We start from the raw sequence: 115,343 nt of genomic DNA, 5'->3' as shown, positions 1-115,343 counted from the left end.
ACCCGCTGGTGACAAGCTTTGATCCGCCGCTTAAATTCCAGCCGTTGATCAAGTCCATGGCAGGGACGACAAAAGAACAGGCGGAAAAAATAGCCACAATTTCCCATGCTTTAGAAGGGAATGCTATTTTCTTCCTTGGTGCGTCTGAGGTCGCCACCTCAGAAGAGGAACATTACGCCGTATTTAATTATTTTAATAAGCAATTGCACCAGCCCGTCGTGGCCTATGGCGATGCGTTTGTCGATGACGAAACGCAATTTTTACTTATCTCGCGTTTTAAAGATAGCCTTAACGCAAACAGCAAAGTGGTGCTGCTTCTGGCGCCTGACGGCTTTTATTCAAAAGGCCTGCCGCCCGCTATCTATGCGGATAATTTTCCGGGCTCGATTTTTAATCCCCTGATGAAGGATCCGCAGGCGCGCCCGTTCCTGGTTAATTACCTGAAGCATATTGATGCGAAAGAGATAAGCCATTTAACCTTCGGGCAAATGCGTGTGTATGGCTGGCATCCGGCGCTGATGTGGGACGAGCTGAGTTTTCAGTTTGCAAACTTCTGCACCCTGATTAAAAACGACTGGCTGTCGCTGCTCAACATCAGGCCACAGACGGCGCAGCCCTGGCCTCAGCAGCCAACCGCCCGTCTTTCCCCTGACTGGGATAAAGCGCTGGCGAATGCCCGCGAGTTGAATAAAAAGCGCCATCAGAGCGCGGCCACGCTGTGGATGGACAAAACGATTTACGACGAGGACGGTAAGCCGCAGCAGTGGGATGACACGCCGGTGGTGCCGGCGCAGTTCGCCGCGTTCAGGAAAACCGTTCAGCTTTTGAAAGCGCATCACGTGCAGGTGATAGCTATCGTCGACCCGGTTAACCCCTGGGCGCTTTACAATACCGACACCTTCCGCCCGTTCGATAAGCAGATTCAAACCATTCTGAAAGAGAACCAGATCCCGTATTTGGATATGTACGCCATGCCGTATCAGAACGGCTGGAACTGGGATCGTCTGCACCCTACCGAACTGGCCTGGGTGCCAATGCTTCGCTTTATTGCACAGAGTTTTAAATAATGAAAATCGCGATCCGTCTTTTTTGCCTTTATTTACTGCTGGCGATCACCGTCGTTGCATGGACCGCTGTCGATGACAGCATGAGTATGCAGCTGCATTTTGAATATCAAAAATTCTGAGGCGAAATGATGTACAGCTCAGGAATGTTTTTTGTCTGTTTATTTTCATCCGCGCTGGTGTTTGCGATGGTTAATCGTGTTTTACGCCACCGTCTGACCTGGCTAGTTTCCTTATCCGTGGTGACAGCATTAGGCTGGGGTTATATTTTTCAGGGCAATTACAGTGTTCCCGTGGCCGTCTTTTGCTGGTTTTATCTTGTCGCCACGTTAAAAGAAAAAGGCAGATTAAAAACCTGGCAGGCGGTCGTTTTAACGCTGCTGCCCCTGGTTCTGGTGAAATTACATTTTAATTATCACCTCGGCACAATCGGTCTCTCTTTTATGACCTTCCGCGCTGTGGATGTACTGCTGTATCGCAGTAAAAAAGAGGGCCAGAATTTCCTGCACTATTTCTGCTATCTCTTTATGCCCTTTATTATTCTGGCCGGCCCGATGTATCGCTGGCGAACATGGATGAGCGATGTGAATAAGCCGGCATTTGTCCTGAACCGCGAACAGTTTTTAACGGCGCTGGAGCAAATTATTACCGGCATCATTCAGAAGTTCCTGTTTGCCATGCTGATCGATTCGCTCGTCGTGCAGCCCTGGAGCCATAAGCCGTTTACCCTGACCGTGGGCGTGGTGATGTCGATTGCCTACAGCGCCTATCTGTACTTCGATTTTGCGGGCTACAGCAATATGGCCATCGGCGCGGGTCGGCTGTTTGGGCTGAATATTCCGGCAAACTTCAACATGCCGCTCCTTGCAAAGAACCCGCAGGATTTCTGGCGCCGCTTCCACATCAGCCTGTCCGAATGGCTGCGCGACGTGGTCTTTATGCCCGTCTATATGAACCTGATGAAGTTTAACTTTTTCCGCCAGAACAAAACGCTGGCGCAAAATATCGGTATTTTTTGCACCCTGTTCTGCATGGGGGCGTGGAATGGCCTGGAACGCCATTACGTCATCAGCGGCGCGCTGTTTGGCGCGATTTCCGTCGCGCACAACATGCTGCTGTGGTCAGCCAAACGCAGCCCAACGTTACACCGCGGATTGCAGTATCCGGCCGTTGCGTTTTTGGGACGAATTCTGACGCTGGGAAGCGCCGCAGGATCCCTTTACATCTTCAGTGGAATGTCACCTCTATGAAAAATCACTCCGATCTTCAGGAACTGCAGGATTTCTTGCGTGCGGCACTGCGCGATCCCGCCTCCCCGCAGCAGCTGGCCATCAGCGGAAGCGACGAAACCTTAAGCTGGCTCCAGCTTTCTTCTGCCGTGACGAACTGGGCAGAGCGTTATCGACGCTGCCAGCCCGCAGACGGTACGCCGATCGTGCTGTACGGCCATCAGCAGGCCGAGTTCGCCGTGGCAATCTATAGCTGCCTGCTGCACAACATTCCGTACATCCCGGTGGACTGCATCTACCCGCAGGAGCGGCTTCGCGAGATCTGCAACCTAACCGGCGCCCCTTACTACTACGACGTGGCGACGCGGCAGTTCATCGCCACCGGCGAGGCGGGCAAGGTGCTGGAGGAGCAGGATCTGGCCTATATCATGTTTACCTCAGGCAGCACCGGAAAACCGAAAGGCGTGCAGATTGGACGTGAAAGCGTATGGCACTTCATGAAGTGGGTCAGCCAGGACTTTTCGCTGCCGGAAAAACCGGTGCTGATGAACCACGCGGTGTTCAGCTTTGACCTCTCCCTGATCCCTCTGCTGGCGAACCTGGCGATGGGAGGCCACATCGTGCTGAATGCCAAAGAGGATATCCAGAAAGAGAACTGGCTCGAGCGACTGCAAAGCAACGCGGTCTCCGCCTGGGTTTCCACCCCCTCTTTTGCCTACCAGCAACTGCTTTCTCCGCACTTTAACAGCGAGTATTTGCCTGCACTCAGCGTCTTTATCTTCATTGGTGAAGTGCTCAATAAAGCGCTGGTGAAACAGCTCCGCCGCCGTTTCCCGCAGGCCAAAATCATCAACTCCTATGGCCCAACGGAAGCGACCATTGCGACAACCGTGGTTGAGATCACGGATGAGATCCTTAACAGCGACAGCGCGGTGCTGCCGGTGGGCGTGATGATGCCGGACAGCAGAATGGAGATTTCCGCCGAGGGCGAGCTGATTATCTGGGGCAAAAACGTCATGCGCGGCTATTTAGGCCTGCCGCAGGAGAACGCGGCAAAACTGCTGCGTCGGGAAAATGATACGTTCCGCGGCTACCGGACCGGCGATCTGGGTTATGAAGACGGGCTCATCTACTGCCAGGGCCGCAACGACAGCCAGGTCAAGCTGAATGGCTACCGCATCGAGATCGGCGAGATTGAAAACCGCCTGCTGGCCATGTCCGGCATCAGCGAAGCGGTGGTGATGCCGCTGATGAAACCCTGCGGCAGCGTGCTGCGCATCGCCGCGTTCTGCGTGACGGAGCTGGCACCGGAGGCGATCAAAACCTCGCTGGCAAACGTGGTGCCCCACTACATGGTGCCTTCACAAATTATCGTAAAAGACGCTTTGCCGCTAAATCCTAACGGCAAAATTGACCGCAAGCTGCTGGACGCTTACGCCCGCACACATTAATTATCCCAGGAAAAATGATGGAACACGATATTCTCGCCCTGTTTGAAAAAGTGTTATCCCGCAAGGTTGGCTTTCACGATGAGCTGATTGAATCCGACATTCTCGACTCCATTCTGGCAGTCGACATGGTGCTGGAGGTGCAGGACGTTTACGGCTGTATGATCCCGCCTACCGACGTGGCGACGGTGCTGAAAACCCCGGCCGATCTCGCCCGTTATATTGAAGAGAACCGTTAACGCCCCCTCCTCTGATGGCTCTGGGACTCACTCCAGAGCCCATCATTCGCTTTCCCCTTCTGGATACCATTCACACGAATGAAACCCACCGGTTTTACTATTTCTCCTACACTTTAGGGGTACTGTCGGTACGGGAAACAAAACAAGCCAACATCATGAAGACAATAATGGTTCGCTCTGCGCTCAGCCAGCGATCGTTGCGTCTTTAACAGAGGAGTCTGCGGTATGGCATTCGTAACAACGAAAGACGGCGTCAATATTTACTACAAAGACTGGGGTCCGAAAGAGGCTCAGCCCATTGTTTTCCATCACGGCTGGCCATTGAGTGCCGATGACTGGGATAACCAGATGCTCTTCTTCCTTGCGGAAGGCTATCGCGTTATCGCTATCGATCGTCGTGGTCACGGGCGTTCGGACCAGGTCAGCGAAGGGCACGATATGGATCATTATGCGGCTGACGCGTCGGCCGTGGTTGAAAGCCTGGATCTGCACAATGCGGTGCACGTCGGCCACTCTACCGGCGGTGGCCAGGTGGCCCGCTATGTTGCGAAGTACGGCCAGCCGCAGGGGCGCGTTGCCAAAGCGGTGCTCGTGAGCGCCGTTCCACCGTTGATGGTGAAAACAGAAAGCAACCCTGGCGGGACACCTGTAGAGGTTTTCGACGGCTTCCGTAAAGCGCTGGCCGCGAATCGCGCCCAGTTTTACCTCGACGTCGCCAGCGGTCCTTTTTATGGGTTTAACCGGGCGGGGGCCGAGGTTTCACAGGGCACCATTCAGAACTGGTGGCGTCAGGGCATGATCGGCAGCGCCAGAGCCCACTATGAGGGAATTAAGGCGTTTTCAGAAACCGATCAGACAGAGGATTTGAAAACCATTACGGTTCCCGTTCTGGTGATGCAGGGGGATGACGATCAGGTCGTGCCTTATAAGAATGCCGCCCTTCTGCAGGACCAACTGCTGGCGAATAGCGTGCTGAAAATCTATCCGGGCTTCCCGCACGGGATGCATACCACCCACGCGGATACCATTAACGCGGATATTCTGGCCTTTATCCGCTCATAGACGTCAGGTTTACAGATACGCGCAAAAAGAAAAACCCCAGCTTAACGAGTAAGCTGGGGTTTATATCTGGCGGAAGCGCAGAGATTCGAACTCTGGAACCCTTTCGGGTCGCCGGTTTTCAAGACCGGTGCCTTCAACCGCTCGGCCACACTTCCTGAGTGAGGCGAACTATAAACACCTCACCGCATGCTGTAAAGAGTGGCTGCAATCGTTCGCTTTAAAATTAGCCAAAATGTGCTTAATCGGTTGAACTGACAACACATCGGCGATTTTCTCAGCATAAAATTCAGCCCTCTCGCTTAGTGCTTTTTGATGTACATATCTTTTGTGAAATAGTACCCCAGCTTATCCGGCGTAAAGCCACCCACCCACGGTTTCACCAGGTGCGTACGGACGTAGTGATAAACCGGAATGGCAGGCACATCACGCCCAAGCAGATCCTCTGCCTGCTGGTAGAACTTACCCCGCTCTGCCGGCGTTTTGGCCTTTGCGGCGTTGATCAAGGCTTGATCGTAGTCCGGGTTGCTGTACTGGCTGGTGTTTTCACTGTCGCCGGTACGGAAGTTGTTCAGGAAGGTCGCCGCGTCGTCGTAGTCGGCAATCCAGGCGTAGCGCACCGCGTCAAAGTTGTGGGTGTGCATGGTATCCAGCATGGTTTTCCACTCCTGATTTTGCAGCTTCGCGTCTACGCCGAGGTTTTTCTTCCACATAGAGCTGGCCGCAATTGCGATGCGCTGGTGCGATTCAGAGGTGTTATAGAGCAGGTTGAAGCTCAGAGGATGGCTTTCGTTATACCCGGCCTCGTTGAGCAGTTTTTTCGCCTCAGCAATACGCTTGTCCAGCGGCCAGCTGGCGTAATCCGGATTCTGCAGCTTGACCCCGCCGATGTCCGGCTGGCTAATCAGCCACGCCGGGCGCTGCCCCTGCCCCATCACCTTCTCAGCGATGATGTCTTTATCCAGCGCCATGTTCAGCGCCTTGCGCACGCGGGCATCGTTGAACGGCGGACGGGTGGTGTTGAATTCGTAATAATAGGTCGCCAGCTGCGGGGAGACGTCCAGCTGGCTGCCCAGCGTTTTCTTCAGCTGAGCAAACTGGTTAATGGGTACCGTATACACAATATCAATTTCGCCCGCTTTATAGCGGTTCACATCCGAGGCCTCGGAGGTGATCGGCAGATAGGTGACTTTGTTAATAACGGTATGCGCATTATCCCAGTAGCGCGGGTTACGCTCCGCCACAATGCGTTCGTTGACCACCCACTGGGACAGCTTATACGCTCCGCTGCTGACGAAATGCTCCGGTTTGGTCCACTTTTCACCGAAGCGGCCAATCAGCACTTTATCCACCGGCACCAGCGACGGGTGCGCCAGCATCGCCAGGAACGCCGCGTTGGGCTGGGTGAGCGTCACTTCCAGCGTGGTGTCGTTAATTGCTTTTACGCCCAGCGTGTCGGGGGATTTTTTCCCCTGAGCGATATCGGCCGCGTTGACGATATGCATGTTGCCGGGATAGCTGGCGTACGGTGAAACGGTTTTTGGATCAACCAGGCGCTGCCAGCTCCAGACCACATCCTCTGCGGTAATGGCCGTCCCGTCGCTCCAGGTGATGCCCGGACGTAAGTGGAACGTCCAGACGGTGTTGTCCTTGTTCTCCCATTTTTCAGCCAGCCGGGGTTGGATTTCCCCTGACGGGGAGACGCTCACCAGCCCTTCGAATAAATCGCTGATAATATTGAATTCGACATCGCTTTCGACTTTGTGCGGGTCGAGCGAAGCCGGTTCGCTGCCATTGTTTCTGACCAGTTCCTGTTTTTCGGCCAGCGCTGTTCCTGCCGGCACGTTAGCCGCCCAGGTCGCCGTGCTGGCGCACAGGATCCCGGCGGTGAGTAAAGAGAGCGTAAAGCGCGTGCGTGTTTGTGGTTTCATTTCCTTCGCCTTATTGTCTGTTTTATGACGATCCGGAGATAACTCTTAGCGCCCGAAAGGCAATAACGCAATATTTTTCAGTAACCTATAAGAGGTTGATCTGGTAAATACTTTTAAACCGCCGTTCATACTGGTTACACATGCTTTTGCAGAAGAAACGACCACCTTCAGCGCTAACGTGCTGAGTAAAGATGGGTAAAACCACTTTGAGACTGGCGCGCCGTTTCCTATTCTTTCCGTTAATTACATCTGTCATAAGAGAGTGACTCATGGATCGTATAATTACTTCCTCACGCGACCGCACATCGCTACTCAGCACCCACAAGGTGCTGCGCAATACCTATTTCATGCTCAGCCTGACGCTGGCGTTTTCGGCGATCACCGCTACCGCCAGCACCGTGCTGATGCTGCCGTCTCCGGGCCTGATCCTGACGCTGGTGGGGATGTACGGTCTGATGTTCCTGACCTACAAAACTGCTGATAAACCGGTCGGTATTCTTTCCGCGTTCGCCTTCACCGGCTTCCTGGGGTATATCCTGGGGCCGATCCTGAACGCGTACCTGTCTGCCGGTATGGGTGACGTGATTGGCATGGCGCTGGGCGGTACCGCGCTGGTGTTCTTCTGCTGCTCGGCCTACGTGCTTACCACGCGCAAGGATATGTCCTTCCTCGGCGGTATGCTGATGGCGGGTATCGTAGTGGTGCTGATTGGTATGGTGGCAAACATCTTCCTGCAGCTACCTGCTCTGCACCTGGCGATTAGCGCGGTGTTTATCCTGCTGTCATCCGGCGCGATCCTGTATGAAACCAGCAACATTATTCACGGCGGTGAGACCAACTACATCCGCGCGACCGTGAGCCTGTATGTGTCGCTGTACAACATCTTCGTCAGCCTGTTGAGCATCCTGGGCTTCGCCAGCCGCGATTAAGCAGACCTGCTGAAACAAAAAGGAGAATGCCTGAGGCATTCTCCTTTTTTTATGCCCTGGTCACCGCGGCAAATATAGGTGGGATAGAGCCGGTCCCGTCCCGATGAAAATAGAACTGAGCCACGGTATTGACCTGGACCTCATTCGCTTTTCCCTCGTTGCGCGTAAAGTTAAATTCCGTACTGCAGGCCAGCGCACCGCCTGCGGCGAACAGAAGTCTCATTTTCATTTTTCTGCTCCGCTTTTGTAGCGAATGGCTTTGCACAGGCTGGTGAACGGACAATCGGTACGGCATGTCGCGCATATGACGCAGATGAGTGAAAAACAGGTGTCGACGTATAAATGCAACGCGCTGAAAAAGCTTAATGCCAACAATCTGCTCCAGCTTCTTCTGTAGGTCGAGGTTTCTCACGCCGCCCCTTATTTGCTAGACTAGGGGCGGTTTTTACTTTATCGACAGAGCACTATGTTCATTTTTGCAGGCCAGGAAATTGAGACCGATAGCGAAGGCTATCTGAAAGACACCACGCTATGGAGCGAGCCGCTGGCGGAGAAAATCGCCGAAAACGAAGGTATCGCCCTCTCCCCCGAACACTGGGAGGTGGTCCGTTTTGTGCGCGAGTTTTATCTCGAGTTCAACACCTCTCCGGCGATCCGCATGCTGGTTAAAGCGATGGCCAACAAATTTGGCGAAGAAAAAGGCAACAGCCGCTATCTGTATCGCCTGTTCCCGAAGGGCCCGGCAAAACAGGCCACCAAAATTGCCGGCCTGCCTAAACCGGTGAAGTGTATTTAATACCGAATACCGAAGTTCACATATTCCCTGCCGGGTTGATGCGGTTCCGTTAAGACCTTATCAACCCGGGCGCTGCGCGGCCCGCCTGCTTTCAGCCACGCCATCAGTTTTTCAACCTGCTCCGCGTCGCCGCAGGCGACCACCTCAACGCTGCCGTCGTCCATATTTCGCGCGTATCCCGTTAGCCCAAGCGTCATCGCTTCGCGCTGGGTGCTGTAGCGGAACCCGACGCCCTGAACAAGGCCGTGGACCCAGGCAATGGTGCAGACTTTTGACATCTTCCTTCTCCTTATCCGTCTGGCGCGTTGCATTTCCCCAGCGAACTCGGGAAAATGGCGGCCATTTTCTTGAATCGACAGAACAGCAAATTATGAGTGTACGTTTAGTGTTAGCCAAAGGGCGTGAGAAGTCATTACTGCGCCGTCATCCCTGGGTCTTTTCCGGCGCGGTTGCCCGTATGGAAGGCAAAGCCAGCCTCGGTGAAACCATTGATATCGTTGACCATCAGGGGAAATGGTTAGCGCGAGGCGCTTACTCGCCAGCGTCTCAGATCCGCGCGCGCGTCTGGACCTTCGATAAAAACGAAACTATCGACATCGACTTCTTCGTCCGCCGCCTGCAGCAGGCGCAACAGTGGCGTGACTGGCTGGCAAAACGCGACGGGCTGGACAGCTATCGCCTGATTGCCGGTGAGTCCGACGGCCTGCCGGGCGTGACCATCGATCGCTTCGGCAACTTCCTGGTGCTGCAGCTCCTCAGCGCAGGGGCGGAATACCAGCGTGCCGCGCTGATTAGCGCCCTGCAAACCCTGTTCCCACAGTGCGCTATTTACGACCGCAGCGACGTGGCGGTGCGCAAAAAAGAGGGCATGGAGCTGACGCAGGGCCCGGTCACGGGTGAGCTGCCGCCTGCCCTGCTGCCGATTGAAGAGCACGGTATGAAGCTGCTGGTGGATATTCAGGGCGGGCACAAAACGGGTTACTACCTTGACCAGCGCGACAGCCGCCTGGCTACGCGTCAGTACGTTGCCGACAAACGCGTGCTGAACTGCTTCTCCTACACCGGCGGTTTTGCCGTTTCGGCGCTGATGGGCGGCTGTGCCCAGGTGGTCAGCGTGGATACCTCGCAGGAAGCGCTGGACGTGGCAAAACAGAACGTCGAACTGAACAAACTGGACTTGAGCAAAGCCGAATTTATACGCGACGACGTCTTCAAGCTGCTGCGTAAATATCGCGATCGGGGCGAGAAGTTCGACGTCATCGTGATGGATCCGCCAAAGTTTGTGGAAAACAAAAGCCAGCTGATGGGAGCCTGCCGTGGGTATAAGGATATCAACATGCTGGCCATCCAGCTGCTGAATCCGGGTGGGGTGCTGCTCACCTTCTCCTGCTCCGGGCTGATGACCACCGATTTATTCCAAAAAATCATCGCCGATGCCGCAATAGATGCTGGTCGTGATGTACAATTTATAGAGCAGTTCCGTCAGGCAGCCGATCACCCCGTGATTGCTACCTACCCGGAAGGACTGTATCTGAAAGGGTTTGCCTGTCGCGTCATGTAACTTGAAAAGAGAAATATTGCCCGCACTTAATGTGTAAGTCGTATTTCCCGGGAGGTGACTATGATTGCCAGCAAATTCGGTATCGGCCAGCAGGTCCGCCACACTTTGCTTGGGTATTTGGGTGTGGTCGTGGATATCGACCCGGAGTATTCCCTTGATGAACCGTCAGCGGACGAACTGGCGGTGAACGCAGAGCTTCGCGCTGCACCCTGGTACCATGTGGTGATGGAAGGTGACGACGGACAACCCGTACATACCTACCTTGCCGAAGCGCAGCTAAGTAGCGAGCTGCAGGAAGAGCATCCGGAACAACCCACGATGGATGAACTTGCTCAGACTATCCGCAAACAGTTACAGGCTCCGCGCCTGCGGAACTAAGCGTGTAAAAAAAGCCCGATGAACGGGCTTTTTTTTATTACTTCGCCAGCCCCAGACGGGGGATATCGATTGCCGGACAGCGATCCATAACCACCTTCAATCCCGCATCCCGCGCCAGCACGGCAGCCTGCTCGTTAATCACGCCCAGCTGCATCCACAGCGTTTTCGCCCCGACGGCAATCGCGTCCTGCGCCACTTCCCACGCCGCCTCGGAATTACGGAAGACATCGACCATATCAATTTTTTCCGGCACGTCAGCGAGCGTGGCATAACCCTGCTGGCCCAGTAAGGTTTTCCCCGCCACTTTTGGCGACACCGGGATGACGTGATAGCCCTGATCGAGAAGGTATTTCATCACCCGATAGCTGGGACGGTCGGGTTTATCGCTCGCGCCCACCAGCGCAATGGTACGCGTGGATGTCAGAATCTCGGCAATATCGTTCTCTTTCATGGTTTTTCTCCTGGCTTTTTTAAAAGTGTACGCCAAAGCGCACATCTCAACCATCCATCCCATACAGATGTATGAGGGCAAAACGGCAAAATATGTCTATATGTTAGTAAACGTGATTATCGAAAGATTTAGATACATTAATGCGGCGACAGTATCTCTGACGGGAGCCTTCTATGAAAACCGGTTTTGCCACTGCTCTGATTGCGTTAGCGATGCCGGTTTGCGTTTTTGCCACCACGCTTCGGCTCTCTGGCGACATTGATCTTCTGGTTTTGGACGGGAAAAAGGTTTCCAGCTCGTTATTGCGCGGGGCTGACAGCATTGAGTTAGATAACGGGCCGCATCAGCTGGTGTTCCGGGTCGAAAAAGCGATCGGCCTGACTAACCATGAGCAGCGGATGTACATCTCTCCGCCGCTGATTGTCAGCTTTAATACCCGGCAAATCAGCCAGGTGAACATTACCCTGCCTCGCCTTGAAACGGAGAAGGAATCAGCTGCCTTCGACGCCTCGCCACGCGTTGAGCTGCTGGACGGGAATGCAATGCCGATCCCGGTCAAGCTGGATATTCTGGCGTTGACCAGCGCCACAAAAAGCCCGGACTACGAGGCCGCAACGCAGGTCTATAACAAAGCCGGCAAACGCGCCTCCCTTCCGCAGTTTGCCACCATGATGGCGGACGACAGTACGCTGCTATCCGGCGTCTCGGAACTGGACGTCATTCCGCCCCAGTCCCAGAGCCTGACGGAACAGCGCCTTAAATTCTGGTTCCAGCAGGCCGATCCCGACACGCGGGCCCGGTTTTTACAGTGGGCAAAGCAACAACCTTCATCATAAGCCACATTTTTTACGCCTTTCTCTTGCAGCGTCAGACGGTTCCCGTCATCGTGTAGTCAGTTAACCTGATGGATATGATTATGGAACTGACAACACGCACGCTGCCTGAACGCAAACACATTGCGCTGGTGGCGCACGATCACTGTAAACAAATGCTGCTTAACTGGGTTCGCCGCCATCAGCCGCTGCTGGAAAAGCATGCCCTCTCGGCGACCGGCACTACCGGTAACCTGATCCAGCGCAAAACGGGTCTGGAGGTGAATGCGATGCTGAGCGGCCCGATGGGCGGCGATCAGCAGGTCGGGGCACAGATTTCCGAAGGGAAAATTGATGTGCTGATCTTCTTCTGGGATCCGCTGAATGCGGTTCCGCACGATCCGGATGTCAAAGCGCTGCTGCGTCTGGCAACGGTGTGGAATATTCCGGTGGCGACGAACCTGTCGACGGCGGATTTCATCATTGAATCACCGCAGTTTAACTCGCCGGTTGAGATCCTTATTCCGGACTATCAGCGCTATCTTTCTGAGAGACTGAAGTAGCTTTTTTTGCCGGGTGGCGGCTACGTCTACCCGGCCTGGAAATCTTGCCTGACGCCGTTATGGCTTCCGCGCCACCGGCACATCAATACTCTTCAATATATCGACAAACACGGATGGCTCCTCTTTATTGAACAGCAGCCACACGCGATGACGCGCGCGGGTGATGGCCACGTACAGCAAACGCCGTTCTTCGGCATCCGGGAAGTCTTCCGGCACCGGCAGCAGGGCCTCTTCCATGACCGACTCGCGGGCCGGAGCCGGGAATCCGTCGCTGCCCTCCTTCAGCCCCACCACAATCACATAATCGGCCTGCTGCCCTTTGCTGGCGTGAATGGTCATAAATTCAAGCTGCAGTTTCGGCCAGCGGGTAGCGGCTTTTTCCAGCGCAGCAGGCTTAAGGTGATGATAACGCGCCAGCACCAGGATACGTTCATCGGGTTTCGCATAGCCGCTGAGCTTGTCCAGCAGCGGCTCCAGCTGGTCATCCGCCAGCAGGGTGACCGCTTTTTTATCCCCTGCCCGCAGGCTGTTTAGCGGCTTGGCCAGCTGGTGCGGGTTCTGCTGGATAAAGCGGTTGGCGATCTCACCAATCCGTGAATTGAAGCGGTATGTCGTGTCCAGATCGCTGCGGTCGCCTTCGCCAAAATAGTGGTGGAACGCGGTCGTCAGTGAAAGCTGCGCCCCGCTGAAGCGGTAGATGGCCTGCCAGTCGTCCCCCACTGCGAACAGCGAGGTATGTTTATTTTGCGCCCGCAGCGCCGAGAGCAGTGCCGCACGCTGGGGTGAGATATCCTGGAACTCATCCACCAGAATATGCTTCCACGGGCTGACAAAGCGCCCCTTCTCCAGAATGACGATCGCCTGATGGATAAGACCGGAGAAATCAACGGCATTTTCCTCTTTCAGCGCGGTTTTCCAGGCTTTCAATAGCGGAGCCATCAGCTTGACCCGTTTTGAAAACAGATCGCGGATCGCCTCCGGCGCGCTTTCAATCATCTCTGCCTGCGAGCCGCCGTGCATCCGCATCAGGCTGACCCAGCGGTCAAGACGCGAGCCGAGCCGACGCGCCAGTTTTTCATCCTGCCAGAAGCTGCCCTCCGGCACCTCCCAGTTGAGTTCCTCTTCCAGCCATTGACGCCACCCTTTCGCCTGCGCCTTTTTCTCACTGCACTGCTGACGCCACGTTTTAATAAACAACGCCTGTCGCGCCTGCGCGTCGTTTTCCAGTTTACTGATGGCAGGCACTTTTTTACTGCCCTGCTGAATGATATGCAGCGCGAGGGCATGGAAGGTTCTGGCGGTAATATCCCGGGTGTGCAGCCGTTCCTGGATGCGTTCGTCCATCTCCTGTGCTGCCTTACGGCCAAAAGCCAGAAGCAGGATCTGATCGGCAACGGCCTCCCCGGTGGTGAGAAGCCAGCCCGCACGCGCCACCAGCACCGACGTTTTACCGCTTCCGGCCCCCGCCAGCACCAGCAGCGACTGCTCGCCGTTCACCACCGCGCGCGCCTGAGCAGGGTTGAGCGGTGAAGACTCCACCGTACTGAAAAAGTCGGCGTATTGGGTGAGCATGGCGTCCGTCCAGGCCTGATTATGCGCCAGCCGGCTTTTATCCATATCGTTCAGCCAGGCCTGGCACTGACGCCAGGCATCGCGACAATTGTCGAACTCATCAAGACGCGTCACGGAGAGCGGCAGCGCCGAAAGTGCATGTCGAATCTTTTGCTGCAGACCGGCGGTCTGCTGGCGCGTCAGCCACGTTTGCTGCGCGTTGCTTTGCGCGATATCGTCCAGCACCTGCTGCAGCACCTGAGCGGCAATCACGCTCATGTCGTGGCTCCACTGCTGCCAGAGCGCGTTCAGGTGATGGTGGAAACGCTGGGTTTCCGCCCACTCGGTACCGTGAAGGCGCACGACTTTGTCGTCAGGCAGAACGAACTCGAGCTCTCCCCACACCAGCCCGCGCTTGCAGTGAATAGCCAGAAGCTGATTAAACGGAATAAGGTATTCGTGGCGTTCTCCGGAGACTTTAACCCCGGCGTTGAGCAGAACAACTCTGTCATAGGGGTGTTGTGCCAGGCGTTTGCCTAAAGAAGTTGCTTTCAGTTCCATGTCCCGCCAAATCCACGAAGAGATAATTTACCTGACAGTTTAACTGCCAGTTTTAAGGTGCTCCAGCCTAAAAAAACGTTACAATCATTGGGCGTTAATTTTATCGAAAGGAAGTGAGGGTTTATGCGTACCGTTCTGAATGTGTTGAATTTTGTGCTGGGCGGTTTTGCCACCACCCTTTCCTGGCTTTTTGCCACGCTGGTGAGCATCGTCCTGATCTTCACCCTTCCCCTGACCCGTTCCTGCTGGGAAATCACGAAACTCTCGTTCATCCCCTACGGTAATGAAGCTATCCACGTTAACGAGCTGAACCCGGAGAGCAAGAGCGCCCTGATGAATACGGGGGGAACTTTGCTGAACATTCTGTGGCTGATTTTCTTCGGCTGGTGGCTGTGCATCATGCATATTTTTGCCGGTATTGCGCAGTGCATCTCAATAATTGGTATTCCGGTCGGGCTCGCGAACTTTAAAATCGCCGCCATCGCCCTTTGGCCCGTCGGGCGTAGGGTGGTTCCGGTCGAAGTGGCCCAGGCGGCGCGTGAAGCGAACGCACGTCGTCGTTTTCAGTAAATAAGGACTGGCCGCGTTTATGCTAAGTCCACTGCTTCGCCGTTATACCTGGAACAGCGCCTGGCTCTACAACGTCAGGATATTTATCGCGCTTTGCGGCACGGCTGCCCTGCCGTGGTGGCTGAATGATGTCAAGCTCACCATCCCCCTCACGCTGGGGGTGGTGGCCGGAGCGCTGGCGGATCTGGACGATCGCCTGGCCGGGCGTTTGCGGAATCTGGTCATTACGCTCGTCTGTTTTTTTATCGCCTCCGCGTCCGTTGAGTTACTTTTCCCCTGGCCGTGGCTGTTTGCCCTGGGCCTTACACTCTCCACCAGCGGGTTTATTTTGCTGGGCGGTCTGGGGCAACGCTATGCCACTATCGCCTTTGGGGCCCTGCTGATCGCCATCTACACCATGCTGGGCGTTTCCCTGTACGACCAGTGGTATCAGCAGCCTGTGCTGCTGCTGTTGGGCGCCATCTGGTATAACCTGCTGACGTTAACCGGCCACCTAATCTTCCCGGTTCGTCCTCTGCAGGATAACCTTGCCCGCAGCTATGAGCAGCTAGCCCATTATCTGGAACTGAAATCCCGGCTGTTCGACCCGGATATTGAGGAAGAAAGCCAGGCGCCGCTTTACGATCTGGCGCTGGCAAACGGCCAGCTGGTCGCCACCCTTAACCAGACGAAAGCCTCGCTGCTTACCCGTCTGCGCGGGGATCGCGGCCAGCGCGGCACGCGCAGAACCTTGCACTACTATTTTGCCGCTCAGGACATTCATGAGCGCGCCAGCTCCTCACACGTTCAGTATGCCGCCCTGCGCGAGAAGTTCCGCTACAGCGACGTCATGTTCCGCTTTCAGCGCCTGCTGTCCATGCAGTCACAGGCATGCCAGCAGCTCGCGCGCTCCATTCTTTTGCGCACGCCCTATCAGCACGACTCCCGCTTCGAACGCGTGTTTAGCCATCTTGATGCGGCGCTCGACCGCGTGCAGGCCAGCGGAACGTCACCGGAACAGATCAAAGCGCTGGGTTTTCTGCTCAACAACCTGCGGGCGATTGATGCTCAGTTGGCGACGATTGAGTCCGAGCAGGCGATGGCACTGCCGGGCAGCGAGGTGGATAACCAGCTTGCAGATGACAGCGTGCACAGCGTGAGCGATATGTGGCTAAGGCTGAGCCGCAACTTCACGCCGGAGTCGGCGCTGTTTCGTCACGCGGTGCGAATGTCCCTGGTCTTATGCGTGGGGTATGCTTTTATCCAGATAACCGGTTTGCACCACGGCTACTGGATCCTGCTGACCAGCCTGTTTGTCTGTCAGCCGAACTATAACGCCACCCGACACCGCCTGGCATTGCGTATTATCGGCACCCTGGTCGGCGTCGCGATCGGCCTTCCGGTGCTCTATTTCGTGCCGTCCATTGAAGGACAGCTGATCCTGATCGTGATCACCGGCGTGTTGTTCTTCGCGTTTCGCAACGTGCAGTACGCCCATGCCACAATGTTCATTACGCTGCTGGTTCTGCTCTGCTTTAACCTGCTGGGTGAAGGGTTCGAGGTCGCCCTGCCCCGCGTACTCGATACCCTGATTGGCTGCGCTATCGCCTGGGCCGCCGTCAGCTTTATCTGGCCAGACTGGCGTTTCCGTAATCTACCGCGCGTGTTAGACAGGGCTATGAACGCCAACTGCCGATACCTGGACGCCATCCTTGAGCAGTATCATCAGGGCCGCGATAACCGCCTGGCTTACCGGATAGCGCGCCGCGATGCGCACAACAGCGATGCGGAACTGGCCTCGGTGGTATCTAACATGTCAACGGAGCCTCGCGCCACGGCCGAGATTCGTGAGACGGCTTTCCGGCTGCTCTGCCTGAACCATACCTTCACCAGCTATATTTCCACGCTGGGCGCCCATCGCGAAAAACTCACCAACCCGGGCATCCTCAACCTGCTGGATGACGCGGTCTGTTATGTCGATGATGCACTGCATCACCGGCCAGCCGATGAACCGCGCGTGAGACAGGCGCTGGATGAACTTACCCAACGTATTGCGCATCTTGAGCCTGGAAACGACAGCAAAGCGCCTCTGGTGTTACAGCAGATTGGCCTGCTTATCGCCCTGCTGCCAGAAATTTGCCGGCTGCAACAGCAAATCGCTACCTGGAGGAGTGATTCTCCAGTGGCTCAGGCAGCGCATTAAACCACTCCGTCAACTCCCGGCGAATGCCGGCCGGGAGTGCCGCCTCATGCAGCCCCTCGATCGCCCCTTCCAGCGCGAATAGCACTTTGATACTCAGCGCTTTATTTTTCGCCCGCATCTTCAGCCAGCTCTCCCTTGCGCCAAGCGCCCGCAGTGTTTCTTCGTTGGTGATGCCCGCTTCAAAGAGCAGCACTTCCAGCTGAAAGGTCAGGTTTGGCAGGTCCTTAAGTCGATTGCGCTGATGCCGCTGGTAACGCTCTTTTCTTGCCGCATTAAGTGCGAAAGTGGAGAGCTGAAGCAGACGCTCCCTGTCCTGCCATAGCCCGTCATCCACCCGGTAATAGTTGAGAAGCACCGGACGGCCCCGCTTCATCAGGGTCAAAAAAGACGCGGCATTTTTCACACAGTATTTCGCACTTTCTTCACAGGCGCGGAGGTAGAGCTCACCTTCTGACACCATGGCAAAAACCGCATCATCCACTGCCAGGGTATAGCCGCCGAACAGCGCGCGATGATGAATTTCACCCAGTGGTGAAAGGTATTCCTGGGATTTATAAATCCGTTCATAAGATATCTTTTTCATGATATTTCCCTTCAAAATCATAAAGTAACAACGAAATTTCTTACTAGCGGATCCGTTAGCAGGAAAATAGGCAACTTAGCGTCGTTGAGCAAGATGATTTTTCGAAGGACATCAACATTGAATGAATTTTGCGAGTCGCTTTCCGAAAATGAGGTTGATCTTTATGCATACAGGGGTTACTGTATATCCATACAGTAACTACAGGGCTGGAATGAATATGTATACTTCAGGCTATGCAAATCGCTCAACTTCTCTCTCCTCTACCGCGGGCACTGTCGCGCAGAACACCGTTGGGGGTGCTTCGACGGGGCTTATTAGTGAAGTGGTTTACCGTGAAGACCAGCCTCTGTTGACCCAACTCCTGCTGCTTCCGTTATTACAGCAGCTTGGTCAGCAATCACGCTGGCAGCTCTGGCTGACGCCGCAACAAAAACTGAGCCGCCAATGGGTGCAGTCTGCAGGCCTGCCGCTGGCAAAGGTTATGCAGATCAACCAGCTTTCTCCCTGCGATACCGTCGAATCGATGATTCGCGCGCTACGCACCGGAAATTACAGCGTGGTGATCGGGTGGTTACCGGAAGAATTGACGGAAGAGGAACATTTTCGTCTGACCGAAGCGGCTGAAGAAGGGAATGCGATCGGGTTTATCATGCGCCCGGTTCGTCCAGATTCTTATCGCAGAGGACAACTTTCTGGGCTAAAAATTCACTCAAATTTGTATCATTGAGTGAAATTAAGATTTTTCCTGGAATTTTTTTTGACCGCAGGATGCGGTTTTAGTTCCCGGCCTCAAAATTGCGGCAAGGCTTGTCTGGTGCGGTTCTCCTTAATTTTATTGCACAAAATTCGTTCTAAAAATGTTAAATAATAGGTATACGGAACTTTTTTTTTCATATGCCTGACAGACTTCACACTTGTAAGTTTTCAGCTACGTTGTAGACTTTACATCGCCAGGGGTGCTCGGCCTAAGCCGAAGATATCGGTAGATTTATATTTGACCACGCCCCCCGGTGAAGGATTTAACCGTGATTCTCTCTTGAGACCTTCATGGCGAATTTTGGATGATAACGAGGCGCAAAAAATGAAAAAGACAGCTATCGCGATTGCAGTGGCACTGGCTGGCTTCGCTACCGTAGCGCAGGCCGCTCCGAAAGATAATACCTGGTATGCAGGTGGTAAACTGGGCTGGTCTCAGTTCCATGACACTGGCTGGTACAACAGCAGCCTGAACAACGATGGCCCTACTCACGAGAGCCAGCTTGGTGCAGGTGCGTTCGGTGGCTATCAGGTTAACCCGTATGTTGGCTTTGAAATGGGTTACGACTGGTTAGGTCGTATGCCATACAAAGGCGACACCATCAATGGCGCTTTCAAAGCTCAGGGCGTTCAGCTGACCGCTAAACTGGGTTACCCAGTAACTGACGATCTGGACGTGTACACCCGTCTGGGCGGCATGGTATGGCGTGCAGACTCCAGCAACAACATCGCTGGCGACGACCATGACACTGGCGTTTCCCCAGTATTCGCTGGTGGCGTTGAGTGGGCTATGACCCGTGACATCGCTACCCGTCTGGAATACCAGTGGGTTAACAACATCGGTGACGGTGCTACCGTTGGCGTTCGTCCAGACAACGGCATGCTGAGCGTAGGTGTTTCCTACCGTTTCGGCCAGCAGGAAGATGCAGCACCAGTTGTTGCTCCAGCGCCGGCTCCAGCTCCAGAAGTACAGACCAAACACTTCACTCTGAAGTCTGACGTTCTGTTCAACTTCAACAAAGCGACCCTGAAACCAGAAGGTCAGCAGGCACTGGATCAGCTGTACACCCAGCTGAGCAACCTGGATCCTAAAGACGGTTCTGTAGTGGTTCTGGGCTTCACCGACCGCATCGGTTCTGACGCTTACAACCAGAAACTGTCTGAGAAACGTGCTCAGTCTGTTGTTGATTACCTGATCTCTAAAGGTATCCCAGCTAACAAGATCTCCCCACGTGGTATGGGCGAATCTAACCCAGTTACTGGCAACACCTGTGACAACGTTAAAGCTCGCGCTGCACTGATCGACTGCCTGGCACCAGATCGTCGCGTAGAGATCGAAGTTAAAGGCGTTAAAGACGTTGTAACTCAGCCAGCGGCATAAGTTATCGTCTTATAAAAAAACCCCGCCATGCGGGGTTTTTTATTGTCTGAAGAAAACTAAAATCTATTTTTTGCCCAACAACGCCTGAAGGTCGTTTTTCAGCGACGACATCTGGTTGGCGTACTTCTCTTTATGTTCGGCATCCTCAATCAACTGCACGATGGTTTCCGACAGGGTCTTACCACGCCGTTGTGCCAGCCCGGCCAGACGCTGCCAGACCACGAACTCCAGGTCGATGGATTTTTTCCGGGTATGCTGATGCTCAGCATTAAAATGCCGTTTACGTCGCGCGCGGATAGTTTGCTTCATCCGGTTTAACAACGCAGGATTAATGTGCTTCTCAATCCAGCCATTGACCTGTACCGGTTCATTTTCGAGGGTCAGCAAAATATCCACGGCTTCTTGCGCAGCGCTGGCTTCGATGTAGCAGGTGATCAGCTCCCCTTCACGGTGCTTTTTGACCAGGTACTTCCATTTCCAGCCGCTTTCGAGATTTTCCAGTTGTTGATATTTCATTGCGATCTCAGTGTTACCACGTAACTCTGTTCAGAATATCAGTTTTTTAGCAATCTGCTGAAAAGAAATCATATCCTGTGAGTGACTGCAGCCAATCCGCCTGCTGAAACACCAATCCTGCTTGGGTAGAGCCCCCCGCTTACGGTATACTCCACGCTTTTACATCTGACTAAAAAACATCAACTTTGACCATTACGAAACTAGCATGGCGTGACCTTGTTCCGGATGCCGAGAGCTATCAGGAACTGTTTGCACAGCCCGATCTCGCAAAAGAACACGAATTCATCCTTAGCGATACGCAACCACGCTTACATTATGCGCTGGAGCAGACGTTAAGCCCGTGGGCGACATCGCCCTTCATGCTGCTGAAAGCCCCGGAAGAAGCGGAATATCTGTCGCTGCTTGGGGATGCCACGCGCCAGCTGCGGCCAGACACCACCGCGGTATTTGGCGGCCAGTATCGTATCGCGGGGCATAATATTACCTTCGGACCGGCGGACCAGGCCGACGGTCGTTTTGCTACTAACGGCGAGGTAATTACCGCTAATTGGGTCGAGGCTGAACAGCTGTTTGGCTGTCTGCGCCAGTTTAACGGCGAGCTTTCCCTGCAGCCGGGGCTGGTGCATCGTGCAAACGGCGGCGTGCTCATCATCTCTCTGCGCACTTTGCTCTCGCAGCCGCTGCTGTGGATGCGTCTGAAAACCGTTGTGACCCAACAGCGCTTTGACTGGGTCGGTTACGACGAGTCTCGTCCTCTTCCTGTCTCCGTGCCGTCAATGCCGCTGTCGCTGACCGTCGTGCTGACGGGTGACCGCGAATCGCTGGCGGACTTCCAGGAGATGGAGCCGGAACTGGCCGAGCAGGCAGTTTACAGCGAATACGAAGACAACATTCAGATTGCCGATGCGGACGACATGGCGCAGTGGTGTCAGTGGGTGATGGCCGTGGCGGAACGTTTTGCATTGCCAGCGCCTGCCGCCGACGCGTGGCCGGGTTTAATCCGCGAAGCCGTTCGCTATACCGGTGACCAGGAAACCTTGCCTCTCTGCCCGCTCTGGATCGGCAAGCAGCTGCGTGAAGTGGGTACGATCAGCGGTAACGGTGCGTTTACTGGCGAACAGCTCACGCAGATGCTGGCGCAGCGAGAGTGGCGCGAAGGTTACCTTGCTGATCGCATGCAGGATGAAATTCTGCTGGAACAAATTCTGGTCGAGACAGAAGGCGAACGCGTTGGGCAGATCAACGCCCTCTCGGTGATCGAGTTTCCTGGCCATCCGCGCGCGTTCGGTGAACCCTCGCGAATCAGCTGTGTTGTGCATATTGGCGACGGCGAGTTTACCGATATTGAACGCAAGGCCGAACTGGGCGGCAACATTCACGCCAAAGGCATGATGATCATGCAGGCATTTTTGATGTCTGAACTGCAGCTTGAGCAGCAAATCCCCTTCTCCGCCTCGCTGACGTTTGAGCAGTCCTACAGCGAAGTGGATGGCGATAGTGCCTCAATGGCGGAGCTGTGCGCCTTAATCAGCGCCCTGGCGGACGTGCCGATCAACCAGAACATTGCTATTACCGGTTCGGTCGATCAATTTGGTCGTGCTCAGCCCGTTGGCGGTCTGAACGAAAAAATCGAAGGCTTCTTCTCTGTCTGTCAGCAGCGCGGTTTAAACGGCAAACAGGGTGTGATTATTCCGGCGCCTAACGTACGCCATCTCAGCCTGTGCCAGGATATTCTGGACGCGGTTGAACAGGAACAATTCGCCATCTGGGCCATCGAAGGGATTGAGGATGCACTACCCTTACTGACAAACCTGGTTTGGGATGGCGAAGGTCAGACAACTTTGATGCAGACTATCCAGGAGCGCATTGCTCAGGCGACGCAGCAGGATGCTCGCCATCGTTATCCATGGCCGTTACGCTGGCTGGGCTGGTTCAGTTCGAACTGATCGGACTTGTTCAGCGTACACGTGTTAGCTATCCTGCGTCCTTCACTAAAATAAGGCTTACTGAGAACATGGTAGATAAACGCGAATCCTATACAAAAGAAGATCTTCTTGCCTCTGGTCGCGGAGAACTGTTTGGCGCGAAAGGCCCACAGTTACCGGCCCCGAACATGCTGATGATGGACCGTGTCGTGAAAATGACCGAAACCGGCGGCAACTTCGATAAGGGTTACGTAGAAGCAGAACTCGATATCAACCCGGACCTGTGGTTCTTCGGTTGCCACTTTATTGGCGATCCGGTAATGCCTGGCTGCCTGGGCCTGGATGCCATGTGGCAGCTGGTTGGCTTCTATCTGGGCTGGCTGGGTGGTGAAGGTAAAGGCCGCGCGCTGGGCGTGGGCGAAGTGAAATTCACTGGTCAGGTTCTGCCTACGGCGAAGAAAGTCACCTATCGTATTCACTTCAAGCGCATCGTTAACCGTCGCCTGATTATGGGCCTGGCGGATGGCGAAGTGCTGGTAGACGGTCGTCTGATCTATACCGCGAACGACCTGAAAGTGGGTCTGTTCCAGGACACTTCCGCGTTCTGATATCGCTTTAAGCGACCCCGGAAAGGCGAAACCTCCGCAGTGCGGAGGTTTCTTTTTTTAAAGAGACGTTATCAGGCTATAAGTGCCCTGTCGCCGATGGCTTCTCGCCAGCCTCCAAGCCATTGTGACCTTTGATTTATCGTCTGATAAGGACACATTTCTTTCGAACGTCCAGCGATGCCGGCCTGATAACCACGTTGATGAGCCCGTTCCAGGCGATCTCGTTTCTGTCTCTTCATGCCTCGTTTCCCTCATTCTTTTGTCTGGTGGAAAGAAAACAGTGTCCGCGCCAGATGCGCAGGCACAGATAACGAATACCCCGAATTAGTCCCAGCGTCAATGTTCAAAATTCATACGGGTGTCATATTTGTGAGCTAGCCAGAAGATCATTTGTACAAAAATTGTGACCCGGCACAAGTAACAACCTGACGCAAAAACGAAAAAAAAACCGCAATCAGCACCAGGCCGATTGCGGTTTTTGACGATGAATTTTACTTATGGCAGCCGGGAAATTTCCCTGGCGATACTGGCTGACTCCTGCGCCCAACCCTGAGCCAGCACTTTCACCATTTCATCATAGCCATCCTTCTGCTGCTTCAGCTCCAGATGGAAAGGACGCTTAATCAGCTGTCCCTGATGATTCAACAGCCACTCGCCGCTGATGACAACGGCACCGTCATAACGGCCGTGGAAGCCCGTTACCGTGACGTTCAGCGTGTCCTGATCGCTTCCCAAAGGCTGGGAGGCAACAACCCAGCCCGGAAGCTGGCTGCCCAGATTCGCCACCAGCGTATTGCGTAACTGCTGGTCCAGCGGGCTGGCCCACAGGTTGTTGTTGGCGATAACGTACTGTACATCGCTGGTCTGATAGACCACCCCGTTGCCGGCCAGATAATCCGGCACGGCGACCTGCTCAACCCACAGCAGACGGTTGCCCTGCGAGGCGGAACTTTGCGTAACCGCCTGCGTCACCAGAGGCAGCTGGTAGTAGCTTTTCGTTTCGCTCCCGGAGCTACAGGCCGTGAGTACCATCACTCCTGCAATCGCTAGCCATTTTTTCATTGTTTCGCCCTCTTCGGCTCAGGATCCTTTTTATCTTTCGCTTCGAACACCAGCGCGTTGCTCTTCTCGTTGAGCGTTTTCAGAACCGGCTGCAGTTCACGCAAGACCTGATCGAGACGCTGCATATCTGCCACCATCTTGTTGTACGCCGCCGAGCCAGGCTGGAAGCCCTGCATACTGCGGTTCAGCTCGCGCAGCGTTTTCTGCATATCCTGCGGCAGCTGCTGCATACTCTGATTTGCAGTGATCTTGTTGATGTTATCCAGCGTGGTCTGCAGGCGCTGCATTGTCGCCTGGCTTTGATGTAACGAACCTGTCGCCGCCTCAATCATTGGGTTCAGAGGCAGATTGTTAATTTTATCCAGCGTTTCCATGAGACGCTGCTGGATCTGGGCCAGACCGCTGCTTACCGTTGGGATGATCTTGTAACCACCAAACTCACGCATACCGGTAATCGGCGGCGCTTTTGGATAGAAGTCCATATCGACATACAGTGCGCCGGTCACCAGGTTACCGGTTTTCAGCGAGCCGCGCAGACCGCGATTCATCAGGTCGGTGATGTGCTCGCCGATATCCTGATTCTCACCAATCTGGTTGATCAGGCGCTCAGGCTCAATGCGGATCAGCACCGGAATACGGTAATCATCATCAAGCATCTGCTTAAGGCCTGGAACAAAGTAAGGCACTTGTCCCACCGTCCCCAGACGAATACCGCGGAACTCAACGGGCGCCCCAGGCTGCAGGCCGCGAACAGAATCCTTAAAGAACATCAGGTAGTCGATGTGATCGGTATAGAGTGCATCCTGAATGCTTTTTTGATCGTCGAACAGGCGGAAAGCAGTGTTCTCCGCAACCGGCTGCCCCAGGTCCAGACCTTCGGGTACGTCAAAACTCACGCCGCCGCCAAACAGTGTTGTCAGCGAGCCCATTTCTACACGCATGCCCGCCGAGGTCAGATCCACCGCGATGCCGCTGTCTTTCCAGAAACGGACGTTGCTGGTAACCAGACGATCGTTAGGCGCATTGATGAACAGCTGATAGCTGATGGATCTTTTCTGAGGATCGAAGGTACTTTTCTCCACCGAACCCACGCGATAGCCGCGGAAAAGTACCGGGTCGCCCGCCGTGAGCTGGCCCGCTTTTTTACTGTCGAGGATCACGCGGATACCTTTTGCATCAGGCGGTGCTAGCGGCGGTGAATCCAGAAGCTGGTACTGCGCCGGCTGGCTGCCTTTTGCACCCGGCTGCAGTTCGATGTAGGCACCTGAGAGCAGCGTTCCTAAGCCGCTGATCCCTTCACGTCCCACCTGCGGTTTAACCACCCAGAAAACAGAATCGCCGTGCAGGAGTTTTTCCATGCCGGCATTAAGACGCGCCTTAATCTCCACATGGGTTAAATCGTCGGTCAGGGTTGCGCTTTCCACCACGCCCACATCCACGCTGCGGCTTTTGATGGTCGTTTTACCGCCCTCAATTCCTTCGGCATTGGTGGTAATCAGCGTCACTTCCGGTCCCTGATGGCTGTAGTGATAAAACAGGATCCATGCACCGATCAGCGCGGTCACGATGGGGAAAATCCACACCGGCGACCAGTTTTTGACCTTCTGCACTTTCGCCTCTCCACTCTTATTTTCCATGCTCTTACTCTTCCTCATGGCTTGATTCAGGCTCACGATCCCACGATAAACGAGGGTCGAAGGTCATGGCCGCAAACATGGTCATAATTACCACCAGTGCAAACATTAAAGCCCCCATCGCGGGATAAATACTCATCAAACCGCCCATCCGCACCAGCGCAGAGAGAACGGCAATCACAAACACGTCGATCATTGACCAACGACCGACAAATTCGACCACTTCGTAAATCAGATGCATGCGTTCGCTGTCGCGTTTTCCGTGGCCTTTTGCATCCCAACAGAGCCAGGCAATGGCGATCATTTTTAAAGTGGGCACCATGATACTGGCGATGAAAATCACGCCGGCGACAGGATAAGATCCTTCGCTCCACAGCAGTATGACCCCGGCGAGGATCGTCGAGGGCATTTTATCGCCGAGCAAATCGGTGATCATAATCGGCAGAATATTAGCGGGCAGATACAGCATGACCGACGTGACCAGCAGTGCCATCGTCCACTGCAGGCTATTTTTACGGCGAACATGGCCCTTCGTTTCGCAGCGCGGACAAACCTCAAGATCGGCGGGCAGCACGGCGGTACAGCACGGACAAGAACGGAGCCCCTGGCGGATACCCGGCACGCCGACCTTCACCGTCTGCGCGAGCGTCGGTGCCGGGGCGATATCGTCCCAGGCCCAGCGCCTGTCCACGCACTGGAAAGCACGCAGCTGCAGGACACAGTACAGACACCAGGGAATAAAACTGCTGCCTATCCCCACGTCGCCGTACGCCATCAGCTTCACGAAACTGACCAGTATCCCTGCGAGAAAGATCTCGGCCATCCCCCAGCTTTTGAGCTGAAAAAGGATGCGCGCGAGCCGGATTTTCAGCGGTGACGGCATCCTGACGCGGTTAACCAGCAGCAGGATGATGACCAGGCAGAACGCCGGGACTATCTGGACGAATAGCAGAAAAAAGGTGCCGAGGCTGGCGTAATCTTCCGAGAACATCACGCCCGGGATTTCAAGCAGATCCACCTGGCTTGTCATCCCGCCTACCTTCATATAGACGAAGGGGAAGAGATTGGAGAGCAGCAGCATGAACAGTGCTGCCAGCGCGTAAGCGGTGGGACGCTGCCGCGGCGCGTCCCACTCGGTTGTCAACGTCGCGCCACAGCGTGGACACTGGGCTTTATGTCCGTGACCAAGCTCTGGCAACGCCACGAGCATATCGCATTGCGAGCATAATATATGCCTGTCGGCATGGTGCTGGTCACACATATTTAATCCCTGTTATGCGCCGTTTTTCAGAGACTCAAGGTACTCCCAGCGCTCAAATGCTTCTTCCAGGGCTTTTTCAGCCGCGGACATTTCAGCCAGTACTTTCTGAGTATAGTCATGCGATTGGGTAAAGAATGAGGCATCAGCAACCTGCGCTTGCAGCTCCTCAAGCGCGGCCTCCAGCTCTTCAAGACGCTGAGGTAGCCCCTCCAGTTCGCGCTGCAGGTTATAGCTTAGTTTAGCCGAGGTTTTCTTGACAGTTTCTGCTTTTGTTACAGCAGGTTCAGAACTTGTTCTGGACTTCGACTGTTTCTGCGCCAGAGACTGCGACTGCTGCCCTTTTGCGTCGTGATAACCGCCCACGTACTGGCCAATTCGCCCTTCACCTTCGAAGATCCAGCACTCGGTCACGGTGTTATCCACGAACTGACGATCGTGGCTAACCAGCATCACGGTTCCCTGATACCCATCGATCAGCTCTTCGAGTAATTCCAGCGTTTCGACATCCAAATCGTTCGTCGGTTCATCGAGGATCAACAGATTACTTGGCTTCAGGAACAGACGGGCCAGCAGAAGACGGTTACGCTCCCCACCGGACAGCGCGCGCACCGGTGTCATGGCGCGTTTCGGGTGGAACAGGAAGTCCTGCAGGTAGCCCAGAACGTGACGCGGCTTGCCGTTCACCATCACTTCCTGTTTACCTTCGGCGAGGTTGTCCATCACCGTGCGGTCCGGATCCAGCTCTGCGCGGTGCTGGTCGAAGTAGGCCACTTCCAGCTTGGTGCCACAGTGAATGCGGCCGCTGTCGGCCTGCAGCTGGCCCAGCATCAGCTTCAGCAGCGTGGTTTTGCCGCAGCCGTTCGGGCCGATGAGCGCAATTTTGTCCCCGCGCTGAACCTGCGCAGAGAAATCTTTCACCAGCACCTTGCCGTCAACCTGGTAGTTAACGTTTTCCATTTCGAAGACAATCTTGCCGGAGCGGGACGCCTCTTCCACCTGCATTTTGGCGCTGCCCATGACTTCGCGGCGCTCGCTGCGCTCGCGACGCATCGCCTTCAGGGCACGCACGCGGCCTTCGTTACGGGTACGGCGGGCTTTGATGCCCTGGCGGATCCAGACCTCCTCCTGCGCCAGCTTGCGGTCGAACTCCGCATTCTGCAGCTCTTCCACGCGCAGGTTTTCTTCTTTCTCCAGCAGATAGGTGTCGTAATCGCCAGGATAGGTGACCAGCTTGCCGCGGTCGAGGTCAACAATGCGCGTCGCCATATTGCGAATAAACGAACGGTCGTGCGAGATGAAGATGATGGTGCCGCTGAAGGTTTTCAGGAAACCTTCCAGCCAGTCAATTGCTTCGATATCCAGGTGGTTGGTTGGTTCGTCCAGCAGCAGTACCTTAGGGCCGCTGACCAGCGCGCGCCCCAGCGCCGCTTTACGCAGCCAGCCGCCGGAGAGCGCCGACAGCTCCATGTCGGGTTCCAGCCCGAGCTGCGCCAGCACCTCGTTAATGCGGTTTTCCAGCTGCCACAAACCGTGGTGATCGAGCATCTCCTGCACTTTCGCCAGTTCGTTGAGATTCTTGTCGCTCGGGTCGGTCATCACCAGATGCGAAATCTCGTGATAGCGCTTCAGGTACTCTGCCTGCTCGGAGATGCCTTCCGCCACGAAATCGTACACGCTGCCGGTGACATGACGCGGCGGATCCTGCTGGAGGCGGGAGACGATCAGATCCTGCTCGTATACGATGCGGCCGTCATCCAGCCCCTGCTCGCGGTTGAGGATTTTCATCAGCGTGGATTTACCCGCGCCGTTACGGCCCACCAGACAGACGCGCTCGTTATCTTCGATATGCAGCTCTGCATTATCGAGAAGCGGTGAGTCGCTGAAAGAGAGCCACGCGCCGTGCATACTAATTAATGACATTTATTTTTCCTTTCAGACCGCGGTAATCAACCAGCAGTTATGAATTTGACGGTTACGGGCGAAGTCCTGAGACAGCGTTTTTTGACTGATTTCTTGTGCTTTCAGTCCCAGGGCTGCCAGGCCGTCATGATCCATACGGAAGCCGCGTTTGTTGTTCGAGAACATAATGGTGCCGCCTTTGCGCAGCAGGCGCTTCAGGTCGGTCATCAGGCGCAGGTGATCGCGTTGAACGTCAAAGCTATCCTCCATGCGCTTGGAGTTAGAGAAGGTCGGCGGATCGATAAAGATCAGGTCGAACTGCTCGTCGGTATCGCGCAGCCAGCCCAGCACGTCGGCCTGCATCAGGCGATGCTGACGTCCGGTTAAGCCGTTCAGACGCAGGTTACGCTCGGCCCACTCGAGATAGGTGCGGGACATATCCACCGTGGTAGTGCTGCGCGCGCCGCCGAGACCGGCATGCACGCTGGCGCTGCCGGTGTAGGAAAACAGGTTGAGGAAATCTTTGCCCTTGCTCATCTGGCCGAGCATGCGGCGGGCGATGCGGTGGTCGAGGAACAGGCCGGTATCAAGATAGTCGGTCAGGTTCACCCACAGGCGAGCGTTGTATTCGCCCACTTCGATAAAGTCGCCCTTTTCGCCCATCTTCTGGTACTGGTTTTTACCCTTCTGACGCTCGCGGGTTTTCAGCACCAGCTTGTTCGGCGCAATCCCCAGCACGGCAATGGTGGCCGCAATGACGTCCAGCATGCGCTGGCGCGCTTTTTGCGCATCGATGGTTTTCGGCGGAGCATATTCCTGAATCACCACCCAGTCCGCATAGCGGTCAACCGCCACGTTGTACTCCGGCAGGTCGGCATCGTACAGGCGATAGCACTCGATCCCTTCCTGCTTCGCCCATTTTTCAAATTTCTTCAGGTTTTTGCGCAGGCGGTTGGCGTAATCCTCTGCCACGCCGGTTGGCTTGCTGTCCGCCGCTTTCTCTGCCAGATGATAGTTTTTCTGCACGCAGTCCAGCGGGCCGTTTTTCGCTTTAAACTGGCGATCGGCACGCAGCTGCAGGCAGCTCAGCAGCTCCGGCGAGGCGCTGAACAGAGACAGATTCCAGCCGCCGAAGTGGTCCTTCATATTGCGGCCCAGCAGGCTGTGCAGGGCAATCAGCGCAGGCTCGCTGTCCAGACGCTCGCCGTATGGCGGGTTGCTGATTACGGTCCCGTACGGGCCCTTCGGCAGCGGGTTGGTCAGGTTCGCCACGTCTTTCACCTCGAAGGTGACCAGCTCGCCGATACCGGCGCGACGGGCGTTGCTGCGCGCGCGTTCTATTACGCGCGGGTCGCTATCCGAACCGTAAAAGTGAGAGGTATACTCCGCCAGCCCCTTACGCGCGCGGGTCTGCGCGTCGTCTTTAACCTCTTTCCAGAGCGCTTCGTCGTGCTGCGCCCAGCCTTTGAAGCCCCAGTGGCCGCGGTGCAGCCCCGGCGCACGGTCGGTTGCCAGCATTGCGGCCTCAATCAGCAGCGTACCGGAGCCACACATTGGGTCAAGCAGCGGCGTGCCCGGCTGCCAGCCGGAGCGCATCACGATGGCGGCGGCCAGGGTTTCTTTGATCGGTGCCATACCGGTGCGATCGCGGTAGCCGCGCAGGTGCAGACCCGCGCCGCTCAGATCGAGGGAGATGCTCGCCGTGTCGCCGTTCAGCCAGACGTTGATACGCAGGTCCGGGTTTTCGCGATCGACGTTCGGACGTTCCTTATTTTTACGCGTGAAGCAGTCCACAATGGCGTCTTTTACGCGCAGGGCGCCGTACTGGCTGTTGCGGATCTCGTCGTTCACGCCGTTGAAATGCACCGCGAAGGTGGCGTTAGGCGTGAAGATCTCTGTCCAGTCGATCATCTGTACGCCGGTGTAGAGATCGAGGTCGCTATAGACCTTGCATTCCTTCATCGGCAGCATGATGCGCGACGCCAGACGGCTCCACATCAGGCTCTGGTAAATAAGCCGCGTGTCGCCCTCAAAATGGACACCACCCTGAACCACCTGACACTCTTGCGCGCCCAGGCTTTCCAGTTCAGTTTTTAACAGCTCTTCCAGCCCACGGGCCGTACTGGCAAACAGAGAATTCATATCGTCACTTTTACTCTTAGAAAATTGTCGCGCATTATAGCTAATATGGCGTGTATGTCATAAAGTTGAAGGCTTATTTTCATTCGAGGGAGTGTGCAGTGGCGACGTTATCCAGGCTTTTTATTCATCCGGTGAAATCCATGCGCGGCATCGGTGTCACTCACGCGCTGGCAGACATGAGCGGGTTCGCCTTCGATCGTATTTTTATGGTCACCGAGCCTGACGGTACGTTTATCACCGCACGCCAGTTCCCTCAGATGGTTCGCTTTACCCCTTCCCCGCTTCACGACGGTTTGCACCTTACCGCGCCGGACGGTTCCAGCGCGGTGATTCGCTTTGCGGATTTTGCGGCTGTCGACGCGCCAACGGAAGTATGGGGCAACCATTTTACCGCGCGCATCGCCCCGGATGAAATTAACCGCTGGCTGAGCGGCTTCTTCTCCCGCGACGTGCAGCTGCGGTGGGTTGGGCCGGAACTGACGCGTCGCGTAAAGCGCCACGACGCCGTTCCCCTCTCCTTCGCGGATGGCTTCCCGTTCCTGCTCACCAACGAAGCGTCTCTGCGTGATTTACAGAATCGCTGTAAAGCCAGCGTACAGATGGAACAGTTCCGCCCGAATCTGGTCGTGACCGGAGCGGACGCCTGGGATGAAGACACCTGGAAAGTCATCCGCATCGGCAGCGTCATCTTTGATGTCGTCAAACCCTGCAGCCGCTGCATTTTCACCACGGTAAGTCCTGAGAAAGGCCAAAAGCATCCTTCCGGCGAGCCGCTGAAAACGCTGCAATCGTTCCGTACCGCGCAGGACAACGGCGATGTCGATTTCGGCCAGAACCTGATCCCGCGATCCAGCGGCGCAATCCGCGTAGGCGATGAGGTTGAAATTCTCGCCCGCGGGCCGGCGCGAGTGTACGGCTCAGGCCAGGAAGAAGAAATGGTCGAGGTTGAGACGAATGTCGCCACTGCGGTGGATATTCACTGGCAGGGCAAGGTTATTCGTGGCAACAATCAACAGGTTTTACTGGAGCAGCTGGAGCAAGCCGGTATTCGCGTACCGTATTCCTGCCGCGCGGGAATTTGCGGATGCTGCCGCATCAAGCTGCTGGAGGGAGAAGTGAGTGCGCTGAAAAAATCTGCAATTGGAAATGACGGCACAATCCTGTGCTGTAGCTGCGTACCGAAAACGTCGGTACAACTGGAAGCTTAAACCGCTTGTTCGAGGCGGAAGGCATCGACGCGCAGCTGTGGCTTCAGCCTGTCATTCATGACTTTGATCGCATCACCTAACTGCATTACGCGCCCGGCAATCGTCACGCCGGGCTGCGCCAGCAGACAGAGTGCGGCGTTTTCGCCAGGCTCAACCACTAACAAACTCACCTCTTCGGCGGTATCGCTCAGGTTAACGCTGGCCGCATCGCCCGTCGCTGGCGTCCAGTCCATGCCGTGAGGCAGGAAATGCCAGCTTTTCGGCATTTGCGGTTTCAGGAAACGGATAGCCACCAGCGCATTTAATACCAGTTCGGCACGCTGCTCTTTAGAGAGCATCAGGTCGCGGCATTTTTCTTCGAAGGAGAAATAAAGCGCCGCATCGTCAACGCAAAAGCCCGATGGAGAAAACGCGTCCGGGGTTAACATTCGGCGGGCAAAACGAGAACGAAACAACATGCCATTGGCTAAATCGAGCATCATACGGTCATGCTCGTCGCAAAAATACCAGCGCCAGTTATCGTCAGGTTTAATTCGCATGTGTCTCTCCCGTCCCCAAACGTCCTGTACTAAAAATGTCCTGTTCGCCGCTTCGTTTATAACACTAGTAATAAAAGACGATAATGTCTAAATAAGCAACAGTGACGGAATATAAAACAACCAGGGCTGGAAATAAAGCCCTGGTTGTCTGATTAAGAAAAAAGATTAGATATGCGTAACGATTTCTTTAATCAAAGGCGGGCCTTTAAAAATAAAGCCGGAATAGATTTGCACCAGTGACGCACCGGCCGCCATCTTCTCGCGCGCAGCAATCACCGAGTCGATACCGCCGACGCCAATAATCGGTAAACGGCCTTTTAATTCCGCAGACAGCGCGCGAATAATTTCGGTGCTTTTTAATTGTACCGGACGGCCACTTAACCCACCCGCTTCGTCACAGTTTTTCATTCCCTGAACGAGCGAACGATCAAGCGTGGTATTCGTTGCAATCACCCCGTCAATATTATGGCGAACCAAACTGTCGGCAACCTGGATCAATTCTTCGACAGAAAGATCCGGCGCGATCTTCACCGCGACCGGAACATATTTATGGTGGATCGCCTGGAGTTCATTTTGTTTATTTTTAATGGCACTCAGAAGATCGTCCAGCGCTTCGCCATATTGTAAGGAGCGCAGCCCCGGGGTATTGGGTGAGGAAATATTCACCGCGATATACCCGGCATAGGCGTAGACTTTTTCCATACAAATCAGGTAGTCATCTTTACCCTGCTCAACCGGCGTATCTTTATTTTTGCCAATATTGATGCCTAACACCCCATCAAAATGGGCTTTCTTCACGTTCTCTACCAGATGATCAACGCCGAGGTTATTAAAGCCCATGCGGTTGATCAACCCTTCGGCTTCGACCAGGCGGAACAGGCGCGGCTTGTCATTTCCCGGCTGCGGGCGCGGCGTGACGGTACCAATTTCGATGGAGCCAAAGCCCATCGCGCCCAGGGCATCAATGCACTCGCCATTTTTGTCCAGACCGGCCGCCAGACCCAATGGATTTTTAAAGGTCAGCCCCATGCACTGCACAGGCTTTTCCGGCACGTTTTGACGCACCAGGGCCGCCAGAGGCGTTCCTGTAATACGACGTAATTGCTGGAATGTAAATTCATGAGCGCGCTCGGGGTCGAGCTGGAAAAGGGCTTTACGAACGAAGGGGTAGTACATGAACTCTCCTGGATTCCCGGTGTGCAAACCGGGAGGGGATTATGGGCGATCCCGTCACGAAAGGGAATTGACCTGCGGCAAAAAAATCGGCGTAAAACGCAATCGTTTACCTCCCACTCTCTTTCTTATGCAGTTTTTCGCAGTTTAATTGCGGATAAATCATTTAGTGGAATAACCGCGCGGTGTCACACTCCTGAAAATTGTTATGAATGTTAGACAAAAGCAAACAATTAGTTATAAGGAGGAAGTATGCGCGTCATTACCCTGGCCGGAAGTCCACGATTCCCTTCGCGTTCCAGCGCCCTGCTGGAATATGCCCGCGACAAGCTCAATGCCCTGGACGTGGAAGTGTGCCACTGGAATCTGCATAACTTCGAACCTGAAGATTTGCTGTATGCCCGCTTCGACAGCCCCGCGCTGAAAACCCTCACTGAGCAGCTCAAGGAAGCGGACGGCCTCATCGTTGCGACCCCGATTTATAAAGCCTCTTTTTCGGGCGCGCTGAAAACGCTGCTCGATCTTCTCCCCGAGCGCGCACTGGACGGCAAAGTGGTTCTGCCTCTGGCAACGGGCGGCACGGTGGCCCATTTACTGGCGGTGGATTACGCCCTGAAGCCGGTGCTGAACGCCCTGAAGGCGCAGGAGATCCTTCACGGCGTTTTCGCGGATGATTCGCAGGTCATTGACTACCAGCATAAGCCGCACTTCACGCCGAATCTGCAAACGCGCCTTGATGCCTCGCTGGAAACTTTCTGGCACGCGCTGCATCGCCGGGATATCCAGGTTCCTTCTTTTAATCCGCCGCAGGGAGTCGCACATGTTTAAAACCTTAACCCGCCTCGGACTGGCTGGCCTGATGGCGTTTACCGCGCTGGCACATGCCGCAGAAACCGCACCGGACAGTTTACGAATTGGCTACCAAAAAGGCAGCGTCAGTATGGTGCTTGCAAAAAGCCACCAGCTGCTGGAAAAACGCTTCCCGGACACCAAATTCTCATGGGTGGAGTTCCCGGCAGGGCCGCAGATGCTTGAAGCCCTGAACGTCGGCAGTATCGATCTGGGCAGTACGGGCGACATCCCGCCTATTTTCGCTCAGGCTGCCGGGGCAGACCTGGTATACGTCGGTGTAGAACCCGCTAAGCCGAAAGCCGAAGTCATCCTGGTACCTGAAAACAGTGACATTAAAAGCGTCTCCGACCTTAAAGGGCGTAAGGTCGCTTTCCAGAAAGGTTCCAGCTCGCACAACCTGCTGCTGCGCGCCTTACAGGAAGCCGGGCTCAAGTTCACCGACATTCAGCCCGTTTACCTGACGCCCGCCGACGCGCGCGCCGCGTTCCAGCAGAAAAACGTTGATGCCTGGGCTATCTGGGATCCGTACTACTCCGCGGCATTACTGCAGGGTGGCGTACGGGTGCTGAAAGACGGTACCACGCTGAAGCAAACCGGTTCGTTCTACCTCGCCTCACGCCCTTACGCCGAAAAAAACGGCGCGTTTATTCAGGGCGTACTGGATACCTTTACGCAGGCAGATGCTCTGACCCAGAGCCAGCGTCAGGCGAGCATCGCCCTGCTGGCAAAAACCATGGGCTTACCTGAGCCGGTGATCGCGAGCTACCTCAGTCACCGTCCGCCCACCACCATTGCGCCTGTCGACGCGCACGTCGCCGCGCTTCAGCAACAGACTGCTGACCTCTTCTATCAAAACCGCCTGGTACCAAAACAGGTCGATATTCGCGAACGCATCTGGCAGCCCGCTGGCAAAGAAGGAGCTAAATCATGAGTCTGAATCTTTTCTGGTTTTTACCCACCCACGGTGATGGACACTATCTTGGTACAGAAGAGGGCTCGCGCCCGGTTGACCATGGCTATCTTCAGCAGATTGCCCAGGCGGCGGACCGAATCGGTTTTACCGGCGTGCTGATCCCGACCGGACGCTCGTGCGAGGATGCCTGGCTGGTGGCCGCATCGATGATCCCGGTCACCCAGCGCCTTAAATTCCTGGTTGCATTGCGCCCGAGCGTCGTTTCACCCACCGTGGCGGCGCGTCAGGCAGCAACGCTGGACAGGCTCTCCAACGGCCGCGCTCTGTTTAACCTGGTGACGGGCAGCGATCCGCAGGAGCTGGCGGGTGACGGCGTGTTCCTCGACCATACCGAGCGCTATGAAGCCTCCGCCGAATTTACCCGCGTCTGGCGACGCCTGCTGGAAGGCGAAACCGTCACCTTTGAAGGTAAGCATATTCACGTTCGCGACGCGAAGCTCTACTTCCCGCCAGTGCAGCAGCCGCGCCCTCCGCTCTATTTTGGCGGTTCGTCGGATGTGGCCCAGGATCTGGCCGCCGAGCAGGTCGATCTTTATCTGACCTGGGGCGAGCCGCCCGAGCTGGTGAAAGAGAAAATTGCCCAGGTCCGCGCCAAAGCCGCCGCCCATGGCCGCAAGGTGCGCTTCGGAATTCGCCTGCACGTGATTGTGCGCGAAACCAATGAAGAAGCCTGGCAGGCGGCAGACCGTCTGATCTCCCATCTGGACGATGAGACCATTGCGAAGGCGCAGGCTGCGTTTGCCAAAACCGACTCCGTCGGGCAGCACCGCATGGCCTCTCTGCACAACGGCAAGCGCGAGAATCTGGAAATCAGCCCTAACCTGTGGGCGGGCGTGGGTCTGGTACGCGGCGGCGCGGGCACGGCGCTGGTCGGCGACGGGCCAACCGTGGCTGCACGTATTAATGAATACGCTGACCTGGGCATCGACAGCTTTATTCTCTCCGGCTATCCGCACCTGGAAGAGGCCTACAGGGTGGGCGAGCTGTTATTCCCGCATCTGGACGTCGCCGTTCCGGAAATCCCGCAGCCGCAGCGGCTCCAGCTGCAGGGCGAAGCCGTGGCAAACGAGTTTATTCCGCGCAAAGCCGCACAGAGCTAAGGAGTGACCATGTCTGCCACCTCACAAAAATGGCTGCTGCGCGCCGCCCCGTGGTTTTTGCCCGTCGGCATCGTGGCGCTCTGGCAGCTCGCGTCGACCACCGGCTGGCTGTCGAGCCGCATTTTGCCCTCTCCGGAGGGCGTTATCGAAGCGTTCTGGTCGCTGAGCGTCAGCGGAGAGCTGTGGCAACATCTGGCGATCAGCTCCTGGCGCGCGGTGATTGGGTTTTCCATCGGCGGCAGCATCGGTCTGGTGCTGGGTCTGATCAGCGGCCTTTCACGCTGGGGGGAAAGGCTGCTGGATACCTCCATCCAGATGCTGCGCAACGTGCCGCATCTGGCGCTGATCCCGCTGGTCATTTTGTGGTTTGGGATCGATGAGAGCGCCAAAATCTTCCTCGTGGCGCTGGGCACGCTGTTCCCGATATACATCAACACCTGGCACGGCATCCGCAATATCGATCGCGGTCTGGTGGAGATGGCACGCAGCTACGGCTTATCGGGTTTTTCCCTCTTTGCTCACGTGATTCTGCCGGGCGCCCTGCCCTCCATTATGGTCGGGGTGCGCTTTGCGCTCGGCCTGATGTGGCTGACGCTGATTGTGGCGGAAACCATCTCAGCCAACTCCGGTATTGGCTACCTGGCGATGAACGCCCGCGAATTCCTGCAAACGGACGTGGTGGTGGTCGCCATCATTCTGTATGCACTGCTCGGCAAACTCGCCGACGTCAGCGCACAGTGGCTGGAGCGCAGCTGGCTGCGCTGGAACCCGGCCTATACCCTTCAGGAGGCGAAAGCATGAATACCGCACGACTAAATCAGGGCACGCCGCTGCTGCTGAACGGCGTAACCAAACGCTACGGCGAAAACACCATTCTTAACGGGCTGGATCTGCACATTCCCGCCGGCCAGTTTGTGGCTGTAGTCGGGCGCAGCGGCGGCGGAAAAAGCACACTCCTGCGTCTTTTAGCCGGGCTGGAAGCCCCCAACGGAGGAGAGATTCTGGCAGGAACCACGCCGCTGGCCAATATTCAGGACGATACGCGCATGATGTTTCAGGATGCGCGCCTGCTGCCGTGGAAAACGGTGATTGATAACGTCGGGCTGGGGCTCAAAGGCAACTGGCGGGATGAAGCCCGTCAGGCGCTGGCCGCCGTCGGGCTGGAAAACCGTGCAGGTGAATGGCCTGCGGCGCTGTCGGGCGGCCAGAAGCAGCGCGTGGCGCTGGCGCGAGCGTTGATACACCGTCCCGGCCTGCTGCTGCTTGATGAGCCGCTCGGCGCTCTTGATGCCCTGACGCGGATAGAAATGCAGGATCTGATTGAATCCCTCTGGCAGGCGCACGGCTTTACGGTACTGCTGGTGACGCATGACGTGAGCGAAGCCGTGGCGATGGCGGACCGGGTATTGCTTATAGAAAACGGGAAAATCGGTTTGGATCTGACGGTGGACATCCCGCGCCCTCGTCGCGTGGGCTCGGCGAGACTGGCGGAGCTGGAAGCCGAAGTGCTGGATCGGGTGATGAAACGTGGGGAAGCGGAGATTCAGCGGATAAAGGCCAATGCCTGATGCCCTCTCCCACAGGGAAAGGGAGAAAACCGATGCCCCGCGCCCCCACGTAGGCCCGGTAAGCGTAGCGCCACCGGGCTTTTTTACATCAGGCCAGCGCCTTAGCAATCTTCTCGTACAGATCGCCAGACAGATTTTCCAGCCCTTTCAGCTGCTCAAGCGCGGCGCGCATTTTCGCCTGACGCTGCGCATCATAGCGTTTCAGGCGGATCAGCGGCTCAATCAGACGTGATGCAACCTGCGGGTTACGGCTGTTCAGCTCGGTCAGCATTTCCACCATAAACTGGTATCCGCTGCCGTCTTCGGCGTGGAACGCGGCCGGGTTACTGCTGGCAAATGCGCCAATCAGCGAGCGAACGCGGTTCGGGTTGCTCATGGTGAACGAACGGTGCTTCAGCAGGCTGCGAACCTTACTAAGCGCATCGGCCGCCGGGCTGGTCGCCTGCAGAATAAACCACTTGTCCATCACCAGGCCATCCTGGTGCCACTTGTCGTCATATTCCTGCATCAGCGCATCGCGGCACGGCAGTTCAGCGGCAACGCTTGCCGCCAGGGCCGCGAGCGCATCAGTCATGTTATCCGCTTCGTGATACTGCTTGCTCACCAGCGTGTTCGCCAGTTCGGCCTCACCAAACGCAAGATAGCGCAGGCAGGTATTGCGCAGGCTACGCTTGCCGATATCCGCATGCTCCACGCGATACGCGTCAAGCTTGTTAGCGTTGTAGAGCGCCAGGAATTCATCCGCCAGTTCGGTCGCCAGCGTGCGGGTCAGCGCTTCGCGCACCGCCACGATGGCAATCGGGTCGATGATGTCGAACAGCTCCGCAATTTCAGTCGCGGACGGCAGCGTCAGAATTTCAGCCGCCAGCGCCGGGTCAATCTTCTCGTCCAGCATGATGGCGCGGAACGCGTCTGCCACATGCACCGGCAGCGTCAGCGGCTGGCCCTGCTGGTAGCGGTTCACGTTAAGCTTGATGTAGGTTGCCAGCAGGCTCTGCGCCGCGTCCCAGCGGGAGAAATCGTTGCGGGCGTGACGCATCAGGAACGTCAGCTGCTGGTCGCTCCACTTGTACTCCAGCTTCACCGGCGCGGAGAACTCGCACAGCAGCGCAGGCACCGGCTGGAAGTAGACGTTATCGAAGATAAAGGTCTGCTCTGCCTGGGTCACGTTCAGCACGTGGTGCACCGGGTGGCCGCCCTTCTGCAGCGGGATGACGTTGCCTTCGTTGTCGTACAGCTCAATGCTGAACGGAATGTGCAGCGGATATTTTTCTTCCTGCTCGGCGGTTGGCGGCGTGCGCTGGCTGATGGTCAGAGTGTACTGCTCGGTTTCCGGGTTGTAGTCGTCCTTAACGGTGACAATCGGGGTCCCGGCCTGGCTGTACCAGCGGCGGAAGTGAGAAAGATCAACGTTGGACGCGTCTTCCATCGCCTGCACGAAGTCGTCGCAGGTAGCCGCGCTGCCGTCGTGACGTTCGAAGTAAAGCTGCATCCCTTTCTGGAAATTCTCTTCACCCAGCAGGGTGTGGATCATGCGGATAATTTCAGCGCCCTTCTCGTACACCGTCAGGGTGTAAAAGTTATTCATCTCAATGACTTTATCCGGACGGATCGGGTGCGCCATTGGGCTGGCATCTTCCGCAAACTGCAGGCCGCGCATGGTGCGCACGTTGTTGATGCGGTTGACCGCCCGCGAGCCCAGATCGGAGCTGAACTCCTGATCGCGGAAGACGGTCAGCCCCTCTTTCAGGCTCAGCTGGAACCAGTCGCGGCAGGTGACGCGGTTACCGGTCCAGTTATGGAAATACTCGTGGCCGATAACGCGTTCGATATCGAGGTAGTCTTTATCGGTGGCGGTATCGGTACGCGCCAGCACGTACTTGGAGTTAAAGATGTTAAGGCCTTTATTCTCCATCGCGCCCATGTTGAAGAAGTCGACGGCGACGATCATATAGATGTCGAGATCGTATTCGAGGCCGAAACGCTCTTCATCCCACTTCATGGAGTTAATGAGTGAAGTCATCGCCCACGGCGCGCGATCAAGGTTGCCGCGATCAACGAACAGCTCCAGCGCCACTTCGCGGCCAGAGCGGGTTTTGAAGGTATCGCGCAGCACGTCGAAATCACCCGCCACCAGCGCAAACAGGTAGCACGGTTTCGGGAACGGATCCTGCCACTGCACCCAGTGACGGCCATTTTCCAGCTCGCCCTCACCCACGCGGTTACCGTTGGAGAGCAGGAACGGATAGAGGGTTTTATCGGCAATGATTTTGGTGGTAAAGCGCGCCAGCACGTCCGGGCGGTCCAGGTACCAGGTAATGTGGCGGAAACCTTCGGCTTCACACTGGGTACACAGGGCCACGCCTGACTGGTAGAGCCCTTCCAGCGCAGTGTTGGCGGCAGGGCTGATTTCATTCACGATGCGCAGCGTAAAGCGTTCCGGCAGGTTGTCGATGACCAGCTGGTTGCCTTCTTCTTTATAATCTGACCAGGCTTCATCGTTAATGTGCAGGGAGACCAGCGTCAGGTCTTCGCCATCCAGACGCAGCGGTACGGCAGTCGCGCTGTGGCGCGTCACCTGGCTTACCGCCGTCACAACAGTTTTTGTGGCATCCAGGTCAAAAGTCAGGTCGATATCGCTAATCAGGTATTCCGGCGCACGGTAGTCGTGGCGGTATTTGGCTTGTGGCTGTTGTGTCATAGAAAACCTTATGCATCGTTTGTCGAGTAACGTTTCAATATATTCCTGTTGCGTAAAACGCGCTATGCAGAATGTTCATCTTTTCAGGCTTAAACACCTTTTTCGCTACATTTGTATAACACGGGGCACGAAATGCTCTCGACCATAAAGTGTGCTTATGTTGTGATCGGGGTTCAATAAATCACTAAACAAGGTATACTCCGGAGTTGTTTATTGTACTAAACGCTCCCGTGAGAGGATGCTACAGCGCACCTATGACTCAATTCGCTTCTCCGGTTCTGCATACGTTGCTGGATACCGACGCGTATAAACTGCATATGCAGCAAGCCGTTTTCCACCATTACTATGACGTTCACGTCGCGGCGGAATTCCGCTGCCGTGGTGACGACTTGCTCGGTATCTACGCAGACTCCATTCGTGAACAGGTCGATGCGATGCAGCATCTGGCGCTCACCGATGACGAATATCAGTGGCTTTCTGGCCTGCCTTTCTTTAAAGCGGACTATCTGAACTGGCTGCGCGACTTCCGCTATAAGCCTGAACAGGTCACCGTGACCAACGAGAACGGCAAGCTGGATATTCGTCTTGAAGGTCCGTGGCGGGAAGTGATCATGTGGGAAGTGCCGCTTCTGGCCGTCATCAGCGAGCTGGCTCACCGCTACCGTTCGCCTGAAACGGGCGTCGAACAGGCGGTCGCCTCGCTGGAGAACAAACTTGAGGCATTCTCAACGCTGACCGAAGGGCTGGATATGTCCCGCTTCCGCCTGATGGATTTCGGCACCCGTCGCCGCTTCTCTCGCGAGGTTCAGCAAGCTATCGTTGAACGGTTGCAGCAGGAGCCGTGGTTCGTGGGTACCAGCAACTACGATTTGGCGCGTCGCCTCAACCTGACGCCAATGGGCACCCAGGCGCACGAGTGGTTCCAGGCGCATCAGCAAATTAGCCCGGACCTGGCTAACAGCCAGCGTGCGGCGCTGGCTGCGTGGCTTGAAGAGTACCCGAATCAACTCGGGATCGCCCTGACCGACTGTATTACGATGGATGCCTTCCTGCGCGACTTTGGTCCCGAGTTCGCTGAGCGTTACCAGGGGTTACGCCACGACTCAGGGGATCCGGTTGAATGGGGCGAAAAGGCGATTGCTCATTACCAAAAACTCGGCATTGACCCGATGAGCAAGGTGCTGGTCTTCTCCGATAATCTCGACCTGGCAAAAGCCGTCGAACTGTATCGTCATTTCAATGCCAGAATTAATCTGGGCTTCGGGATCGGTACCCGATTGACCTGCGACATTCCTCAGGTAAAACCTCTGAATATCGTGATAAAGCTGGTGGAATGTAACGGCAAGCCGGTGGCTAAGCTCTCTGACAGCCCGGGTAAAACCATCTGCCATGACAAAGCGTTTGTTCGCGCATTGCGCAAAGCGTTCGATCTCCCCCAGATCAAAAAAGCCAGTTAAGCGCTTACGGGAGCCTTCATGGCTCCCTTCCCTTATTTATTTCTCAATTCTTCTCTTTTGACTGCGAAATTTACTTGTCTGATAGCGGTTGGCAGGTAACATAGATATCCCCCCGTCTTGGGGTGGACAAGTGTTTATTTTTTCCGACTATTAACAGAGAGAATATTATGAGCGTTGTGCCTGTAGCCGACGTACTCCAGGGCCGTGTCGCCGTTGACCAGGAGGTCACCGTGCGCGGATGGGTGCGTACTCGCCGAGATTCTAAAGCTGGCATCTCCTTCCTTGCCGTCTATGACGGTTCCTGCTTTGATCCTGTACAGGCCGTCATTAATAATTCTCTGCCCAATTACAATGATGACGTTCTGCGCCTGACGACGGGTTGTTCCGTTATCGTCACCGGTGTGGTTGTGGCATCCCCGGGCCAGGGCCAGAGTTTCGAGATCCAGGCCTCTGCCATTGAAGTGACCGGCTGGGTTGAAGATCCGGACACCTACCCGATGGCGGCAAAACGTCACAGCATTGAATACCTGCGTGAAGTCGCACACCTGCGTCCGCGTACCAACCTGATTGGTGCGGTGGCTCGCGTGCGTCATACGCTGGCCCAGGCGCTGCATCGCTTCTTCGATGAGCAGGGGTATTTCTGGGTGTCTACCCCGCTGATCACCGCGTCCGATACGGAAGGCGCAGGCGAAATGTTCCGCGTCTCGACGCTGGACATGGAAAACCTGCCGCGCACGCCGGAAGGTAAAGTCGACTACGACAAAGACTTCTTTGGTAAAGAAGCCTTCCTGACGGTATCCGGCCAGCTCAACGGCGAAACCTACGCCTGTGCGCTGTCTAAGATCTATACCTTCGGCCCAACCTTCCGCGCCGAAAACTCCAACACCAGCCGCCACCTGGCGGAGTTCTGGATGCTGGAGCCGGAAGTGGCGTTTGCCGATCTGAATGACGTTGCAGGTCTCGCAGAAGCGATGCTGAAGTACGTCTTCAAAGCGGTGCTGGAAGAGCGTCCTGACGACATGAAGTTCTTCGCCGAACGCGTAGATAGCGATGCTGTAGCGCGTCTGGAGCGTTTCGTCTCTGCCGACTTTGCGCAGGTGGACTATACCGATGCGGTAGCGATCCTTGAGAAATGCGGTGAGAAGTTTGAGAACCCGGTTTACTGGGGCGTCGATCTGGCGTCTGAGCACGAACGCTATCTCGCCGAGAAACATTTCAAAGCGCCGGTTGTCGTTAAAAACTACCCGAAAGACATTAAGGCCTTCTATATGCGCCTTAACGAAGACGGGAAAACCGTGGCAGCGATGGACGTACTGGCGCCGGGCATCGGTGAAATCATTGGTGGTTCTCAGCGTGAAGAGCGTCTGGACGTGCTTGACGCGCGCATGGCAGAGATGGGGCTCAACCCTGCGGACTACAGCTGGTATCGCGACCTGCGCCGTTATGGCACCGTTCCGCACGCTGGGTTCGGTCTGGGCTTCGAGCGTCTGATCGCCTACGTTACCGGCGTTCAGAACGTGCGTGACGTAATTCCGTTCCCGCGTACACCACGCAACGCCAGCTTCTAAGCAACGCAACAGACAATGGCCAGCATTTGCTGGCCATTATTTTATTCTGCCCTGTCAGTTTTTGTCAGCGTAAAGTCAGCGTTTTTAAACCACTACCCCGTCACAACCGCTACCTGTTACGTTTTGTTTCCGCGAAATATCCAGCCACAAAAAATTAACCTCATTCTTATTGCGATTACTACATCCTGAAGTAATAGCACAAATTTCAACCAATTTTTCAGCCATCCAGAAGTCTTTATTGGGTCATAAGAAAAAACGAGTCGTTTAACATTCGTTTATAGGAATTGCCTTTATCCAAATTAAACATAAGGAATTCATATATATAGAAAACAAACCGATGCTTAATTCGCCAGGGGGTTCTGAAATTTGAGATGGTTCACAAAGTTCCCAAAAATACACATTTAGTTACACATATTTTCTTTCTGTAACTCAATCTTGAGAATTGTAGCACTTTCAGGCTAGCGAAACGCTTCGGTGAATGGAAAGATGCCTGTCAGATACATAAAGACACCAAACTCTCATCAATAGTTCCGGAAATATTTATTGACAGAATTTATTGACGGCAGTGGCGAGTGTCATAAAAAAACCAATGAGGGTAATAAATAATGATGAAGCGCAATATTCTGGCAGTGGTAATCCCTGCCCTGCTGGTAGCCGGTGCAGCTAACGCTGCAGAAATCTATAACAAGAACGGCAACAAACTGGACTTCTACGGTAAAGTTAACGCCGAGCACGATTTCGTGACCTCCGGCGATGACACTAACAATAACGACGCTACCTACGCGCAGATCGGTTTCAAAGGCGAAACTCAGATCAACGACCAGCTGACCGGTTACGGCCAGTGGGAATACCGCTTCATGGCTAACCAGGCTGAGAACACCGCTCAGTCTAACAAAAACCGTCTGGCCTTTGCTGGTCTGAAAGCGGGCGACGCTGGCAGCATCGACTACGGTCGTAACTACGGTATCGTATACGACGTTGAGTCATACACCGATATGGCGCCGTCCTTCTCCGGTATGACCTGGGGCGGTAACTACGTTGATAACTTTATGACCAGCCGCAGCACCGGCCTGCTGACCTACCGTAACAGCGATTTCTTCGGTCTGGTTGACGGTCTGAGCCTGGGCGTACAGTACCAGGGTAAAAACGACCGTGCTGACGTTAAAACCTCTAACGGTGACGGCGTAGGTTACTCCCTGGGTTACGACTTCGGCGAAGGCTTCGGTGCAATCGCATCTTACAGCAACGCTAACCGTACTCTGAACCAGAAAGCTGATGGCCAGGGTGATAAAGCTGAAGCATGGGGCGTGGGTCTGAAATACGACGCTAACAACCTCTACCTGGCAACTACCTATGCAGAAACCCGTAACACCACCCGTACCGGTTCTAGCGGTGATGCAGGTTTTGCTAACAAAACTCAGAACTTCGAAGTGGTTGCTCAGTACCAGTTCGACTTCGGCCTGCGTCCAGCAATCTCCTACGTGCAGACCAAAGGTAAAGACCTGGCTGCCGTCGGCGGCTTCAGCGGTGGCGATGCAGACCTGGCTAAATTCATCCAGGTTGGTACCACTTACTACTTCAACAAAAACTTCAACGTGTGGGCTGACTACTACATCAACCTGCTGGATAAAGACACCGACTACGCGAAAGCTGTTGGCGGTCTGAACGGCAACGACGATATGGCTGCTGTGGGTGTAACCTACCAGTTCTAATCAGAACACCACTTTGTTATATGCATAATGAACAGGGCTTCGGCCCTGTTTTTTTATGCCTGACAGAAAATAATGGCGACTTTTGAAAAGCCGCACGCTTTTCGTCGCAAACGGTTGGCATTTTGTAAATCTCCCGTTAACCTGATAGCGGATTTCACTTCTGTAATCACAATGGAACTTCGTCATGTTTGAGAACATTACCGCCGCTCCTGCCGACCCTATTCTGGGCCTGGCCGATCTGTTTCGTGCCGACGACCGCCCTGGCAAAATCAACCTGGGTATTGGTGTATATAAAGATGAAACCGGCAAAACTCCGGTACTGACCAGCGTTAAGAAAGCTGAGCAGTATCTGCTGGAAAATGAAACCACCAAAAACTACCTCGGTATTGATGGTATCCCTGAATTTGGTCGCTGCACCCAGGAGCTGCTGTTCGGTAAAGGCAGCGCAATTGTGAGTGACAAACGTGCGCGCACGGCGCAAACCCCTGGCGGTACCGGCGCGCTGCGCGTGGCGGCGGATTTCCTTGCGAAAAACACCTCTGTGAAGCGCGTATGGGTGAGCAATCCAAGCTGGCCGAACCATAAGAGCGTCTTTAACTCTGCCGGCCTGGAAGTGCGTGAATATGCTTACTACGACGCGGCCAATCACTCTCTGGACTTTGACGGCCTGCTGGCAAGCCTGAGCGAAGCGCAGGCGGGTGACGTGGTGCTGTTCCACGGCTGCTGCCACAACCCAACCGGTATCGATCCAACGCTTGAGCAGTGGGAACACCTGGCAAAGCTCTCCGTTGAGAAAGGCTGGCTGCCGCTGTTTGACTTTGCTTACCAGGGCTTCGCCCGCGGTCTGGAAGAAGATGCTGAAGGCCTGCGCGCGTTCGCAGCCGTGCATCAGGAGCTGATCGTTGCAAGCTCCTACTCCAAGAACTTTGGTCTGTACAATGAGCGTGTAGGCGCCTGTACGCTGGTTGCGGCTAACGATGAGACTGTCGATCGCGCGTTTAGCCAGATGAAATCCGTTATCCGCGCAAACTACTCTAACCCGCCGGCACACGGTGCGTCTGTTGTTGCGACCATTCTGAGCAACGATGCGCTGCGCGCGATTTGGGAACAAGAGCTGAACGATATGCGTCAGCGTATCCAGCGCATGCGCCTGCTGTTTGTGAACACCCTGGCTGAGAAAGGCGCTGACCGCGACTTCAGCTTCATCATCAAACAGAACGGTATGTTCTCGTTCAGCGGCCTGACCAAAGAGCAGGTTCTGCGTCTGCGTGAAGAGTTTGGCGTATACGCCGTAGCCTCTGGCCGCGTAAACGTTGCAGGCATGACCCCTGACAACATGGCACCACTGTGCGAAGCGATTGTCGCCGTCCTGTAATTTGCGCCCACAAAAAAGCCTGCGTTAAGCAGGCTTTTTTTATGCCGGTTACCAGACAGGCATTTCATCCTGAAGGAACGGGTTATGGAGCCGTTCATAGCCCAGCGTCGACATCGGACCGTGTCCAGGGATAAACGTTACGTCATCACCCAGCGGCAATAACTTCTGTTTGATCGACTGAATCAGCTGCCCGTGATCGCCGCGCGGAAAATCGCTGCGTCCTACGCCCCCTTTGAAAATCACATCGCCGGAAATCAGCAGACGGGACTGGTCGTCAAAGAAAACGATATGGCCTGGCGTATGCCCAGGACAATGCAACACCTGTAAAGTCACATTCCCTACGTTAACGCGCTCTCCTTCGTTCAGCCAGCGATCGGGCGTCAATGGCAGACACTCATCAAGGCCAAACATGCGGCTTTGGGCGGGTAACCCCTGCAGCCAGAACTCATCTTCTTTTTCCGGGCCAATAATCGGCACACCGTAGTGTTTAGCCAGTTCAGCTGCTGCGCCTACATGGTCGAGGTGACCATGCGTCAGTAAAATCTGCATCAGCGTCACGCCGCTGTCGGCAACGTCCTGCTTGATTTTCTCAGCGTCACCGCCGGGATCGACAAGCGCGGCCAGTTTGGTTTGCTCGCACCAGATTAATGAACAGTTCTGGGAGAACGCGGTAACCGGAATAATACGATAGTTCATACTGCTCCTGTGTTTCGTTATTACCAGTGCCGAACCGGCCCGGTATCAATATGCACAAAGTTGCTACGTGGGTAATATCCTACACCACCCGCGCGCATAGATAACGCGGCTTTGCGAATATTGGCTAACGAAACGCCTTCAATGTGGAAATCCATTGCCTGTCCCTTCGTGTGGTAGCTTTTTTTCGCTACCCCACGGCTATGGGCGCGCAGTTCATTGTTGGTATCAATTGAGCGATAACCAGAAATAAGCTGCACCGGCTTGCTGGTGCCCAGCAGGCCCTGAAGGCGGAAAAGCTGATCAAACAGTCTTGGGTCGATGGCTTTTACTTTATTCGCGCGGAAATCACGGAAAAAATGGTTGAGTCTTGCTAATTCATCCTGAATATAGCCTCTGCCATCGAAAAACTCCGCTTTTAGCGACTCACCGGTGTGAAGATTGCTGAGCGTTAAAACGCGCGGACGAGGTGTCGAGAGGGTGGCAAATGCTGGCGTCGGTAAGATGGCCGCTGCGCCAAGCGCAACACCACCTAACGCCAGCAGCTTGCGGCGATTAGCGTCAAATTTGTCCATGATAATCAGGTCTACAGGTCAATGAAATCGTAATATGCTTAGCGCACGAAGGGCACCTTAACTGGCAAAACAGGGTACGTCAAGGCGCCCAACCCCAGTGAATACGCGGCTTACAGCGATATTGGCCCCGATTCACCATAACTTACGACAATCATTTTTCCCGAACTACTTCATTTACCTGATTAATTGTTCCGCTTTTGGCAAAATTTGTGCGCCGGATCGCGCGGTGAGATCATAATTGTAAATATCTGTACGGTACTGCGTGCGACCGTCTTCACCCACAAACGCTGTCAGATAATAAAGATTAACCGGAATGTTGTGGCGAATATTCACGTAGCGCGTATCACCCTGCTTCAGGGCGTCAGAAATACGCGTATCGTTCCAGCCCGCATCCTGCAGCAGCATGTTGGCCAACTCCGAGGCTTTATTCACCCGCACGCAGCCTGAACTCAGTGCCCGGGTATCTTTCTGGAACAGATTGTGGTTCGGCGTATCGTGCAGATAGATAGCATCTGAACTTGGCATGTTGAATTTGTAGCGCCCCAGCGAGTTATGGGCTCCGGGAGCCTGCTGGAAGCGGAACGGCAGGTTGGAGGCCGTGATCGTCGACCAGTCGACCATGTAAGGATCGATCGCCTCTTTACTGTTCCAGCCACGCATGACCGTATAGCCGTGACGTTCCAGATAACCCGGATCGTTCCAGACCTTAGGCAGAATGTCCTTACGCGCCAGCGTCGGCGGCACGTTCCACGGCGGGTTAACCACCACGTTATTTAACGCGCTGCTCATCATCGGCGTTTTGCGATCCGGACGCCCGACAATCACGCGCGAGGCCAGCTTCTCGCTACCATCCTGATAATAAACCAGTGAATAGGCCGGGATATTGACCATAATGCCGGTAGACAGCGTGCCCGGCAGCAAACGCAAACGCTGAATATTAAGCGCCAGCACCCCGGCCCGCTGCGCAGGCGATACGTTAAGCCAGTCACGCGTTGAGGGTCCAATGACACCATCGGCTCCCAGCCCCTGAGCGGCCTGGAACTGTTTAACCGCGGCGACCAGCTCACGATCGTAAGCCTCGGGCTTATTGCTCAGGGTAGTGGCCTTGTTCTCTTTTACGGGCGCTGACGGGCTGACCACCGCGCTTTGCGGATCGTCGCCCGGCAGGGCAATGTTCGGCCCGCCATCAAGAATACCGGAGCGTTTAAGGATCTCGCGCAGGGCTGGCACATCGCTGCTCCACTGACCCGGACGCAGCGTTGCGGTCCCCCGCATTTGCGGCCATGGACGCGAGTCCCCCACCAGCGCGAGGAGCGACTGGTGCATCGTGGCATACTGTGGATGCGCCGGCGCGAGGCTGGCAATGAAGCGCGGCAGGTCGCCGTTATCCAGCGCTAATTGCCACTGGTTAATCACCGACAGGGCTGGCGTCGCCAGCTTATAGGGCCTATCGCTGTACAGCCAGCGGTTGCCATTGACCGGAATACCCGCCACAAACTGCAGGTAGCCCATCATGGCATCGGAAAGGACCACGTCCCGCGCCTGACCGGTGACGGCAGGATCGGTTAACAGCTCAACCCACTTCGTAAACTGCGGCTGGAATCCCGCAATCGCCACTTCCGCCAACTGTTGCTGGAAGGCACGCACGGCTTCACGATTTTCCCACATGGGTTTCATATCGCGGGCAGCATAAAGCAGCGTGAGCTGATTGATATAGGCAGGCGTGTAGCCTGAAGGCAGGCCTGTCTGGAGCTGCTGGCTGAGCGATTCAACGTCGATGCCTTCCGGCAGCGGCTTAATCCCGGCCATGATGGCCGTGGCCGTAGACTGTTCCAGCGGCTGAGACAATGACGTCGGCTGCGCGCCTGTCGTTGCGGTGCTGTCAGTCGGCACAATTTCAGGCTCGTCGGCCTGGGCGGTTAACAGTGGAGCAAACATCACTGCCAGACATAAACTCAGCGCTGACAGCTGACGACCACATTCTTTCTTTAGCAACATCCCTTGCCCCCTGTTTTCACGACATGCCCATCACGGTGGGGCTTTCTTTTATTATAGGTAGACGACAACTCTGTTGCCTTACCTTATGTAAAGAAGTTTAAAGATAACGCAGCCCTGAACACAAGTTAAGAGAATAAAAAAAGCGGCGCTTCTGCGCCGCTCTTTGTAACAAAACGCCTCAGGAAGCGTCTGCCGTGGTTTCCGGCAATGATTCCGGCGGCTGCGGCGCAAAGCCACGCAACCCGACAACGTGCACGTGTTCGCTGTTCTGGAACACTTTACGCACCAGCTTATACGTGGTGCCTTTTTCAGGGCTGATGTTTTCCGGTGCCGCAATGATGAGCTGCATATCGAGACGTTCGCAAAGCTCAAACAGCGTGGCAATCGAGCGGGCATCAAGACGCGCCGCTTCATCGAGGAACAGCAGTCGGCATGGGGAGATGTCTTTCCCGCGCAGGCGGCGCGCTTCATCTTCCCAGCTCTGCACCACCATCACCAGAATCGACATCCCGGTACCAATCGCTTCACCGGTCGACAGCGCTCCGGATTCCGCACGCAGCCAGCCGTCTGAACCACGGTTTACCTCAACTTCCATTTCCAGGTAGTTACGATAGTCCAGCAGCTCTTCACCGATGGTTTGCGGAGTACGCTGGCCCATATCAATCTGCGGATTCAGGCGCTGATACAGCTTCGCCAGCGCTTCGGAGAAGGTCAGACGGTTGCTGTTGAACAGATCCTGATGCTGCTCGTGCTGCTCAGAGAGCACTTCCAGCAGCGTCGCGTGGGCTTCCCGCACGTTGACGTTAAGACGCACGCTGTTGACCTGACCAAACGAGACGCTCTGCAGCCCCTGGTTCAGCTGGCGGATACGGTTCTGCTCGCGCTGAATGGTTTTGCGAATGATATTCGCCACGCTGCGGGAGCTGATCGCCAGCTTCTGCTCGCGGGAGGTCAGCTCTTCCGTCAGGCGGCCCAGCTCGATTTCCATCTGTTCGATGGCTTCGACCGGATCGTCGGTACGGATAATGTCCTGACGAATACGCTCGCGCAGGTGCTGATAAACCGCAACGAAGAACTGGATTTTACGTTCAGGACGTTTCGGATCCTCTGACATGCGCAGCACATCGCGCAGATGTTCGTTATCCGCCACCGCCAGACGCAGCGCACCCAGCGCCTTATCCGACATCGAACGCAGCTCATCGGCAGAAAGGTATGCCAGCTCGCGACGGTGCAGGCGACGTTCAACGTTGTTGTCTTTCACCATCCGCATCACGGCGCACCAGCCCGCTTTCGCCGTCACGACCTGCTCGCGCATTTCATGATAGTCGCGCTCCAGCTTGCGCAGGCGGCGGGTCAGGTTATCCATTTCCGCTTCGCAGAAGGTGAGCGCTTTTTCCAGCTGATTACGACGCGCGCGGTTATTGCTGAGCTGGCTATGCAGCTCATCACGACGAATGCGCGCGCGCTCTTCCGCCCCGCTGTCGGCACGAACGCCAATGTCCTGCAGCTCTTTCTGCAGGTCGTTTAACAGCTCTTTCTTGGTGTCGAAGGAGCTTTTCAGCGAAGCCAGCACCTGGTTGTACTGGTTCAGCTGAGCGGAGTGGCTGCGCATCGCTTCGCGAGCGCGGGTACGTTCCGCTTCCGCCTGCTCAAGGCGCTGGCGCAGTTTTTCATTCAGGTCGCTGTTACCGCTCAGCATTTCAGCCGAATCGGAGTAGCCGAAGTGCGCACGACGCTGCACCACTTCCGTCAGGGCAAACGCCTGCTGACGTGCTTCGCGCTGCACCTGCTGCGACCAGGCATAATCTTCTTTTAACTGCTCGAACTGTTCCGGGTCGCTCTGCAGTACAGACACGACGGGCTCCAGCTTCGCCAGCTGGTTGCCGTGCTGCTGCACGAAGCGCGCGGCTTCCTGGGCTTCATCCAGACGTTCCTGGATCTCATCCACGCGGTCGGCCAGCGTGTCATCCGCCAGCAGGTTCAGGCGCGGCAGAATGCGGTTAAGGGCAGCGACGCCCTCTTTCGCCTGTTCGAACTGGACGCGGCTCTGCTGGTTGTCACTTTCATGACTGGCAATCGCGCGCTCCAGCTCGCCACGGCGGGTGTTGAGCTTGCGGATTTCCGCTTCCGGGTCGGCTTCAAACGCCACGCCCAGATGGCTGCCGATAAAGCGGCTGAACGCCTGGTGCAGACGCTGGGTTTTCTGTACGTCAAACGACAGAGTGGCAAAGCGTTCAGACAGCGTTTCACGCTCGGCGTGGAGACTCTCGATGCGGCTTTCGCGCGCGGCGCGGCCAAACAGCGGCAGCTCCGGGAAGCGGGAGTAACGCCACTGGCGATCGGCGATTTTCACCACCACCGCTTTTTCCAGCTCGTCAACGCTGAAAACGCTGTCATCGAACGACTGCGGATCCCCTTCGATCAGATAGAGATCTTCCGGGCAATCTTCCAGCCCTGCGAGCTGCTCAGAAATCAGCGACAGATCCGGCACCACAATTGCGTTGCGGGATGGACCGTACAGCGCGGAGAAGTACGGCGCATCGTCCAGGCCAACGTCATCGTAAATCTCAGACAGCAGTACGCCGCCAAAACGCTCGGCTAAGGCGTTCAGACGCGGATCTTCTGACCCGCCCGGCTGGCTTAAGCGCTCGATTTCTTCATCGACGTCACGCTTGCGGGCACCCACTTCGTCACGTTCAACAATGGCTTCGCGCTCGCGCTCAAGCAGCTGTTGCAGGTATTCGGTCACTTCCTGGCTGGACTCGAACTGCTCGCCGCACTGTTCGCTGAGCTGGTTCAGGCTGCTTTGCGCTGCCAGCCAGACCGGCGCACGCAGCAGGAGCGCCTTCGAACGGGACTGAAGCTGCTCCAGCTCCTGACGCAGCGTCATACGCTGTTCGCTGGCATTTGATACGGTATCGGACAGGGCCGCAATACGCGCTTCCAGCTCCTGATGCAGGGCCTCAAGCTCGTCGAAATCGTAATGTTTACCCTGACGCTTGCAGAACTCGGCCAGCAGACGTTCGGCTTCCTGCTGCTCGCGCAGGCGCTGTTCCAGCTCGTTCAGGCGCATACGCAGCGGCTGCACCTGCTCGGCCAGATGGCGCTGGTTGACGCCGTCGCGCAGCAGTTCACGGGCTACGTCCCAGGCTTCGCTACGCGCCAGCGGGCCGTTAATGGCAACTACCAGCTGATAAGCCTGTTCAAACTGGCTGTGCGCCGTTTGCGCGACGCTCATTTTCTGTTCAAGCGAGAGCAGTTTCTCGGTGGCTTCCTGCTCTTTGGCCTGGAAGGTGTCCAGCCACTCGTCGGCACTTTCCGGCGTCAGGTCTGGCAGATGGCACAGCTCTTTCGCACGCTGTAGCGCCTGCAGCGCCTGGTTGTACTGGATCGCACGCGTCTGCTGCACGTCCAGCGCCTGCTGGTAGTCCGCAAGCTGGCTTTTCAGCTCGTCCACTTCCAGCTCGGCGGCTTCGGCGCGGGCTTCGTTCTCTTCCTGCATCTCGGCGGCTTCGGCCACCACTTCATTCTGCTCTTCGAGACGAATTTGCAGCTCATCGAGGTCCGCTTCGTAGCGTTCGATCTTTTCCTGCTGACGCAGCGCGGTCTGCACCAGGTTCAGGTGATCGCTGGCGGCCTGGTAGTCGGCTTCCAGGTCGCCTTCGGCACCGTTGTGCTCACCCAGCTCGCGCGCCATTTCGACGTGTTTGTACTGCTCGGCCACCAGCTGTTTACGGGAGGTAAACAGCTCGCGGCGATATTCTAATGCCTGATCGAGATGGACGCGGCGCTCGTTGGCGTGGCGCATATAGTCCGCCGCCACGTAGTTGGTCGCTTCGCTGATCAGATGTTTAAACAGGTCGCGGTCAGACTGGGTAACGCGAATCGCTTCCAGCGTCATGCGGTTTTCACGCAGTGCCGCCTCCATGTCCTGGAAGGCCTTACGCACGCCGCTGTTTTCCGGCAGCAGGTAGTCACGCAGGGAACGGGTAATGGCGCTGGAGATACCGCCGTACAGGGACGCTTCGATCAGACGGTAGTATTTACTACGGTCTGAAGCGGTGCGCAGACGGCGCGCCACCACGCCCAGATCGAACATCAGGGAGTGGTAGTCGGTAATGGAGTTGAACTGCTTAAACTGCACCCCTTCGATGGCTTCAAGCTTGTCCTTCAGCTCCTGCAGCGTCAGGACGCGCGCCTGGCGTTCATTCAGCGTTTCCGTCAGCAGCGCGGTCGGCTGTACGGAGGTTGGCAGCCCCTGAATGGCGAACGGTTTGATATCCACTTTACGGTCGCGGCCGGCAACCTGTTGCAGACGTACGCCCACCACCACGCGCTGATGACGGGAGTTGATGACGTCCAGCACGGAATAACAGACGCCCGCTTTCAGCTTACCGTGCAGGCCTTTATCGCGGGAGCCGCTTGTCGCGCCCGCTTCGGTGGTGTTACGGAAGTGAAGCAGCGTCAGGTCGGGGATCAGCGCCGTTACAAACGCCGCCATGGTGGTGGATTTACCCGCCCCGTTACCACCGGAGAGCGTCGTGACCAGCTCATCCAGATCGAAGGTTCGGGCAAAGAAGCCGTTCCAGTTAATCAGCGTTAGTGAGCGAAATTTACCGCGTTCAATCATTACTCTTCCTCCCCGCTATCCGGCAGATTCTCTTCATGCTCATCATTGAGCTGCAAATGGTTTTCCACCGGCATCGCTTCACCGTCGCGGATCATGCGAAGCTGCGCTTCACGCGCGTCATCGCCCGCACGTACGTCGGCGCCGAAGCGGAAGACCGATTCCGTGATGCGGAATTTGCTGCTGTCGTGGCCCATAAACCAGACCATCCCCAGACGGCGCAGACGGTTCAGGGAAGAGCGAACCTTTTCCTGTAATTTCTGACGGTCAAGATCCGACCCCGTCGAACGGTTATTCACCAGCTTAAGCAGCTTGCTCTCATCCGCCAGCGTCAGCAGTTCATCGTACAGCTCCTGCTGGGTGAAGATGCCTTCATTTGCCAGGCGTTCCGGGCTGAGGTAGAGATAGCAAAGAATTTTGCCAACCATCATGTCCAGCTCGGAGAGCACGGAGCGCGGGATCAGGGTCGTGGAACGCGGGCGCAGATAGAAAAAGCCTTCCGGCGCGCGGATAAGCTCCACGTTATAGCGGGCGTAAAACTCTTCCAGGTACTCCTGGAAGTCCATCAAAAAGGCGTGATTATCCAGCTCGTCCAGGCCAATGTGACGACCGGCACGCAGCTGGCTGTCCAGCGCCGGAAATAACGGATTCGCCAGCGCCTGTGCCAGCTTAACTGGCATCACTTGTTCAATATTTGTCAATGACATGCGCCTGTACCTTGGCTCCGTAATCGTTAATTGGCTGCCACTTCGGCGGCAGTCCGGTGAAGTCTGCTTGCGCGATACCCAGGCGCACCGCCTGGTCTACCACAATGCGGGCAACGTCGAAGTGGCGCGCGCGCGGATATTGCGCCAGATAGTCGCGCACCACGAGCCCAAGATCCAGCGGCGCTTGTCTGGTTTTGTAGACGGCGAGCTGTTCTTCGATCATCGCCGCAAGTTGCTCACGAATTTCGTTGAATTCTTCGTACTCCAGATCCGGCGGCAGTTCACCGGTGACCTCTTCATCGCGCAGCGCCATCTCTTCGTCGCGCATATCCAACAGACGATCGGCATTGGCATAGGTCAGCGCCCACGGTGCATCAAAGTAGGTCTGTACCGACTGACGAAGACGCTGAGCAAAGACGCGGTTTTTATCCATATCAATCGCGGTACGGATAAATTTATGCACGTGGCGGTCATAGCCGATCCACAGATCGATCGACTGCTGGCCCCAGCTGATAATGCGGTCAAGTTTGCTCTGCAGATCAAACACCAGACGGTCGATAAAATGCAGATCGTCGTGCGCCAGGGTCGCATCCTGGATGCGCAGCAGGTTGGCCTGCAGCTTGTCCCCTGCGGCCTCCAGCGTATCCTGCAGCTCACGCAACGTACCGGAGGTTTCTGACAATAAAAGTTCACAGCTGGAGATGGCCGCACGCCAGTCTTTGTTCAGCAGCTGCGCGATATCGTCTTTCACCTGCTGCTGCTGCTCGTCCATCAGACGCTGAGTGAGATCGATACTGTCGAAAATTTCGGCCACCGAGTATTTCAGCGGCGCGTAAACGTTGCGGTGCCAGTGGAATTCGTCACCGTTTTCATCGGCCGCGTCGGCGGCACGTTTAAGCTCACCCGCCACGATCGAGAGCTGCATGGAGAGACGCAGCGTGGAAAATTCGCGCTGGCGAATGTAGTAGTCGGTGATGCCGATGCCCAGCGGGGTCAGGCGATAGATGGCGTTTCCTTCCGCCTGCTCGCTGGTAAAGCGGTTCAGCAGACGTTGACGCACCATATCGTTGATTGCGTTATTGGCACGCACGCTAATGGTTTCGCTGGTTTGCTCAAACGCATCACTGACGTGGCGGAACGCATCCACCAGTTCACCCTCGCTCATTTCACCATCCAGCCGTTCGCCGTTCAGCGTGGCAACCGCCAGCAGGAAAGAGAGTCTGTCTACCGGCAGCGAGATGGAGAAATCGTTTTTCCTGGCCCAGGCAACCAGTTCTGGGACTGTCTGGGAAAATTCACTCATAGGTTATCCTTGCATCTGCGGCTTGTGCGCGGTGACGTGAATATAGCGGCCAAGGCTGACGAACGGCTCCTGGCGGCAATACCGCGTTTCTAATTCTGTTAAGGTGTCAAAACAGTCACGCTGTTTGTGTTTTTCACGCAGATAATCATGAAACACCCTGACGCCCGTCTTCCCGACGATCTGCCAGCCAATCTCTTCCAGCCAGCCGTAAACCTGCTGCGGATCGCGCGGATAGTCCGGGGAAAGCGTGCGTTTTTTCTTTTTCGGCATCCCGACCTGAACATAGTCGAAGTTCCCCGCCACCATGTTGTGCATCAGGAAGCCGTTAGCATTGTAGAACATCAGCGACAGCGTACCGCCCGGACGTAACATTGACCACAGGGTTTGTAACACGCTTTGCGGATCGGCAACCCACTCCAGCACCGCATGAAACAATATCAGATCAACCTGGGTTTCCAAATGCTGCGCGATGTCCTGAGCGGCGCATTGTATAAAATGCATGTTGTCGCTCACACCTTTCTCTTCTGCGGCACGCGTCGCGCGGGCGACCATTTCAGCAGAAAGATCGCAAAGCGTGACGTGATGACCGCGTTCAGCCATTTTTATGGCCGTCTGCCCTTCACCACCACCGGCGTCCAGCACGCGCAACGTTTGACCACCGAACGTCGCCAGAATAGTGTCCAGATCCTGCCAGAGGATCGTCTGACGGAGCTGCCCTTTCGTGGTGCCATAAATGTTGCGCGAAAACTTTTCCGCGATGTCATCAAAATTGCGATCCCGCATTGGGAGAGTTCCACTCGCTAACTGCAAAACCGCTATTTTGTCACACCCGCGCGGAGAATGAACCTCTCTGGTGTAATATCACCGGTAATCATCTGCTGTATGGTCAAAAAAGGAACCAAAAAGGATGCTTTTTACCCTTAAGAAATACGTTGGAGGGATGATGCTTCCCCTTCCGCTGCTGCTTATCATCCTCGCGCTGGGGCTGGCGCTGGTGTGGTTTAGTCGCTTTCAGAAGAGTGGCAAAACGCTTATTACGTTCGGCTGGCTGGTCCTTCTGCTGCTGAGCCTGCAGCCGGTGGCGGATGGACTGCTGCGCCCCATCGAAAACAGGTACCCTACGTGGCAGGGAAACCAGAAAGTTGATTACATCGTTGTGCTGGGCGGCGGGTATACCTGGGACCCTGACTGGGCCCCCAGTTCGAACCTGATCAACAACAGCCTGCCGCGGCTAAACGAAGGTATTCGCCTGTGGCTGGCGAATCCGGGATCAAAAATGATCTTCACCGGCGCGGCGGCCAAAACCAACCCGGTGAGTACGGCTGAAGCGGGGGCCAGAATCGCGGAATCGCTCGGCGTACCGCGTTTCTCTATCATCACGCTGGACAGCCCAAAGGATACCGAGGAAGAGGCTGCCGCGGTGAAGCAGGCGATTGGCGATGTTCCGTTCTTACTGGTGACCTCCGCCTCGCACCTGCCAAGAGCGATGATTTTCTTCGAGAAGCAAGGTTTGCACCCGCTTCCCGCACCGGCAAACCAGATGGCCATCAGCGCGCCGCTCAACCCATGGGAACGGGTGATCCCCTCTCCGATGTGGTTGATGCATAGCGATCGCGTTGGCTACGAGACGCTCGGACGCCTCTGGCAGTGGCTGAAAGGCTCGTCAGGCGAGCCAGGGCAAGAGTGATTTAGCCGCCAGATCGAAGTTGGCGCGATTGAAACGTCCGGTGTTGACCAGCTGCGCCACTTCGTCCCAGAGCAGATAAAGCCAGCGACGCCAGAGAAACGCCTCTGCAACGGGCGCGCGTTGAAGGTAGTGCCACAGTAAACCTTCCGCCGCCCCGCTGTCGCTGAGCCTGAACAGCTCATATTCCCGCGGTGCCCAGAGCATGATCCCCGGCCCTAGCATCGCCAGGAGCTGATCGCTGCGGGAGTCTTTGAGCATACTACGCAGAGTAAAATTGCCGTGGATCAGCACGCAGTTGTCGTTAAAGCCGTCGAACAGCGCCGGTAAGCACTCGCGGGTGCGAAACAGAATACGTTTGTCCTGCATGGTCAAACCGGTATTGTTGAACTGGTTAAGCGTCCCCCACAGCACTTCCACCCGCTGGCGATACCACAGCGGCCACAGGTTTTCCTGGGTGCTGTCAACCGGACCAACAAGCCCGCGGCTATCCTGTCGGTGCCAGGCCAGCAGCGCCTCAACAATCTGATCCTTCAGCTGTTCCCAGCGTTCCGGCGTACGCGCGGGCGCTTCTACCGGCACACCGCGTAAACGCTCAATCAGCAGTACGTCCGGGCCGGGATGTTCCTCGTGGGTCATCACGCCGTACACGGTCGGCATACGGACGGTTCCCTCCCGTGCCAGCATCGACATTTTCCAGGCAAGCTGCCTGGCGACGCCCGGCGACGAGAAGCTTCGTGCCATCAGCGGCATCGGGTTGCCCTGGCCGTCATACAACGACCAGAGCGCGGTATCGACCTTTTCACTCACGCATTCGACCCGGCTTAACTTCTCACCCAGCAGATGGCTAAGTTCGGCACGCAGCTGTTCCATATGAGATTACCCCCATTAAGACTACTGCTTTTATAATGAGCGCACAGCGTGAAGATGTCACCCGGAAGAGATCAATTAGGGTAAAGAAAGGGGAATTTGCGGGGAGAGAACATCCCTCCGAAAGGAGGGATGCAGGCGGGATTAGCGCAACTCGGCGCGGACGCGCTCAAGATCTTCTGGGGTATCAACGCCCGTTCCCGGTACTTCGCGGGCAACGGCAACGTGGATTTTTTCGCCATACCAGAGCACGCGAAGCTGCTCCAGCATTTCGATATGCTCCAGCGGGCTCGGTGCCCAGGCTACATAGCGGCGAATAAAGCCGGCGCGATAGCCGTAGATCCCAATATGGCGCAGGAAAGAATCACCGATGGTCTCTTTAGAGAGCGCAAAGCGATCGCGATCCCACGGAATCGTAGCGCGGGAGAAATAGAGCGCATAGCCTTCGGCATCCATCACCACCTTCACCGCATTCGGATTGAATGCCTCTTCAGCGTGGTGAATAGGCACCGCGAGCGTCGCCATACCGACCTGACGCTGCGCCAGGTTTTCCGCCACCTGACGGATAATAACGGCCGGGATCATCGGCTCGTCGCCCTGCACGTTGACGATGACCGTATCGTCACTGAAACCACATTTCTCAACCACTTCAGCCAGACGCTCGGTGCCGGACTGGTGATCGGCGCGGGTCATGCACACCTCACCGCCTGCGGCCTCAACCGCACGGGCGACATCAGGATGATCGGTTGCAACGATAATGCGGTCGGCACCGGACTCACGCGCCCGCTCAAGGACATGCACAATCATCGGCTTGCCGTTGATATCTACCAGCGGTTTACCCGGCAGACGCGTTGAGGCATAACGTGCAGGAATAATGACAACAAAACTCATGGTTTGCTCTCTTCTGCCACCAGGGAACGGGCTTCATTTTCCAGCAGTACCGGAATGCCGTCACGCAGCGGGAAGGCCAGACTGTCCAGCTTGCAGATCAGCTCCTGTTTGTCCTGGCTGTAGTAAAGTTTGCCGTTGCATACCGGGCAGGCAATAATTTCAAGTAAACGGTGATCCATAGTTCCTCCGTATGGGTAATCGCTAAAGCTTAACACATTCCCTTTTCAGGGCGTGCCTGTTTCCCAGCCACTTCGACAGGATGTGAATAACCCGTCAGGTACCCGGCCAAGCGTTACGTCGCGAGCCTCCTGCCAGCGCGCGAACTCGCTAATGGCGGACGTTAACCCTTTTTCCAGGCTCGCCGTGACCCTGATGCCCTCTTGCAGATAAAGGGCAATGACTTCAAGCGTGCCGGTCTTGCGGTGCATTTTGGCATCCATGCGTCCGACCAGTTGTCCCTTGTGCAGCAGCGGTAAAACAAAGTAGCCGTATTGCCGCTTTGGCGCCGGGGTATAGCATTCCAGCCGGTAGCTGAAGTCAAACAGCTGCTCGGCGCGTTTTCTGTCCCAGACAACCGGGTCGAACGGCGACAATACCGCGCTGTGGGTCGCCCGGAGTTTCCCCTCCAGCGCCTCGGGCAGCAGAGGGACAAGATCCGCATGCAGCCACATTTCTCCCAGCGTTTCCACCATAACGGGAATAACTCGCTGTTCGCGCTGCCACATCTCAAGCAGAGGCTTCAGCGCAGGCTGACGGAGGCGGTAATAGTCTGCCAGCCATTGCGGACGGAAAATGCCCAGGCTGCGGGCGCTGTTCTCCAGCATGATGGCCTCGGCCGCCTCCTGGGTAAGCAGATCCCGCTCGTCGTCCCAGTGAGGCATCACGCGATGCGTCAGATCATAAACGCGCTGAAAATTACGCCGTTCAATGACCATGACTTTGCCTGACGTGAACAACCCTTCAAGATGACGCTTGTGCGGCTTCCACTCCCACCATCCGCCTGCAGCTTTGCGCGGATGTTCAAAATCGGCGGATCGAACGGGGCCGTTTTCCTGAATATGGCTGATAAGCTGCTCTATTTCGGCCTCATGTTCCTCCATCCACGCCTGCCGGTATTTCCATCCCATCTTTTCCGGAGCAAGCATACGGTGACGTACCAGGGCGAAATCGCTACGGGGCAGGAAGCAGGCTTCGTGAGCCCAGTACTCCATCAGCTCCCCTTTGGAGAGCGCCTCATCCAGCCACTGCGGAGGATAACTCCCCAGGCGGCTAAACAGCACCAGGTAAGGGCTACGGGCGACAATGTTAATGGTGTCGATTTGGAGCAGCGACATGCGCTGGACGGTAGAGAGGATATCGGCAGGCTGCGCGCGGCGACGGGGCTTTTTGAGCAGCCCCTGCGCGGCAAGGTGTAAATGACGTGCGGCTGAAAGCGAGAGTTGCGGTAAAGACATGCGTTTTCCTGTCAGTCAAAGCGCCACCAGAACCGCGTAAGCCTCTACTGCACCAACGTAATCAGTTCCTTAAGCAATTGTTCCGGCTGTTCGCCGCTGAGTTCAGCGTCAACCGGCAGATACCACCAGTTTTCTTTCGCAAAGGCACGGCATTTCACCGCATCTTTTTCGGTCATAATGAGCGTCTGGCCAGGCGCGGTAAGCGCCTCAACCTGTTCTGCCACCATCGCCTGATGGTCAGCCAGCGGAACGCGTTTTTCCAGCCGGGCGCCACACTGCTCCAGCGTCGCGAAGAAGCGCGGCGGATGACCAATACCCGCCATTGCCACCAGCGAAGGCAGTTCTGCAACCGCCCGGCGTTCACCCGTCACCAGGTTGACCGCCATTCCCGGTAACAGACGCATAGGAATTTCACCCGCCTCGGCTTCACCGCCGTTAACTATCACCGCATCAACGGACTTCAGACGCGAAGCGCGTTCACGCATGGGGCCAGCGGGCAGCCACCAGCCGTTGCCGAAACGGCGAATGCCGTCGATAACTACAATCTCTTTATCACGCGCCAGAGCGTAATGCTGCAGGCCATCATCAGTGATGATGATTTGTACCGCGTGTTCAGCAAGCAGGGCCTGCACGGCGTCGCTGCGCACCGGGGAGACCGCAACCGGCGCACCGGTACGCTGGAAAATCAATACTGGCTCATCACCCGCTTCTGCGGTCGTGGTTTCCGCCGACAGCAGCAATGGGTAGCGCGCCGCTTTACCACCATACCCACGCGATACCACGCCGGGGCGGATGCCGCGTTTTTGCAACTGCTCCACCAGCCAGATCACCACTGGCGTTTTACCGTTGCCGCCCGCCGTGAGGTTACCCACCACGACTACCGGAACCGGCGCGCGCCAGGCACGCTTGATCCCCAGACGATAAAACAGGCGAATAATGCCGCTCACCAGGCCGTACAGCCAGGAGAGCGGCAAAAGCAGCAGCCACAGCGGGGATTCACCGGACCAGATGCGAGCAATCATTCGCCGAACTGCATCTTGTGAAGCTGGGCGTAAACGCCACGATGTTCCAGCAGATCGGCATGGCTTCCGCGTTCAACAATGATGCCGTCTTCAACCACGACGATCTCATCTGCCTGCTCAATAGTGGACAGACGGTGCGCAATCACCAGCGACGTACGGTTCTTTTGCAGTTCATCCAGCGCCGACTGAATCGCGCGTTCAGATTCCGTATCCAGTGCAGAGGTTGCTTCGTCCAGGATCAGTATCGGGCTATCGCGCAGCAGCGCGCGCGCAATGGCGATACGCTGGCGCTGACCGCCGGAGAGCAGTACCCCGTTTTCACCGATGATCGTGTCCAGACCGTTATCCATCTTGTTGATAAAGTCCATTGCATACGCCATACGCGCGGCGTTCTCAATCTGCTCGCGGCTGTACTCGTCAGTGCGCGCATAAGCAATGTTGTTGGCAACCGTATCGTTGAAGAGATGCACGTTCTGAGAAACCAGCGCAACCTGGTTACGCAGCGACTGCAGGGTGTACTCCCGCAGGTCGTGACCATCCAGCAGGATCTCACCTTCGTTAATATCGTAGAAACGAGTGATGAGGCTCGCAATGGTGGATTTACCGGAGCCGGAGCGGCCTACCAGCGCAACGGTTTTACCTGCCGGAATCGTCAGGTTGATATTGCGCAGAGCCGGCGTTTCGCGGCCTGGATAGGTGAAGGTCACGTTGCGGAACTCCACGTCGCCACGCGCGCGCTCTACCTCGCGTGTACCTTCGTCTTTTTCCTGTTCAGAATCCAGAATGCTGAACAGCGTCTGGCAGGCGGCCATCCCGCGCTGGAACTGGGCGTTCACGTTGGTCAGGGATTTCAGCGGGCGCATCAGGGCAATCATCGAGGAGAAGACTACGGTGATAGTACCCGCCGTCAGCGTCTCCATTACGCTCGGGAAGCTTGCCGCATAAAGAACGAACGCCAACGCCAGTGAGGCAATCAGCTGAATGATCGGGTCAGAGATGGAAGAGGCCGAGACCATCTTCATCCCCTGCAGACGCATTTTGTTGCTGACTTTGTCAAAGCGTTTGGTTTCAACTTCCTGACCGCCGAAGATCAACACTTCTTTGTGCCCTTTCAGCATCTGTTCTGCGCTGGTCGTCACCTGCCCCATGGTGTTCTGCATATTCTTACTGATATTGCGGAAGCGCTTTGAGACGACGCGGATAGCAATGGACACGACCGGTGCCAGCACGATAAGGATCAGCGACAGCTGCCAGCTGTAATAGAACATCATTGCAAACAGACCGATGATCGACGCTCCTTCGCGCACGACGGTAATCAGCGCGCTTGAAGAGGAGGAGGCAACCTGCTCTGAATCGTAGGTAATACGAGACAGCAGCGTCCCGGTGGATTGCTTGTCAAAGAATGAAACCGGCATGCCCATCATGTGGCTGAACAGACGACGGCGCATGGTCATAACCACTTTCCCGGAAACCCAGGAGATGCAGTAGCTGGAGATATAGCTGGTGATACCACGTAAGATCATCAGCCCGATAACCACCAGAGGCATCCATAGCAACACTGAGCGATCCGTTTTACCAAAACCGTCGTCCAGTAACGGTTTGAGGAGCGATAACATAAAAGTATCGCTGGCTGCGTTGAGGATTAACGCTACACCCGCCACGATCAGGCCTGCTTTAAAGGGAGCAATCATCGGCCAGAGTCGGCGGAAGGTTTGCCACGTGGAGAGATCTTTGTCGTTATGCATTCAAAAAACCAGCATTTGTTGAAATAGCCGCATATTCTACCCGTTATCTACGGGCGCGCCAAACCACTGATGATACCAGGGGGGTAAAAATTGATCCCGCACGCGCCGGATTTGCCAGCGATGGTGCGAAAATGTCACCGATATTTGCCCGGAATGGGGGGTATCGTGCCAGATATATCCCTCTTTTCGATAGCGCCGGACTACTTTAGCCGACGGGAATCGCCATGCGTTATAGCGGGCCGCTGAATCCAGCGCAATCTCCCCTTCCAGGCGCTGTACCAGCGGCAATGAAGACGCGGTATTGCTGCCGTGATGAGGTACCTGTATGAGGGTGGACGTCAGATGCTGCCAGTAATGGCTAAGCATAGCCTGTTCTGCCTGTGCTTCAATGTCTCCCGTCAGCAGAACGCTCTGCTCGCCGTCGTCAATTTTTACCACGCAGGAGTGATTGTTACCCTGAGCCGGATAATTTTCAGTGGGCCAGTGGACGGTGAACGTTAACCCCTGCCATTGCCATCTTTGCCCGCGAAAGCAGGGACGATGCCCAGTCTGGTGCAACGGACTTCTTACCCACATTTCGGGCCATGTTTTTTGCAGCGATACAAGACCTCCCGCATGGTCGAGATGCTCATGGCTGAGAATAACGCCTTCCGGCTGCAGATGATGCCAGCGCAGCCATGGAATAATTAACCGCTGTGCACGATCCCCGCCCGGCCAGGCAAGCCCGGTATCGTAAAGAATGGCTTTTCCCTGTCGTTCAATAACCATTGCCAGCCCCTGCCCCACGTCCAGCATATGGAGCGTCCAGGCGTCGCTTTTCGCCTTTCGCCAGAGGGGAGAAGCCAGCAAGACACTTCCCGCCAGACAAACGGCAGGAACGGTTTTCCAGGCGCGGAAACGCCAGCCGATGAGGATAAGCCACGGCAGTAACGTCATGTACTGCCAGCGCTGGTCCACACCCTGCCAGCCGTCTGGCAGGCGCATCAGCAACCAGAACAACCCGGCAAGCGTCTTATCGGCTGCATACCAGATGCCGCTTTCCAGCCCCGCCAGCGGCAGCAGATGGAGCAGCATGCCGAGTAAAATCAGCGGTACGCAGACAAACGTCACCAACGGCACGGCAAAGAAATTGGCGATCAACGATGAAATGCTAAAGCCATGGAAAATCAGAACCTGTAGCGGCATGAGAAGTAACAGCATGCCGACCTGCAGATAGACCAGGTTCAGCAGCGGACGTATCCGGCGAGCCCACTGCCAGTGAGGAAGCGGCAACCACTGAAACCAGAAAATCAGCGCGGCGACGGCAAATGCAGACAAAAGCAGACTCTGCGAAAGTATGGCTAAGGGATCGCTTATCAGGATCGTCGCGACACAGCAGATCCACACCTGCCATGGAGACCATTGCCGGGAACCGATCCGCAGCGCCGCCAGTACAGCAAGTGCGATGACCGTGCGTAGCGCGGGCGGTTGCAGACCGGTCAGCCAGGCGTAGAAAGCAGCAAAGAATAACCCTGCCAGCAGAGGCATTTGCCAGTTGACCCGATGGCAAGGTAATAAAAACTGAAGCCCGCGCACAAGAAACCAGACGATGGAGGCCGCCAGCGCGATATGCAGACCCGAAATCGCCATCAGATGCAGCGTGCCGGTTTCACGCATCAGGTCTTTTATTTCCCTGGGGACATCCAGACGTTCTCCCATGCCCAGCCCGAGGATAACCGCGCCCCAGCGATAAACTGAAAGTCGGTTTTGCAGCGATGTCAGGTATTGCGCTCGCAGGCTGCAGCGTCCATCGATGAGTTCTGCATGGGTAAAACGCCCACTTAGCGTTTGATGGCGGGCAATAGCGCTGCGCTGGGGGTCATACCCTCCGTCGTTCAGTTCGCCGTGTACAGGCCTGAGCCGGAGCGTCATCGCCCAGCGCTGACCGGCACACGCTTTCTGCGGCAGATAATGACCATAAAGCGTTACGCCCGTTGACGCCCACCAGCGCTGGCCATCAACGGTGAGTATTTTTCCCTGATGCACAGTGGCACCATCAGTCGCGGCGATCTCCACCTCGGCCTGTACGGCACCTGCGGTTAAATGCTGCATCGGCCAGACGCTCTCTTGCGCGGCCAGAATGCCCCACACGCAAAATAACAGCGTCAACCCCACATACTTCAGCCGTACGTTTTGGCGTGCGGCCAGTGCAACTGCGCCAGCCATCATTATCCAGATGGTATAACGCGATGGCAGTTCAGGTAACCAGAGTAACGGGGCTATCGCCAGAATGGCGCAGATACCAAAAGCGGGAATTCCCATTGCTACCTCCCTGTTTCTGGGTGGCAGTATGCGGGCAGATCGAGCGGGGTGTCAGGCGTGAAAAATGCAATCTACAGCAAGCGCTGCAAGGTTTTTAGCGCGTTGCAGAAAACGCAACTTAAAATGCGAGACACCTTCAGAATGAAAGTGACGGAGACAAAAAAAGCACCCGCAGGTGCTTTCTTTCGAACCCAGTTTAACCGGCTGGCTAAACTCAGTTGCCGTAAATATTGGCGCGATCGCGCAGTTCTTTACCCGGCTTAAAGTGTGGAACGTACTTACCTTCCAGCTCGACTTTATCACCAGTTTTCGGGTTACGCCCGGTACGTGGAGCACGATAGTGCAGAGAAAAACTACCGAAACCGCGGATTTCAATGCGCTCGCCCTGGGCAAGAGTGGAGGCCATATGCTCCAGCATCTCTTTTACGGCATCTTCCACTGCCTTGGCAGGGATATGCGGTTGCTGACTGGCAAGTCTTTCAATCAATTCTGACTTGGTCATGATTCCTCCGGTTCCTTTCAAACCAATTAGCTGAACAGCTCATTAAACAAGGGCGGCCGTAGCCGCCCTTTGTTATTGATTACAGGACGAATCCTGCAATCTGTCAAGTCTGCTCCTCATCCTTCGCGCTGTAAATGCGTTACAGCTCAAATGATGCTGAGAACCTGATATTACTCGCCTTTAGCTGCTTTGAAAGCTTCAGCCATTGCGTTGTTAGAGAAGTTTGCATCTTCCTGTTTGTTAACAGTTGCGATTGCATCTTTCTCATCAGCTTCGTCTTTAGCACGAACAGACAGGCTGATTGCACGGTTCTTGCGGTCAACACCGGTGAACTTAGCTTCAACGTCGTCGCCTACGTTCAGAACCAGAGTGGCATCTTCAACGCGGTCACGTGAAGCTTCAGAAGCGCGCAGGTAACCTTCAACGCCGTCAGCCAGTTCTACGGTTGCGCCTTTAGCGTCAACTGCAGTCACTTTACCGTTTACGATTGCGCCTTTCTTGTTCAGTGCAACCCAGTTGTTGAACGGATCTTCTGCGAGCTGTTTAACGCCCAGGGAGATACGCTCACGCTCTGCGTCAACCTGCAGAACAACTGCAGCGATTTCGTCGCCTTTTTTGTATTCACGAACTGCTTCTTCGCCTGCAACGTTCCAGGAGATGTCAGACAGGTGAACCAGGCCATCGATGCCGCCATCCAGGCCGATGAAGATACCGAAGTCAGTGATAGACTTGATTTTACCTTCAACACGGTCGCCCTTGTTGTGGGTTTCCGCGAACTGCTGCCATGGGTTGTTTTTGCACTGCTTCAGGCCCAGGGAGATACGACGACGTTCTTCGTCGATATCCAGAACCATCACTTCCACTACATCACCAACGTTAACAACTTTGGATGGGTGGATGTTTTTGTTGGTCCAGTCCATTTCGGAAACGTGCACCAGGCCTTCAACGCCTTCTTCGATTTCAACGAAGCAGCCGTAGTCGGTCAGGTTGGTTACGCGACCAGTCAGTTTAGTACCTTCTGGGTAACGCTTAGCGATAGCTACCCATGGATCTTCGCCCAGCTGTTTCAGGCCGAGGGATACACGAGTACGCTCGCGGTCGAACTTCAGCACTTTAACAGTGATTTCGTCGCCCACGTTCACGATTTCGCTTGGGTGCTTAACGCGTTTCCACGCCATGTCGGTGATGTGCAGCAGGCCATCAACGCCGCCCAGGTCAACGAATGCGCCGTAGTCAGTGAGGTTCTTAACGATACCTTTGACTTCCATGCCTTCCTGCAGGTTTTCCAGCAGCTGATCGCGTTCTGCGCTGTTTTCGGATTCGATAACGGCACGACGGGAAACAACAACGTTGTTACGCTTCTGGTCCAGCTTGATTACTTTGAACTCAAGCTCTTTGCCTTCGAGGTGCAGGGTGTCACGGACTGGACGAACGTCTACCAGTGAACCTGGCAGGAACGCACGAATACCATTCAGCTCAACAGTGAAGCCACCTTTAACTTTGCCGTTGATAACACCGACCACAGTTTCAGCTTCTTCGTAAGCTTTCTCCAGCGTGATCCATGCTTCGTGACGTTTAGCTTTCTCACGAGACAGCAGGGTTTCGCCGAAGCCGTCTTCTACTGCGTCCAGAGCAACGTCAACTTCGTCACCAACCTGGATTTCCAGCTCGCCCTGGGCGTTTTTGAACTGCTCAGCCGGAATGGCGGACTCAGATTTCAGACCGGCGTCAACCAGTACTACGTCTTTGTCGATAGCAACAACAACACCGCGAACGATGGAACCCGGACGGGTTTCGATTTCTTTTAAGGATTCTTCAAACAGTTGAGCAAAAGATTCAGTCATGTTTAATCTTCAGGTTAATATTAACGTCCACCTGGCTCCGTGCCGGATGGGGTTGTTTCACATACCCGCCGTCAATCCATTGCAGCGGGGGTACTGCTAAATCGGTCGCGATTACGCGAGTGCCAGTTTTTGGCGCGCATATTGTAGCGCTTTTTCAATCACTTGCTCAATAGTTAAACTGGTTGAATCCAGAACTAATGCATCTTCTGCAGGAACAAGCGGTGCGACGGCGCGGTTACGATCGCGGTCATCGCGCTCTTTTATCTCGGATAAAAGGCGATCAAAGTTAACACTAAACCCCTTTTCCTGCAACTGAAGCATACGGCGTTGAGCACGTTCTTCCGAAGAGGCGTCAAGGAAGATTTTTACTGGCGCATCAGGGAAGACTACGGTTCCCATGTCGCGTCCATCAGCGATCAGACCCGGGGCTTCACGAAACGCTCGCTGGCGACGCAGCAGCGCCTCGCGAACGCGTGGGAAAGCCGCCACCTGGGAGGCCGCATTAGCGACTTCCTGCGTACGGATTTCACCGCTCACATCTTCCCCTTCCAGGATCACTTCCAGGTTGCCATCGGTAGAAACAAAACGCACATCCAGATGAGCAGCCAGCGGTACCAGCGCTTCTTCAGAGGCGACATCCACGTGATGATGCAGCGCAGCCAGCGCCAGCACGCGATAGATTGCTCCCGAATCTAAAAGATGCCATTGCAATGCTTCCGCCATCGCTTTGCACAGAGTACCTTTCCCTGCGCCACTCGGCCCATCAATGGTGATTACCGGGGCAACTGCCGTCATCTTTTTCTCCTTAAATAAGGCATACCGTTAACATGAACGCCGCGCATTATACGCGCCAACGTGCGCAACTGTTACCTTTGCGTGCAAATTACGGAATGATAGAAGCAGAGTGTAGAAGAAATGAGCGGGAAAGATCGTCAGGAAGCGTAAGGAAATGCCGCATCAGGTGATGCGGCAAGACTTCATCATGCCAGGGTGCTAATGCGCGCCAGCTGTTCGAAATAGTCCGGGAAGGTTTTCGCCGTACATTTCGGATCGAGAATGGTCACAGGGGTATCGGACAGCGCCACCAGCGAGAAACACATCGCCATACGGTGATCGTTATAGGTCCCGATTTCAGCAAAGTTCAGTTTTGCCGGCGGCGTGACGCGAATGTAATCTTCGCCCTCTTCTACCTCAGCGCCGACTTTACGCAACTCGGTTGCCATCGCGAACAGGCGGTCCGTCTCTTTTACGCGCCAGTTATAGATGTTGCGCAGCGTGGTGGTGCCTTTGGCAAACAGCGCCGCCGTGGCAATGGTCATCGCCGCATCCGGGATATGGTTCATGTCCATGTCGATGGCGTTCAGCTCACCGTGGGTACAGGAGATGAAATCATCCCCCCAGGTGACAACCGCGCCCATTTTTTCCAGCACGTCAGCAAAACGAATATCGCCCTGCACGCTGTTGCGGCCAATGCCGGTCACTTTTACCGTACCGCCTTTAATCGCGCCAGCGGCAAGGAAATAGGATGCGGATGAAGCATCGCCTTCAACCAGGTAGTTGCCCGGCGACTGGTACTGCTGCGCGCCGCGAACCACGAAACGCTGATAAGACTGGTTTTCAACCTCAACGCCGAAGGTTTTCATCAGATGCAGCGTAATATCAATATACGGTTTGGAGACCAGCTCACCTTTAATCGTGATAACCGTATCCTGCGGGGCCAGCGGCGCGGTCATCAGCAGCGCCGTCAGGAACTGGCTGGAGACGCTGCCGTCAACCTCGACGGTACCGCCGGTAAAGCCCCCGCGCAGACGCAGTGGCGGGTAATTTTCCTGCTCCAGATACTCAATCTGCGCGCCGCCCTGACGCAGGGCATCTACCAGATGGCCGATCGGACGTTCCTTCATGCGCGGCTCGCCGGTCAGCACGATGTTATTGCTCCCGAGGCACAGGGCCGCCGCCAGCGGACGCATCGCGGTACCCGCGTTACCCAGAAACAGCTCAAGCTCGTCACTCGCCTGCAGCGCGCCGCCGTTGCCGGTCACTTCGCAGCGGGTGCGATCGTCAGAGAGTGTGTAATGAACGCCCAACGCTTTCAGCGCATTGAGCATATGGCGCACGTCATCGCTGTCCAGCAGGTTGGTGAGGACGGTGGTGCCGTTTGCCAGAGCTGCCAGCAGCAGAGCGCGGTTCGAGACACTTTTTGAACCAGGCAGATTGATGGTGCCATCTACCCGCGCGATAGGTTGTAACGTCAGGGATTCCATGAAAACTAAACTCTCAACTCAACATAATAAAAACCCCGCAGGGACGCTGCGGGGGTGAAAAACAGCAAATTAACCGTGACGACGTTCGAAGTCGATCATGAAATCGGTCAGAGCTTTAACCCCTTCCAGCGGCATGGCGTTATAAATGGAAGCACGCATCCCGCCAACCACACGATGGCCTTTCAGCGCGTGCAGACCCGCCGCGAACGACTCTTCCAGGAACACGCTGTCCAGGCTGCTGTCTGCCAGCTGGAACGGTACGTTCATGCGGGAACGGTTCGCTTTCGCCACATCGTTACGGTAGAAATCGCTCTTGTCGATCACGCCATACAGCAGTTCGGCTTTCTGCTGATTGATCTTGTCCATCTGCGCCACGCCGCCGTTTTGCTTCAGCCATTTGAAGACCAGGCCGGAGAGATACCAGGCAAACGTAGGTGGGGTGTTGAACATGGAGTCGTTGTCATTCAGGACGGTGTAATCCAGGATTGACGGGCAGGACTTATGGGCTTTCCCCAGCAGGTCTTCACGGACGATGACAATAGTCAGCCCAGCAGGACCGATGTTTTTCTGAGCACCTGCGTAAATGACGCCGTAGCGGCTGACGTCCAGCGGAGTGGACAGAATGGTTGAAGAGAGGTCCGCCGTCACAATGACATTGTCGCCAAAGTCTGGCTCTTCGTGAATGGCGATGCCGTCGATGGTTTCGTTCGGGCAGTAGTGGAGATACGCGGCGTTGTCAGACAGCTGCCACTCGCTCATCGGCTTCACGGCGCGCAGACCGTCAACGGTCACTTTGGCGTCGATAACGTTCGGCGTGCAGTATTTGTGCGCTTCTTTTACCGCACTGGCTGCCCAGTAGCCGGCATCGACGTAATCAGCGGTGGTTTTGTCGCCCAGCAGATTGAGCGGGATGCCCGCAAACTGGCCGCGTCCACCGCCGTGACAGAACAATACTTTGTAGTTCGAGGGAATGTTCAGCAGATCGCGAAAATCCTTTTCTGCCTCTTCCGCCACCTGAATAAACGCTTTACCACGGTGGCTGATTTCCATCACCGACGTACCCAGACCGTTCCAGTCACACAGCTCCTGTTGAGCCTGTTTGAGCACGTCTGCCGGTAACATTGCCGGACCTGAACTGAAATTAAAGACTTGAGCCATTTCCCCTCACCACGCTAAAAGCCATAAGTTATAACTGTGGATATCGGTTTTATCATTCAGTGACACGCGCCGCAATGTCTAAAACTTATGACCGGGGAAATGTGCCCTTCGTCACACAAAACAATCTGCCGCCTCGTCGTCACAAAACCGACAAAATCGCTGTCAGACGAGGCGTTTAGCCCGGCTAACCTTTGTCCATTCCGGATTTGCACAACGAGGGCATAATTGATGATCGCCCGCATGCATCCCCACAACATGACTACATTTTATACATGCATACTCCCCGGTTTCAGGTATCACCCTGAACCGTTCTACTAACATATCCGGCAGGATACACAGGCCGGGCTTAACGTCGTCATCAGCATAGTAATAGACGCTGATTTGCCCATTGGTTTCCATGATCGCCAGCCGCACCTGTCCGAGCTGTTCAACGCTATTCAGGCGCAGCTCCATAAAGAACTCAAACTCGGTCATATTGGCGCTTTGCACATTTTCCCAGGCCAGCTGACCGTCCTCGACAATAACGACCGGTTTCCCTTCAAGCAGATCTTCCAGCTTTTCACTTTTTGACATCAGCCACATCACCAGCCGGTAAAGCAAGGCGAGGGAAACAAAAACGATAAACACCGGCACCATCGGCACGTCGTCATAAAACGCGACGTCCCCCGCCGCCGAGCCCAGCGTCAGGATGATCAGCACTTCAAACAGCGACATCTGACGAACGCCACGACGGCCGGTAATTTTGAGAAACAGGAAGACGAGTACGAAGGTATACAGGCTGCGCAGCGCCACTTCGCCCAGAAATTCAGGTGGAACTTTATCAAACGCCATCCGCTGGAGATCAAATGCTTTCATTTTTCTATGCCTTAACAGTCAGTTACTGCTACTAAGCATAGCCCAGCCATTTATTTTCGCCGGAGATAGCACCCGTCACGCAAAACCCGTATCATTGCGCGCTTTACGTACGATAAAAGTGAACGCCATGACTCAAACGTTTATCCCCGGCAAAGACGCCGCTCTGGAAGATTCCATCGCTCGCTTCCAGCAGAAACTGACCGACCTGGGCTTTAACATCGAAGAAGCCTCCTGGCTGAACCCGGTGCCTCACGTCTGGTCCGTGCACATTCGCGACAAAGACTGCGCGCTCTGCTTTACCAACGGTAAAGGTGCGACGAAAAAAGCGGCACTGGCCTCTGCGCTGGGTGAGTATTTTGAGCGTCTGTCCACCAACTACTTCTTCGCTGACTTCTGGCTGGGTGAAACCATCGCCAACGGCCCGTTCGTTCACTATCCGAACGAAAAATGGTTCCCGCTGACCGAAGACGATGAACTGCCGGAAGGCATTCTGGATGCCCGTCTGCGTGCCTTCTACGATCCGGAAAACGAACTGACCGCCAGCATGCTGATCGATCTGCAGTCTGGGAATGAAGAGCGTGGGATCTGCGCCCTGCCGTTCACCCGTCAGTCTGACGAGCAAACCGTGTATATTCCGATGAACATCGTCGGCAACCTGTATGTGTCCAACGGTATGTCCGCCGGTAACACCCGCAATGAAGCGCGCGTGCAGGGTCTCTCTGAAGTCTTCGAGCGTCATATCAAAAACCGCATTATCGCCGAATCCATCAGCCTGCCTGAAATTCCGGCAGACGTGCTGGCGCGCTACCCGGGGGTGGTGGAATCCATCGCCAAACTGGAAGCCGAAGGTTTCCCAATCTTTGCGTATGACGGCTCGCTGGGCGGTAAATATCCGGTTATCTGCGTCGTGCTGTTTAACCCGACTAACGGAACCTGCTTCGCCTCCTTCGGCGCGCATCCTGACTTCGGCGTGGCGCTGGAGCGTACCGTGACCGAGCTGCTGCAGGGCCGTAGCCTGAAAGATCTCGACGTATTCACCCCGCCAACGTTTGACGATGAAGAAGTGGCCGAGCACACCAACCTCGAAACCCACTTCATCGACTCCAGCGGTTTGATCTCCTGGGATATGTTCAAGCAGGACGCGGACTATCCGTTCGTGGACTGGAGCTTTGCCGGTACCACGGAAGAAGAGTTCGCGACGCTGATGGCGATCTTTAACGCGGAAGACCAGGAAGTGTACATTGCCGATTACGAGCACCTGGGCGTTTACGCGTGCCGCATCATCGTGCCTGGCATGTCTGATATCTATCCGGCGGAAGATCTGTGGCTCGCAAACAACAGCATGGGCGCGCACCTGCGTGAAACCCTACTCTCCCTGCCGGGCAGCGAGTGGGAAAAAGAAGATTATCTCAACCTGATAGCCCAGCTGGACGATGAAGGCCACGATGACTTTACCCGCGTGCGCGAGCTGCTGGGTCTGGCGACCGGGAAAGACAACGGCTGGTACACGCTGCGCATCGGTGAACTGAAAGCGATGCTGGCCCTCGCGGGCGGCGATCTGGATCAGGCTCTGGCCTGGACAGAATGGACCATGGAGTTTAACCAGTCGGTCTTCTCCGCCGAGCGCACCAACTATTACCGCTGCCTGCAAACCCTGCTGCTGCTTGCGCAGGAAGACGATCGCGAGCCACTGCAGTACCTGAACGCTTTCGTACGTATGTACGGTGCTGAAGCGGTTGAAGCCGCCAGCGCGGCGCTGAGCGGTGAAGAGCCGTTCTACGGTCTGCAGGCGGTTGACAGCGATCTGAAAGCCTTCCCGGCGCATCAGTCTCTGCTGAAGGCCTATGAAAAACTGCAGAAAGCAAAAGCCGCTTACTGGTCAAAATAAGCGCATATAACATTAACGGCAGTAGGCGTATTCAATCGTCTGGGCTATATTACGGGGCAATTTCATTGCCCCGTTTTTTATTCTCTTCGGCAATGATTGTTGATTGTAATAATAAAGTTAAACACGGGTAAATATAATAATATTTGCCTGGGCTTTATTGTTACTTTTTATGGTAATTACTCCATATTAATTAACTGTTTCGAAGGGGGCCGAACGAAAAAATTCAACTCTTTTCATAACTTTTAAAATTTATTTTTATACGGATAATCAAATACTTACTCCGCATTTGCTGTGAAACCATACATACTGCGGGCCTATAAGCCAGGCGAGATATGATCTATATCAATTTCTCTTCTATAATGCTTTGTTAGTATCTCGTCGCCGACTTAATAAAGAGAGAGTTAGTGTGAAAGCTGACAACCCTTTTGATCTTTTACTCCCCGCCGCGATGGCAAAAGTTGCCGAAGAAGCGGGTGTCTATAAAGCAACGAAACACCCGATGAAGACGTTCTATCTGGCGATCACCGCTGGTGTGTTCATCTCTATCGCTTTCGTCTTCTACATCACCGCCACCACCGGTACTGCCGGAATGCCTTTCGGCATGGCCAAACTGATTGGCGGCATTTGCTTCTCACTGGGTCTGATTCTCTGCGTCATTTGCGGCGCCGACCTCTTCACCTCAACGGTGCTGATTGTTGTGGCGAAAGCCAGCGGAAGAATTACCTGGGGTCAACTGGCGCGCAACTGGCTTAACGTCTACGTTGGTAACCTGATTGGCTGTCTGCTCTTTGTTCTGTTGATGTGGCTCTCTGGCGAGTATATGACCGCCAACGGTGGCTGGGGGCTTAATGTCCTGCAAACCGCTGACCACAAAATGCATCACACATTTATCGAAGCCGTTGCTCTCGGCATCCTCGCAAACCTGATGGTCTGCCTGGCGGTCTGGATGAGCTACTCTGGCCGTAGCCTGATGGATAAAGCCATGATTATGGTTCTGCCGGTTGCGATGTTTGTTGCCAGCGGCTTCGAGCACAGTATTGCGAATATGTTCATGATCCCGATGGGGATTGTTATCCGCAACTTTGCAAGCCCGGAGTTCTGGACCGCAGTTGGTTCATCCCCGGAAAGTTTCTCTCACCTGACTATTATGAATTTCATTACTGATAACCTGATCCCCGTCACTATCGGGAACATTATCGGTGGGGGTCTGTTAGTTGGGTTGACATACTGGGTCATTTACCTGCGTGGCGGCGACCATCATTAATGGTTGTCTCAGGCAGTAAATAAAAAATCCACTTAAGAAGGTAGGTGTTACATGTCCGAGCTTAATGAAAAGTTAGCCACAGCCTGGGAAGGTTTTGCGAAAGGTGACTGGCAGAATGAAGTCAACGTCCGTGACTTCATTCAGAAAAACTATACCCCGTATGAAGGTGACGAATCCTTCCTGGCTGGCGCAACTGACGCGACCACCAAGCTGTGGGACAGCGTAATGGAAGGCGTTAAACTGGAAAACCGCACTCACGCGCCAGTTGATTTTGACACCTCCGTTGCATCCACCATCACTTCTCACGATGCTGGCTACATCAACAAAGCCCTTGAGAAAATTGTTGGTCTGCAGACTGAAGCACCACTGAAACGCGCCATCATCCCGTTCGGTGGTATCAAAATGGTTGAAGGTTCCTGCAAAGCGTATAACCGCGAGCTGGACCCAATGCTGAAAAAAATCTTCACCGAATACCGCAAAACCCATAACCAGGGCGTATTCGATGTTTATACCAAAGACATTCTGAACTGCCGTAAATCTGGCGTTCTGACTGGTCTGCCAGATGCCTATGGCCGTGGCCGTATCATCGGTGACTACCGTCGCGTTGCGCTGTACGGTATCGACTTCCTGATGAAAGACAAATACGCGCAGTTCGTTTCCCTGCAGTCTGACCTGGAAAACGGCGTAAACCTGGAAGCGACTATCCGTCTGCGTGAAGAAATTGCTGAACAGCACCGCGCGCTGGGTCAGATCAAAGAGATGGCGGCTAAATACGGCTGCGATATCTCTGGTCCTGCGACCAACGCTCAGGAAGCTATTCAGTGGACCTACTTCGGCTACCTGGCCGCTGTTAAGTCTCAGAACGGTGCAGCAATGTCCTTCGGCCGTGTATCCACCTTCCTGGATGCGTACATCGAACGTGACCTGAAAGCAGGTAAAATCACCGAGCAAGACGCTCAGGAAATGATTGACCACCTGGTCATGAAACTGCGTATGGTTCGCTTCCTGCGTACCCCAGAATATGATGAACTGTTCTCTGGTGACCCAATCTGGGCAACCGAATCTATCGGTGGTATGGGCGTTGACGGTCGTACGCTGGTTACCAAAAACAGCTTCCGCTTCCTGAACACCCTGTACACCATGGGTCCTTCTCCGGAGCCGAACATCACCGTTCTGTGGTCTGAAAAACTGCCTCTGAACTTCAAGAAATTCGCCGCTAAAGTGTCCATCGACACCTCTTCTCTGCAGTACGAGAACGATGACCTGATGCGTCCGGACTTCAACAACGACGACTACGCTATCGCTTGCTGCGTGAGCCCAATGGTTGTTGGTAAACAAATGCAGTTCTTCGGTGCGCGTGCAAACCTGGCGAAAACCATGCTGTACGCTATCAACGGCGGCGTTGATGAAAAACTGAAAATGCAGGTTGGTCCTAAGTCTGAGCCAATCAAAGGCGACGTGCTGAACTATGACGAAGTCATGGAGCGCATGGACCACTTCATGGACTGGCTGGCTAAGCAGTACGTGACCGCGCTGAACGTTATCCACTACATGCACGACAAGTACAGCTACGAAGCCTCTCTGATGGCGCTGCACGACCGTGACGTTATCCGCACCATGGCGTGTGGTATCGCAGGTCTGTCTGTTGCGGCTGACTCCCTGTCTGCAATCAAATACGCGAAAGTTAAACCAATTCGTGACGAAGACGGCCTGGCCGTAGACTTCGAAATCGAAGGCGAATACCCGCAGTTTGGTAACAACGACGCTCGCGTTGATGACATGGCGGTTGACCTGGTAGAACGTTTCATGAAGAAAATTCAGAAACTCACTACTTACCGTAACGCTATCCCGACTCAGTCTGTTCTGACCATCACCTCTAACGTTGTGTATGGTAAGAAAACCGGTAACACTCCAGACGGTCGTCGTGCTGGCGCGCCATTTGGCCCAGGTGCTAACCCAATGCACGGTCGTGACCAGAAAGGTGCTGTAGCTTCTCTGACCTCCGTTGCTAAACTGCCGTTTGCTTACGCGAAAGATGGTATCTCTTACACCTTCTCTATCGTGCCAAACGCGCTGGGTAAAGACGACGAAGTGCGTAAAACTAACCTCGCGGGTCTGATGGATGGTTACTTCCACCACGAAGCGTCCATCGAAGGTGGTCAGCACCTGAACGTGAACGTAATGAACCGTGAAATGCTGCTCGACGCGATGGAACATCCTGAGAAATATCCTCAGCTGACCATCCGCGTATCTGGCTACGCAGTACGTTTTAACTCCCTGACGAAAGAACAGCAGCAGGACGTTATCACCCGTACTTTCACTCAGTCCATGTAAGTGGAATTGACTGAAATCACGCGTTAAAAAGCGTACAATAAAGGCTCCACGCAAGTGGGGCCTTTTTAACACCCTCGCTTCACCAGTCTCTTTTGTCCGCTATCTATACTTTATGGATAACAGCCAAAACAGACTCGACATAGCCTTTGAGCTGTGCAACTACACAGGCCCCCGGATGGGCCAAATTCGGAGATATCACCGCAATGTCAACTATTGGTCGCATTCACTCCTTTGAATCCTGTGGCACCGTCGATGGCCCGGGGATCCGCTTTATTACTTTTTTCCAGGGCTGCCTGATGCGCTGCCTGTACTGCCATAACCGCGACACCTGGGACACGCACGGCGGTAAAGAAGTCACCGTGGAAGATCTGATGAAAGAGGTGGTGACCTACCGCCACTTTATGAACGCATCCGGCGGTGGCGTGACCGCGTCCGGCGGTGAAGCTATTCTTCAGGCTGAGTTTGTCCGCGACTGGTTCCGCGCCTGCCATAAAGAAGGCATTCATACCTGTCTCGACACCAACGGCTTTGTGCGCCGCTACGATCCGGTCATTGATGAACTGCTCGACGTGACCGATCTGGTGATGCTCGACCTCAAACAGATGAACGATGAGATCCACCAGAATCTGGTTGGCGTTTCTAACCACCGTACGCTGGAGTTTGCTAAGTACATCGCCGACAAAGGCATCAAAACCTGGATCCGCTACGTTGTTGTTCCCGGCTGGTCAGATGACGATGACTCCGCGCATCGCCTGGGTGAATTTACCCGCGACATGGGCAACGTCGAGAAAATTGAGCTTCTGCCCTATCACGAACTGGGTAAACATAAATGGGTGGCGATGGGCGAAGAGTACAAGCTTGATGGCGTGAAGCCGCCGAAAAAAGAGACGATGGAACGCGTGAAAGGTATTCTTGAGCAGTACGGCCACAAGGTCATGTATTAAAGAGAAGGCCCGGTAAGAACCGGGCCTTTTTATATTCTATTTAAAGACGCCGTTAATTACGGAGGTCACAATCGCCGTACTCAGCGCAATTAAGACCAGGTCGTCCCCGACCACACGCCATTCATAGCCCGGGTAGGAAGGAAGCTGGCCGAGCATAGAGGCTGGTACGGTCTTCTTCGCAATGCCCGGAGGAAGCGGTTTACCGCGTGCGAGGTTTTTCGCAATCCCCGGAGGCAGAGACTCATAGCCCGTTAAGCCATAATTCAATGCCAGGTGGCGGGCATGATCGAAGCTCACGCGAGCGTCGACGTCATTACCGACATCTTTGCTGTTTTTGAAGCTCTTATCCGATTTTCCAGGGTTTTCCTTTCCGCTATTTTGCTTATTACCATGGTTACCGGAATTACCAGAATTCCCGTTACCATGATTGCCGCCATTACCTTGTCCGCCACTGTTTCCATGACCACCGCCATTCCCGTTTCCAGGATTAGCCATGACCGGAGCCGTTGCAAACGTTAAAGACAACACTACGGCAAGTGCGGTAGTGGAAAAACGACGTATAGACATGATTGTTGCCTTTTGTGGTAGAACTCATTTGAATTATCGCCAGGCGGGGAAAACAAACAATGCGTAAAAGTCTTATATGTGACAGGGACAAAAAAGCCTGTCATCGACAGGCTTTTATTTAATCAGGCGTGCGCCACAGGGGTTGGATGCTCGCCCGCTTTGCGCAGCAGCATCAGGAGATAAATAAACGACACGCTGGCAATCATGATAAACAGCAAATTGTCGGAATAATTCTGCATCAGCATCGCGGTAAATGTCGGTCCCAGCAGGCTACCGATGGTATAGCTTAATAATAGCGCCTGGTTCATTGCCACGAGCTGGTGATGTTCTACTTTCTCACAGGCCCACGCCATCGCGACCGGGTAAAGCGTGAATCCTGCGGCACCGAGAATAAACAGTGCAGGCGCCATCGCGGCGTTGCTGAGCATCGCAAGGCATCCCATGATCACCACAAAGACCTGAACGCGCAGCACCAGCAGACGACCAAAACGGTCTGCCAGGCGGCCAATCGGCCATTGCCCCACAATACCCGCACTGACCATCACCGCCATCCAGAAACCAATTCCGGAATCGCTGACGCCCTGATGATTCAGGTAGAGCGGCATCAGGCCATAGAGCGAGCCCAGTACAATTCCCGAAATAATGCAGCCGTTTACGCCCAGACGCGCCTGACGGAGTCTCAACATCGGCCAGACGTGGGTCGCTTCCTGATGTTCGCTGTTCTGGTTCACAATGCGCGTAAAGAGCAGCGGCAGGATCGCGGCCAGCACCATGCCGGTTACCCACGGCAGCACGCTCATCAGGTCGGTTGGCAGTTTGCTGACCATCAGTTGACCCAGAACGGTACCGACGTAGTAAACCATCATATAGGCCGCCAGCAGACGTCCGCGGTTGCGGGAGGTACCGCTACACATCAGCGCGCTTTCAACCACCACCCAAATCATCGCGCAGCCGACGCCGGCGATAAAGCGCCATGCCATCCAGCTCCAGAAGCCCACCATCAGACCCAGACCGGCGCACCCGGCAGCGAAAATCAGCGATGCCAGATAATAGCTGCGATTAAAGCCAAAACGCTTAATCAGGCTACCGGTTAATAATGTGCCCAACAGGTTCCCGGTAAAAAAGGACGAGCTGACCATACCCACCTGCCAGGTCGGTAAGTTTTCATGGGCGAGCCACAGCGGGACGAGCGTGTTTAACACGGCGATCGCCAGGGTCAACAGAAGCAGGCCACAGAGCAACAGGAGCACTGGCCGGGTATAGGTGGTCATGGATTAAAAACCGTGAGGAAGTTCAGATTTCGTGCGCATCATGCCACTGGCAAAAACAAAGTCAATCCACAGATTTAGCCGGCTCGCACAATATGTTCCCTGTCGATTTAAAAAACTTATCCTGCTAATGCAGCGCCTGCTATAGATATTAATTATGTATCTGTTTTTATTTATTAATGACCTAAATTAAAACAAAACGACAGTCGAAAAATTTCATGAATGAAAAAAAGAAAAGCCGGGCGCTATGTCCCGGCTTTTTATAACGAAAAATGAAATTAGCTGGCGATAGCCATACCGACCGTCATATGCAGGCCGTAAAACACACCGCGACCAATTAACTCCCCTGCCAGCACCAGCACAAAAGCCAGTGACAGGAGCGGCAGTGCAGGCTGATAACCTTTAAGCTGAGGGCCGATCCAGCACACCAGCGCAGCTGCCAGCAACACCACACGCCAGGCCATCAGCGAACCGTAATCCGGCACCAGCGCAGAAGCCTGCTGGATAGAGCTGTGAATGGTTGCCAGCTCGGCCCCCTGCATCAGGGCGACCATCGCGCTCACCACCAGCGCCAGCAGCGAAACGGCTGGCAGCAGACGCATTGCCCAACCGTTTACCCCCGCCACGCGCAGCAGCAGGTAGCCCAGCAGCGGCCCGCCGATAAACATCGTCAGGAAGAAGCTCATCGGCGTCCAGACGCTGTACCAGGTTGGAACGGTATCGATGGTGTTATAGACGCGCACCATCATCCACACGAACACCACGCCCAGTACCATGGTGACGATCAGCCACAGGCTGCGCAGGCCCGCAGGCAATTTCTTCAACGCAGCCAGCAGCCACCCCAGCCCGCCGACGGCAAAGAAGATTGCCCCGCTGGCAATTTCGTTACTGAGCGACGACGCCCCCACGCGGTTCAGGGAGTTAAACGCGCGCATCGGTGAGCCCAGGTGCAGCGTAGAGGCGATAAATCCAATCCCCATCAGCACCCACAGGCCAAACATGCTCAACACCAAACGCTGCTGCTGTTCGGCATTGAGGTTCCCTTTTAACAGCGCCAGCGCCAGAACAATGAAGCCGCCCACTACGCACTGCCCAAAGACCGTGAAGATCATCAGCGGCCATTCATGCCATCCACTTCCCATCTCACACCTCCTTCGGATTTGCCAGGTAGCCGGTGGTGTCACCCGTCGGACGGCTGTTGGCGTTAGGTTTAATGACAATACTCGGCTTGGTGAAGTGCGCTGACGGCAGCGGTGCCACAGCGGCAAGCTGACCGTGTTTCTGACGCAGCTCTTCTATCGGACCAAAATCCAGCGCGCGCAGCGGGCAGGACTCGACGCAGATTGGCTTTTTGCCGTCCGCTACGCGGCTGTGGCAGCCGTCGCACTTGGTCATATGTCCTTTGGCGGCGTTGTACTGCGGCGCGCCGTACGGGCACGCCATATGGCAGTAGCGACAGCCAATGCAGACATCTTCATCCACCACCACAAAACCGTCCTCCCGCTTGTGCATCGCCCCGCTTGGGCACACCTTAGTGCAGGCCGGATCTTCACAGTGGTTACAGGCAATCGACAGGTAATAGGCAAAGACGTTCTGATGCCAGACGCCGTTATCTTCCTGCCAGTCGCCCCCGGCGTATTCGTAAATGCGGCGGAAGCTCACGTCCGGGGTGAGATCTTTATAATCTTTACAGGCCAGCTCGCAGGTTTTGCACCCGGTGCAACGGCTGGAATCAATGAAAAATCCATACTGGGTTGTCATCGGTTACTCCTTAAACCTTTTCAACCTGGACAAGGTTTGTGTGAGACGGGTTGCCTTTCGCCAGCGGCGACGGACGCTGCGTGGTCAGGACGTTAATACTGCCTGCCTGGTCGATGCGGTTGGCATCCGGGCTGTACCAGGCCCCTTCCCCCAGTGCCACTACGCCAGGCATCATGCGCGGTGTCACTTTGGCTTCAATGTGTACCTCGCCGCGACCGTTAAAGATACGCACGCGATCCCCGTTACGGATACCACGTGCTTTGGCATCCATCGGGTTGATCCACATCTCCTGGCGGCAGGCGGCCTTCAGTACGTCAACGTTACCGTAGGTGGAGTGCACGCGCGCCTTGTAGTGGAAACCGGTCAGCTGCAGCGGGAATTTCGCCGTCAGCGGATCGTTATAGTTTTCGAACCCCGGCGTGTAGATCGGCAGCGGATCGATAACATCTCCTTCCGGCAGCTCCCAGGTAGACGCGATTTTTGCCAGCGCTTCGGAGTAGATTTCGATTTTGCCCGACGGCGTGGTCAGCGGATTCGCCTGCGGATCTTCACGGAACGCTTTATACGCCACGTGATGCCCTTCCGGGTCACGCTGCTTGTACATGCCCTGCTTGCGGAAGGTGTCGAAGTCCGGCAGGTCTGGAATGGCTTTGCGGGAGAGCTCATGCAGATGGCGCATCCATCCTTCCTGAGTACGCCCTTCGGTAAACTGCTGTTCGACGCCCAATCGCTTCGCCAGTTCGGAGGCCATCTCATAGATGGTTTTGCACTCGAAGCGCGGCTTGATGGCCTGGTCGGTAAAGATCACGTAGGACATGTTGCCGCAGGAAGCGTCCAGCGCGAAATCCATCTGCTCAGACGCGGTGCAGTCCGGCAGCAGAATATCGGCATATTTTGCCGAGGAGGTCATGTGGCAGTCGATCACCACAATCATCTCGCACTTCTTGTCGTCCTGCAGAATTTCATGGGTGCGGTTGATTTCCGAGTGCTGGTTGATAAGGCAGTTGCCGGCGTAGTTCCAGATCATCTTGATCGGCACATCCAGCTTGTCTTTGCCCCGAACGCCGTCGCGCAGCGCGGTCATTTCCGGGCCGCGCTCGATCGCGTCAGTCCACATAAACATGGAGATGCTGGTCTGAACCGGGTTATCCAGCGTCGGCATCCGCTCAAACGGCACTTCATAAGAACCTTCGCGCGCGCCGGTGTTACCGCCATGAACGCCGACGTTGCCGGTCAGAATTGAAAGCATAGAGATAGCGCGGGTGGCGATTTCACCGTTCGCATGACGCTGCGGTCCCCAGCCCTGGCTGATGTAGGCCGGTTTAGCTGAACCAATCTCACGCGCCAGCTGAACAATGCGCTCGACCGGAATACCGGTGATGGTGGAGGCCCACTCCGGCGTTTTCGCTACGCCGTCGCTGCCCTGGCCGAGAATATATGCCTTGTAGTGACCATTGGCAGGGGCACTGGCTGGCAGCGTTTTCTCGTCATAACCGACGCAGTATTTATCAAGGAACGGCTGATCGACGAGGTTTTCAGTAATCATCACCCACGCCAGCGCGGAAACCAGTGCCGCATCGGTACCAGGACGAATGGGGATCCACTCATCTTCGCGCCCGGCACCGGTGTCGGTATAGCGCGGATCGATAATGATCATGCGGGCATTAGATTTGGCGCGGGCCTGTTCGAGGTAGTACGTCACCCCGCCGCCGCTCATGCGGGTTTCGCCCGGGTTGTTACCGAACAGGACGACCAGCTTACTGTTTTCGATATCGGACGGGCTGTTGCCGTCGGCCCAGCCGCCGTAGGTATAGTTCAGACCTGCGGCAATCTGTGCAGAAGAGTAGTCGCCGTAGTGGTTGAGATAACCGCCGCAGCAGTTCATCAGACGCGCGACCAGCGTTTTACCCGGTGGCCAGGAGCGGGTCAGCGTGCCGCCCAGCGTCCCGGTGCCATAGTTCAGGTAGATGGACTCGTTGCCGTACTCTTTGATCAGGCGCTGCATGTTGGTGGCGATAATGTCGTAGGCTTCGTCCCAGCTAATGCGCTCAAACTTCCCTTCCCCACGCTTACCGACACGCTTCATTGGGTATTTCAGACGATCCGGGTTGTAGACGCGGCGACGCATGGACCGACCGCGCAGGCAGGCGCGAACCTGGTGTAACCCTTCGTAGTTATCGTCCCCGGTGTTGTCGGTTTCGACATACTTAATTTCGCCATCCACCACGTGCATACGCAGCGGACAACGGCTACCGCAGTTTACGGTACACGCACTCCACACCACTTTTTCCGGAGCTGCGGCTGCGGATAGTGCGTCCGCCGCCGACGCCAGCCGGGTAAAAGGGAGCGTGAAGGCGCTGCTGGCTACAGCCAGGCCGCCTATTGCCGTGGTTTTCATCAACCCACGGCGAGTGACCTCGGCAGCCATTAACGCTTCAGGCGCTTTGATTTTCATAGAGACTCACTTTGGTTGCTCACAAAGAAAAAAGAGGCGGCACGAACCGCTATATAGTTTTGTAAATAACGTATTTCTTCGTTATCAGCGTCTTATGCTGACTTTCATTCGGAGGAGTATTACTACTTTAGAGGGAGGGGGTATTGCGTCGTGTCAATTCAGAGGCATAAAAAAAGCGCCCGAAGGCGCTTTTTTGTTGTGAGGCAAAGAATTAGCCAATGTACTGCTGGCCTTTCATGTATGGACGCAGCACTTCAGGGATCTCGATGCGGCCATCTGCCTGCTGGTAGTTTTCCAGCACGGCAACCAGCGTACGGCCAACAGCCAGACCAGAACCGTTCAGGGTATGCACCAGACGGGTTTTCTTGTCAGATTTGCTGCGGCAGCGTGCCTGCATGCGGCGCGCCTGGAAATCCCAGACGTTAGAGCAGGAGGAGATTTCACGGTAGGTGTTCTGTGCGGGCACCCAGACTTCCAGGTCGAAGGTTTTGCAGGCACCAAAGCCCATGTCACCGGTGCACAGCGCCATGCGGCGATACGGCAGGCCCAGCAGCTCCAGCACTTTTTCCGCATGGCCAGTCATCTCTTCCAGCGCGTCCATGGATTCTTCCGGACGGACAATCTGCACCATCTCGACTTTGTCGAACTGGTGCATACGGATCAGACCACGGGTGTCGCGACCGTAAGAACCGGCTTCTGAACGGAAGCACGGAGAGTGTGCCGTCAGCTTGATTGGCAGATCGTCTTCGTCAATGATCTCATCACGCACGAGGTTGGTCAGCGGCACTTCCGCGGTTGGGATCAGCGCATAGTTGCTGCTGTCTGCTTCTTCATCCAGCGGACGAGTATGGAACAGATCGCCGGCAAATTTCGGCAGCTGGCCCGTACCGTACAGCGTATCGTGGTTAACCAGATACGGAACATAGGTTTCGCTGTAGCCGTGCTGCTCGGTGTGCAGATCCAGCATGAACTGCGCCAGGGCGCGGTGCAGATGGGCAATCTGACCTTTCATTACTACAAAGCGAGATCCGGTCAGCTTAACCGCAGCGGCGAAGTCCAGGCCCGCGTGCATTTCGCCCAGCGTCACGTGATCGCGCACTTCGAAGTCAAACTCGCGAGGCGTACCCCAGCGCTTCACTTCAACGTTGTCGTTCTCGTCTTTGCCGACAGGCACGCTGTCGTCAGGAATGTTCGGGATAGCCAGAGCGATGTCACGAATTTCGGCCTGAAGAACGTCCAGCTCCGCTTTCGCCTGATCCAGCTCTTCACCCAGCTTGTTCACTTCCAGGCGTAATGGCTCAATATCTTCCCCGCGCGCTTTCGCCTGGCCAATGGATTTCGATCGAGAGTTACGCTCTGCCTGCAGATTTTCAGTTTGTACCTGCAGTACTTTACGACGCTCTTCAAGAGCGCGCAGCTTATCTACATCCAGCTTAAAGCCCCGGCGTGCCAGTTTTTCAGCGACTGCGTCTGGCTCATTACGCAGCAGATTGGGATCGAGCATGCTTATCCTGTGCTTATCGAATTAAAATAGGAAATGTGACCACAGCCTGCGGTCACAAGGATACAATTGCCAACATTACCGCAACGATTGAACTAACGGTAGCGTTTTATAGGGCTATTTTGATCCTGTCCGGCGAGCCAGGTGAGCTTTTCACCAATCTTGCCTTCAAGACCTCTGTTTGTGGGATGATAATAGCGCGTTTGTGCCATCTCCTGCGGGAAATATTCCTCCCCGGCGGCGTAGGCGTTAGGCTCATCATGGGCGTAGCGATACTCCTGCCCGTAACCCATCTCTTTCATCAGTTTGGTTGGCGCATTGCGCAGATGAACCGGCACATCGTAGTCCGGGCGCTCGCGCGCATCCGACATCGCCGCTTTGAACGCGGTATAGACCGCATTGCTTTTCGGCGCGCAGGCCAGATAGACAATCGCCTGCGCAATGGCGCGTTCGCCTTCCGCCGGGCCTACGCGGGTGAAGCAGTCCCAGGCTGAAAGCGCAACCTGCATGGCGCGCGGGTCAGCATTGCCAACATCTTCTGACGCAATCGCCAGACAGCGGCGCGCAACGTATAGCGGATCGCCACCTGCGGTAATGATACGTGCGTACCAGTAGAGCGCCGCATCCGGCGCGCTGCCGCGCACCGACTTATGCAGCGCCGAGATCAGGTCGTAGAAACGGTCGCCTTTATTATCGAAACGCGCGCTGCGCTCGCCGGCAATTTCGGTGAGCAGTTCAGGCTTCAATACGCGCTTGCCCGCATCGTCCATTTCTGCCATATCGGCCATCATTTCGAGCGTGTTCAGCGCGCGGCGCGCATCGCCGTTGACCAGCTCCGCAATCGCACGTCGCGTGTCGTCAGGCAGAACGATATCCTGCCCGCCGTAACCCCGCGCTTTGTCGTCCATTGCCTGGGTCAGAACCTTTTCGATATCTTCCGTGGTCAGGGATTTAAGCAGGTAGACGCGGGCGCGGGACAGCAGCGCCGAGTTGAGTTCAAACGACGGGTTTTCGGTGGTGGCGCCGATGAAGAAGATCGTCCCGTCCTCAATGTGCGGCAGGAAAGCATCCTGCTGGCTCTTGTTGAAGCGGTGGACTTCATCGACAAAGAGAATGGTGCGGCGTCCGGCATTGCGGTTCTGACGCGCGCGCTCGATCGCCTCGCGGATCTCCTTCACGCCAGACGTTACCGCCGAGATACGCTCAACGTCCGCGTTGGCATAGCGGGCAATCACTTCAGCGAGCGTGGTTTTTCCGGTGCCGGGCGGCCCCCAGAGGATCATGGAGTGCAGATGCCCCGCCTCAATAGCGCGCGGCAAGGGTTTCCCCGCAGCCAGCAGATGCTGCTGACCGATGTACTGCGCTAAATTTTCTGGCCGCATACGGGCGGCCAGAGGTTGAAACGCATTATCTGAAAAATCGAGCGACAGGTTGCTCACTCACGCCTCTTACTTATTGCGTTGGTCGTCCACCGTTACGCCCTGCGGCGGGGTAAAGGTGAATTTCGATGCGTCAACGGCGCCGTTTTGCTGAGACTTAAGCTGGTAGCTGCTGCGCTGATCGTCCTGCTCAACCGCGCCGAACTGATTAATGGTACCGTTGGTGCTTACGTTGATGGTGAACTGCTTCAGATTGCCGTTGCTGCCTTTCGGCGTCAGGACAAATTCATCACCGTTCTGTTTAATGTTGTACTGCTGCCAGTCGCTGGTCTGGTTGCGGGCGATCAGCATAAACGGCGTATTGCTGGTCGCGTCTTTCAGCCAGGTCGCAGTGGCCTGCTCAACAAACGGGTTGAAGAACCACAGGGTTTTACCGTCAGAAACCAGGATGCTCTCATCCGGCTGGGTCATATGCCAGTTAAACAGATTGGGGCGTTTCACCCACAAATCACCCTGTCCTTCCTGCACCGCGTTGCCGCTGCCGTCCGTCACTTTTTGCGTGAAGCTGGCGTGGAAGCTGCTTACTTTATCCAGTCGGCTTTTAAGGTCGCTGGCTGCATCAGCCCAGACGCTGCTGGCTACAAAACTGGTGAGTAATGCACAGGCGATGGCGATTTTTTTCATTGTTATTCCTTAAAATACGTCTTCCCGAAAATGGGGTTTCCGTTTCTATTCTGGACCTGCCCGAAGGCAGGCGACAGAAGAATATGCTTAATTTTTGCTGATTTACCCTTCTTTGCAATCGCTGAAGGTTAATCAAACGGCGGCGGAGCCAGCACCTCACGGTTACCGTTGTGCCCCTGCTCGCTCACAATGCCCTGCGCTTCCATCTGCTCGATGATGCGCGCCGCGCGGTTATAGCCGATGCGGAACTGACGCTGCACGCCAGAGATGGACGCTTTGCGTTTTTCAGTAACGAAATTAACCGCCTGGTCGAATAACGGATCCAGCTCTTCGCCGCCGTCAAAGCCACCACCGCCGCCTTCGCTTTCGCTGTCGGAGGTAATGCCGTCAACGTACTGCGGACGTCCGCGCGCCTTCCAGTCCTGCACCACGGCGTGTACTTCCTGGTCGCGAACAAACGCGCCGTGTACGCGCACCGGAGAGGTGGAGTTCGGGCCGGAGTACAGCATGTCACCCATTCCCAGCAGCGACTCAGCGCCGCCCTGGTCAAGAATGGTACGGGAGTCGATTTTGCTCGAAACGGTAAACGCAATACGGGTCGGAATATTCGCCTTAATCAGACCGGTGATAACGTCCACGGACGGACGCTGGGTCGCCAGCACCAGGTGAATACCTGCCGCACGCGCTTTCTGTGCCAGACGCGCGATCAGCTCTTCCACTTTCTTCCCGACGGTCATCATCAGGTCGGCGAATTCATCCACCAGCACGACGATATAAGGCAGTTTCTCCAGCACAGGATGCTGGGCATCCATGCTGTCACCCGGCTTCCAGTATGGGTCCGGAATCGGACGACCCATGCGCGCCGCCTCGGCGATCTTCTCGTTATAACCGGCCAGGTTACGCACGCCCAGCGCAGACATCAGCTTGTAGCGACGCTCCATTTCATTGACGCTCCAGCGCAGGGCGTTGGCGGCGTCCTTCATGTCGGTGACCACTTCCGTCAGCAGGTGCGGAATGCCTTCGTAGACCGACAGTTCGAGCATTTTCGGGTCGATCATGATGAAACGCACGTCTTCAGGCTGCGCTTTGTAGAGCATGCTCAGGATCATGGCGTTCACGCCGACCGATTTACCGGAACCGGTGGTACCCGCTACCAGCAGGTGAGGCATTTTCGCGAGGTCTGCCACTACCGGGTCGCCGGCGATATCTTTACCCAACACCACGGTCAGCGGAGATGGGTTATCGCGGAACTTGGTGTTATCCAGCACTTCACGCAGGTAAACGGTCTGACGTTTCTTGTTCGGCAGCTCAAGGCCAACGTACGGTTTACCCGGAATCACTTCCACCACACGTACCGCCACGGTCGACAGAGAACGCGCCAGGTCGCGGGAGAGGTTAGAAATACGCGCGGCTTTGACGCCCGGCGCCAGGTTCAGCTCGAAGCGGGTGATCACCGGGCCCGGTGAGTAGTTCACCACGTCCGCCTTGATGCGGAAGTCTGCCAGACGGGCTTCCACCAGACGGGCCATCTGCTCCAGGGCAAACGTATCAACCGGCTCGACTTCAGCCGGTGGCGGCGTCAGCAGATCCAGCGACGGCAGCGGCGTGCTCGGACGCTGCAGCGGACGGCTATCACCGTTACGCATAAGCAGCGGGTGAATCAGGCTCTCCTGCGGCTGCGGTGCTGGCTGCTGGTACTGCAGCGGCTGCTGTTGTGGCTGCTGCGGTTGCGCATACGGCTGCTGAACAGGTTGCTGCGGCTGCGCGGAAGTCTGTGCCTGCGGCGCTGGCGGCTGACGCACAGGCTCTGCTTCAGGCATCACGCTTGGGGTGAACAGAGGCTCGCTCGGGCCATCATCCACCAGATCTTTCATCGGCGAAAACTCGAAATCCGATAATGAGAACGGGTTCGCACCCGCTGGCTGTTCACCTGAGTAACGCTGCTGCTGGGTTGCCGCAAACTGACGCGCTAATTCGGCTTCAGCCGCGTCATCTTCGTCTTCCAGCATCGGTTCATCATGCTGATAGTCTTCACCGTAGCGCTGATTCTGCTGCGCGGCGAACTGGCGCGCCAGCTCGTCCTGCTGCATTTCATCAGCATCATCTTCGTAGTCCGTCCCACGCGCTTTCTCTTCGGCCATCCGCTGGGAAGGCAGCTTGATCCCATAGGAGGCAAGCTCACGACGGGTTGGAACGCGGACGCGGTTAGGGCGAGGCAGTTGCGGACCAATTCCCTCTTTCACCTGCGGACGCGGCGCACCGCCCGTTGCCAGGCTAAAGACAGGTGCCGCCGCCGCTGCGGCTGCGGTAGCCTGCTTCACGCTTTCCGTTACGGGGGCAACAGCAGGCGTCGGGTCGACCGGTGGAACCGAAACCGACGGGGCTTTTGGCGCAGGTTCCTGCACCGGTTCAGGCACAGGCTGATACCATGCCGCCAGCTGTTCGCGCTCACGAGCACGGCGTTCTTCAACTTCTTCAAAATAGTACATTGGCGGACGAGACGGTTTCACCTCTTCCACCACCTCAGGTTCAGGCTGAGGCTCGACATAAGGCTGCACAGGTTCAACCGGTTCAGGCACGTACTCCTGATAAGGCTGGGCCACAGGCTGCTCATAGTGCGGCTGTTCATACTCAGGTTGCGGCGGCTGATAAGGCTGCTGCCACTGCTCCTGCTGCACGGGGATATAGCTCTCTGGTTCCGGCGCGATAACAGGCTCCGGCGTGTGGACACCCGGCGCGGTCTGCCAGGCAACCTGAGGCTGCTGAATAGCGGATTCCGGAGGCGGAACCGGCGCGGATGGCATCACGGCTTCGACAGGCGCGGCATACGCCTGTGATGCTGTCGTTGCGGCTGCGGCCGCGGCAACCGGCGCGGTAACGGTATGGCCGTTAAGCAGCGGATCGTATTCATCGAAATCACCCGGCATCGCACGGTTGCCGGAGAAAAGCACATCATCAGGATCGACTGCACTACCCGCTGCGCGGTACTCCACCTGCTCGTCTTCATCCATACGCTTACCGGAGAAGAGCGCCGCGTCGGTTTTACGTCCAAGCGGGTTGGCAAATTTTTCAGCAACGCGCTGGCGACGCGCCAGGGCACCGCGCAGAATACGGGCACGACGAGATTCACGACGTTGCACCGGCGCATCGTCTTCCTCTTCGTACTCATCTTCATATTCTTCTTCATCGACCCACGTGTCGTCGCGGCGGGTACGGTTGCTCGCGAAGGTCAGGATCGTAAGAATAAAGCTGCCGATCTTTTCGGCAATGCTCACCCATGACCAGCCGGTAAACAGCGTCAGCCCGGCCGCCCAGATGCAGAGCAGCGCCAGCGTACCGCCGCTGCTGTGAAGCATCGGCTGTAGCGCAGAGCTCAGCAGGCTGCCAATCACCCCACCGGAGGCGAAGTACCAGATATCATCGGCATTAATCGCCGCCAGCCCGCAGGAGGTGAGGATCAGCGCCAGGGCGCCAATCAGGCGCAGGGAAACTGCAAAATAGTCGATGTAATCATCGTTCTGACGATGACGCCATGCAAACCAGCATCCGCCAATGATTATGACGGGAATGGTGTAGGCCATCACACCGAAAATGAAAAAGAGCGTGTCCGCAAACCAGGCTCCGGGTACGCCGCCTAAATTATGGATAGGCTCATGCCACGCGGTTTGCGACCAGCTGGGATCGGAGGGGTTGAAACTGAGTAAGGCTGCCATCAGCCAGACGGCAAAAAGGGCAATAACGATCAGCAAAGCCTCGAGGAGACGACGTCCGCTGCTTAGCTTCGATAGTGTGACTTCTTTGTCTTCAGTGTATTCCTGGCTCAAGAAAGGCTCTCCAGGTATCAGGCATATCCTGCCTGTTTGCTAAAACGGACAACAGCGCCGGGGCTCCCCGGCACTGTTGCTGTATGGATTAACAGGAGTGTAATCAAACTACGCTGATTTTGCACCTGTTCCGTGTTAGCGCGTCTTAATAACCAGACGATTGCTCTGTTTGACCTCTTCCATCACCACATAGGTACGGGTGTCGTTCACGCCTGGCAGACGCAGCAGGGTTTCCCCCAGCAGCTTACGGTAGGCGGACATATCAGGCACACGGGTTTTCAACAGGTAGTCGAAATCACCGGACACCAGATGACACTCTTGAATTTCTTCAAGTTTTTGTACAGCGGCGTTAAATTGCTCAAACACATCCGGCGCACCACGATTCAGAGTAATCTCAACAAATACCAGAAGTGAGGCATCCAGATAATGCGGGTTCAGCAGAGCCGTATAGCCCTGAATAAAACCCTGTCTTTCCAGTCGGCGCACACGCTCAAGGCACGGCGTCGGGGAAAGTCCCACACGTTTTGAAAGCTCGACGTTGGAAATACGCCCATCCTTTTGCAATTCATTAAGAATGTTACGATCGATACGGTCGAGATCTTTGCCAGGGCGCTTCTTGCTATCTACCATTATTATTGTCTCTCTGTATTCCTTCCCTACTCCTGCCTGGACCCTGTGCACATCACTGTTCAGAGCCTGTACCCGTTAGTCATCACATCGCCTGGTTATGTATTAGACGCGATGCGGATTCGGGTTCTGTTGGTAAGAAGACCGCTGCCCGAAGGCTGTCACCGACATCACGTATGGCGTCTGTCCACGCCATGCGTAGATTTCACTGACACGGTAAAAATGGCATTTACGTGCATGCCTATGCGGCATACGGTTAACGCGGTTTTTTTTCTTCCTTGAATGTTTTCGCAAATGCGCAGGGGATTGTCAAAGCAAAACATCGTTTTTTAGTACAAGATGCCGGATATTCATTACGGGGGGGTATTAATCCTCATTTTACTGCTTTATAAACGAGCGGTTTTCAGTAGAAAACGTGACGTAACGGCACTGTATTCATCGGGCGCAGCTATTGCATATATCGAAAGCAAAATCCCAGTGCTCTTTTTTTACGGCAACAAATTCCCTACAATCCAGCCCATTGCCTGCCAACAACAATGGGGATCTCATGGGCACGACCAAACACAGTAAGTTGTTAATCCTTGGTTCTGGACCTGCGGGATATACCGCGGCGGTCTATGCTGCACGCGCAAACCTGCAGCCGGTTCTGATCACCGGCATGGAAAAAGGCGGTCAGTTGACCACCACCACGGAAGTGGAAAACTGGCCGGGCGACCCGAACGATCTGACCGGGCCGCTGCTGATGGAACGCATGCACGAGCATGCCGCCAAATTCGAAACCGAAATCCTGTTCGACCACATTAATAAAGTGGATTTGCAGAACCGTCCGTTCCGCCTGACGGGTGACAGCGGTGAATACACCTGCGATGCGCTAATCATTGCCACCGGCGCCTCTGCCCGTTATCTGGGCCTGCCGTCTGAAGAAGCGTTCAAAGGCCGCGGCGTCTCTGCCTGTGCGACCTGCGACGGTTTCTTCTACCGTAACCAGAAAGTCGCGGTTATCGGCGGCGGTAACACCGCGGTGGAAGAAGCGCTGTACCTGGCGAACATTGCCTCTGAGGTGCATCTGATCCACCGTCGTGACACCTTCCGCGCAGAGAAGATCCTCATTAAACGCCTGATGGATAAAGTGGCGAGCGGCAACATCGTGCTGCACACCAACCGTACCCTGGAAGAAGTCACCGGCGATCAGATGGGCGTTGCGGGTCTGCGCATTCGTGATACCCAGAACACCGATAACGTCGAAACGCTGGAAGTGGCGGGCCTGTTTGTGGCAATCGGCCACAGCCCGAACACCGCGATCTTCGAAGGCCAGCTGGAGCTGGAAAACGGCTATATCAAAGTGCAGTCCGGCATTCACGGTAACGCGACCCAGACCAGCATCCCGGGCGTGTTCGCTGCCGGTGACGTGATGGACCATATTTATCGTCAGGCGATCACCTCTGCGGGCACCGGCTGTATGGCCGCGCTGGACGCTGAACGCTACCTCGACGGACTGGCTGAACAAGGTAAATAATCTTTACAAGTCAGTAACAAACGTAAATAAAGGCGGCCACAGGTCGCCTTTATTTTTGCTCGCGTGTAACATGCAGATGTCTAATTTCTTATAACGTCACCTGCAAAATACGCAATGGAAAAAACCCGTCAACAAGAGTTAACACGCTGGCTGAAACAGCAAAGCGTTATTTCCCGCCGCTGGCTTACGATCTCCCGTCTTCTGGGGTTCGTTAGCGGTCTGTTGATTGTTGCCCAGGCATGGCTGCTGGCCCGCATTCTTAATCACATGATCATGGAGAACATTCCCCGCGAAGCGCTCCTGCTGCCCTTTATCGTCCTGATCCTGGTTTTTGTCCTGCGCGCCTGGGTGGTGTGGCTGCGTGAACGTGTCGGCTTCCACGCCGGACAGCATATCCGCTACGAGATCCGTCGTCAGGTGCTCGACCGCCTGCAGGAAGCCGGGCCCGCGTGGATCCAGGGTAAGCCGGCCGGAAGCTGGGCGACGCTGATCCTTGAGCAGATCGACGATATGCACGATTACTACGCGCGCTATCTTCCGCAGATGGCGCTGGCGGTTTTTGTGCCGCTGTTGATTGTTATTGCCATCTTCCCGGTGAACTGGGTGGCGGCGCTGATCCTGCTGGGGACCGCCCCGCTGATCCCGCTGTTTATGGCGATGGTCGGCATGGGGGCGGCTGATGCCAACCGCCGAAATTTCCTGGCGCTGGGCCGGCTGAGCGGACATTTCCTCGATCGTCTGCGCGGGATGGAAACCCTGCGTATTTTTGGTCGCGGTGAAGCGGAAACCGAGAACATTCGCCTGGCATCACAGGACTTCCGCCAGCGCACGATGGAAGTGTTACGCCTGGCGTTCCTCTCGTCCGGCGTGCTGGAATTCTTTACCTCGCTGTCGATTGCCCTCGTGGCGGTTTATTTCGGTTTCTCCTATCTCGGCGCGCTGGATTTCGGCCACTACGGCACTGCAGTGACCCTCTCTGCCGGTTTCCTCGCGCTCATCCTGGCTCCGGAGTTTTTCCAGCCGCTTCGCGACCTGGGGACCTTCTATCATGCCAAAGCGCAGGCCGTTGGCGCGGCCGACAGCCTGAAAACCTTCCTGGAGACACCGCTGGCGCACCCGGAGCGTGGTGACGTGGCGCTGAACGCTAAAGAGCCGGTAACCGTCGACGCGAGCGATTTCTGCATTCTCTCGCCGGAAGGAAAAGTGTTGGCTGGCCCGCTGAACTTTAGCCTGCCCGCCGGAAAACGCGTGGTGCTGGTCGGCACCAGCGGTTCAGGGAAGAGTTCTCTGCTGAATGCGTTATCCGGTTTTATGGCCTACACCGGTTCGCTGCGGATAAACAAAACTGAACTGCGTAACCTCGATCCCGACGCCTGGCGTAAGCAGCTCAGTTGGGTCGGACAAAACCCTCAGCTACCTGCTTCCACGCTGCGCGAAAACGTGCTCCTGGCACGCCCGGATGCTCGTGAAGATGAACTGCAGTCCGTTCTCGACCGCGCGTGGGTCAGTGAATTTCTGCCGCTGCTCCCGCAGGGTGTCGATACCGTGGTAGGCGATCAGTCTGCCGGGCTGTCTGTCGGCCAGGCACAGCGCGTGGCCGTCGCCCGTGCGCTGCTGAACCCGTGCCAGCTGATGCTGCTGGATGAGCCTGCTGCCAGCCTGGATTCACACAGCGAGCAGCGCGTCATGGCGGCCCTGAGCGCCGCTTCCCTGCAGCAAACCACCCTGATGGTTACCCATCAGCTGGAAGGCATTGCTGACTGGGATGAGATCTGGGTGATGGAAAACGGTCATATTGTTGAGCAAGGCAATTACGCCGCTCTTGTTGCCGCGCAGGGGCCGTTCGCCGCCCTGCTGGCGAACCGTCAGGAGGACATCTGATGCGTGCTCTGCTGCCTTATCTTGCGCTCTATAAACGCCACAAGTGGATGCTGACGCTGGGGATCGTGCTGGCGATTGTCACGCTGCTTGCCAGCATCGGCCTGCTCACGCTTTCCGGCTGGTTCCTGTCGGCCTCCGCCGTAGCCGGGTTCGCCGGATTATACAGCTTCAACTATATGCTGCCGGCGGCAGGCGTGCGGGGTACCGCCATTACCCGTACTGCCGGACGCTATTTCGAGCGGCTGGTCAGCCACGACGCGACGTTCCGTGTCCTGCAGCACCTGCGCATTTACACCTTCAGTAAACTGCTTCCCCTCTCCCCTGCCGGGCTGGCGCGTTTTCGCCAGGGCGAATTACTGAACCGTGTCGTTGCGGATGTCGACACGCTGGACCACCTTTACCTGAGGGTGATCTCCCCGATTGTGGGCGCGTTTGTGGTGATTGTGGTAGTTACGCTGGGGCTGTCCGTTCTGGATGTTCCCGTTGCGCTGACGCTGGGCGGGATCATGCTGCTGACGCTTATCATTCTGCCGCCGCTGTTTTATCGCGCCGGGAAATCCACCGGGGAAAACCTGACGCGGCTGCGCGGGGATTACCGCCAGCAGCTGACCTCCTGGCTTCAGGGCCAGGCAGAGCTGACCATTTTTGGTGCCAGCAAGCGCTACCGTGCCCGAATGGAAAGTACGGAGCTGAACTGGCATGAAGCCCAGCGCCGCCAGTCGGAACTGACGGCCTTCTCGCAGGCGCTGATGGTGTTAATCGGCGGCGTGGCGGTGATCGCCATGCTGTGGCTGGCATCCGGCGGGATTGGGGGTAATACCCAGCCAGGCCCTCTTATTGCCCTCTTTGTTTTCTGCGCGCTGGCCGCATTTGAGGCACTGGCCCCGGTGACGGGCGCTTTCCAGCATCTTGGACAGGTGATCGCCTCTGCCCTGCGCATCACTCAGATTGCCGAACAGGAGCCTGAAGTCACGTTCAGTGCCGGGCAAACCACCGTGCCTGAGCAGGTGGCGCTGACGCTTGATAACGTGACCTTCGCCTATGACAAACAGGCGCAGAACGCGCTGGAGGGTATCAACCTTTCCGTTAATGCAGGGCAACGGATTGCGATCCTCGGCCGTACCGGCTGCGGTAAGTCGACGTTGCTGCAGCTGCTGACCCGCGCCTGGGATCCACAGCACGGTCAGATTCGTTTTAATAACACGTTGCTGACTGATTTCAGCGAGCAGGCCCTGCGCAAGACCGTGAGCGTTGTTCCACAGCGCGTGCATCTGTTTAGCGCCACCCTGCGCGATAACCTGCTGCTGGCCGCGCCAGAGGCTTCGGACGATGATCTTCGCGCCGTACTGGAGCAGGTCGGGCTGCAAAAGCTGCTTGAGGACGAAGGACTGAATAGCTGGCTGGGAGAAGGCGGTCGTCAGCTTTCCGGCGGAGAGTTGCGCCGTCTGGCCATTGCGCGCGCGCTGCTGCATGATGCACCTCTGATGCTGCTCGACGAACCTACAGAAGGGCTTGATGCGACAACCGAGAGTCAAATCCTTGATTTACTGGCAAACGTTATGGCAGGAAAAACCGTCCTGATGGTGACGCACCGTCTGCGCGGGCTGGCAAGTTTTGATCGGATAATTGTGATGGACAACGGACACATTATTGAGCAAGGTAGTCACGCAGAGCTGTTGGCGAAACAGGGTCGCTACTACCAGTTCAAACAGCGTCTGTAGACTATATTTGTAGCGTCCTCACTCGCGTACTGGAGTTTTGCTGTCATGCGCCTGGTCCAGCTTTCTCGTCATAACATCGCGTTTCCTTCGCCGGAGGGAGCGCTGCGTGAGCCCAACGGGCTGCTGGCCCTTGGCGGTGACCTTAGCCCTGCGCGGCTATTAATGGCCTACCAGCGCGGCATCTTCCCGTGGTTTTCTCCCGGCGACCCGATTTTATGGTGGTCTCCCGACCCGCGCGCCGTGCTGTGGCCAGCGCAGTTCCATCTGAGCCGCAGCATGAAGCGTTTCCATGCTAAATCCCCATATCGCGTCACGCTGAATCACGCCTTTGGGCAGGTGATCGAAGGCTGTGCCGAAGATCGCCATGAAGGGACGTGGATCACCCGCGATATCGTCAACGCCTACCACCAGCTCCATGAGCTTGGCTACGCCCACTCCATTGAGGTTTGGGAAAAGGGGGAACTGGTTGGAGGCATGTACGGCGTGGCGCAAGGGACGCTGTTTTGCGGCGAATCGATGTTCTCCCGTGCGGTTAACGCCTCGAAAACCGCGCTGCTGGTCTTCTGCGAGGCCTTTGCCCAGCGCGGCGGACGCCTGATCGATTGTCAGGTGCTCAACGAGCACACGGCCTCTCTCGGTGCAGTTGACATCCCGCGACGACAGTATATCGAGCATCTGGACGCCTGCCGTCAGGAGAAGCTCCCGCGCGACTTCTGGATCCCCAGAACGCTCTTTATGCCCAATGCTTAAATGTTTTCCGCATATTTTTTGTGAGGGTGTTATAATTATGCCGCAGAGTAGCTTCTGCCTGTTGCCCCGCCGCCGTTTGGGACCCTCGCTTCAGATAACGTCCTGACGTTTATCCTGTCGTCTCCCCTTTACGAATGCGCTTCCTGTTCGGTTGTACCGTGACGCTTGGGCAATGCGCCGAAACTGTTTTGCTGCGTTTTAATCGCGCAATTCTTTACTTAATTGATGAATTTCGGCATTATCTTGCCGGTTCAAAACTTGGTAGTGATACCCCAGAGGATTAGATGGCCAAAGAAGACAATATTGAAATGCAGGGTACCGTACTTGATACGTTGCCTAATACCATGTTTCGCGTAGAGCTGGAAAACGGTCACGTGGTAACTGCGCACATCTCCGGTAAAATGCGCAAAAACTACATCCGCATTTTGACGGGCGACAAAGTGACTGTTGAACTGACCCCGTACGACCTGAGCAAAGGCCGCATTGTCTTCCGTAGTCGCTAATTTTTTCGCCTGTAATGGCAGATGAATATTAAATAAGGCCGGGATATTCCCGGCCTTATTTTTTTGTGTTTCAGTCGATTTTTTGAACAATTATTTGGGTTTTGTTTCTGCTTCAGGGCTGTCTGTTCGACAGTGTAGAGAGTAAGGGGGAGACCTTATTTTCTATTTTGCTAAACTGCGTGTGCGGCAGTGCACCGAAACTGGTTCTAGCACTCTCAGCTCCTGTATTTCTAAGCTGCCTGTACGGTAGTGCACCCGATATCGTGGGCGGAATGTGGGCGGCTATCTTTCTAAGCTGCCTGTACGGCAGTGCACAGGCTGACCATCCACCGCAACCGCATCAGCCATTTCTAGGCTGCCTGTACGGCAGTGCACGATACAAAAAAAGCCCTCATGGCGTTTAAGTGTTTCTAAGCTGCCTGTACGGCAGTGCACCGTATCAGCAGGGTATCCCGCGTATGTTTAGTTTTCTAAGCTGCCTGTACGGCAGTGCACCCTCTCCGATGATTTTTCGTGCCATGTAGTCATTTCTAAGCTGCCTGTACGGCAGTGCACTTAACAAAGAGATTTACTTTCAGGCTCCTACTTTTCTAAGCTGCCTGTACGGCAGTGCACTCCGCGCTGCTGCCGTTTCCGGCGTGGCTGATTTTCTAAGCTGCCTGTACGGCAGTGCACATCGGGAGCGGCGCTGTGCTGTTTTTGCTGTCTTTCTAAGCTGCCTGTACGGCAGTGCACTGATGGCTGGCCGGCAGGCTGTGGTAGATATATTTCTAAGCTGCCTGTACGGCAGTGCACATCAAAGTTCTCAGCCATAGCTTTCGCGGCAGTTTCTAAGCTGCCTGTACGGCAGTGCACCGATGTCAGCGATATCGAACGCGATATTGAACTTTCTAAGCTGCCTGTACGGCAGTGCACAAGTCTCTCGTTTTGAACATTTTTTCATTTTTTTTCTAAGCTGCCTGTACGGCAGTGCACGCGTGGCGGGATTAAAGATGATGAAACTCCTTTTTCTAAGCTGCCTGTACGGCAGTGCACAAGGCTACTGTTCTGAGTGTTTCCACATCGTCTTTCTAAGCTGCCTGTACGGCAGTGCACGGGCGTTTTTGCGCGTGACGCGAAAGCCTCCCATTTCTAAGCTGCCTGTACGGCAGTGCACTTGTAACAGCCGCGCCAGAAGTGGTGGAAAATTTTCTAAGCTGCCTGTACGGCAGTGCACTGAAATAATATCTCCACACCCTTCTGATTTGCATACAAAAAAAGCTAAAAAATCTTCTCTGACCCTCTTTTTTACCCACCAAGAAAACTCATTTAAAATCAATAAATTACAAAACCGCTAAAAATTAGGGTCAAAACACCTTTCTTCGCATTTATCACCCTCACAAAAACACCCATTCCTCCTATCCTGACAAATGGCTATACTTAACTATGACAAATGACATTACTCAGGAGGTGACATGAGAACCTGGATCCCCGCGCAGAAACCTGCTGATAACGCGCTTTGGCGTTACGCGGGTTTACCCGCAAACCGAGGTATGCGGCTGATTGAATTTCTCAATCAGGGATTACCCGTCAGTGTCCTCGACAACATCCACGAGTGGACGTCCATGTCGAAAGCGGACATTTTGCGTGTCACAGGTATCAACGAACGTAACGTCGCCCGCCGCAAAAGCGCGGGACGGACGTTAACGCCCGACGAGAGCGAGCGCGTGGCTCGTTTCGTTCGGGTGCTGGATGCTGCCGTTGACTATTTTGGCAGTAAAGAAGAAGCATGGACCTGGCTGCAGGCACCGGTGCGCGGACTGGGGTACGTGGCGCCTGTCGACTTAATAGCGACGGAAACCGGTGCGCTGGAAGTCACCGATTTGATTGGCCGCCTGGAACACGGCGTGTTCGCATGATTTTTTATCGTCTGGTGACGGGCCGCTATGCCAGCGAAGCGTGGAGTGGAAGTGGCGCAAATCAGTATGGCGGACGGTGGAATCATAAAGGCCATCCAGCCGTGTATGTCTCTACCTCCATCTCGCTGGCATCACTGGAAATTTTGGTACATGTCAGAAAAGATACCGTACTGAATCAGTACCAGCTTTTCAGCATTGATATCCCGGATGATCAGATTGATTACCTGGATAAAGCGTGGCTCCCCGAGGACTGGCAGGAAAATCCGGCGCCGGTATCAACGATGGATCTAGGTACTGGATGGTTACAGGCTAACAGTGCCCTCGCGCTTATCTTACCTTCCTGCATCATTCCTTATGAAAACAACGCCATCCTTAACCCCTTACATCCGGGGTTCCACATAGCGCTCAATTCAGTTCAACAGTTGCCCTTTATTTTTGACACCCGACTGGCTGAAAAAACCGCACCCTGAACGCGGATGCGGTTATGCGTCTCAGAACCAGGGAACCGTCGCCGTCGCGCTGAGTCCATAGGTCGTAAACATCCCGGAGACAGGCGTAGAGAGCAAATCACCATGGCGAATGAAGAGCTTAAAAGACTGGCCGGTAGAGAGACTGCGCAGGTTAAGCCAGGGTAAATCCGTCCTCGCTTCCTGCATCGTCAGAAGACGTTGTTGCGCCTCCTCCTCTGTTAACCATCCTTTTTTCACTGAGCGTCGCATAAGCCTCTGCGCACTGCTTTTCACCTGGACGCGGCTCACGCAGCGCCACTGGTTGACGACAGGCACGGGCTGGATGTCTGAGGACATGCAGTAGTCACTCAACCCTTTCCGCCACGACAATGCTTCAAGTTCGCTTAGTGCCTGATGATGACCGTGCACGCGTAAGACGGGGCCAGGCTTAAGGCCATATGCCGGGAAGCTGATCCCTATATCCCCCTGCCCTCGTTGTCCCAGCGCGCGGTGCAGCTTGGCCACCAGCGCAGCCATCAGCATCTCCTCGCTGAACTCCGGATCGGGCAGAACGCGGATCTCAAGATAGTGATCCATAGCTACTCCTTAATCGCCCTTCTCACCGAAAACGCCACCGCGGATTAGCACAGCCATGACGTAATGCTGCTGCTCAACCTCGGGTTTCAGTCCTTTCGTCACCCAGTTATCAAGGAGCGTGTAGAAGTCCATTTTTTCCTTCGGCTGACGACAAGCCACGCCGCGACTGGTGACTGAGCCGTACGGCTCAACGGCGATAGCGCCCAGCGCATCGACCTGAGGGTGCCAGGTATCGATAGTTCGAATGGCATTCCCGATTTTCTGCGAGTGCATGCCCGCAACGCTGTCTACCTGATACAACAGGCGGCTCTTGCTGCTGTTGCTGTCCAGGACCAGCTCCTGCGACGGGAAGATCTCCTGCCCGGCACCGAGCAGTACCTGCGCTTCGACGTTCAACAGCACAAAACCTTCACCGCTAAGTCCTTTTTCGATTTCCTGCGCCAGTGCGTTTAGGCTCTCGTCGCTGGCTGTAAAATCTCGCAGCGCATAATTGTATGCATCAAACGTCCACGACTTACTGCCCGTCACGTTCACGATGATTTTTTCAGCACCGACGCGGTTGCGCCATAAAAAACGACCGTTCGCAAGATTAGTTGCGTAGCGGTGCGCCAGTTCGGTAAAACCGTGTTCAGTGATATAGCCATCGATAACCTGCTGAAGTTCATCCTGATAGGTGCGATCGTTACACACAGAAGGCGTCGACAGGTTACCCAGCACGCGCAGGGTAAATTTCACCTTCAGGGTATCTGCATCGGCAGGCAGCGCCGCCACATCGACACGCTGCAGGTTCGCTTTCTGGATTTCAGCATCCAGTTTTGCCGTATCGTTGGTGAGCGCATTTTTCAGACGATTAGAGATGGTGCCACGCACCGCTTTTTCCTGGATACGGATCGGTTGCCACTGCTTGCCCTGCCAGCTTCCGGAATACATCACTGCATCCGAGGTTGCCAGCTTACGTTCAAATGCCAGTACGGATGCCGTTTTAACGGCCGTTGGAGCCTTTGCCATAGATAAGTCCTTTTTAATTAATAAGTTTTGATGTCACCGGCGCGCCCGCGCCCTGACAGTAGTAGCCCGTTTCCGTCGTCCGATAACGCCAGAAAATCTCGTCCAGTGACCGAATCCGGTGCAGACCGCACCACTCGCCCACGCCATACACCGTTTCGGTAAACGCAAAGGGCGTCTCTGCATCACGCGCGTTTGCCACGACGCCCGGTGCGTAGAGTTCAGAGATGCGCTGATAACCCGTCATCAACGGCACCAGATAACCGGGGTTGGGTTTCGGAACAACGTGCCAGTTGGCCGGTTCACCTTCCTGAATATCGCTATCCTCTGGTGTTTCTGCCTGTATTTTTAGCGCGGCAAAATCCAGCCAGGCGTCGAGAAGCGTTGCATTCGGGCTATGTTCAAGCAGTGTCTTATGATGCTCGCCCAGCCAGCCACTGCGATCCCGCAAGGCAAAGCCCGGCATCAGTTGCCACGTTAGTCGCCCCATCTCCTGAGCGCTGGCAGGCATCGCCATAACCGAAATGTCCTGGATATCGACGATGATTCCGCCCGCAAGTCGGAGCGTCGGACACACCTGCCTGAGATGCTCGGCAAGATCGCGCTGACCGTACTCGCCATTTGGAATTTCCCCGTGACATTCCAGCAGCAGCGAAACCGTCATGTGCATGCGTCCCTCTTCGTTAAAGGAGGCCGTTTTCGCGTCCCGTGTAAGCGGATTGCGGGTCAGGGCAAACTGATAATCGCGGCCAGACGTGTGCGCGTGGATCTGGTGCTCGTGGCTGATCACGGCACAGCCATCAATGCGTAGCTCGTGCGTTTCGGTCAGACGGCGAGACAGCGCATGGGAAAATCCCAGGAAATGGGTAATGGCGGGAAAACCGTAAGTCAGGCCAGCAATCGCGTTGGCGTTTTCGACGCTGATACGGCGAAGCAGGATCAGTGAACTCATTTCAGCGCCTCCCGGATAATTTTATCCATCTCACGCAGGTTGCTGCGTAAACGTTCACGGGTTTGCCATTCACGCTGTTCCACATACCCCAGGTCCTTCAATGCCTTGCTCAGGCGCGCGTTAAGCCACAGGGCAAAATCTGTCGCGACGCTTACCTGCCAGTCGTCTTTATCCCGCTCGAGACGAAAAGCCTCATCGGTTTTGGTGCGCCAGGGATCGAGCCAGAGTTGTTGATGAGTGACTAATCGTTCGCACGAAAGCGTCCAGTTTTGCCATGTATCACGCTGTAGTTCCGACGCCACCACAAACAGCAGGTCGATAAGCGCATCAATGTATTCATCACGCGCTTCGCGAATACGAACATTGGTGTAATCACCGGCTCTGGCCAATAAAGACACAAGCAGGTGAACAGTGCTGTTTGCACGTCGATCAAACTGACCACCTAAAGTGAAAATAGAACGTAACGTCGTCGGCGGCTTGTCTGCTTTTTTCCACTGCGGCGGCTGACAGGAAAGCAGCCAGCTACGCCCGCTGCGGACACTGTTGAGATAGGAAATGTTTTGTGGTTTGGTGCCACCAAAGTGTATTTCCGCTGAATCCGGGAAAAGCGTCAGCGGAGTGGGATGCCAGGTTTTTTCCCGGCGTGCTTTCCAGATAGCTTTAACATCGTCGCCAAAACGGAAGGCAATCATCTTTTGATGCATGGCGTGAACAAGCGAGGTGGCAAATAACGGGCTTAGCAGATGGTAACTTTCGCCTACCGGGAAATAGCCCTGCTTAGCCAATTTGTGCGAAGCGGGTTCGCCGGGCGTTAAGGCACGGGAAAATCCCGCAATCCATTCATCCAGTTGGTTTGCGTCATCGGTAAAAGCGGCCAGCGCAGCGCGATCTCCGCGTTTCAGGCTTGCCAGTAGAGAATCACCACCGTCAACCCGTGTTTGCAGCAATTTCGCGACGTCCAGCGCCGCGGCGTTTCCCACGGCATCCGGTTCCAGACCTGACAACGCAGCGGTGCTGAGATACCCTTCCTGCGCCACTGCCTCGCTGTAAATACTGCTACTTTTTGAATCCCCGTGGGTAAATTTCGCCGCATGGGTCACGAGGTTAATTTGTCCGGCTCGCTTCGCGGCATCCGTCAGCCAGGCTTTCGGTTCATAGCGAAGCTCCAGTTCCCGACGTTCTGCCGCAAGCGTTGCGCTATCTGTATCGCTACGCTTCGCGGCCTCTTTATCAAATGCTTCCAGCTTTGTTTGCCGTCGTCCGGCAATATACTCAGCGATGAAAGCGCTTAGTGCTTCAACTGACATACTCGCTCCTGGCTCCTTATCGATATTCCCTGAACACACCCAACACTGGGTGATACAGCCATTGCTCTGTCTCCTTCTCCCTGCTGATTCTCAATGTGATTTCGCCATACCGTCGCGATACCGCGGCCAGCTCCATCTGTCTTGCCTCGGCCAGCGCCTGTAATATCTCGCCATAATCAATCGCCATCCACGGCTCTACACCCTCGGCCATCGATAAGGACTTCTCGCAAAACCGTCCCGCAGGTTTTAACACCCCGTTCTCCTGCATCAGGCAAAACTCAGGTTCATCGCCTTCCTCTTCCATACTCAAAAAGAAAGTGTCCTGCGGTGAAGCGTGGCGAAACGGCGTTCGCCGCTGCAACTCACCGTTCCACGTCAGCGGCAGTCGCCACCACGATGCGGCTACAGCATCTGATTTATCGCCGCCGTCCAACAGCGCGGCGCGCAAACGGGCATGTTCCAGCGCCGCCAGCGCATTGCCGGGCAGGTTTTCCACGATGCGCGGGATCGCATTCAGAGTGCGATAGCCCTCTTCGCTGAGCAGTTCATGGAGATCGTGGTGAGGCAGCAGATGATGCTCGGTTTCAAAACCGGGCCGACAGTAGGCGATCTCTTCTCCGCGAAGCGCACGCACATTGCGTTTCAGAATCACCAGATTTTCACTCTCAGGCACGATCTGACGATGGCGCTGAATACGGCCCGCAAACTGAATAAGTGAACGCATCGAGCTCGGCTCGATAATCCCCCAGTCGGCATCAAAATCGCGCCCGACTTCGAGAACGGATGTGCCAAGCACGACAAAGAGATGATGCTGTTCCGGTGACATCAACGCCTGCTTAACGTCAGGCAACTGCCAGACCCGCTCCGGTTCGTGCCGCATGAACGCGGCGTCGAGCCGTTTTTCAATCGCCGCACGCACAGCCAGCGGGTGCTGGCTGTGGTACACGCAATAATGAATGCGGTAATTGTCCGGAGAAGGTAATGCCATCAGCGCCTGCGCGACGGCAACCAGCGGGTTGATGTTCGCCATCCGAACCAGACCAAACGACACGGTTTTGCCGCTTTTATGGGTGCTACGGTGATCACAGTGCAGCGCGAACATTTGCTGGTGCAGCGTCTGCGCCAGCGCAGAGACAACATCAGCATTCCGGGAAGCGTGCGCCTCCACGGCGGCCAGTTTACCCAGGCGAAGCCGGGGCTGGTCTGGCAGACGTTTAATCCGCTGCCTGACAAAATCGCCATGCGCCTGACGAAATTGAGCATCGTCGGCCAAATCCTGCGACTGCGCGCCATACTCATCAAACCAGGCGCAGCAGATACTCATCGGTCTGTCCGACTGACCGCACGCGGCCTGCCAGGCTCTGCGCCCTTCCCTATAGGCTTCAAACAGCGCTTCCGTTAACGCGGGGGGGAGCGTTGCAGAGGAAAGTAGCACGCGAGAACCGAGCATTCCCGCCCAGTTCACCAGCCGACACAGGGCGTGCAAATCATCAACGTCAAAATCGTCAGGTTCATCAAGCACCAGATCGCTGGTCATCAGGCGCAGCATGGCGGGGATCTGTCTGCCGCCTCGTACGCCTTCCGTTGCCGGCATCAGGTGATCGATAGTTGTCACCAGCACCGGGGCACTGACCAGGCGATTGAGCGCCGGTTCTTTCGCCAGCCACTGCTGCGCGATGCCGCTACTGGTCGCTCCTTCGTAATGCACGTAATGGTGGCTGGCGAAAAACGTTTCGTCGCTGGCGCTGCTGGTGTCTTCAGCATCGTTGCCCTGATACAGTTCCTTCACTGCCGCAGCACCGGTAACGACGGCCAGCGTGTCGCCATCCAGCCCCAGGCGCGACTGCAGAGCCTGCCCCGTTTGCAGCGTCAGCGTGCGTAACCCCAGCGCCACGCTGAAGCGGCACCCCTCCTGCTCATCCGAAAGAGCATACATAATCCGGGCATTAGCAAAGGTTTTCCCGCATCCGGTCGAGGCCATATTGACGCCGAAGAAGCCCTGCCCGGCACTCTTCTCGCGCAGAGAAGACGCCACGTCCCACGCCTTGTTTTGCCAGTGAAAACGCGGATCTTTCGCCCTCTCCCGAAACGTTTTATGCCGGGCGATGGCGGGCAATGAACGACGCAACGCTGGAAGAGAACGTCCCATCAACAGCGCCTGATGGGCGACACCGACATTGTGCTCATCCAGTTTTTGCCTGAGCAGCCCGGACTGGCGGTCGCTGTTGGCCCAGCACGGGACGGCATCATCCTGCCAGCCGGAATAAGCGGGTTGCGAGGAGTAAACGTGATCGGCCAGCATCAGCGACAGGCGGGCGAGATGGAGGATAAAAAGATTATCCAGCGATCCCGCCTGAAGCAGCGCGGGCAGGTTCCGGATGCGTTTACCAATCTGGCGGGCCTTCTCGCGCCAGGTTTGACTTCTTAGCGGTGTGCCGTGGGGGAATTTCCAGACATTTTTAAAATCGCGCTCTTTCCACTGATGTTTTTCATTGGATTTATGATTAAGCGCGTTCCAGTCTGCATTTAGCTGCCGCTCAAGCCAGCCTTCGCTGTACAGTAACGAGGATTTTGCCGGGTACGGTTGAGGTAAACGATGGTGCGATAGTATTAGCCACGCCACCACCCTGGCGACAGGGGGCAATTTTTCGAGTGGGCTATTGCTCCACTCTACCCTGTCCATCTTCAATACTTTCAGCATGCACTTTTCATCAGCGGCTTTAAGCTGTGTCAACGATGCCAGCCACTGCGCATCCGTTTGCTCTCCCACAAACGCCTCGAACAGACGAACCGAGATCCACTCATGTCGATACGGCTGGCAAACGTGCTGACTTTCCCCCTTAAGCGTTTGCTGGAAGCACATCCCCGCTTTGCCAAAATCATGAAACAGACCGGCGATCGCCGCCAGCAAGGCGATGCTTTCCGCACTTTGCCAGCGATGCTCCCCATCGTTGCGGATAATTTGCAGCGTCGTGCGATTCGTAGGCACGCGCCCTTGCGCGTTAAAGCGACGCAAATTCCCGACTATCCACAACAGCTCGCTTTGACCGTTTTTTTTCAGCCAGTGGCAGGCCACAGCGGTATTACGGCGTGCCGTTTTACGCAGCAGCTTGCGCAGCGTGTTAACGCCTTCCATCGTTATCGTCGTCTGCCACGCGGCATCACCGGTACGCTCAGCAAACTGATCGATAATCTGGCAGCTTTGCTCGCGCGCACGTTTGGTACACCGAGAGATAATCAGCACATTCATTGTGCCACTCCCGCCAGCGATTGAGAGGTGTCCTGCAACGTGGTGATCATCACATCCAGCGCATCAGACTGTTGAAAGGCGTTGATGCAGCGCTGACGAAACTGTTGACTATCCTCACCCTCCATAGCCGCAACAAACGCCTGCGGTATAACGAGGGCGTCTTTGATTAGATCGGCAATATCAAAAACCAGCCCGCCGCGTCGGGTTTTACCATGCATGACCGCCAGACCGTGGGGAATGCCCGTTACCCAGGCCGCGACGGCTGCCAGCCCGTAGGCCAGATAGTTACCCTGATCGAGAAAACGGTTGGCCATATCCGCCCCACCACCGCGTTTGGCGCGGGTAAAGCTGCCATAGCCCACCGTCTGACTGGTCAGTTTGTAGAGCGATTTTGTGAGCTGCGCTTCCTGGAGCATTAGTGAGGTGTGATCCTTCGCGTTTTCCATACCCTGCTTCGCACGCTCCAGAATAGTCTCCAGCGCGACCTTATCAGGCTGAAAAGGCGTTTCTCGCTGTATTCGCAGCCTCTCCCACTGTTTTTCAATTTGCTGTAAACGGATAAATTGAAAACGCTTTGCTGCCTGCAGACGTTTTTCTTCATCAAACCAGAATGAGACCCAGTTTTGTAAATATGCGGTCGGACGGTATTCGCTTTGCGGGCTGAGCCAGGAGACGTCAATGTCCACCTCGTTCGCAGAATACAACGGCGTGCCATCCGTTCCACAGAAACCTACCATCACGCCAGCCCGGGCAAACTCCCGCATTGCCATTTGCGTAACGGATGTTCCCATTCCCAGCATCACTGCCGTGGTATTCGCGATGGGAATATTCCAGTAAAACGACTCTTTTCCTTCCTGAGTGACATATTCAACACGCCCACCATTCACCTGGATGCGGCATTTCTCCAGGTAATAAATGTTGGCGCGTTTTGAATGCAGGATGGTTTTTAAATCTGTTGGGGTAACGCTGTTTGCAGGCATAGCAACGGCTTTAATTTCAAGGTATTGAATGCGGGTATGTTATCGGAGATGAGAGAAATACAAGTGTGATATATATCAAATGAATGGAAATTTCTGTGATAACTAAACAAAAACACATTATTTTTTAAAAGTATTATTTTTACAAATAATATATACACGGAAATATAATTAACCCCTGAATGGGATTTTTATTTAATCTGAAAATGGAAAGCGTGTGGATGATGGTATTTCGTTTTTAAATAGACGAGGTGAATATTTGTGAGGGATGGGTTTACTTGTACTGTCTGTGGGACAGTAACGCCATTTCCACGGCATTAAAGCCCAGAGGGGCTTTCTAAGCTGCCTGTACGGCAGTGAACATCACCGGATCCCACACGATTACGCGCTGGTTATTTCTAAGCTGCCTGCACGGCAGTGAACGGTCCTGCTTTAAGTCGATGGGGCAACGTAGCTTTCTAAGCCGCCTGCACGGCAGTGAACGGAATAACTTTTTGAGGCGAAAAGCCCAGGTATTTCTAAGCTGCCTGTACGGCAGTGAACTTGACTTCTCGGCGGCGGTCGCCTCAGACGATTTTCTAAGCTGCCTGTACGGCAGTGAACACAGCTGAGCACGGTGACATTGTCATCGCCGCTTTCTAAGCTGCCTGTACGGCAGTGAACTATGACCGCTGCGGCGTAGTCCTGGGGCGTGCTTTCTAAGCTGCCTGTACGGCAGTGAACAAAATGGCCCCGGACTGCGACCATGACGGCCATTTCTAAGCTGCCTGTACGGCAGTGAACGAGCAGGTCGGCGGCGCTGGGGCTGCAATCATTTTCTAAGCTGCCTGTACGGCAGTGAACATCCTGACGGGCGAGACCCGGAGAGCTTACCAATTTCTAAGCTGCCTGTACGGCAGTGAACACCATTAAGCATCGCGCCAGAACAAACTGAAAATTTCTAAGCTGCCTGTACGGCAGTGAACGTTTGCGCCGCAGTGGTTGTGGCAATTGCAGATTTCTAAGCTGCCTGTACGGCAGTGAACACTGACGTTACATTGCAGTGGTCGCACTGGCTTTTCTAAGCTGCCTGTACGGCAGTGAACACGTGCCGCATAAAGAGTTGACAACCAGCCAGTTTCTAAGCTGCCTGTACGGCAGTGAACTCAGCCAGAATAGCACAGGCACTTGGCGGCGTTTTCTAAGCTGCCTGTACGGCAGTGAACTGAATAGCGTCATCAATTCCGTCGTTCAGATGTTTCTAAGCTGCCTGTACGGCAGTGAACACTTTAGCGGCTCAGGTTTTATTGGCTTCAATTTTTCTAAGCTGCCTGTACGGCAGTGAACAAATGCCCGCGCAAACAACCCGCGGCGGCGGCTTTTCTAAGCTGCCTGTACGGCAGTGAACTGAAAGGAAACCACGCTATCTTATTGTTAGAAAAGAAAATAATCAATCTTCGCGCATGAAACCCTTTTTTCTGAAACGTAAATTCTCATCATATAAATCAATACCTTACATTATCATCAAAAAAAAGGGTCAAGCCAATGGCGTCAGGAGCCTACCCTAGACGTCACAAACTACATTCAGGAAATAATGTTAACTACCGTTTCTGCACGTTGAGGCGCAACAACATCTGCGGCCATAGAATGCGTAATGTCATGGAGCAGTCCTGTAAGATGCGGCAGCATATCGCGGTCAAAATGCGACACCAGCAGCACATGATTCAACGCCCGGCAGTAATCACACTTTGTTTCTGTATCTTCCAGCAGCCACTCTTTTTGTCGTGGTTGTTCCGCTTCGTCTTCAAATTCCACTATCTGAAAATCACGCATGGATTCCGTGAGGCCGGTTTTAACCTCTTCCAGATATGCCCCGAGGCAACGGCATACGGGCTGCGTTTGCGGGAGTGATTTGCAGTCGAGCAGGATTTCGGTGAGCAGTTCGCAGCGCTCAGCCAGGGTGGGGAGATCGGGGTTTAGGGAGAGTTCGCTGTAAAACTGAGAAAAATTGTTATGTTCCATTTGTTCATGACTCCGTGTGAAATGGTGTTATCTCCACCCGAACGCCAACTCAGGTGGCAGACTGAACCGGTTTGGCGTACCGACCCACACGGGAAAATCGGCGCTTCAAAAGAAGCCCCGGTTCAGCCCACCATAATTGAGTCTGCGGATTATATCGCTAGCTTTCAAAAGTGTGAACGAACCTGATGATAGTTGACGTATCAACATCATTTCTCGTGTGTAATCAGGACGCCAATCCCGGCACCTGATTTTGCAGGTGCGCCGCTATTTTATTACTGTGGATTTATCCAGCAACTGACTTCGAAAGAAACTGGAAAGCGCCTCGCAAAATTCCTCTGCAGCCACATGCTCTCCCCCCTCTCCTACAACAAAGGACGTCCAAAAAGAACAAATAATAATGTAATTTAAGTGAGAGAGGTGCAGGACGGGTTGGAATGCGTGATTACTTCTCCGGACGCACTTTGAAATCGGAAAATAAGCCAATCAAAATAATAAACAACTGATAATCCAGTTTTATATTCACCACATTAATTATTTAAGTCCATTCATCCATCAAGATGATAAAGAGTAATCCTTTTCCCTATTTAACAAAAGTGAGAGCATGATCACTTGATCAAATGTTTTCGTATAAGAAGATAAACGCATTAAACTAAAGGAATATATTATGTATTACAGCGAAGAGATCATTAGGAAAATTGGAACCGATAAAGAGCTAGCAGTGCGATTAGATAAAGCGTTAGCTGGAGTTAAAGAGGGGGTCGTAGATTATTTAAATGGTCTGGAGGATGGCGTAACACGATTACTTTATTATACTTCTTGTCTTACAGACAATTATCAAGATGTGTGTAATAAACTAATATCTGAGGATAAAAGATTTTTGTTTTCTCTGTATGAACTTATAAAGCATCGGGATGTTATATTCCGGATGATAAAAATATACATTGAAACACTTCTAAAAAATAAGAGTGAAGTAGAAAAAAAATCAATCCTTGAGAAATTAACACCCTTTACAACACACTACTCTATAAAATACATTTCAAAAAATGGTTTAATATATACTGTGACATCTTATATATGCTACGGGAATAAGATGAGTTTAGTAGTTCAAGATGCATTAATGAAAAAAATTGGTAGCAGAGTCGGATGGGTGGTGGGAGGCGCAAATATTTATGGCATTGTTCAACATGCTGCTGAAAGTGCAAATAATCTAAAATATTTTTGTCCATTATTTTATAATGCTTTATATAGAGAGGGATTAGAAATGCTGTATTTCTTGATCGAACCGATTATCCTGAAAGCAGGATATCTGAATATTAGCTTAGCCTCGAATGAGGAAATTACCCAAGCATTAAAGAGAATGATGTGATAATGTTTAATTTGATAAATGAATTTCTTTGGCGTTGTGTTAAGCGTTTATTTACCAGTATTAAAGATGATTGCATTAATGATCTTATAGGTTGGGGGATTATTTTTTTTATTATAATGATCTCCATTTTCGTTTCGGCTCTAGTAAATAATAACAAGGTTTCATTTATAATTATCGTCTCTATAGTAGTGACTATATTTTCATTAGTACTTTTTTATAAAGGAAAAAAATAAATGTCTATACCAGCATATATGTGGCTTACCGATGAAAATAACTCACCTATAATGGGGGAGTGCTTAATGCCTACACGATTGGGTTCGACAGAACTTAAATCGTTCAATCATTCTGTATGGATCCCTACAGATTATAACACTGGAAAACTTACTGGTACGCGCCTACATGTTCCAATTACATTTGAAAAAGAGATAGATCGCCTCACTCCCTATTTATTCAGGGCGGTATGTCAGGGTAGAACACTTAAAACTGCTTTAATAAAAATGTACAGAATTAATGAAGCAGGAATAGAAGTAGAATACTTTAATATAAAGATGGAGAATGTAAAAATTACAAGGATTTCCCCCATTTTATTTCCAATGGGCGTTGCAAGTAAGCATATGGAAGAAATTGAAATTCGTTATGAATCTATAGAATGGATTTACTGTGATGGGAACATAATGTTCAAAGACTCATGGAATGAAAGAGCAGTAGCATAAAAAAGGACTCCAAAGAGTCCTTTTTCTGATATGCCCATACGTCTCTTTACTTGCAAACACAAAAACGGCAACCGAAGTTGTAATGCCGATCAGTTAAGGATCGGTTGACCGATCCAGTGGCTGTGTAAGAATCCGGAAATGTTTACCCGTT

Annotated in this window: 95 protein-coding genes, 1 tRNA gene and 2 CRISPR repeat arrays (1 of these 98 running past the window's edge); of the genes, 42 read left to right on the top strand and 54 right to left on the bottom strand. The window is 55.0% G+C overall.

Translation table 11 applies throughout. The annotated features are described in order from the left end of the window. The 5 genes from IM299_RS09470 to IM299_RS09450 form a co-directional block, all read left to right on the top strand. Positions 1-1,067, top strand: the 3' portion of a protein-coding gene (locus tag IM299_RS09470; RefSeq protein ID WP_193357419.1) for a D-alanyl-lipoteichoic acid biosynthesis protein DltD. It extends 70 nt beyond the left edge of the window; only the last 1,067 of its 1,137 coding nucleotides appear in the window; the start codon falls outside the window, past its left edge; its stop codon occupies positions 1,065-1,067. A 128-nt stretch (positions 1,068-1,195) separates the two neighbouring features. Then, the gene (locus IM299_RS09465; protein WP_041910592.1) at positions 1,196-2,314 is read left to right on the top strand and encodes an MBOAT family O-acyltransferase; all 1,119 of its coding nucleotides are present in this window, start codon (positions 1,196-1,198) and stop codon (positions 2,312-2,314) included. Next, positions 2,311-3,744: an AMP-binding protein gene (locus tag IM299_RS09460; RefSeq protein WP_193357379.1), complete on the top strand. Its 1,434-nt coding sequence runs from the start codon at positions 2,311-2,313 to the stop codon at positions 3,742-3,744. Before IM299_RS09465 ends, IM299_RS09460 begins: the two co-directional genes overlap by 4 nt. Before the next feature lie 17 nt (positions 3,745-3,761). Next, complete coding sequence (locus tag IM299_RS09455) at positions 3,762-3,980, top strand: acyl carrier protein (RefSeq protein WP_028012621.1); 219 nt, start codon at positions 3,762-3,764, stop codon at positions 3,978-3,980. 225 nt (positions 3,981-4,205) lie between these two features. Beyond that, on the top strand, positions 4,206-5,042 hold the full coding sequence (locus IM299_RS09450) for an alpha/beta fold hydrolase (protein WP_193357378.1): 837 nt from the start codon (positions 4,206-4,208) through the stop codon (positions 5,040-5,042). 67 nt (positions 5,043-5,109) lie between these two features. Here the strand turns inward: IM299_RS09450 and IM299_RS09445 are convergent. Further along, positions 5,110-5,197 (bottom strand) — tRNA-Ser (locus IM299_RS09445). Between the two features lie 144 nt (positions 5,198-5,341). Further along, positions 5,342-6,970, bottom strand: coding sequence for an ABC transporter substrate-binding protein (locus tag IM299_RS09440; RefSeq protein ID WP_028012619.1), 1,629 nt, complete (start codon positions 6,968-6,970; stop codon positions 5,342-5,344). A 269-nt stretch (positions 6,971-7,239) separates the two neighbouring features. On the opposite strand from IM299_RS09440, the gene yccA reads away from it, so the two are divergent. After that, positions 7,240-7,899, top strand: coding sequence for an FtsH protease modulator YccA (gene yccA, locus IM299_RS09435; RefSeq protein WP_013097244.1), 660 nt, complete (start codon positions 7,240-7,242; stop codon positions 7,897-7,899). Between the two features lie 49 nt (positions 7,900-7,948). On the opposite strand, the gene IM299_RS09430 is transcribed toward yccA, so the two are convergent. Then, positions 7,949-8,128 (bottom strand): hypothetical protein, encoded by a 180-nt coding sequence (locus IM299_RS09430; RefSeq protein ID WP_041910596.1) that lies wholly within the window; start codon positions 8,126-8,128, stop codon positions 7,949-7,951. 24 nt (positions 8,129-8,152) lie between these two features. Here IM299_RS09430 and IM299_RS09425 point away from each other — a divergent pair, with 24 nt between their 5' ends. Beyond that, positions 8,153-8,296: a LuxR C-terminal-related transcriptional regulator gene (locus IM299_RS09425; protein ID WP_223239634.1), complete on the top strand. Its 144-nt coding sequence runs from the start codon at positions 8,153-8,155 to the stop codon at positions 8,294-8,296. Positions 8,297-8,365: 69 nt separating this feature from the next. After that, the gene (gene tusE, locus IM299_RS09420) at positions 8,366-8,695 is read left to right on the top strand and encodes a sulfurtransferase TusE (protein WP_028012611.1); all 330 of its coding nucleotides are present in this window, start codon (positions 8,366-8,368) and stop codon (positions 8,693-8,695) included. Here tusE and yccX read toward each other — a convergent pair. Then, positions 8,692-8,973, bottom strand: coding sequence for an acylphosphatase (yccX, locus tag IM299_RS09415; protein ID WP_048999181.1), 282 nt, complete (start codon positions 8,971-8,973; stop codon positions 8,692-8,694). The genes tusE and yccX overlap by 4 nt on opposite strands. 92 nt (positions 8,974-9,065) lie before the next feature. Here yccX and rlmI point away from each other — a divergent pair, with 92 nt between their 5' ends. Further along, on the top strand, positions 9,066-10,256 hold the full coding sequence (rlmI, locus tag IM299_RS09410) for a 23S rRNA (cytosine(1962)-C(5))-methyltransferase RlmI (protein WP_048958382.1): 1,191 nt from the start codon (positions 9,066-9,068) through the stop codon (positions 10,254-10,256). A gap of 60 nt (positions 10,257-10,316) precedes the next feature. Then, on the top strand, positions 10,317-10,634 hold the full coding sequence (hspQ, locus tag IM299_RS09405; RefSeq protein ID WP_008499919.1) for a heat shock protein HspQ: 318 nt from the start codon (positions 10,317-10,319) through the stop codon (positions 10,632-10,634). 37 nt (positions 10,635-10,671) lie between these two features. Here the strand turns inward: hspQ and IM299_RS09400 are convergent, their stop codons facing one another. Next, the gene (locus IM299_RS09400; protein WP_028012609.1) at positions 10,672-11,085 is read right to left on the bottom strand and encodes a CoA-binding protein; all 414 of its coding nucleotides are present in this window, start codon (positions 11,083-11,085) and stop codon (positions 10,672-10,674) included. 173 nt (positions 11,086-11,258) lie between these two features. Between IM299_RS09400 and IM299_RS09395 the strand changes: the two genes are divergently transcribed. Together IM299_RS09395 and mgsA are read left to right on the top strand one after the other, a co-directional pair. Further along, positions 11,259-11,921 (top strand): DUF2057 family protein, encoded by a 663-nt coding sequence (locus IM299_RS09395; protein ID WP_041910599.1) that lies wholly within the window; start codon positions 11,259-11,261, stop codon positions 11,919-11,921. Positions 11,922-12,001: 80 nt separating this feature from the next. After that, positions 12,002-12,460 (top strand): methylglyoxal synthase, encoded by a 459-nt coding sequence (gene mgsA, locus IM299_RS09390; RefSeq protein WP_193357377.1) that lies wholly within the window; start codon positions 12,002-12,004, stop codon positions 12,458-12,460. A gap of 57 nt (positions 12,461-12,517) precedes the next feature. Here the strand turns inward: mgsA and helD are convergent, their stop codons facing one another. Continuing rightward, positions 12,518-14,572 carry a DNA helicase IV gene (gene helD, locus IM299_RS09385; protein ID WP_193357376.1) on the bottom strand — a complete coding sequence of 685 codons (2,055 nt, stop codon included), beginning with the start codon at positions 14,570-14,572 and terminating at the stop codon, positions 12,518-12,520. Positions 14,573-14,695: 123 nt separating this feature from the next. On the opposite strand from helD, the gene IM299_RS09380 reads away from it, so the two are divergent. Together IM299_RS09380 and yccS are read left to right on the top strand one after the other, a co-directional pair. Further along, positions 14,696-15,142, top strand: coding sequence for a YccF domain-containing protein (locus tag IM299_RS09380; protein ID WP_041910601.1), 447 nt, complete (start codon positions 14,696-14,698; stop codon positions 15,140-15,142). A gap of 19 nt (positions 15,143-15,161) precedes the next feature. Beyond that, entirely contained in the window at positions 15,162-17,324 is a 2,163-nt protein-coding gene (gene yccS / locus IM299_RS09375; protein WP_041910602.1) for a YccS family putative transporter, read from the top strand. On the opposite strand, the gene IM299_RS09370 is transcribed toward yccS, so the two are convergent. Next, positions 17,281-17,907, bottom strand: coding sequence for a TfoX/Sxy family DNA transformation protein (locus tag IM299_RS09370; RefSeq protein ID WP_041910603.1), 627 nt, complete (start codon positions 17,905-17,907; stop codon positions 17,281-17,283). The two genes, yccS and IM299_RS09370, sit on opposite strands and share 44 nt — an antisense overlap. A gap of 217 nt (positions 17,908-18,124) precedes the next feature. Here IM299_RS09370 and sulA point away from each other — a divergent pair, with 217 nt between their 5' ends. Both sulA and ompA read left to right on the top strand, forming a co-directional pair. Continuing rightward, on the top strand, positions 18,125-18,634 hold the full coding sequence (gene sulA / locus IM299_RS09365) for an SOS-induced cell division inhibitor SulA (protein ID WP_041910604.1): 510 nt from the start codon (positions 18,125-18,127) through the stop codon (positions 18,632-18,634). 354 nt (positions 18,635-18,988) lie between these two features. Next, positions 18,989-20,044, top strand: a complete 1,056-nt coding sequence (gene ompA, locus IM299_RS09360) for a porin OmpA (protein WP_108780329.1) — start codon at positions 18,989-18,991, stop codon at positions 20,042-20,044. A 63-nt stretch (positions 20,045-20,107) separates the two neighbouring features. On the opposite strand, the gene matP is transcribed toward ompA, so the two are convergent. Next, the gene (matP, locus tag IM299_RS09355) at positions 20,108-20,560 is read right to left on the bottom strand and encodes a macrodomain Ter protein MatP (protein ID WP_023332611.1); all 453 of its coding nucleotides are present in this window, start codon (positions 20,558-20,560) and stop codon (positions 20,108-20,110) included. 185 nt (positions 20,561-20,745) lie between these two features. Between matP and IM299_RS09350 the strand changes: the two genes are divergently transcribed. Both IM299_RS09350 and fabA read left to right on the top strand, forming a co-directional pair. Beyond that, entirely contained in the window at positions 20,746-22,506 is a 1,761-nt protein-coding gene (locus IM299_RS09350; protein WP_048958376.1) for a Lon protease family protein, read from the top strand. Between the two features lie 68 nt (positions 22,507-22,574). Next, entirely contained in the window at positions 22,575-23,093 is a 519-nt protein-coding gene (fabA, locus tag IM299_RS09345; RefSeq protein ID WP_000227926.1) for a bifunctional 3-hydroxydecanoyl-ACP dehydratase/trans-2-decenoyl-ACP isomerase, read from the top strand. A gap of 71 nt (positions 23,094-23,164) precedes the next feature. Here the strand turns inward: fabA and rmf are convergent, their stop codons facing one another. The 6 genes from rmf to rlmKL all read right to left on the bottom strand — a co-directional run bounded on the left by rmf (position 23,165) and on the right by rlmKL (position 31,091). Next, positions 23,165-23,332 (bottom strand): ribosome modulation factor, encoded by a 168-nt coding sequence (gene rmf, locus IM299_RS09340; RefSeq protein WP_013097261.1) that lies wholly within the window; start codon positions 23,330-23,332, stop codon positions 23,165-23,167. A gap of 256 nt (positions 23,333-23,588) precedes the next feature. Then, positions 23,589-24,155, bottom strand: a complete 567-nt coding sequence (pqiC, locus tag IM299_RS09335; protein ID WP_193357375.1) for a membrane integrity-associated transporter subunit PqiC — start codon at positions 24,153-24,155, stop codon at positions 23,589-23,591. Beyond that, positions 24,152-25,792: an intermembrane transport protein PqiB gene (gene pqiB, locus IM299_RS09330; protein ID WP_028012598.1), complete on the bottom strand. Its 1,641-nt coding sequence runs from the start codon at positions 25,790-25,792 to the stop codon at positions 24,152-24,154. The genes pqiC and pqiB overlap by 4 nt, the downstream gene beginning before the upstream one ends. A 4-nt stretch (positions 25,793-25,796) precedes the next feature. Then, positions 25,797-27,050, bottom strand: a complete 1,254-nt coding sequence (gene pqiA / locus IM299_RS09325) for a membrane integrity-associated transporter subunit PqiA (RefSeq protein ID WP_045261707.1) — start codon at positions 27,048-27,050, stop codon at positions 25,797-25,799. A gap of 12 nt (positions 27,051-27,062) precedes the next feature. Then, complete coding sequence (locus IM299_RS09320) at positions 27,063-28,970, bottom strand: ABC transporter ATP-binding protein (RefSeq protein WP_028012596.1); 1,908 nt, start codon at positions 28,968-28,970, stop codon at positions 27,063-27,065. Positions 28,971-28,982: 12 nt separating this feature from the next. Beyond that, entirely contained in the window at positions 28,983-31,091 is a 2,109-nt protein-coding gene (gene rlmKL / locus IM299_RS09315) for a bifunctional 23S rRNA (guanine(2069)-N(7))-methyltransferase RlmK/23S rRNA (guanine(2445)-N(2))-methyltransferase RlmL (RefSeq protein ID WP_041910608.1), read from the bottom strand. Between the two features lie 98 nt (positions 31,092-31,189). On the opposite strand from rlmKL, the gene IM299_RS09310 reads away from it, so the two are divergent. Further along, on the top strand, positions 31,190-32,299 hold the full coding sequence (locus tag IM299_RS09310) for a YcbX family protein (RefSeq protein ID WP_045261710.1): 1,110 nt from the start codon (positions 31,190-31,192) through the stop codon (positions 32,297-32,299). Here IM299_RS09310 and zapC read toward each other — a convergent pair. Beyond that, the gene (gene zapC, locus IM299_RS09305) at positions 32,296-32,838 is read right to left on the bottom strand and encodes a cell division protein ZapC (protein WP_045630034.1); all 543 of its coding nucleotides are present in this window, start codon (positions 32,836-32,838) and stop codon (positions 32,296-32,298) included. The two genes, IM299_RS09310 and zapC, sit on opposite strands and share 4 nt — an antisense overlap. Positions 32,839-33,003: 165 nt before the next feature. Further along, positions 33,004-34,014: a quinone-dependent dihydroorotate dehydrogenase gene (gene pyrD, locus IM299_RS09300; protein ID WP_045261711.1), complete on the bottom strand. Its 1,011-nt coding sequence runs from the start codon at positions 34,012-34,014 to the stop codon at positions 33,004-33,006. A gap of 249 nt (positions 34,015-34,263) precedes the next feature. On the opposite strand from pyrD, the gene ssuE reads away from it, so the two are divergent. The 5 genes from ssuE to ssuB are packed head-to-tail and all read left to right on the top strand — an operon-like array spanning position 34,264 to position 38,504. Continuing rightward, a complete protein-coding gene (gene ssuE, locus IM299_RS09295; protein ID WP_028012591.1) occupies positions 34,264-34,839 on the top strand; it encodes an NADPH-dependent FMN reductase in 576 nt (191 codons plus the stop codon). After that, a complete protein-coding gene (locus IM299_RS09290; protein ID WP_028012590.1) occupies positions 34,832-35,794 on the top strand; it encodes a sulfonate ABC transporter substrate-binding protein in 963 nt (320 codons plus the stop codon). The genes ssuE and IM299_RS09290 overlap by 8 nt, the downstream gene beginning before the upstream one ends. After that, complete coding sequence (ssuD, locus tag IM299_RS09285; RefSeq protein WP_028012589.1) at positions 35,791-36,936, top strand: FMNH2-dependent alkanesulfonate monooxygenase; 1,146 nt, start codon at positions 35,791-35,793, stop codon at positions 36,934-36,936. The genes IM299_RS09290 and ssuD overlap by 4 nt, the downstream gene beginning before the upstream one ends. 9 nt (positions 36,937-36,945) lie before the next feature. Continuing rightward, the gene (gene ssuC, locus IM299_RS09280) at positions 36,946-37,737 is read left to right on the top strand and encodes an aliphatic sulfonate ABC transporter permease SsuC (protein ID WP_028012588.1); all 792 of its coding nucleotides are present in this window, start codon (positions 36,946-36,948) and stop codon (positions 37,735-37,737) included. Then, positions 37,734-38,504, top strand: a complete 771-nt coding sequence (gene ssuB, locus IM299_RS09275) for an aliphatic sulfonates ABC transporter ATP-binding protein (protein ID WP_041910612.1) — start codon at positions 37,734-37,736, stop codon at positions 38,502-38,504. Before ssuC ends, ssuB begins: the two co-directional genes overlap by 4 nt. A gap of 88 nt (positions 38,505-38,592) precedes the next feature. Here ssuB and pepN read toward each other — a convergent pair whose 3' ends face one another. Then, the gene (gene pepN / locus IM299_RS09270; protein WP_193357374.1) at positions 38,593-41,205 is read right to left on the bottom strand and encodes an aminopeptidase N; all 2,613 of its coding nucleotides are present in this window, start codon (positions 41,203-41,205) and stop codon (positions 38,593-38,595) included. 254 nt (positions 41,206-41,459) lie between these two features. Here pepN and pncB point away from each other — a divergent pair, with 254 nt between their 5' ends. The 4 genes from pncB (at position 41,460) to aspC (ending at position 47,317) form a co-directional block, all read left to right on the top strand. Next, on the top strand, positions 41,460-42,662 hold the full coding sequence (gene pncB, locus IM299_RS09265; protein ID WP_045630030.1) for a nicotinate phosphoribosyltransferase: 1,203 nt from the start codon (positions 41,460-41,462) through the stop codon (positions 42,660-42,662). A 167-nt stretch (positions 42,663-42,829) separates the two neighbouring features. Next, the gene (gene asnS / locus IM299_RS09260) at positions 42,830-44,230 is read left to right on the top strand and encodes an asparagine--tRNA ligase (protein ID WP_028012584.1); all 1,401 of its coding nucleotides are present in this window, start codon (positions 42,830-42,832) and stop codon (positions 44,228-44,230) included. A gap of 605 nt (positions 44,231-44,835) precedes the next feature. Beyond that, positions 44,836-45,942, top strand: a complete 1,107-nt coding sequence (locus IM299_RS09255) for a porin (RefSeq protein WP_041910616.1) — start codon at positions 44,836-44,838, stop codon at positions 45,940-45,942. A gap of 184 nt (positions 45,943-46,126) precedes the next feature. Then, positions 46,127-47,317 carry an aspartate transaminase gene (aspC, locus tag IM299_RS09250; RefSeq protein ID WP_008499949.1) on the top strand — a complete coding sequence of 397 codons (1,191 nt, stop codon included), beginning with the start codon at positions 46,127-46,129 and terminating at the stop codon, positions 47,315-47,317. A gap of 48 nt (positions 47,318-47,365) precedes the next feature. Here the strand turns inward: aspC and IM299_RS09245 are convergent, their stop codons facing one another. The 7 genes from IM299_RS09245 to cmoM form a co-directional block, all read right to left on the bottom strand. After that, positions 47,366-48,013, bottom strand: coding sequence for an MBL fold metallo-hydrolase (locus IM299_RS09245; protein ID WP_028012581.1), 648 nt, complete (start codon positions 48,011-48,013; stop codon positions 47,366-47,368). A gap of 20 nt (positions 48,014-48,033) precedes the next feature. Further along, complete coding sequence (locus IM299_RS09240) at positions 48,034-48,585, bottom strand: YcbK family protein (RefSeq protein ID WP_193357373.1); 552 nt, start codon at positions 48,583-48,585, stop codon at positions 48,034-48,036. A 174-nt stretch (positions 48,586-48,759) separates the two neighbouring features. Next, positions 48,760-50,583: a L,D-transpeptidase gene (ldtD, locus tag IM299_RS09235; protein WP_193357372.1), complete on the bottom strand. Its 1,824-nt coding sequence runs from the start codon at positions 50,581-50,583 to the stop codon at positions 48,760-48,762. Positions 50,584-50,761: 178 nt separating this feature from the next. Beyond that, complete coding sequence (gene mukB / locus IM299_RS09230) at positions 50,762-55,213, bottom strand: chromosome partition protein MukB (RefSeq protein ID WP_193357371.1); 4,452 nt, start codon at positions 55,211-55,213, stop codon at positions 50,762-50,764. Continuing rightward, the gene (mukE, locus tag IM299_RS09225) at positions 55,213-55,917 is read right to left on the bottom strand and encodes a chromosome partition protein MukE (protein WP_008499954.1); all 705 of its coding nucleotides are present in this window, start codon (positions 55,915-55,917) and stop codon (positions 55,213-55,215) included. Before mukE ends, mukB begins: the two co-directional genes overlap by 1 nt. Continuing rightward, positions 55,898-57,220 (bottom strand): chromosome partition protein MukF, encoded by a 1,323-nt coding sequence (mukF, locus tag IM299_RS09220; RefSeq protein ID WP_041910621.1) that lies wholly within the window; start codon positions 57,218-57,220, stop codon positions 55,898-55,900. The genes mukE and mukF overlap by 20 nt, the downstream gene beginning before the upstream one ends. A 3-nt stretch (positions 57,221-57,223) precedes the next feature. Then, complete coding sequence (gene cmoM, locus IM299_RS09215) at positions 57,224-58,003, bottom strand: tRNA uridine 5-oxyacetic acid(34) methyltransferase CmoM (RefSeq protein ID WP_028012576.1); 780 nt, start codon at positions 58,001-58,003, stop codon at positions 57,224-57,226. 124 nt (positions 58,004-58,127) lie between these two features. Here cmoM and elyC point away from each other — a divergent pair, with 124 nt between their 5' ends. Next, positions 58,128-58,907, top strand: coding sequence for an envelope biogenesis factor ElyC (gene elyC, locus IM299_RS09210; protein ID WP_193357370.1), 780 nt, complete (start codon positions 58,128-58,130; stop codon positions 58,905-58,907). Here elyC and IM299_RS09205 read toward each other — a convergent pair. The 13 genes from IM299_RS09205 to IM299_RS09145 all read right to left on the bottom strand — a co-directional run bounded on the left by IM299_RS09205 (position 58,884) and on the right by IM299_RS09145 (position 73,810). Continuing rightward, entirely contained in the window at positions 58,884-59,777 is an 894-nt protein-coding gene (locus IM299_RS09205; RefSeq protein ID WP_028012574.1) for a YcbJ family phosphotransferase, read from the bottom strand. The two genes, elyC and IM299_RS09205, sit on opposite strands and share 24 nt — an antisense overlap. A gap of 141 nt (positions 59,778-59,918) precedes the next feature. Beyond that, positions 59,919-60,665 carry a 3-deoxy-manno-octulosonate cytidylyltransferase gene (gene kdsB, locus IM299_RS09200; RefSeq protein WP_028012573.1) on the bottom strand — a complete coding sequence of 249 codons (747 nt, stop codon included), beginning with the start codon at positions 60,663-60,665 and terminating at the stop codon, positions 59,919-59,921. Next, entirely contained in the window at positions 60,662-60,844 is a 183-nt protein-coding gene (gene ycaR, locus IM299_RS09195; protein ID WP_006174474.1) for a protein YcaR, read from the bottom strand. The genes kdsB and ycaR overlap by 4 nt, the downstream gene beginning before the upstream one ends. Before the next feature lie 45 nt (positions 60,845-60,889). Continuing rightward, positions 60,890-62,119 carry a winged helix-turn-helix domain-containing protein gene (locus tag IM299_RS09190; RefSeq protein WP_193357369.1) on the bottom strand — a complete coding sequence of 410 codons (1,230 nt, stop codon included), beginning with the start codon at positions 62,117-62,119 and terminating at the stop codon, positions 60,890-60,892. Positions 62,120-62,163: 44 nt separating this feature from the next. Next, on the bottom strand, positions 62,164-63,141 hold the full coding sequence (lpxK, locus tag IM299_RS09185) for a tetraacyldisaccharide 4'-kinase (protein ID WP_193357368.1): 978 nt from the start codon (positions 63,139-63,141) through the stop codon (positions 62,164-62,166). Beyond that, complete coding sequence (gene msbA, locus IM299_RS09180; RefSeq protein ID WP_028012570.1) at positions 63,138-64,886, bottom strand: lipid A ABC transporter ATP-binding protein/permease MsbA; 1,749 nt, start codon at positions 64,884-64,886, stop codon at positions 63,138-63,140. The genes lpxK and msbA overlap by 4 nt, the downstream gene beginning before the upstream one ends. Before the next feature lie 36 nt (positions 64,887-64,922). Continuing rightward, positions 64,923-67,187: a ComEC family protein gene (locus IM299_RS09175; RefSeq protein ID WP_193357367.1), complete on the bottom strand. Its 2,265-nt coding sequence runs from the start codon at positions 67,185-67,187 to the stop codon at positions 64,923-64,925. Positions 67,188-67,401: 214 nt separating this feature from the next. After that, the gene (gene ihfB / locus IM299_RS09170; protein WP_008499965.1) at positions 67,402-67,689 is read right to left on the bottom strand and encodes an integration host factor subunit beta; all 288 of its coding nucleotides are present in this window, start codon (positions 67,687-67,689) and stop codon (positions 67,402-67,404) included. 170 nt (positions 67,690-67,859) lie between these two features. After that, on the bottom strand, positions 67,860-69,533 hold the full coding sequence (rpsA, locus tag IM299_RS09165) for a 30S ribosomal protein S1 (RefSeq protein WP_008499966.1): 1,674 nt from the start codon (positions 69,531-69,533) through the stop codon (positions 67,860-67,862). Positions 69,534-69,644: 111 nt separating this feature from the next. Next, positions 69,645-70,328, bottom strand: coding sequence for a (d)CMP kinase (gene cmk, locus IM299_RS09160; protein ID WP_013097305.1), 684 nt, complete (start codon positions 70,326-70,328; stop codon positions 69,645-69,647). Between the two features lie 185 nt (positions 70,329-70,513). After that, positions 70,514-71,797 (bottom strand): 3-phosphoshikimate 1-carboxyvinyltransferase, encoded by a 1,284-nt coding sequence (gene aroA, locus IM299_RS09155; protein WP_045261765.1) that lies wholly within the window; start codon positions 71,795-71,797, stop codon positions 70,514-70,516. 69 nt (positions 71,798-71,866) lie between these two features. Beyond that, positions 71,867-72,955 (bottom strand): 3-phosphoserine/phosphohydroxythreonine transaminase, encoded by a 1,089-nt coding sequence (gene serC / locus IM299_RS09150; RefSeq protein ID WP_193357366.1) that lies wholly within the window; start codon positions 72,953-72,955, stop codon positions 71,867-71,869. A gap of 162 nt (positions 72,956-73,117) precedes the next feature. Continuing rightward, the gene (locus IM299_RS09145) at positions 73,118-73,810 is read right to left on the bottom strand and encodes a DUF421 domain-containing protein (protein WP_028012566.1); all 693 of its coding nucleotides are present in this window, start codon (positions 73,808-73,810) and stop codon (positions 73,118-73,120) included. Positions 73,811-73,937: 127 nt separating this feature from the next. On the opposite strand from IM299_RS09145, the gene ycaO reads away from it, so the two are divergent. The 4 genes from ycaO to pflA all read left to right on the top strand — a co-directional run bounded on the left by ycaO (position 73,938) and on the right by pflA (position 80,240). Further along, positions 73,938-75,698: a 30S ribosomal protein S12 methylthiotransferase accessory factor YcaO gene (gene ycaO, locus IM299_RS09140; RefSeq protein ID WP_032644855.1), complete on the top strand. Its 1,761-nt coding sequence runs from the start codon at positions 73,938-73,940 to the stop codon at positions 75,696-75,698. Positions 75,699-76,104: 406 nt separating this feature from the next. Beyond that, positions 76,105-76,962, top strand: a complete 858-nt coding sequence (gene focA / locus IM299_RS09135) for a formate transporter FocA (protein ID WP_028012564.1) — start codon at positions 76,105-76,107, stop codon at positions 76,960-76,962. Positions 76,963-77,013: 51 nt separating this feature from the next. Further along, entirely contained in the window at positions 77,014-79,296 is a 2,283-nt protein-coding gene (gene pflB / locus IM299_RS09130; protein ID WP_023338210.1) for a formate C-acetyltransferase, read from the top strand. 203 nt (positions 79,297-79,499) lie between these two features. Next, positions 79,500-80,240: a pyruvate formate lyase 1-activating protein gene (gene pflA / locus IM299_RS09125; protein ID WP_028012563.1), complete on the top strand. Its 741-nt coding sequence runs from the start codon at positions 79,500-79,502 to the stop codon at positions 80,238-80,240. A 36-nt stretch (positions 80,241-80,276) separates the two neighbouring features. Here the strand turns inward: pflA and IM299_RS09120 are convergent, their stop codons facing one another. The 10 genes from IM299_RS09120 to lrp all read right to left on the bottom strand — a co-directional run bounded on the left by IM299_RS09120 (position 80,277) and on the right by lrp (position 94,309). Beyond that, positions 80,277-80,807: an anti-virulence regulator CigR family protein gene (locus IM299_RS09120; protein ID WP_047368209.1), complete on the bottom strand. Its 531-nt coding sequence runs from the start codon at positions 80,805-80,807 to the stop codon at positions 80,277-80,279. 122 nt (positions 80,808-80,929) lie between these two features. Continuing rightward, on the bottom strand, positions 80,930-82,078 hold the full coding sequence (locus IM299_RS09115; RefSeq protein WP_045261768.1) for an MFS transporter: 1,149 nt from the start codon (positions 82,076-82,078) through the stop codon (positions 80,930-80,932). Between the two features lie 275 nt (positions 82,079-82,353). After that, positions 82,354-83,217, bottom strand: a complete 864-nt coding sequence (locus tag IM299_RS09110) for a dimethyl sulfoxide reductase anchor subunit family protein (RefSeq protein WP_028012560.1) — start codon at positions 83,215-83,217, stop codon at positions 82,354-82,356. 1 nt (position 83,218) lies between these two features. Beyond that, on the bottom strand, positions 83,219-83,836 hold the full coding sequence (locus tag IM299_RS09105; protein ID WP_014883208.1) for a DMSO/selenate family reductase complex B subunit: 618 nt from the start codon (positions 83,834-83,836) through the stop codon (positions 83,219-83,221). Positions 83,837-83,846: 10 nt separating this feature from the next. Further along, positions 83,847-86,291: a dimethylsulfoxide reductase subunit A gene (gene dmsA / locus IM299_RS09100; protein ID WP_193357365.1), complete on the bottom strand. Its 2,445-nt coding sequence runs from the start codon at positions 86,289-86,291 to the stop codon at positions 83,847-83,849. Positions 86,292-86,502: 211 nt separating this feature from the next. Next, the gene (serS, locus tag IM299_RS09095; RefSeq protein WP_008499983.1) at positions 86,503-87,795 is read right to left on the bottom strand and encodes a serine--tRNA ligase; all 1,293 of its coding nucleotides are present in this window, start codon (positions 87,793-87,795) and stop codon (positions 86,503-86,505) included. A gap of 92 nt (positions 87,796-87,887) precedes the next feature. Beyond that, positions 87,888-89,231, bottom strand: a complete 1,344-nt coding sequence (gene rarA / locus IM299_RS09090) for a replication-associated recombination protein RarA (protein ID WP_041910631.1) — start codon at positions 89,229-89,231, stop codon at positions 87,888-87,890. A gap of 9 nt (positions 89,232-89,240) precedes the next feature. Continuing rightward, positions 89,241-89,855: an outer membrane lipoprotein chaperone LolA gene (lolA, locus tag IM299_RS09085; protein WP_028012557.1), complete on the bottom strand. Its 615-nt coding sequence runs from the start codon at positions 89,853-89,855 to the stop codon at positions 89,241-89,243. A 128-nt stretch (positions 89,856-89,983) separates the two neighbouring features. Then, entirely contained in the window at positions 89,984-93,679 is a 3,696-nt protein-coding gene (locus tag IM299_RS09080; RefSeq protein WP_193357364.1) for a DNA translocase FtsK 4TM domain-containing protein, read from the bottom strand. A 135-nt stretch (positions 93,680-93,814) separates the two neighbouring features. Further along, complete coding sequence (gene lrp, locus IM299_RS09075) at positions 93,815-94,309, bottom strand: leucine-responsive transcriptional regulator Lrp (RefSeq protein ID WP_000228469.1); 495 nt, start codon at positions 94,307-94,309, stop codon at positions 93,815-93,817. A gap of 544 nt (positions 94,310-94,853) precedes the next feature. On the opposite strand from lrp, the gene trxB reads away from it, so the two are divergent. The 7 genes from trxB (at position 94,854) to IM299_RS09040 (ending at position 103,045) form a co-directional block, all read left to right on the top strand. Further along, positions 94,854-95,822, top strand: a complete 969-nt coding sequence (gene trxB / locus IM299_RS09070; protein WP_028012555.1) for a thioredoxin-disulfide reductase — start codon at positions 94,854-94,856, stop codon at positions 95,820-95,822. Between the two features lie 114 nt (positions 95,823-95,936). After that, positions 95,937-97,703, top strand: coding sequence for a cysteine/glutathione ABC transporter permease/ATP-binding protein CydD (cydD, locus tag IM299_RS09065; protein WP_028012554.1), 1,767 nt, complete (start codon positions 95,937-95,939; stop codon positions 97,701-97,703). Further along, positions 97,703-99,424 carry a cysteine/glutathione ABC transporter ATP-binding protein/permease CydC gene (gene cydC / locus IM299_RS09060; protein ID WP_047362713.1) on the top strand — a complete coding sequence of 574 codons (1,722 nt, stop codon included), beginning with the start codon at positions 97,703-97,705 and terminating at the stop codon, positions 99,422-99,424. Before cydD ends, cydC begins: the two co-directional genes overlap by 1 nt. A 45-nt stretch (positions 99,425-99,469) precedes the next feature. Continuing rightward, a complete protein-coding gene (aat, locus tag IM299_RS09055; protein WP_041910636.1) occupies positions 99,470-100,174 on the top strand; it encodes a leucyl/phenylalanyl-tRNA--protein transferase in 705 nt (234 codons plus the stop codon). A 284-nt stretch (positions 100,175-100,458) separates the two neighbouring features. Further along, entirely contained in the window at positions 100,459-100,677 is a 219-nt protein-coding gene (infA, locus tag IM299_RS09050; RefSeq protein WP_002211347.1) for a translation initiation factor IF-1, read from the top strand. Between the two features lie 167 nt (positions 100,678-100,844). Continuing rightward, positions 100,845-101,893: a CRISPR direct-repeat array (repeat unit 28 nt; unit sequence TTTCTAAGCTGCCTGTACGGCAGTGCAC). Positions 101,894-102,131: 238 nt separating this feature from the next. Next, complete coding sequence (locus tag IM299_RS09045; protein WP_193357363.1) at positions 102,132-102,575, top strand: antitoxin Xre/MbcA/ParS toxin-binding domain-containing protein; 444 nt, start codon at positions 102,132-102,134, stop codon at positions 102,573-102,575. Then, positions 102,572-103,045 carry an RES family NAD+ phosphorylase gene (locus IM299_RS09040; protein WP_193357362.1) on the top strand — a complete coding sequence of 158 codons (474 nt, stop codon included), beginning with the start codon at positions 102,572-102,574 and terminating at the stop codon, positions 103,043-103,045. Before IM299_RS09045 ends, IM299_RS09040 begins: the two co-directional genes overlap by 4 nt. Positions 103,046-103,066: 21 nt before the next feature. Here IM299_RS09040 and cas6f read toward each other — a convergent pair whose 3' ends face one another. The 7 genes from cas6f to IM299_RS09005 form a co-directional block, all read right to left on the bottom strand. Beyond that, positions 103,067-103,621, bottom strand: a complete 555-nt coding sequence (cas6f, locus tag IM299_RS09035; protein ID WP_023327015.1) for a type I-F CRISPR-associated endoribonuclease Cas6/Csy4 — start codon at positions 103,619-103,621, stop codon at positions 103,067-103,069. Between the two features lie 9 nt (positions 103,622-103,630). Continuing rightward, the gene (gene csy3 / locus IM299_RS09030; RefSeq protein WP_193357361.1) at positions 103,631-104,629 is read right to left on the bottom strand and encodes a type I-F CRISPR-associated protein Csy3; all 999 of its coding nucleotides are present in this window, start codon (positions 104,627-104,629) and stop codon (positions 103,631-103,633) included. Between the two features lie 13 nt (positions 104,630-104,642). Then, positions 104,643-105,578: a type I-F CRISPR-associated protein Csy2 gene (gene csy2, locus IM299_RS09025; protein ID WP_193357360.1), complete on the bottom strand. Its 936-nt coding sequence runs from the start codon at positions 105,576-105,578 to the stop codon at positions 104,643-104,645. After that, positions 105,575-106,885 carry a type I-F CRISPR-associated protein Csy1 gene (gene csy1, locus IM299_RS09020; RefSeq protein WP_193357359.1) on the bottom strand — a complete coding sequence of 437 codons (1,311 nt, stop codon included), beginning with the start codon at positions 106,883-106,885 and terminating at the stop codon, positions 105,575-105,577. The genes csy2 and csy1 overlap by 4 nt, the downstream gene beginning before the upstream one ends. Positions 106,886-106,901: 16 nt before the next feature. After that, positions 106,902-110,135 carry a type I-F CRISPR-associated helicase Cas3f gene (gene cas3f, locus IM299_RS09015; RefSeq protein WP_193357358.1) on the bottom strand — a complete coding sequence of 1,078 codons (3,234 nt, stop codon included), beginning with the start codon at positions 110,133-110,135 and terminating at the stop codon, positions 106,902-106,904. Continuing rightward, positions 110,132-111,115 carry a type I-F CRISPR-associated endonuclease Cas1f gene (gene cas1f, locus IM299_RS09010; RefSeq protein WP_193357357.1) on the bottom strand — a complete coding sequence of 328 codons (984 nt, stop codon included), beginning with the start codon at positions 111,113-111,115 and terminating at the stop codon, positions 110,132-110,134. The genes cas3f and cas1f overlap by 4 nt, the downstream gene beginning before the upstream one ends. A gap of 331 nt (positions 111,116-111,446) precedes the next feature. Next, positions 111,447-112,499: a CRISPR direct-repeat array (repeat unit 28 nt; unit sequence TTTCTAAGCTGCCTGTACGGCAGTGAAC). A gap of 176 nt (positions 112,500-112,675) precedes the next feature. Further along, complete coding sequence (locus IM299_RS09005; protein WP_193357356.1) at positions 112,676-113,113, bottom strand: hypothetical protein; 438 nt, start codon at positions 113,111-113,113, stop codon at positions 112,676-112,678. Between the two features lie 664 nt (positions 113,114-113,777). Between IM299_RS09005 and IM299_RS09000 the strand changes: the two genes are divergently transcribed. Continuing rightward, positions 113,778-114,479 (top strand): hypothetical protein, encoded by a 702-nt coding sequence (locus IM299_RS09000; RefSeq protein ID WP_193357355.1) that lies wholly within the window; start codon positions 113,778-113,780, stop codon positions 114,477-114,479. A gap of 233 nt (positions 114,480-114,712) precedes the next feature. Next, positions 114,713-115,192 (top strand): type VI secretion system tube protein TssD, encoded by a 480-nt coding sequence (locus tag IM299_RS08995; protein ID WP_069732560.1) that lies wholly within the window; start codon positions 114,713-114,715, stop codon positions 115,190-115,192. Positions 115,193-115,343 lie beyond the last annotated feature (151 nt).

The sequence above is a fragment of the Enterobacter cloacae complex sp. P47BA genome (genome assembly GCF_014930485.1).
Classification (GTDB): Bacteria; Pseudomonadota; Gammaproteobacteria; order Enterobacterales; family Enterobacteriaceae; genus Enterobacter; species Enterobacter bugandensis.
Note: the sequence above shows the minus strand (reverse complement) of the source record. Positions and strands in the feature narration are given on the sequence as shown.

What these genes read in the sequence shown, in the direction of transcription:
- IM299_RS09465 (WP_041910592.1), top strand. Translation starts at nt 1,196, where the DNA reads ATGTACAGCTCAGGAATGTTTTTTGTCTGTTTATTTTCATCCGCGCTG.
- IM299_RS09460 (WP_193357379.1), top strand. Translation starts at nt 2,311, where the DNA reads ATGAAAAATCACTCCGATCTTCAGGAACTGCAGGATTTCTTGCGTGCG.
- IM299_RS09455 (WP_028012621.1), top strand. Translation starts at nt 3,762, where the DNA reads ATGGAACACGATATTCTCGCCCTGTTTGAAAAAGTGTTATCCCGCAAG.
- IM299_RS09450 (WP_193357378.1), top strand. Translation starts at nt 4,206, where the DNA reads ATGGCATTCGTAACAACGAAAGACGGCGTCAATATTTACTACAAAGAC.
- IM299_RS09440 (WP_028012619.1), bottom strand. Translation starts at nt 6,970, where the DNA reads ATGAAACCACAAACACGCACGCGCTTTACGCTCTCTTTACTCACCGCC.
- yccA (WP_013097244.1), top strand. Translation starts at nt 7,240, where the DNA reads ATGGATCGTATAATTACTTCCTCACGCGACCGCACATCGCTACTCAGC.
- IM299_RS09430 (WP_041910596.1), bottom strand. Translation starts at nt 8,128, where the DNA reads ATGAAAATGAGACTTCTGTTCGCCGCAGGCGGTGCGCTGGCCTGCAGT.
- IM299_RS09425 (WP_223239634.1), top strand. Translation starts at nt 8,153, where the DNA reads ATGGCTTTGCACAGGCTGGTGAACGGACAATCGGTACGGCATGTCGCG.
- tusE (WP_028012611.1), top strand. Translation starts at nt 8,366, where the DNA reads ATGTTCATTTTTGCAGGCCAGGAAATTGAGACCGATAGCGAAGGCTAT.
- yccX (WP_048999181.1), bottom strand. Translation starts at nt 8,973, where the DNA reads ATGTCAAAAGTCTGCACCATTGCCTGGGTCCACGGCCTTGTTCAGGGC.
- rlmI (WP_048958382.1), top strand. Translation starts at nt 9,066, where the DNA reads ATGAGTGTACGTTTAGTGTTAGCCAAAGGGCGTGAGAAGTCATTACTG.
- hspQ (WP_008499919.1), top strand. Translation starts at nt 10,317, where the DNA reads ATGATTGCCAGCAAATTCGGTATCGGCCAGCAGGTCCGCCACACTTTG.
- IM299_RS09400 (WP_028012609.1), bottom strand. Translation starts at nt 11,085, where the DNA reads ATGAAAGAGAACGATATTGCCGAGATTCTGACATCCACGCGTACCATT.
- IM299_RS09395 (WP_041910599.1), top strand. Translation starts at nt 11,259, where the DNA reads ATGAAAACCGGTTTTGCCACTGCTCTGATTGCGTTAGCGATGCCGGTT.
- mgsA (WP_193357377.1), top strand. Translation starts at nt 12,002, where the DNA reads ATGGAACTGACAACACGCACGCTGCCTGAACGCAAACACATTGCGCTG.
- helD (WP_193357376.1), bottom strand. Translation starts at nt 14,572, where the DNA reads ATGGAACTGAAAGCAACTTCTTTAGGCAAACGCCTGGCACAACACCCC.
- IM299_RS09380 (WP_041910601.1), top strand. Translation starts at nt 14,696, where the DNA reads ATGCGTACCGTTCTGAATGTGTTGAATTTTGTGCTGGGCGGTTTTGCC.
- yccS (WP_041910602.1), top strand. Translation starts at nt 15,162, where the DNA reads ATGCTAAGTCCACTGCTTCGCCGTTATACCTGGAACAGCGCCTGGCTC.
- IM299_RS09370 (WP_041910603.1), bottom strand. Translation starts at nt 17,907, where the DNA reads ATGAAAAAGATATCTTATGAACGGATTTATAAATCCCAGGAATACCTT.
- sulA (WP_041910604.1), top strand. Translation starts at nt 18,125, where the DNA reads ATGTATACTTCAGGCTATGCAAATCGCTCAACTTCTCTCTCCTCTACC.
- ompA (WP_108780329.1), top strand. Translation starts at nt 18,989, where the DNA reads ATGAAAAAGACAGCTATCGCGATTGCAGTGGCACTGGCTGGCTTCGCT.
- matP (WP_023332611.1), bottom strand. Translation starts at nt 20,560, where the DNA reads ATGAAATATCAACAACTGGAAAATCTCGAAAGCGGCTGGAAATGGAAG.
- fabA (WP_000227926.1), top strand. Translation starts at nt 22,575, where the DNA reads ATGGTAGATAAACGCGAATCCTATACAAAAGAAGATCTTCTTGCCTCT.
- rmf (WP_013097261.1), bottom strand. Translation starts at nt 23,332, where the DNA reads ATGAAGAGACAGAAACGAGATCGCCTGGAACGGGCTCATCAACGTGGT.
- pqiC (WP_193357375.1), bottom strand. Translation starts at nt 24,155, where the DNA reads ATGAAAAAATGGCTAGCGATTGCAGGAGTGATGGTACTCACGGCCTGT.
- pqiB (WP_028012598.1), bottom strand. Translation starts at nt 25,792, where the DNA reads ATGGAAAATAAGAGTGGAGAGGCGAAAGTGCAGAAGGTCAAAAACTGG.
- pqiA (WP_045261707.1), bottom strand. Translation starts at nt 27,050, where the DNA reads ATGTGTGACCAGCACCATGCCGACAGGCATATATTATGCTCGCAATGC.
- IM299_RS09320 (WP_028012596.1), bottom strand. Translation starts at nt 28,970, where the DNA reads ATGTCATTAATTAGTATGCACGGCGCGTGGCTCTCTTTCAGCGACTCA.
- rlmKL (WP_041910608.1), bottom strand. Translation starts at nt 31,091, where the DNA reads ATGAATTCTCTGTTTGCCAGTACGGCCCGTGGGCTGGAAGAGCTGTTA.
- zapC (WP_045630034.1), bottom strand. Translation starts at nt 32,838, where the DNA reads ATGCGAATTAAACCTGACGATAACTGGCGCTGGTATTTTTGCGACGAG.
- pyrD (WP_045261711.1), bottom strand. Translation starts at nt 34,014, where the DNA reads ATGTACTACCCCTTCGTTCGTAAAGCCCTTTTCCAGCTCGACCCCGAG.
- ssuE (WP_028012591.1), top strand. Translation starts at nt 34,264, where the DNA reads ATGCGCGTCATTACCCTGGCCGGAAGTCCACGATTCCCTTCGCGTTCC.
- IM299_RS09290 (WP_028012590.1), top strand. Translation starts at nt 34,832, where the DNA reads ATGTTTAAAACCTTAACCCGCCTCGGACTGGCTGGCCTGATGGCGTTT.
- ssuD (WP_028012589.1), top strand. Translation starts at nt 35,791, where the DNA reads ATGAGTCTGAATCTTTTCTGGTTTTTACCCACCCACGGTGATGGACAC.
- ssuC (WP_028012588.1), top strand. Translation starts at nt 36,946, where the DNA reads ATGTCTGCCACCTCACAAAAATGGCTGCTGCGCGCCGCCCCGTGGTTT.
- ssuB (WP_041910612.1), top strand. Translation starts at nt 37,734, where the DNA reads ATGAATACCGCACGACTAAATCAGGGCACGCCGCTGCTGCTGAACGGC.
- pepN (WP_193357374.1), bottom strand. Translation starts at nt 41,205, where the DNA reads ATGACACAACAGCCACAAGCCAAATACCGCCACGACTACCGTGCGCCG.
- pncB (WP_045630030.1), top strand. Translation starts at nt 41,460, where the DNA reads ATGACTCAATTCGCTTCTCCGGTTCTGCATACGTTGCTGGATACCGAC.
- asnS (WP_028012584.1), top strand. Translation starts at nt 42,830, where the DNA reads ATGAGCGTTGTGCCTGTAGCCGACGTACTCCAGGGCCGTGTCGCCGTT.
- IM299_RS09255 (WP_041910616.1), top strand. Translation starts at nt 44,836, where the DNA reads ATGATGAAGCGCAATATTCTGGCAGTGGTAATCCCTGCCCTGCTGGTA.
- aspC (WP_008499949.1), top strand. Translation starts at nt 46,127, where the DNA reads ATGTTTGAGAACATTACCGCCGCTCCTGCCGACCCTATTCTGGGCCTG.
- IM299_RS09245 (WP_028012581.1), bottom strand. Translation starts at nt 48,013, where the DNA reads ATGAACTATCGTATTATTCCGGTTACCGCGTTCTCCCAGAACTGTTCA.
- IM299_RS09240 (WP_193357373.1), bottom strand. Translation starts at nt 48,585, where the DNA reads ATGGACAAATTTGACGCTAATCGCCGCAAGCTGCTGGCGTTAGGTGGT.
- ldtD (WP_193357372.1), bottom strand. Translation starts at nt 50,583, where the DNA reads ATGTTGCTAAAGAAAGAATGTGGTCGTCAGCTGTCAGCGCTGAGTTTA.
- mukB (WP_193357371.1), bottom strand. Translation starts at nt 55,213, where the DNA reads ATGATTGAACGCGGTAAATTTCGCTCACTAACGCTGATTAACTGGAAC.
- mukE (WP_008499954.1), bottom strand. Translation starts at nt 55,917, where the DNA reads ATGTCATTGACAAATATTGAACAAGTGATGCCAGTTAAGCTGGCACAG.
- mukF (WP_041910621.1), bottom strand. Translation starts at nt 57,220, where the DNA reads ATGAGTGAATTTTCCCAGACAGTCCCAGAACTGGTTGCCTGGGCCAGG.
- cmoM (WP_028012576.1), bottom strand. Translation starts at nt 58,003, where the DNA reads ATGCGGGATCGCAATTTTGATGACATCGCGGAAAAGTTTTCGCGCAAC.
- elyC (WP_193357370.1), top strand. Translation starts at nt 58,128, where the DNA reads ATGCTTTTTACCCTTAAGAAATACGTTGGAGGGATGATGCTTCCCCTT.
- IM299_RS09205 (WP_028012574.1), bottom strand. Translation starts at nt 59,777, where the DNA reads ATGGAACAGCTGCGTGCCGAACTTAGCCATCTGCTGGGTGAGAAGTTA.
- kdsB (WP_028012573.1), bottom strand. Translation starts at nt 60,665, where the DNA reads ATGAGTTTTGTTGTCATTATTCCTGCACGTTATGCCTCAACGCGTCTG.
- ycaR (WP_006174474.1), bottom strand. Translation starts at nt 60,844, where the DNA reads ATGGATCACCGTTTACTTGAAATTATTGCCTGCCCGGTATGCAACGGC.
- IM299_RS09190 (WP_193357369.1), bottom strand. Translation starts at nt 62,119, where the DNA reads ATGTCTTTACCGCAACTCTCGCTTTCAGCCGCACGTCATTTACACCTT.
- lpxK (WP_193357368.1), bottom strand. Translation starts at nt 63,141, where the DNA reads ATGATTGCTCGCATCTGGTCCGGTGAATCCCCGCTGTGGCTGCTGCTT.
- msbA (WP_028012570.1), bottom strand. Translation starts at nt 64,886, where the DNA reads ATGCATAACGACAAAGATCTCTCCACGTGGCAAACCTTCCGCCGACTC.
- IM299_RS09175 (WP_193357367.1), bottom strand. Translation starts at nt 67,187, where the DNA reads ATGGGAATTCCCGCTTTTGGTATCTGCGCCATTCTGGCGATAGCCCCG.
- ihfB (WP_008499965.1), bottom strand. Translation starts at nt 67,689, where the DNA reads ATGACCAAGTCAGAATTGATTGAAAGACTTGCCAGTCAGCAACCGCAT.
- rpsA (WP_008499966.1), bottom strand. Translation starts at nt 69,533, where the DNA reads ATGACTGAATCTTTTGCTCAACTGTTTGAAGAATCCTTAAAAGAAATC.
- cmk (WP_013097305.1), bottom strand. Translation starts at nt 70,328, where the DNA reads ATGACGGCAGTTGCCCCGGTAATCACCATTGATGGGCCGAGTGGCGCA.
- aroA (WP_045261765.1), bottom strand. Translation starts at nt 71,797, where the DNA reads ATGGAATCCCTGACGTTACAACCTATCGCGCGGGTAGATGGCACCATC.
- serC (WP_193357366.1), bottom strand. Translation starts at nt 72,955, where the DNA reads ATGGCTCAAGTCTTTAATTTCAGTTCAGGTCCGGCAATGTTACCGGCA.
- IM299_RS09145 (WP_028012566.1), bottom strand. Translation starts at nt 73,810, where the DNA reads ATGAAAGCATTTGATCTCCAGCGGATGGCGTTTGATAAAGTTCCACCT.
- ycaO (WP_032644855.1), top strand. Translation starts at nt 73,938, where the DNA reads ATGACTCAAACGTTTATCCCCGGCAAAGACGCCGCTCTGGAAGATTCC.
- pflB (WP_023338210.1), top strand. Translation starts at nt 77,014, where the DNA reads ATGTCCGAGCTTAATGAAAAGTTAGCCACAGCCTGGGAAGGTTTTGCG.
- pflA (WP_028012563.1), top strand. Translation starts at nt 79,500, where the DNA reads ATGTCAACTATTGGTCGCATTCACTCCTTTGAATCCTGTGGCACCGTC.
- IM299_RS09120 (WP_047368209.1), bottom strand. Translation starts at nt 80,807, where the DNA reads ATGTCTATACGTCGTTTTTCCACTACCGCACTTGCCGTAGTGTTGTCT.
- IM299_RS09115 (WP_045261768.1), bottom strand. Translation starts at nt 82,078, where the DNA reads ATGACCACCTATACCCGGCCAGTGCTCCTGTTGCTCTGTGGCCTGCTT.
- IM299_RS09110 (WP_028012560.1), bottom strand. Translation starts at nt 83,217, where the DNA reads ATGGGAAGTGGATGGCATGAATGGCCGCTGATGATCTTCACGGTCTTT.
- IM299_RS09105 (WP_014883208.1), bottom strand. Translation starts at nt 83,836, where the DNA reads ATGACAACCCAGTATGGATTTTTCATTGATTCCAGCCGTTGCACCGGG.
- dmsA (WP_193357365.1), bottom strand. Translation starts at nt 86,291, where the DNA reads ATGAAAATCAAAGCGCCTGAAGCGTTAATGGCTGCCGAGGTCACTCGC.
- serS (WP_008499983.1), bottom strand. Translation starts at nt 87,795, where the DNA reads ATGCTCGATCCCAATCTGCTGCGTAATGAGCCAGACGCAGTCGCTGAA.
- lolA (WP_028012557.1), bottom strand. Translation starts at nt 89,855, where the DNA reads ATGAAAAAAATCGCCATCGCCTGTGCATTACTCACCAGTTTTGTAGCC.
- lrp (WP_000228469.1), bottom strand. Translation starts at nt 94,309, where the DNA reads ATGGTAGATAGCAAGAAGCGCCCTGGCAAAGATCTCGACCGTATCGAT.
- trxB (WP_028012555.1), top strand. Translation starts at nt 94,854, where the DNA reads ATGGGCACGACCAAACACAGTAAGTTGTTAATCCTTGGTTCTGGACCT.
- cydD (WP_028012554.1), top strand. Translation starts at nt 95,937, where the DNA reads ATGGAAAAAACCCGTCAACAAGAGTTAACACGCTGGCTGAAACAGCAA.
- cydC (WP_047362713.1), top strand. Translation starts at nt 97,703, where the DNA reads ATGCGTGCTCTGCTGCCTTATCTTGCGCTCTATAAACGCCACAAGTGG.
- aat (WP_041910636.1), top strand. Translation starts at nt 99,470, where the DNA reads ATGCGCCTGGTCCAGCTTTCTCGTCATAACATCGCGTTTCCTTCGCCG.
- infA (WP_002211347.1), top strand. Translation starts at nt 100,459, where the DNA reads ATGGCCAAAGAAGACAATATTGAAATGCAGGGTACCGTACTTGATACG.
- IM299_RS09045 (WP_193357363.1), top strand. Translation starts at nt 102,132, where the DNA reads ATGAGAACCTGGATCCCCGCGCAGAAACCTGCTGATAACGCGCTTTGG.
- IM299_RS09040 (WP_193357362.1), top strand. Translation starts at nt 102,572, where the DNA reads ATGATTTTTTATCGTCTGGTGACGGGCCGCTATGCCAGCGAAGCGTGG.
- cas6f (WP_023327015.1), bottom strand. Translation starts at nt 103,621, where the DNA reads ATGGATCACTATCTTGAGATCCGCGTTCTGCCCGATCCGGAGTTCAGC.
- csy3 (WP_193357361.1), bottom strand. Translation starts at nt 104,629, where the DNA reads ATGGCAAAGGCTCCAACGGCCGTTAAAACGGCATCCGTACTGGCATTT.
- csy2 (WP_193357360.1), bottom strand. Translation starts at nt 105,578, where the DNA reads ATGAGTTCACTGATCCTGCTTCGCCGTATCAGCGTCGAAAACGCCAAC.
- csy1 (WP_193357359.1), bottom strand. Translation starts at nt 106,885, where the DNA reads ATGTCAGTTGAAGCACTAAGCGCTTTCATCGCTGAGTATATTGCCGGA.
- cas3f (WP_193357358.1), bottom strand. Translation starts at nt 110,135, where the DNA reads ATGAATGTGCTGATTATCTCTCGGTGTACCAAACGTGCGCGCGAGCAA.
- cas1f (WP_193357357.1), bottom strand. Translation starts at nt 111,115, where the DNA reads ATGCCTGCAAACAGCGTTACCCCAACAGATTTAAAAACCATCCTGCAT.
- IM299_RS09005 (WP_193357356.1), bottom strand. Translation starts at nt 113,113, where the DNA reads ATGGAACATAACAATTTTTCTCAGTTTTACAGCGAACTCTCCCTAAAC.
- IM299_RS09000 (WP_193357355.1), top strand. Translation starts at nt 113,778, where the DNA reads ATGTATTACAGCGAAGAGATCATTAGGAAAATTGGAACCGATAAAGAG.
- IM299_RS08995 (WP_069732560.1), top strand. Translation starts at nt 114,713, where the DNA reads ATGTCTATACCAGCATATATGTGGCTTACCGATGAAAATAACTCACCT.